This window comes from Marinifaba aquimaris, from assembly GCF_013328345.1.
Taxonomy (GTDB): Bacteria; Pseudomonadota; Gammaproteobacteria; order Enterobacterales; family Alteromonadaceae; genus Marinifaba; species Marinifaba aquimaris.
The window spans coordinates 1-115343 of the sequence record NZ_JABULX010000008.1 but is presented as its reverse complement, the minus strand read 5'-3'; the positions used below and the strand labels follow the sequence as shown (position 1 = coordinate 115343).

Annotated in this window: 89 protein-coding genes, 2 tRNA genes and 1 pseudogene (1 of these 92 running past the window's edge); 48 read left to right on the top strand and 44 right to left on the bottom strand. The window is 40.4% G+C overall.

The features are described from left to right. From HR060_RS07520 to murJ, 16 genes are all read right to left on the bottom strand, one after another. Window positions 1–1127: the 5' portion of an HDOD domain-containing protein gene (locus tag HR060_RS07520; RefSeq protein WP_174199681.1), read on the bottom strand. Its footprint begins 28 nt before the window's first position; only the first 1127 of its 1155 coding nucleotides appear in the window; the start codon lies at window positions 1125–1127; its stop codon lies beyond the left edge, outside the window. 105 nt (window positions 1128–1232) lie between these two features. Continuing rightward, on the bottom strand, window positions 1233–1805 hold the full coding sequence (locus tag HR060_RS07515) for an anthranilate synthase component II (RefSeq protein WP_174199680.1): 573 nt from the start codon (window positions 1803–1805) through the stop codon (window positions 1233–1235). 139 nt (window positions 1806–1944) lie between these two features. Continuing rightward, window positions 1945–2949, bottom strand: a complete 1005-nt coding sequence (trpS, locus tag HR060_RS07510; RefSeq protein WP_174199679.1) for a tryptophan--tRNA ligase — start codon at window positions 2947–2949, stop codon at window positions 1945–1947. Window positions 2950–3098: 149 nt separating this feature from the next. Then, window positions 3099–5687 carry a family 20 glycosylhydrolase gene (locus HR060_RS07505; RefSeq protein WP_174199678.1) on the bottom strand — a complete coding sequence of 863 codons (2589 nt, stop codon included), beginning with the start codon at window positions 5685–5687 and terminating at the stop codon, window positions 3099–3101. A 179-nt stretch (window positions 5688–5866) separates the two neighbouring features. Continuing rightward, window positions 5867–6166 carry a hypothetical protein gene (locus HR060_RS07500; RefSeq protein ID WP_174199677.1) on the bottom strand — a complete coding sequence of 100 codons (300 nt, stop codon included), beginning with the start codon at window positions 6164–6166 and terminating at the stop codon, window positions 5867–5869. Window positions 6167–6184: 18 nt separating this feature from the next. Next, window positions 6185–6613: a type IV pilin protein gene (locus tag HR060_RS07495; RefSeq protein WP_174199676.1), complete on the bottom strand. Its 429-nt coding sequence runs from the start codon at window positions 6611–6613 to the stop codon at window positions 6185–6187. Next, window positions 6614–10267: a pilus assembly protein gene (locus tag HR060_RS07490; RefSeq protein WP_174199675.1), complete on the bottom strand. Its 3654-nt coding sequence runs from the start codon at window positions 10265–10267 to the stop codon at window positions 6614–6616. Window positions 10268–10279: 12 nt separating this feature from the next. Continuing rightward, window positions 10280–10762, bottom strand: coding sequence for a pilus assembly PilX family protein (locus HR060_RS07485; RefSeq protein WP_174199674.1), 483 nt, complete (start codon window positions 10760–10762; stop codon window positions 10280–10282). Beyond that, entirely contained in the window at window positions 10750–11775 is a 1026-nt protein-coding gene (locus tag HR060_RS07480; protein ID WP_174199673.1) for a PilW family protein, read from the bottom strand. The genes HR060_RS07485 and HR060_RS07480 overlap by 13 nt, the downstream gene beginning before the upstream one ends. Before the next feature lie 5 nt (window positions 11776–11780). Continuing rightward, complete coding sequence (pilV, locus tag HR060_RS07475; RefSeq protein WP_174199672.1) at window positions 11781–12401, bottom strand: type IV pilus modification protein PilV; 621 nt, start codon at window positions 12399–12401, stop codon at window positions 11781–11783. Window positions 12402–12619: 218 nt separating this feature from the next. Then, entirely contained in the window at window positions 12620–13549 is a 930-nt protein-coding gene (gene ispH, locus HR060_RS07470) for a 4-hydroxy-3-methylbut-2-enyl diphosphate reductase (RefSeq protein WP_174199671.1), read from the bottom strand. A 26-nt stretch (window positions 13550–13575) separates the two neighbouring features. Further along, window positions 13576–14016: an FKBP-type peptidyl-prolyl cis-trans isomerase gene (gene fkpB / locus HR060_RS07465; RefSeq protein WP_174199670.1), complete on the bottom strand. Its 441-nt coding sequence runs from the start codon at window positions 14014–14016 to the stop codon at window positions 13576–13578. 2 nt (window positions 14017–14018) lie between these two features. After that, on the bottom strand, window positions 14019–14540 hold the full coding sequence (lspA, locus tag HR060_RS07460; protein WP_174199669.1) for a signal peptidase II: 522 nt from the start codon (window positions 14538–14540) through the stop codon (window positions 14019–14021). A gap of 73 nt (window positions 14541–14613) precedes the next feature. Further along, window positions 14614–17457, bottom strand: coding sequence for an isoleucine--tRNA ligase (gene ileS, locus HR060_RS07455; RefSeq protein ID WP_174199668.1), 2844 nt, complete (start codon window positions 17455–17457; stop codon window positions 14614–14616). Window positions 17458–17504: 47 nt separating this feature from the next. After that, entirely contained in the window at window positions 17505–18431 is a 927-nt protein-coding gene (gene ribF, locus HR060_RS07450; protein WP_174199667.1) for a bifunctional riboflavin kinase/FAD synthetase, read from the bottom strand. A gap of 146 nt (window positions 18432–18577) precedes the next feature. Then, window positions 18578–20140, bottom strand: a complete 1563-nt coding sequence (gene murJ / locus HR060_RS07445) for a murein biosynthesis integral membrane protein MurJ (RefSeq protein ID WP_174199666.1) — start codon at window positions 20138–20140, stop codon at window positions 18578–18580. A gap of 169 nt (window positions 20141–20309) precedes the next feature. Between murJ and rpsT the strand changes: the two genes are divergently transcribed. After that, window positions 20310–20570, top strand: a complete 261-nt coding sequence (gene rpsT, locus HR060_RS07440) for a 30S ribosomal protein S20 (protein WP_174199665.1) — start codon at window positions 20310–20312, stop codon at window positions 20568–20570. Window positions 20571–20631: 61 nt separating this feature from the next. Here rpsT and HR060_RS07435 read toward each other — a convergent pair whose 3' ends face one another. The 3 genes from HR060_RS07435 to HR060_RS07425 all read right to left on the bottom strand — a co-directional run bounded on the left by HR060_RS07435 (window position 20632) and on the right by HR060_RS07425 (window position 22167). Continuing rightward, the gene (locus HR060_RS07435) at window positions 20632–21366 is read right to left on the bottom strand and encodes a methyl-accepting chemotaxis protein (protein ID WP_174199664.1); all 735 of its coding nucleotides are present in this window, start codon (window positions 21364–21366) and stop codon (window positions 20632–20634) included. Between the two features lie 78 nt (window positions 21367–21444). Next, on the bottom strand, window positions 21445–21756 hold the full coding sequence (locus tag HR060_RS07430; protein ID WP_174199663.1) for a HAMP domain-containing protein: 312 nt from the start codon (window positions 21754–21756) through the stop codon (window positions 21445–21447). Between the two features lie 24 nt (window positions 21757–21780). Next, complete coding sequence (locus tag HR060_RS07425) at window positions 21781–22167, bottom strand: hypothetical protein (protein ID WP_174199662.1); 387 nt, start codon at window positions 22165–22167, stop codon at window positions 21781–21783. 401 nt (window positions 22168–22568) lie between these two features. On the opposite strand from HR060_RS07425, the gene HR060_RS07420 reads away from it, so the two are divergent. Continuing rightward, window positions 22569–23069 carry an RDD family protein gene (locus tag HR060_RS07420; RefSeq protein ID WP_174199661.1) on the top strand — a complete coding sequence of 167 codons (501 nt, stop codon included), beginning with the start codon at window positions 22569–22571 and terminating at the stop codon, window positions 23067–23069. A gap of 17 nt (window positions 23070–23086) precedes the next feature. Here the strand turns inward: HR060_RS07420 and pdsS are convergent, their stop codons facing one another. After that, window positions 23087–25252, bottom strand: a complete 2166-nt coding sequence (gene pdsS, locus HR060_RS07415; protein ID WP_174199660.1) for a proteobacterial dedicated sortase system histidine kinase — start codon at window positions 25250–25252, stop codon at window positions 23087–23089. 3 nt (window positions 25253–25255) lie between these two features. Further along, a complete protein-coding gene (gene pdsR, locus HR060_RS07410) occupies window positions 25256–25951 on the bottom strand; it encodes a proteobacterial dedicated sortase system response regulator (protein ID WP_174199659.1) in 696 nt (231 codons plus the stop codon). A gap of 224 nt (window positions 25952–26175) precedes the next feature. Between pdsR and HR060_RS07405 the strand changes: the two genes are divergently transcribed. The 4 genes from HR060_RS07405 to HR060_RS07390 all read left to right on the top strand — a co-directional run bounded on the left by HR060_RS07405 (window position 26176) and on the right by HR060_RS07390 (window position 32139). After that, window positions 26176–28245, top strand: coding sequence for an EAL domain-containing protein (locus HR060_RS07405; protein WP_174199658.1), 2070 nt, complete (start codon window positions 26176–26178; stop codon window positions 28243–28245). Window positions 28246–28488: 243 nt separating this feature from the next. Then, on the top strand, window positions 28489–29232 hold the full coding sequence (gene pdsO / locus HR060_RS07400; RefSeq protein WP_174199657.1) for a sortase-associated OmpA-like protein PdsO: 744 nt from the start codon (window positions 28489–28491) through the stop codon (window positions 29230–29232). A gap of 83 nt (window positions 29233–29315) precedes the next feature. Beyond that, window positions 29316–31586, top strand: a complete 2271-nt coding sequence (locus tag HR060_RS07395; RefSeq protein ID WP_174199656.1) for a VIT domain-containing protein — start codon at window positions 29316–29318, stop codon at window positions 31584–31586. Beyond that, the gene (locus tag HR060_RS07390; RefSeq protein ID WP_174199655.1) at window positions 31576–32139 is read left to right on the top strand and encodes a class GN sortase; all 564 of its coding nucleotides are present in this window, start codon (window positions 31576–31578) and stop codon (window positions 32137–32139) included. The genes HR060_RS07395 and HR060_RS07390 overlap by 11 nt, the downstream gene beginning before the upstream one ends. Window positions 32140–32210: 71 nt before the next feature. Here HR060_RS07390 and HR060_RS07385 read toward each other — a convergent pair whose 3' ends face one another. From HR060_RS07385 to HR060_RS07375, 3 genes are read right to left on the bottom strand one after another with little or no spacing between them, the layout of a single operon-like run. Beyond that, window positions 32211–33371: an autotransporter outer membrane beta-barrel domain-containing protein gene (locus tag HR060_RS07385; RefSeq protein WP_174199654.1), complete on the bottom strand. Its 1161-nt coding sequence runs from the start codon at window positions 33369–33371 to the stop codon at window positions 32211–32213. A 54-nt stretch (window positions 33372–33425) separates the two neighbouring features. Beyond that, window positions 33426–34958: a tetratricopeptide repeat protein gene (locus tag HR060_RS07380; RefSeq protein ID WP_174199653.1), complete on the bottom strand. Its 1533-nt coding sequence runs from the start codon at window positions 34956–34958 to the stop codon at window positions 33426–33428. 12 nt (window positions 34959–34970) lie between these two features. After that, window positions 34971–37445 (bottom strand): sugar-transfer associated ATP-grasp domain-containing protein, encoded by a 2475-nt coding sequence (locus tag HR060_RS07375; protein WP_174199652.1) that lies wholly within the window; start codon window positions 37443–37445, stop codon window positions 34971–34973. 197 nt (window positions 37446–37642) lie between these two features. Between HR060_RS07375 and HR060_RS07370 the strand changes: the two genes are divergently transcribed. From HR060_RS07370 to HR060_RS07315, 12 genes are all read left to right on the top strand, one after another. Next, complete coding sequence (locus HR060_RS07370; protein ID WP_174199651.1) at window positions 37643–39244, top strand: ATP-binding protein; 1602 nt, start codon at window positions 37643–37645, stop codon at window positions 39242–39244. Between the two features lie 5 nt (window positions 39245–39249). After that, on the top strand, window positions 39250–40551 hold the full coding sequence (locus HR060_RS07365) for a hypothetical protein (RefSeq protein ID WP_174199650.1): 1302 nt from the start codon (window positions 39250–39252) through the stop codon (window positions 40549–40551). Next, the gene (locus tag HR060_RS07360) at window positions 40548–41270 is read left to right on the top strand and encodes a response regulator (RefSeq protein WP_174199649.1); all 723 of its coding nucleotides are present in this window, start codon (window positions 40548–40550) and stop codon (window positions 41268–41270) included. The genes HR060_RS07365 and HR060_RS07360 overlap by 4 nt, the downstream gene beginning before the upstream one ends. A 121-nt stretch (window positions 41271–41391) precedes the next feature. Next, window positions 41392–45570: a response regulator gene (locus tag HR060_RS07355; RefSeq protein WP_174199648.1), complete on the top strand. Its 4179-nt coding sequence runs from the start codon at window positions 41392–41394 to the stop codon at window positions 45568–45570. Between the two features lie 407 nt (window positions 45571–45977). Then, window positions 45978–46766: a DUF3450 family protein gene (locus tag HR060_RS07350; RefSeq protein WP_174199647.1), complete on the top strand. Its 789-nt coding sequence runs from the start codon at window positions 45978–45980 to the stop codon at window positions 46764–46766. A gap of 1 nt (window position 46767) precedes the next feature. After that, window positions 46768–48081, top strand: coding sequence for a MotA/TolQ/ExbB proton channel family protein (locus tag HR060_RS07345; protein ID WP_174199646.1), 1314 nt, complete (start codon window positions 46768–46770; stop codon window positions 48079–48081). A 9-nt stretch (window positions 48082–48090) separates the two neighbouring features. After that, window positions 48091–48489 carry a MotA/TolQ/ExbB proton channel family protein gene (locus HR060_RS07340; RefSeq protein WP_174199645.1) on the top strand — a complete coding sequence of 133 codons (399 nt, stop codon included), beginning with the start codon at window positions 48091–48093 and terminating at the stop codon, window positions 48487–48489. Continuing rightward, complete coding sequence (locus HR060_RS07335; RefSeq protein ID WP_174199644.1) at window positions 48486–48893, top strand: ExbD/TolR family protein; 408 nt, start codon at window positions 48486–48488, stop codon at window positions 48891–48893. Before HR060_RS07340 ends, HR060_RS07335 begins: the two co-directional genes overlap by 4 nt. Before the next feature lie 12 nt (window positions 48894–48905). Next, a complete protein-coding gene (locus tag HR060_RS07330) occupies window positions 48906–49571 on the top strand; it encodes an energy transducer TonB (protein ID WP_174199643.1) in 666 nt (221 codons plus the stop codon). Then, window positions 49572–50966, top strand: coding sequence for a tetratricopeptide repeat protein (locus tag HR060_RS07325; protein ID WP_174199642.1), 1395 nt, complete (start codon window positions 49572–49574; stop codon window positions 50964–50966). It begins immediately after the preceding gene. A gap of 18 nt (window positions 50967–50984) precedes the next feature. After that, window positions 50985–51470, top strand: a complete 486-nt coding sequence (locus HR060_RS07320; protein WP_174199641.1) for a DUF2799 domain-containing protein — start codon at window positions 50985–50987, stop codon at window positions 51468–51470. Between the two features lie 243 nt (window positions 51471–51713). After that, complete coding sequence (locus HR060_RS07315) at window positions 51714–52568, top strand: spondin domain-containing protein (protein ID WP_174199640.1); 855 nt, start codon at window positions 51714–51716, stop codon at window positions 52566–52568. An 86-nt stretch (window positions 52569–52654) separates the two neighbouring features. Here HR060_RS07315 and HR060_RS07310 read toward each other — a convergent pair. Then, window positions 52655–52730, bottom strand: a tRNA-Arg gene (locus HR060_RS07310). A 358-nt stretch (window positions 52731–53088) separates the two neighbouring features. Here HR060_RS07310 and HR060_RS07305 point away from each other — a divergent pair. The 5 genes and pseudogenes from HR060_RS07305 (at window position 53089) to HR060_RS07285 (ending at window position 59720) form a co-directional block, all read left to right on the top strand. Beyond that, window positions 53089–56316: a WD40/YVTN/BNR-like repeat-containing protein gene (locus HR060_RS07305; protein ID WP_174199639.1), complete on the top strand. Its 3228-nt coding sequence runs from the start codon at window positions 53089–53091 to the stop codon at window positions 56314–56316. Window positions 56317–56616: 300 nt separating this feature from the next. Next, window positions 56617–57537 (top strand): annotated as a pseudogene (locus tag HR060_RS07300) (TonB-dependent receptor plug domain-containing protein); the annotation flags it as partial. Further along, a complete protein-coding gene (locus HR060_RS07295; protein ID WP_174199690.1) occupies window positions 57504–58310 on the top strand; it encodes a TonB-dependent receptor domain-containing protein in 807 nt (268 codons plus the stop codon). The pseudogene HR060_RS07300 and the gene HR060_RS07295, both read left to right, overlap by 34 nt. Window positions 58311–58401: 91 nt before the next feature. Further along, a complete protein-coding gene (locus HR060_RS07290) occupies window positions 58402–58923 on the top strand; it encodes a fasciclin domain-containing protein (RefSeq protein WP_174199637.1) in 522 nt (173 codons plus the stop codon). A gap of 299 nt (window positions 58924–59222) precedes the next feature. Further along, a complete protein-coding gene (locus HR060_RS07285) occupies window positions 59223–59720 on the top strand; it encodes a PepSY-associated TM helix domain-containing protein (protein WP_174199636.1) in 498 nt (165 codons plus the stop codon). On the opposite strand, the gene HR060_RS07280 is transcribed toward HR060_RS07285, so the two are convergent. The 3 genes from HR060_RS07280 to purU form a co-directional block, all read right to left on the bottom strand. Continuing rightward, window positions 59717–59950, bottom strand: coding sequence for a hypothetical protein (locus HR060_RS07280; protein ID WP_174199635.1), 234 nt, complete (start codon window positions 59948–59950; stop codon window positions 59717–59719). The two genes, HR060_RS07285 and HR060_RS07280, sit on opposite strands and share 4 nt — an antisense overlap. Window positions 59951–60101: 151 nt before the next feature. Then, the gene (locus tag HR060_RS07275) at window positions 60102–60605 is read right to left on the bottom strand and encodes a M48 family metallopeptidase (protein WP_174199634.1); all 504 of its coding nucleotides are present in this window, start codon (window positions 60603–60605) and stop codon (window positions 60102–60104) included. A 42-nt stretch (window positions 60606–60647) separates the two neighbouring features. Beyond that, window positions 60648–61502, bottom strand: coding sequence for a formyltetrahydrofolate deformylase (gene purU / locus HR060_RS07270; RefSeq protein ID WP_425487456.1), 855 nt, complete (start codon window positions 61500–61502; stop codon window positions 60648–60650). Window positions 61503–61654: 152 nt separating this feature from the next. Between purU and HR060_RS07265 the strand changes: the two genes are divergently transcribed. The 7 genes from HR060_RS07265 to HR060_RS07235 all read left to right on the top strand — a co-directional run bounded on the left by HR060_RS07265 (window position 61655) and on the right by HR060_RS07235 (window position 71355). Next, the gene (locus tag HR060_RS07265; RefSeq protein WP_174199632.1) at window positions 61655–62452 is read left to right on the top strand and encodes an HAD family acid phosphatase; all 798 of its coding nucleotides are present in this window, start codon (window positions 61655–61657) and stop codon (window positions 62450–62452) included. An 83-nt stretch (window positions 62453–62535) separates the two neighbouring features. After that, window positions 62536–63009 carry a copper chaperone PCu(A)C gene (locus tag HR060_RS07260; protein WP_174199631.1) on the top strand — a complete coding sequence of 158 codons (474 nt, stop codon included), beginning with the start codon at window positions 62536–62538 and terminating at the stop codon, window positions 63007–63009. A gap of 12 nt (window positions 63010–63021) precedes the next feature. After that, window positions 63022–64011 (top strand): DUF2333 family protein, encoded by a 990-nt coding sequence (locus HR060_RS07255; protein WP_174199630.1) that lies wholly within the window; start codon window positions 63022–63024, stop codon window positions 64009–64011. A 109-nt stretch (window positions 64012–64120) separates the two neighbouring features. After that, window positions 64121–66889 carry an ATP-binding protein gene (locus tag HR060_RS07250; protein WP_174199629.1) on the top strand — a complete coding sequence of 923 codons (2769 nt, stop codon included), beginning with the start codon at window positions 64121–64123 and terminating at the stop codon, window positions 66887–66889. A 209-nt stretch (window positions 66890–67098) separates the two neighbouring features. After that, window positions 67099–68904 (top strand): assimilatory sulfite reductase (NADPH) flavoprotein subunit, encoded by a 1806-nt coding sequence (locus HR060_RS07245; RefSeq protein ID WP_174199628.1) that lies wholly within the window; start codon window positions 67099–67101, stop codon window positions 68902–68904. Further along, window positions 68904–70616, top strand: coding sequence for an assimilatory sulfite reductase (NADPH) hemoprotein subunit (gene cysI / locus HR060_RS07240; RefSeq protein ID WP_174199627.1), 1713 nt, complete (start codon window positions 68904–68906; stop codon window positions 70614–70616). Before HR060_RS07245 ends, cysI begins: the two co-directional genes overlap by 1 nt. Then, entirely contained in the window at window positions 70603–71355 is a 753-nt protein-coding gene (locus HR060_RS07235) for a phosphoadenylyl-sulfate reductase (protein ID WP_174199689.1), read from the top strand. The genes cysI and HR060_RS07235 overlap by 14 nt, the downstream gene beginning before the upstream one ends. Window positions 71356–71410: 55 nt before the next feature. Here HR060_RS07235 and HR060_RS07230 read toward each other — a convergent pair whose 3' ends face one another. After that, entirely contained in the window at window positions 71411–72607 is a 1197-nt protein-coding gene (locus HR060_RS07230; RefSeq protein WP_174199626.1) for a cation:proton antiporter, read from the bottom strand. 259 nt (window positions 72608–72866) lie between these two features. Beyond that, window positions 72867–73829 (bottom strand): diguanylate cyclase, encoded by a 963-nt coding sequence (locus HR060_RS07225; protein ID WP_174199625.1) that lies wholly within the window; start codon window positions 73827–73829, stop codon window positions 72867–72869. 479 nt (window positions 73830–74308) lie between these two features. Between HR060_RS07225 and HR060_RS07220 the strand changes: the two genes are divergently transcribed. The 3 genes from HR060_RS07220 (at window position 74309) to HR060_RS07210 (ending at window position 77631) form a co-directional block, all read left to right on the top strand. Next, the gene (locus HR060_RS07220) at window positions 74309–75994 is read left to right on the top strand and encodes an NAD-dependent malic enzyme (protein ID WP_174199624.1); all 1686 of its coding nucleotides are present in this window, start codon (window positions 74309–74311) and stop codon (window positions 75992–75994) included. 131 nt (window positions 75995–76125) lie between these two features. After that, window positions 76126–77076 (top strand): sensor histidine kinase, encoded by a 951-nt coding sequence (locus tag HR060_RS07215; RefSeq protein WP_174199623.1) that lies wholly within the window; start codon window positions 76126–76128, stop codon window positions 77074–77076. Further along, window positions 77077–77631 carry a heme NO-binding domain-containing protein gene (locus HR060_RS07210; RefSeq protein WP_174199622.1) on the top strand — a complete coding sequence of 185 codons (555 nt, stop codon included), beginning with the start codon at window positions 77077–77079 and terminating at the stop codon, window positions 77629–77631. Window positions 77632–77714: 83 nt separating this feature from the next. On the opposite strand, the gene HR060_RS07205 is transcribed toward HR060_RS07210, so the two are convergent. The 3 genes from HR060_RS07205 to HR060_RS07195 all read right to left on the bottom strand — a co-directional run bounded on the left by HR060_RS07205 (window position 77715) and on the right by HR060_RS07195 (window position 82320). Next, the gene (locus tag HR060_RS07205) at window positions 77715–79565 is read right to left on the bottom strand and encodes a cellulose-binding domain-containing protein (RefSeq protein WP_174199621.1); all 1851 of its coding nucleotides are present in this window, start codon (window positions 79563–79565) and stop codon (window positions 77715–77717) included. A 174-nt stretch (window positions 79566–79739) separates the two neighbouring features. Next, on the bottom strand, window positions 79740–81587 hold the full coding sequence (locus HR060_RS07200) for a cellulose-binding domain-containing protein (protein WP_174199620.1): 1848 nt from the start codon (window positions 81585–81587) through the stop codon (window positions 79740–79742). 349 nt (window positions 81588–81936) lie between these two features. Then, window positions 81937–82320 (bottom strand): Rid family hydrolase, encoded by a 384-nt coding sequence (locus tag HR060_RS07195; protein WP_174199619.1) that lies wholly within the window; start codon window positions 82318–82320, stop codon window positions 81937–81939. A 343-nt stretch (window positions 82321–82663) separates the two neighbouring features. Between HR060_RS07195 and HR060_RS07190 the strand changes: the two genes are divergently transcribed. Further along, window positions 82664–84202, top strand: a complete 1539-nt coding sequence (locus HR060_RS07190; protein ID WP_217434887.1) for an HD domain-containing phosphohydrolase — start codon at window positions 82664–82666, stop codon at window positions 84200–84202. Window positions 84203–84247: 45 nt separating this feature from the next. On the opposite strand, the gene HR060_RS07185 is transcribed toward HR060_RS07190, so the two are convergent. Further along, window positions 84248–85393, bottom strand: a complete 1146-nt coding sequence (locus tag HR060_RS07185) for a chorismate mutase (protein ID WP_174199618.1) — start codon at window positions 85391–85393, stop codon at window positions 84248–84250. 207 nt (window positions 85394–85600) lie between these two features. Between HR060_RS07185 and HR060_RS07180 the strand changes: the two genes are divergently transcribed. The 3 genes from HR060_RS07180 (at window position 85601) to HR060_RS07170 (ending at window position 89542) form a co-directional block, all read left to right on the top strand. Further along, window positions 85601–87736: a TonB-dependent receptor plug domain-containing protein gene (locus HR060_RS07180; RefSeq protein ID WP_174199617.1), complete on the top strand. Its 2136-nt coding sequence runs from the start codon at window positions 85601–85603 to the stop codon at window positions 87734–87736. Window positions 87737–87855: 119 nt separating this feature from the next. Beyond that, complete coding sequence (locus tag HR060_RS07175) at window positions 87856–88743, top strand: citrate synthase family protein (protein ID WP_174199616.1); 888 nt, start codon at window positions 87856–87858, stop codon at window positions 88741–88743. Next, window positions 88733–89542 (top strand): citrate synthase family protein, encoded by an 810-nt coding sequence (locus HR060_RS07170; protein WP_174199615.1) that lies wholly within the window; start codon window positions 88733–88735, stop codon window positions 89540–89542. The genes HR060_RS07175 and HR060_RS07170 overlap by 11 nt, the downstream gene beginning before the upstream one ends. A 66-nt stretch (window positions 89543–89608) precedes the next feature. On the opposite strand, the gene HR060_RS07165 is transcribed toward HR060_RS07170, so the two are convergent. Continuing rightward, entirely contained in the window at window positions 89609–91420 is a 1812-nt protein-coding gene (locus HR060_RS07165) for a thiamine pyrophosphate-binding protein (protein WP_174199614.1), read from the bottom strand. A gap of 184 nt (window positions 91421–91604) precedes the next feature. Between HR060_RS07165 and HR060_RS07160 the strand changes: the two genes are divergently transcribed. Continuing rightward, window positions 91605–93548 carry a YfiR/HmsC family protein gene (locus HR060_RS07160; RefSeq protein ID WP_174199613.1) on the top strand — a complete coding sequence of 648 codons (1944 nt, stop codon included), beginning with the start codon at window positions 91605–91607 and terminating at the stop codon, window positions 93546–93548. A gap of 335 nt (window positions 93549–93883) precedes the next feature. Here HR060_RS07160 and HR060_RS07155 read toward each other — a convergent pair whose 3' ends face one another. Next, on the bottom strand, window positions 93884–94789 hold the full coding sequence (locus tag HR060_RS07155; protein ID WP_174199612.1) for a LysR substrate-binding domain-containing protein: 906 nt from the start codon (window positions 94787–94789) through the stop codon (window positions 93884–93886). Between the two features lie 111 nt (window positions 94790–94900). Here HR060_RS07155 and HR060_RS07150 point away from each other — a divergent pair, with 111 nt between their 5' ends. After that, a complete protein-coding gene (locus HR060_RS07150; RefSeq protein WP_174199611.1) occupies window positions 94901–95428 on the top strand; it encodes a methylated-DNA--[protein]-cysteine S-methyltransferase in 528 nt (175 codons plus the stop codon). 16 nt (window positions 95429–95444) lie between these two features. Then, window positions 95445–96206, top strand: a complete 762-nt coding sequence (locus HR060_RS07145) for an isocitrate lyase/PEP mutase family protein (protein WP_174199610.1) — start codon at window positions 95445–95447, stop codon at window positions 96204–96206. Between the two features lie 182 nt (window positions 96207–96388). On the opposite strand, the gene HR060_RS07140 is transcribed toward HR060_RS07145, so the two are convergent. Then, window positions 96389–96473 (bottom strand) — tRNA-Leu (locus HR060_RS07140). Window positions 96474–96676: 203 nt separating this feature from the next. On the opposite strand from HR060_RS07140, the gene HR060_RS07135 reads away from it, so the two are divergent. From HR060_RS07135 to HR060_RS07105, 7 genes are all read left to right on the top strand, one after another. After that, complete coding sequence (locus tag HR060_RS07135; protein WP_174199609.1) at window positions 96677–97435, top strand: TSUP family transporter; 759 nt, start codon at window positions 96677–96679, stop codon at window positions 97433–97435. Between the two features lie 574 nt (window positions 97436–98009). After that, complete coding sequence (locus tag HR060_RS07130) at window positions 98010–99638, top strand: methyl-accepting chemotaxis protein (protein ID WP_174199608.1); 1629 nt, start codon at window positions 98010–98012, stop codon at window positions 99636–99638. 156 nt (window positions 99639–99794) lie between these two features. After that, window positions 99795–100802 carry a protein-methionine-sulfoxide reductase catalytic subunit MsrP gene (gene msrP / locus HR060_RS07125; RefSeq protein ID WP_174199607.1) on the top strand — a complete coding sequence of 336 codons (1008 nt, stop codon included), beginning with the start codon at window positions 99795–99797 and terminating at the stop codon, window positions 100800–100802. A 5-nt stretch (window positions 100803–100807) separates the two neighbouring features. After that, window positions 100808–101446, top strand: a complete 639-nt coding sequence (locus HR060_RS07120; RefSeq protein WP_174199606.1) for a protein-methionine-sulfoxide reductase heme-binding subunit MsrQ — start codon at window positions 100808–100810, stop codon at window positions 101444–101446. Window positions 101447–101482: 36 nt separating this feature from the next. Further along, a complete protein-coding gene (locus HR060_RS07115) occupies window positions 101483–102145 on the top strand; it encodes a sulfotransferase (protein WP_174199605.1) in 663 nt (220 codons plus the stop codon). A 101-nt stretch (window positions 102146–102246) separates the two neighbouring features. Next, entirely contained in the window at window positions 102247–102819 is a 573-nt protein-coding gene (locus tag HR060_RS07110) for a MiaE family protein (RefSeq protein ID WP_174199604.1), read from the top strand. Between the two features lie 109 nt (window positions 102820–102928). Continuing rightward, the gene (locus tag HR060_RS07105) at window positions 102929–103798 is read left to right on the top strand and encodes a hypothetical protein (protein ID WP_174199603.1); all 870 of its coding nucleotides are present in this window, start codon (window positions 102929–102931) and stop codon (window positions 103796–103798) included. Between the two features lie 2 nt (window positions 103799–103800). On the opposite strand, the gene HR060_RS07100 is transcribed toward HR060_RS07105, so the two are convergent. The 3 genes from HR060_RS07100 to HR060_RS07090 form a co-directional block, all read right to left on the bottom strand. Next, entirely contained in the window at window positions 103801–104235 is a 435-nt protein-coding gene (locus HR060_RS07100; protein ID WP_174199602.1) for a helix-turn-helix domain-containing protein, read from the bottom strand. A 185-nt stretch (window positions 104236–104420) separates the two neighbouring features. Beyond that, entirely contained in the window at window positions 104421–105002 is a 582-nt protein-coding gene (locus HR060_RS07095) for a hypothetical protein (protein WP_174199601.1), read from the bottom strand. Between the two features lie 145 nt (window positions 105003–105147). Next, window positions 105148–108183 (bottom strand): hypothetical protein, encoded by a 3036-nt coding sequence (locus HR060_RS07090; RefSeq protein ID WP_174199600.1) that lies wholly within the window; start codon window positions 108181–108183, stop codon window positions 105148–105150. 252 nt (window positions 108184–108435) lie between these two features. Here HR060_RS07090 and HR060_RS07085 point away from each other — a divergent pair, with 252 nt between their 5' ends. Further along, window positions 108436–109317 carry a sugar phosphate isomerase/epimerase family protein gene (locus tag HR060_RS07085; RefSeq protein ID WP_174199599.1) on the top strand — a complete coding sequence of 294 codons (882 nt, stop codon included), beginning with the start codon at window positions 108436–108438 and terminating at the stop codon, window positions 109315–109317. Window positions 109318–109411: 94 nt separating this feature from the next. Here the strand turns inward: HR060_RS07085 and HR060_RS07080 are convergent, their stop codons facing one another. From HR060_RS07080 to HR060_RS07065, 4 genes are all read right to left on the bottom strand, one after another. Then, window positions 109412–112582 carry a YncE family protein gene (locus HR060_RS07080; protein WP_174199598.1) on the bottom strand — a complete coding sequence of 1057 codons (3171 nt, stop codon included), beginning with the start codon at window positions 112580–112582 and terminating at the stop codon, window positions 109412–109414. 268 nt (window positions 112583–112850) lie between these two features. Beyond that, a complete protein-coding gene (locus tag HR060_RS07075) occupies window positions 112851–113615 on the bottom strand; it encodes a hypothetical protein (RefSeq protein ID WP_174199597.1) in 765 nt (254 codons plus the stop codon). Window positions 113616–113693: 78 nt separating this feature from the next. Beyond that, window positions 113694–114218, bottom strand: a complete 525-nt coding sequence (locus tag HR060_RS07070) for a hypothetical protein (protein WP_174199596.1) — start codon at window positions 114216–114218, stop codon at window positions 113694–113696. 315 nt (window positions 114219–114533) lie between these two features. Beyond that, window positions 114534–115031 carry a hypothetical protein gene (locus tag HR060_RS07065; protein ID WP_174199595.1) on the bottom strand — a complete coding sequence of 166 codons (498 nt, stop codon included), beginning with the start codon at window positions 115029–115031 and terminating at the stop codon, window positions 114534–114536. Between the last annotated feature and the right edge of the window lie 312 nt (window positions 115032–115343).

The window sequence follows — 115343 nt, the reverse complement described above, 5'->3', positions numbered from 1 at the left end:
CGCTTCAAGCTGAGCTTTCTCAACTCTATCACGTCTTGAGTGCTAATATGATTAAGCTTAAAAAACTGCTTAGCCTCATCTTTAGTGATTAAGTTGTGCTTTTGTAATGTTTTATAGCGCGAAAACGCAATGCCTTTTCTCATCACCTGAGCCATAGGTGATAGTTGTCCAAATTCTAATTGCTCTGCATTTTCTTCAAACGCAGGTAAAACGATAAATCGTTTTAAATTAAAGCTCTCTATTATTTTTGCACTTAAAACACTCGAGTGTTGTTGTAACAAATCTCTCAACAATTCAGGATTGGGTGTCAACTCCACGAGTGCATCATGCTGCTCTTTTAAACGTTTATCTCGAGCATGTGTTAATTTTTCTTTCCATATTTGATCGAACGTTCTCAAATACAATCTAACAATGGCTGATTTACCTAAATCGTGAAACATACCACATACAAACGCTGCTTTATCATCGAGCTCCTGTAACTGAGCAAGCTTTTTGCAACACAAGGCCGCAGCTAAACCACTCTCCCAGAGCTTTCGTTTCATCAACCTAAACGGTTCAGTGCTATATGGAATCCATTTCTTTAACGCAAATGACGGGATGACATAAGGCAAGTTTTCGATGCCAATATAGCTTAAAGCAGTCTTGTGTTTATCAACTTTAACATTCTTTTTTTTGTTACTCGCAGAGCGGTACTGAGGAAGGTTAACAAACTGAATGAGCTCATCTGCTAACCAAGGAAGGTTAGCAACTAGCGGGTCAACCCGAGCAATAGATGCAGCTCTTACGGCTAAAATATCCAAAATAGCAGGAATGCTATCATTTGCCTGTGTTACATTTTCAATGACTAATTCGACGTCTTGAATCTTTTCAAGAAAACGTTCTTCCACTTCTTTATTGAGCGCAACTGTCATTTCCTGCACATTGACCGCTTTGTGGAATTGCTCTACTTCTCTGGTTTCTTTGGCTTCCCTTTCGACCTCAAGTAACTCACGTTTATTTAACTCGAAACCCAATTCATCATCAGTATTTCCACTTGCAACTAAAAGCTGACGACGAGCAAAATCATAACTGATTAATAAGTTATGAAAACGAGCATGTATATCTTTGTTAAGATCAACTGATGACATTGGAATTACTTAAACGACATTTAAATTAAGTTTTATCACAGTTGCAGATTAAACCAAACTGTTTAACTAAATAATTAGTAAATGGTTTTTACGAAGTGTGAGTTATTAGTGACAACTGAGAAAGTTAGCCATAAGCTGGTGCCCAAATTCTGACAAAATCGATTCTGGGTGAAATTGAACTCCCCAGATAGGTTTTGATACATGGGCAATAGCCATAATAAGGTTATCGTCAAGCGTTTGAGCAGTGATCACAAACTCACTTGGCAAGGTATTTTTCTCAACTAAAAGAGAGTGATACCGAGTCACGCTAAAGTCAGTATCCACACCTTGAAACATCATGTGTCCATTGTGCTGTAATTTAGAGACTTTCCCATGCATGACTTGCGGGGCTTTAATCACCTTGCCACCAAAAACCTGGGCAATACATTGATGACCTAAACAAACACCCAAAATAGGCACTTGCCCAGCAAAGGTTTTAATAACATCCAGCGATACACCAGATTCATTAGGCGTGCACGGGCCAGGAGAGATAATTATCCGAGATGGGTTCCAGTTTTTAATAGTTTCAATAGTGACTTTATCATTCCGAACGACCCTAACATTTTCATCACTGAGGCTTTGCACATAGTGGCTTAAGTTATAGGTAAAAGAATCATAATTATCTATGATTAATATCATCGAAAGTAAATCTCAGAGCAAAAATGGTGTAGAAAACCTAGCCTTAATTCTAGTAAAACTAGATCGCTAGCAACAACTTAGTAAGGGAAGTAAAAACTGAGCAACTCTTCAGGCTGCCCAGTTATATGTACAGCAGAATTTATACTCTAGGTAAGAAACCTAAGACATCATAAACCTTGCTTAACGTTTTTTGTGCATGAGCACTTGCTTTGTCAGCACCAGACTTCATTACTGCGTTAAGCGTAGCTTGGTCATTTCTCAATTCATTAAATCGAGCTTGTATTGGCTCAATCATAGAAACAACAGCATCGGCTACATCTGTTTTTAAATGGCCGTACATTTTATCTTCGTATTTAGGAACTAAAGACTCAATTGATTCACCTGTCGCACATGATAAAAGCGTCAATAAATTTGAAACACCAGGCTTTTCTTCAACATCAAAATATATGCGTGCTTGTTCATCAGAATCGGTAACAGCACTCTTAATTTTTTTCGAGATTTTCTTAGGCGTTTCTAATAAACCAACGAAGTTTTTAACGTTGTCATCTGACTTTGACATTTTTTTAGTTGGATCCTGTAAGCTCATAATTCGAGCTCCAGTTTCAGGGATAAATGGATCCGGAACTTTAAAAACATCACCATAAATGTTGTTAAAGCGCGTCGCAATATCACGACTGAGTTCCAGGTGCTGCTTTTGATCGTTACCAACAGGTACTTTATCAGCCTGATAAAGTAAAATATCAGCAGCCATTAAGACAGGGTATGTAAATAGACCTGCATTGATGTTGCTCACATTTTTGGCAGACTTATCTTTAAACTGCGTCATGCGGTTTAATTCACCCATTTGCGTGTAACAATTCAGGACCCACGCTAATTGGGTATGCTCAGGTACATGTGATTGCACAAAGATAGCGCTTTTTTCTGGGTCCATACCACAAGCAAGGTACAATGCTAAGGCATCTAAACAAGCGTTGCGTAGTTTTTCAGGCTCTTGACGAACAGTGATCGCATGAAGGTCAACAAGCATAAATAAACACTCGTTATCACTTTGCATTTTATCCCATTGGCGCAATGCGCCCATGTAATTACCAATAGTTAATTCACCACTTGGCTGACAACCACTTAATACGATTGGCTTAGACATAATAAACCTTCAAATTTCTTCTTAATTTTTGTCGCTATAATCCCTTTCAAGCGCTAAGAATTCAAGCTTTAACGAAAATAAATAATTACAGAAAACAAAAAAGGCTACCTAAGTAGCCTTTTTATTTTCTGCGTTAGCTAAATTGAGTGTTACTTAGCGACAGAAACTCGACTGAAGTCACCATTAACACCTACAGTTCGCAATTGAACTTCAGATACATTGACCTTTACTGGTTTTGTATATTCAGACCATGTACTGCCGTCTGTGCTGTATTCAATCTTAATACCTGGGAAAGCAGCGTTGGCCTTCAACTGTCCAGATTCAATTACACCACCAGGAACAGGTAAGTGATAATTGATACCTAAGCCCGTCAAACGTTCAAGCTCTTTGCCAGCTAAAGAAGCTGAAAAATCAGCCCAATCTTGAGCACGCGCTTTCTTATCAACTTTAACACCTTCCCACTCAGCTTTATGCCAAGCACGCTCTGCTACTGCTAGTGCGCGAGGAAATACCATTTCAAACATTTGCTCTGCTGTTCTGATTGTTTCAGTCCACACATGCCCTTGCATACCTAAGATATTTTCAGGTTTTTCAAGTTGAGGTAATGCGCGACCAACCGTATCTTCTAAGTCAGTGATTGCATCACCTGCACGAGTGAAGTCAGCGTTTGCGTAAAAATCATCTGGCATATAACCAAACGTTTTTTCAGTTGGTGTATAACGAGCAGCCCAATAGTAACCTCGCTCATCTGGGTGTGCTTCATAAGGGTGATCGAAGTACAAGTGAGTACCGTGAGAAAGCACAACTTTAAAGTCTTCATTTGCTAAGCGGTATGCACGGTCCGCTACACCCCACTCCCAAATGTTATCCCAAACGTTTGAGTAGAAGTTAGGGTTTGGAATCTGGTCACGGATGAATGGGTTTTGTGGGTCAAACATCAAACCGTCCTCCCATGCGGCAATGGCTAAACCACGTTTTGCAGTCATGTCTGCTAAGCCTTTAACAAAATATTGTTTTAAGTCAGCAACACCAGAAATTCCGTTAGTCGGGTCAGCAAATAAAGCTTCACACGCTGGAGATTTAGTCCAAGCACCATGACCTACTTCATCACCACCAACGTGTAATGTATTTAATTTTAAGCCAGCTTGACGATACATTTGCTGTAATTCATACGCGACTTTATCCATAAATTTAAGCGCAGAAGGCATACAAACGTTCATTGCGTTATCAGTGTATAACTGAACTGTTAAGTACTCTGATTTATCTTCAGGGTCAGATAATAAGAACTCTTTTGCAGCTTCTGGCTTACCCTCAGCCATTAATCGGTCATGCCTGACTTCCATCGCAATAATTTGTGAACGAGCGTGACCTGGCGATTCAATTTCAGGAATAATTTCTACATGACGCTCTTTAGCGTATTTTAAAAGCTCAACAAACTCTTCTGTTTTTAAGAAACCATTACCAGAACCTGAGTCAAAAGGACCAGAGCCTAATTGCGTTAACAAACATTTATTTTCTTCTAAATCAAAACAACGGTTACCAGCAATTTCTGTTAATTCAGGAAGCCCTGGAATTTCAAGACGCCAGCCTTCATCTTCGGTTAAGTGAAGGTGTAACTTGTTAAGTTTGTACATGGCAAGTGCGTCAACAAACTTAAATAACGCTTCTTTTCCATGGAAATTACGACCAATATCGTAGTGCATACCACGGAAGTGGAAACGAGGAGAATCCTCTACTTCACCACGGTAAAGTTTTACTTTACCGGCAGATTTGTCTTTAATTAAAGAAAGTGCAGATTGAATACCATAGAACACACCAGCTTCGTCTGAACCGACAATTTCAATGCGGTCATCTTCAATCTCTAATTCATAACTTTCAGCGTTACCACCAGCTAATTTCTCATTAACACGAAGAGAAATAACTTTGTCATTCTTCGTTGGCTTTTTAACCGCTGTTTTATCCAGCTCTGTAGCAAGTAGTTTTTCTAACTCTTTTACTAAATAGCCCGCTTCCGATTTAGTACGGCCTTGATATTCAATAGACCAAGACTTGTCTAAAGTAGTGGTACTTGAGCTAATTTTTGCTTCTACTGGAGTAGGTAAAATTTGACGTTTAATTTTATCTAACTCATCCGCTTTAGCATTCGCAGATTTATTATCTTGATAACGCGATGCAGCCGTTGGGGTTTCCCAACGATCCACTGGGTCGTTGTATCGTTTTAATTGCTCGGGCTTAGTAATGGGTAATACAAACTGGTTAAAATCTTCTGTATCAGTATTAGCAAAGATACTTGGCTCTAAACCTTTGTGATAAAAGAAAGCACGAGGCATGAAATCTGATTTAGAAACAGCCCACACTTGACCTTGGTACTTAATCTCAAGCTCTTGTCCTGCTTTTAAACCTTTAAACTCATCTGTTGGTACTAAACGGTGTAAGTCACCTTGGACATGTTCTACCGTTAACCCAACTTTAGTATATAAGTCTTCGACAAGGCGGATTGAGTGAAAATAGAAAGCCCAATCTCCTTTACCAGCTGGCAATTCGATATCTGAGGCGTTATTGATTTTGATAACACCAATATGGCTTTTTGCACCGTCAACAAAGTTGTCAACAACACCAACTTTCCAAGTTGTATCTTTAGTAAAAGCGGATAGATCTTGCTGTGTTAGTTTTGCGCTGGCACCAAAAGATGCCACAGCTGAAATACAGCTAGCTAGAAGTAGTTTCTTAAATCCCACTATATAACTCCGTTATTTTGATTGAGTTTTATTTATATAAGTTATTTATCGGTATGGTATAACACAGCGGGAATTTATTGAGAAGATAAACAAAGAGAGATTAAAAGAAAAAGTGTTACAAAAAGGCAGATAAAGTAAAAATATGATGCAAGCGCCTAATCTCACTAGCAAAATTTAAACTAATCGGGTTGATTTTCTTCATGTCGTTTTGCTGATAGTGAAATAAAATCTGCATCAACTGGCGCGCATTCATGTACCACTAAAACAGGTAGTAATGTTTTACCATTTGCGGCATAAACGCCCTGTTGAGCCACAATAACAGGCAGTTGATTTGCAGTTGAAATAGGGATATTTCGTTTCACCACCATAGACTTTTTAATACTATTTTCCTGATAGTCCAGATAGCACTTGTAAGCAACTTTTGTCTCAGCCAAGGCTGTAAACGTCAAAACATATAAACTCAAAACTAAGTATTTCATCTAAATTGCCTCTTAACCTTATTGATGCCAACAATCACTTGTTGCATCGTTGCCATCTTTATCTTCCGCGGTCTTGTTACCCAAATAGTCAATTGATATGACGGCACAACCAGGATCAATTTTAAGCTGAGCAGATGTTGCTGTTGCACTAACAATGAAATCGCTGGTAATACTGTTAATCGCTGTAGTATCAATATCGAAACGCTCCGTTTCTGATTTTAAAGGGTCTGTTCCATAACCTAGCTCTGTCATATCGAGTGTATAAGTTCGATTTTCAATAAGGTATTGCTCTTGTTTGTTAACAACAACAATCAATTCACGCATAGCCTCTGAACGATACCCTTGCCCTAAGTAACCTTGGTATGAGGGCACTGCAATGGCGATTAAAATACCTGCAATCGCAATTCCGACCATTAGTTCTATCAAAGAGAACCCTCTGTGTTTCATTTAAATACCTTCTTCATCCAAAATTAAATAGGAGCGCTTAGTTTTCTCTGTATCAAAATCAGCAGCTTCTGTTTGTTGGCAATTATTCAAATCTTCACAGGTAACTGGATCTACGGCAGCTTTTAGCTCCAAAGTACCACTGTTGTTATCACCGGTACCCACACCAATTAATAATAAGTTTCCTGAGCCATCGGTATCTTCACCGCCAAACAATACAGGGGTGTCCGGCACACGCTCACCAAGTGATTTTGATTCCCACCCATATATATTCATCCCGTAATGAAGACTAACTGCATATAACTTGCCCTCGCCAGCATTAAGCTCACAAGTATTCGTGGATGAATTGGAACTTGGGATAAAAGACGTAAAATAGACAACCCCTTCAATAACCTTTGCCCCTGACATGGCTTTTTCACCACTACCTTGAAAATCAATTTTCCAACCTAGTTTACTGCCTAAATCTATCAATTTAGTCTGCATCTGACTTGCCGTATTCTGAATAAATGGAGAGCCAGTAAAATCATATAGTTCAGTCTCGGTAATAACAGCAGGCGCCTCATCAGGATCATAAGATCGAGTCATCACATCTCTATCTTGAATAAGGAAGAAGGCATCATTATCGGCAGTGCTATTTGGGTGAGCGCGATCCCCTGAGCCAATCAATACTCCATCATACGGTACCTCTCGTTGACTAATGACTTTTTCAGTTGTTGTACCGCTATCAATCGTCACCTCTTTTACCTCAGTAAAATAAGTTCGAACAAGAGAAGGTTCAGAGAAAAACTTCCTATAACCAGATGATGACGACAAATCGGCTAACTGTTGCACAGTCCAAGGGGTTGTAGCACTTTTAGGATCGTTACCCGGCATATCAATTCGCCATACGTAACCGCCGATGTCAGCAGCATAAATACGGTCAATATAACCATCGCCATCACTATCAAGTGTGACTGGACGTGCCGGCATTGCATAGCGGAAGCTATTTTGAGTATTTGTTGAGGAACTACCGCTCGGTGTTGTCTTCCAAATAAGCTCACCAGTGGTGCCATCGACAATAAACAGGCCTCTGCCCGGTTGACTGGTACTTGCGGTGATATCACTGTCACCGTTGTAACCGGCACTAAAAATCACAACAGGTTTGGTATTATCATGAGATTTGTGGTTAATAAAACCAATGACAGGTTGAGACCAAGTTTGCGCCAATTCAGTAAAATCACCCTGCCCTCCTTGAATCTGCCACATTTTTGTTGGGGAGTCAGGGTTAGACAAGTTTAGTGCGTAATAGTCACGTCCACCGCGACGAAGCCCTGTGTACATGTACACCAAATCTCCATCACTTGATTTTAACGAGCCATCAAAGTTCTTATCAAACGTAAAAGCAATGGGCGAGCCATCCATACCGTAGAGTTTATTACCGACTTCAGGTAACCGTGCATAATTACCAACAAATGCTTTAGGGTAAAAGGCCCAACTTTCCTCTACCGTATTGCTCGACTCTTTATCTTGGAACATATGCAGTACGCCCGCATTCGTACCAACAAGAATGCGTATATCTTGACTACTTGAGCTGCCACCATAGTTAAGTACTAACGGTTTTGAATGTAGTGGATCAGCAAATAAATCTTCACGTGTTTCATCAGTGGTATTATCTTTGTCTAGATCATATTCATCATACCCCATAGCCCAACGTACCACTTGTTCTTCAGAGCCAGCAGCGATGCCCATCTCAGTAGCGAGGTCGGCAAAGTAACTATTGAGCTTGCTATAATTAAACGTATCTAAACCGCCACTAGCACCTATATCTGAATATAAAGTACGCGCTGATACTGAAGTTTCAGCTAGCATTTCTGCTACACCACCTTTATCCACCTCATTTCCATCAGCGCAGCTATTACTGCCACTACAATTAGAGGTCGCTCCCCAAAAGGTTTGCGCATCACTATCTATATTACCTAACGCATTAATTGCACCACCGCCACTTTGATCAACAATTTCACTACCACTGACTTTTAGCTTTTTCAAATTACCTCTCCAACCTGAAGTTTGACTAGGTAAAAACATTGAGAAATAAACAGAGTCTAAGCTTCTTGTTCGGTCGAAGTTGTTCGCCGCAATAGATGGGGAGGTGAAAGTAGCACTGGTCTGCAAAATTTGAATGATGGTATTTTGTAAAGCAGTGGTAAGCTGAGACGCACTCGTTGCTGGATAGTATTTACCACCGCCGTATTCAGCTGTTTTAGAGAGTATTTGACCAGCATCTGAAACTGCATCTTCACCAAAACCTATAGTAAAAGTCACAGCAGTTTGTTTACCCGGTAAACTAGTATTGATGTCATTATTAAACATCCAGTCAGCTAAAACGGGTAAATAGCTACCGTCAACAATTTTACTGGTATCACCACCTAAACTGGTCACAACACTATTTGCCCCACCATCTTTTGTTGGCTCACCATCGGTGATAATAATCGTGTAAATCTGGTCTCGACAGCCTTCGTTTAGAGGCGTTTTGTATGTACCGCCACCCGTTACCTCTGCTTGCAAATCTCTCGCTGGTACCTTATCAGGATCATTATCGCCATAGTGAACTCCCAAGCCAGCATAATAACGGTAAACTTCCGATAAGGTTTCGCAAAGCGGAGTCCAAGTGTCGGCATTAACATCTTCAATATTCTCTAATATTGCCTCAGCATTAATATTTGCAGCTACATTATCAGGAGCGATCGCATTAACAATACGTCCACCTGCTCTCTCATTGAAAAATGATAGGCCGTATTCAATATCAGCAGAAGATGCTTGAACCAGATTAGAAATGGTTTCTTTGGCTACTTCTAATCGAGACTTAGTCGTTGTCCCAACAGTAGTAGAGTGATACCAATTTAGGTAATTAACCGTGTATAACGTCGTTACTTCTACACTACCAAAATCAGCAGCTGCAACACTATATTGAGTATCAGATGGCGATAGGTGATATATCGCATCACCTTTATCTTTTAATCCATCGACTGGTAACCCAGGAAATCCAGCCAAATCAACAGCGTTTCCTCCACTGCCCACCACAGAAAAGTTATTTGTATTAGCTTCATCGACATCACGCTTACAATCCACAACATCGTTTGCATTAAGGCCATTGTCTTCTTTGATTTCTATCCAAGCATCTTTTTTGTATTGGACAATAGGATCAATAAAATAACCTTGCCCACCTTCTATCAATTCATAGTCAGCAAAGCTTTGCCCCAAACTCTCAATATCATCGCCTACGAGCTCTGCCCCCGATACTTTATGCTTCCACAAACCATAAAGAGGGATACGAGATTCATCACAAGCATTGTTACTTCTTTCAAAACGACGAGGCTTAGATTTTTTATCTTCTTCTTCTGGTACCGGAATATTAACCCCATCAATAATGGCTCCGGTGACAAAATAAGTAGCGCGGTTGGTGTAAAAACCCGATTGGTTATTTTCGTAATTAATCGTTGGATCATATCCGGCTTTAACTTCAGCATGATTTTTCATACTACCGCTATTATCAAAAATGATCATGATCTGAGGAGAACCGGCTCCTGATGTATTACTATTGACATAAAGTTCAATATCTTCAGCAACAGAGCTCGGTGCACATGCCAAACAAGCCAGAGCGGAGACTATCTTTTTCATCTCTTATCTCCTTTAATTTACAACCATAGCTTGATGCATCAAGCCTGCGCGAATAGTGGTTTTCCCTAAATTACTTTTCCCATATTTATTAACAACTTCGACGTGAAAGCTATTGCATTGAAAAGCCGTTGTAGATGAGGCTTGTTTTTCTGCTCGGCAGTTAGTGGAGTGTCCCGTCTCAGTGGCAACATCCAACTTAAAGCTCATTTCATCTTCTAGTGTTGTGGTGTCAATGCCTTGATTGATAGTCAGAAAGTTTTGCCCACCCACTTGTTTATTAACCGCTTTATAAACAACATGTGAAACTCCGCCTATCGTTTTATCCATCGAATGCATTTGCTCCGCATTCGCGGCAGAGATTTTTTGGTCCATCACACTACTTTGCAATAAGGTAACAGCAAGCCCAGTTAACAGAGCAGTAAAAACAATTCCCGCAAATAAAGCAGCGCCTTGCTGTCTACTCTTACTTATTTTTAGAAGCTTTATTCTGACCATGTCGAATCTCCGGCATTAGCCACCGTTACAGTGTTTGAGAACAACATGCGACGATAGTGATCGCCATTTGCAGTGAAACTCCAATCACCTAAGTGGTAGGTAAAGTTATTAGTCACGCTGGGGTCTGGCTTTAATGCTCTTACCAACACAAACACTTTCACTGCAACAATTGAATTTGGTGCAGTTTGATCCCAGTATTGACGGTCTTCATTCATTTTTTCAGCCGATAAAAATACATCAGCCACACCATCTGCATCCTTATCTAGCCCCATTAAAAAATTAATGTACTCAACACCTTCAGCCATGTCGTATGCGACCATTTTGCCGTTTGCCGCTGTTGCTGTATCAAGCTTCTCTAATTGGAGGCGTGTTAACACTGGTACCTTGTAATCTCCTTGTACTACATCGCGGATATAATAAATACGGTGTTGATATTCCATTGTTGTGCCGTTGTTCAAAATAGGGATATCGTTAACATCATTACCAGCGAATAAATAAGCCATCGTATTATCAACCCTAAGGTAATAACGCGTTTTACTCGGCACATTTACTTCCTCGCCTAAACCACGCTTTATTTGTAAAATAGCGCTATCGATTTTGGCATCTGGAATACAGCCTAACTCGTCTGCATCATCGGCTATCGTCAGCCAGAGGTTTCTAAAAGGTAAGGTTATTGTAGAGCTCGGAAAGCTAGCATTATTGCCACCATCACCAATGCAATCACTAGTCACAGCTGCCCCGTTATGAACCATGACGTTAATGTTGTTTGCATCTAAATTTTGCTCGGTCATTGCCCCCCAATAACCGGAAAACATTACATCTTGGGTAATTTGGTTAAGAATAAATGTACCGACTTCTTGTAATTCACCATTTTGTAAGGTGTCATCAGTTACTTCATCTGAGGCTATTAACAAATTGATGACGCCGCCAAATACCAGGATACTTAAGACACTGGCAATCAATAATTCCGTTAAGCTGAAACCTCTTTGTTTTTTATTTGAGAGTTGATTCATGACGATTAAAAAATGTAAGCACTGACGGCTATTTGGCGACGTTGGTTATCAACACTTTTACCACCGCAATCATTGCCGTTGGAGATATTAGCGTCCTTGGTTTCAAAGCGCCCTTGCCAGCTGATCACAACTTCAACACTCCCTGCATTGGTCAGTTGTGTAACAGAATCAGCAGCTAAACCTTGAGTAATGAAAATACAAGCTGTGGGGTCTATTAAACCGCCAACATTAATCGCTTCTGCGCCATTTGTGGTTTGTACAGTTTTGGTGATATCAGCGCCTTTTAATGCATCATTCCACTGAAATTTGTCGTAAGCAGCTAAATCTTCTGGTGAGCAATCGACGGCATTATTACTTCCTTGGGTCACATGACACAGCGTTACACCTGTGTGCTCTTGCTTACCGTAATCGGTCCCCGCATAGCTGAGTAATTGTTCTTTATTACCGCGGATACGCTCGATAATATCGTGGGCGAGAGAAGTAGCTTGTGCCCTTTGCATGGCATCGAAGCTATTTTTTTTTGCCGTTGCTTGAATGGCCACCGAACCGACGATGCCCGTCACAGCAACCACCATGGCAATTAATAATTCGACAAGAGAAAAACCTTGTTGCGTTTTGCTTAACATTTAGTACGACCTCAAATAGTCCGTTATTAACTAAGCAAAGCAGGAGAATAGGTAGGGAGTAGATAAAAGTTTACCGCCTGAGGCAGCCAACTTTGAGTACAACCTAATCTCGCTTTGTGCTGCCTTACATAACTTAGCAGTACAAAGCAAAATTGGTTAGCTCTTATTTGGTAATTATTGTAAGAATTAATTTGTTAAATTGCTGTTAAAGCCAGTAGCTATCGCAGTTCCACAGGAACGGCAAATACAACGTTTTCTTCTTTACCGTCGGTTTCTGTGACCGTCTCACCACCTAATTCTTTAAGGCGATCAACAACTTGCTGAACTAACACTTCTGGAGCAGAAGCACCGGCAGTCACGCCAACGCCTTTAGCACTGGCTAGCCAATCAGCTTGAATGTCATCGGCAGTATCAATTAAAAAGGCACTCGCACCAACTTTTTCAGCAAGTTCTCTTAATCGATTAGAATTAGAAGAGTTCTTCGCTCCTACTACCAACACCACATCATTGGTATGAGCTAGTTGGCGAACTGCATCTTGTCTGTTTTGTGTGGCGTAACAAATATCATCTTTGCGAGGGCCTTCAATCTCAGGAAATTTAGCACGCAACGCATCAATCACATCAGACGTGTCATCTACTGATAAGGTTGTTTGTGAACAGTAGTACAAATTACTCGGATCTTTTACTTCAAGGCTAGCAACATCTTCTGGTGATTCAACTAAGTAAATACCGCCGTCTTTGTTGTCATACTGCCCCATTGTGCCTTCTACTTCTGGGTGACCGTGGTGGCCAATTAACACACACTCAGTCCCCTTTCGGGAAGCACGTGTCACCTCCATATGAACCTTAGTCACTAGAGGACAAGTTGCATCAAAAATCTTTAATTCACGATCTTTAGCTTCTTTTCTTACCGCTTGAGAAACACCGTGAGCACTAAAAATAACAATACTGTCATCAGGCACTTCGCTAACTTCATCAACAAATACAGCGCCGCGGTTTCGCAAGCCATCAACTACGTATTTATTGTGAACCACTTCGTGTCTTACATAGATAGGTGGATTAAACAGCTCAATTGCTCGTTCAACAATGCTGATAGCGCGATCTACACCAGCGCAAAAACCTCTCGGGTTAGCTAAATTAATTTGCATGGTACTTTCCTCTTGCCCGATTAGTTTTATACAACGTCGATAATTTCTACAGCAAAGGTCACAACTTGACCTGCTAAAGGATGGTTGAAATCAACCGTAACCGATTGACCCGCAACTTCGCGCACAATACCCGGAATTTCATTGCCATCAGGTCCTGCAAAAGCGATGATAGCGCCAACCTCAGCAGGAGTATCAGCAGAAAATTTAGTGCGGTCTAAGTGATAAATATTATCTGGGTTTGGTTGACCGAAAGCATCTTCAGGTTGTAATTCGAAAGATTTTTCATCGCCAGCTTTTAAACCAATTAAGCACTTTTCAAAACTTGGTGTTAATGAGCCATCGCCCATCGTGAACTTAGCTGGTTTATTGTGAACTTTTGTACTTTCTGCAGCAGAGCCATCCGCTAACAAAATAGAGAAATGCATTACAACTTGGCTTTGCGCCTGGATATTAACTTGTTCGGTCATGACTACTCACTTGTGGCTTTAGTTTTAGGTTGCTCAGCTTGCTTTTCTTCGTCGTTGACAAAAGAGTCAATCACAACAAGAAAAGCACCAATGACGATACCGGCGTCTGCAATATTAAACGCAGGCCAGTGGTATTGGTTTACATACCAATCAATAAAATCGACCACATAGCCGTAACTGATTCGATCATATAAATTACCGAGTGCACCACCTAAAATAAGACTAAAACCAACACCTAATAACTTTTGGGATTTGGGTGTTTTATACAACCAAAAACTGATTAACACAGAAGCTAAAATTGCAATTCCAGTAAAAAACCAACGTTGCCAACCACCTGCATTAGCTAGAAAGCTAAAAGCTGCACCAAAATTTTGTACATAGGTTAAATTGAAAAAAGGCATCACCGGGATGCTTTCATACAGTTTAAAGTTAGCTAATATAGCAAGCTTAGTTGCTTGGTCTAATACCAATACAATCAAAGCTAACCAAAGCCAAGCTAAACCAGTTGTTTTAAATACTTGCATTTCACTTCTCTGACATTAAAAGAGCACAACAGAAGACTGTTATGCTCTTTTTATTTCTAAAATGATTTCGGGTTTAAGCGAATGAGCGAGACTCACCTTCACCATCAATATTAGTCACACAACGACCACAAATTGTTTCATGGCCAGCATGACTGCCTACATCTTCGCTGTAGTGCCAGCAACGTTCACACTTTTCACCAGCCGTTTTAGCGAGTACTACTTTGACTTCATCTAAATCAGTGGCAGTAGCATCAGCAGGCGCATCAGCTAGTAATGCTACCTGTGCTTTTGACGTTAATAGTACAAAACGCAGTTCATCACCTAATTGAGTAATAACTTGGTGTAAGTCTTCACTCAAATAAACAGTAACATCAGCCTCTAATGTTGCACCAATCACTTTATCGCGACGCGCTTGTTCAACAACACGGTTAACTTCAGCTTTAACCGTCATGACTTTCGACCAAAATGCATCGTTCATTTTTGCATTTTCATCTAGGCCAAATAAACCGTCATACCAAAACTGTGTGAAAACAAACTCTTCACCTGATTGGTCCATCGCTTTTAATTCCTGCCAAATTTCATCAGCAGTAAAGCTACAAATTGGCGCCATCCAACGGACTAACGCATGCATAATGTGATACATAGCTGTCTGACATGAACGACGTGCCAAACCATCGGCTTTTGCAGTGTACTGACGGTCTTTAATAACATCTAAGTAGAAGCTACCCATATCAACAGAACAGAATTGCATTAGCTTTTGAGCAACGACTAAGAACTGATAATCATCATAAGCTTCTAAGATTTCATTTTGAGTTTGTTGTGCTTTTGCAACAGCCCAACGATCCAACTCAACTAAGTCTTCAGCGGGTACTAAATCTGTTTTAGGATTAAAACCAGATAAGTTAGATAACAAGAAACGTGCAGTATTACGAATACGGCGATAAGCATCTGCTGAGCGCTTTAAAATCTCATCAGAAACAGTCATTTCAGCTGTGTAGTTAGCCGAAGCAACCCATAAGCGTAAAATATCAGCACCTAGTTTATTAACTTCTTGCTGTGGTGATACCGTATTACCTAAAGATTTAGACATCTTTTTACCATCAGCATCAACGGTAAAGCCGTGCGTCAATACTTGCTTGTATGGCGCTTCGCCTTTCATCGCGATACCTGTCATCATTGATGACATAAACCAACCGCGGTGTTGGTCAGAACCTTCTAAATAAAGATCCGCTTGTTGTTTAAACGTTTCTTTGCGCGCATCAACTACACAAGCGTGCGTTACGCCTGAGTCAAACCATACATCTAAAGTATCGCCTACTTTGCTGTACTCGCTGGCTTGTTCTGCACCAATTAAATCTTCAACGGTTAAATCAAACCAAGCTTGAATACCTTCTTGCTCAACTTTCTTAGCAACTGTTTCAATTAATGCTTTAGTGTCTGGATGTAAGTCACCCGTTTCGTTGTGAATTAACAAGGCAATTGGCACACCCCAAGTACGCTGACGGGAAATACACCAGTCAGGACGACCTTCAACCATGTTGGCAATACGAGCCTCACCCCACTCAGGAATCCAACGCGTATCTTCAATTGCTTTTAATGATTTTTCACGCAGACCCGCTTCATCCATAGCGATAAACCACTGAGGAGTTGCACGAAAAATAATAGGCGTTTTATGACGCCAGCAATGCGGGTAACTGTGAACGATATTTCTGTGGTGAACGAGTGCGCCTTTGTCTTTAAGCACATCAATAACGGAGTCGTTAGCTTTAAATACGTGTTGACCGGCGAATAACTCAGTGCTTTCTAAGTAAACACCGTTACCCCCTACAGGGTTAGCCACTTCTAAGCCATATTTTTGACCAACTACGAAATCGTCTTGACCGTGACCAGGTGCGGTGTGAACACAACCGGTACCTGAGTCAGTAGTTACGTGCTCACCTAAAATCACAGGCACCGTGAAGTCATAAAATGGGTGTTGTGCCTGGGCTAATTCTAACTCGCTACCTTTTACATAGCCTAATGCGTGGTAATGCTCAAAACCGTAACGATCCATAGCAGCTGTCACTAGATCTGATGCTAAAATTAAACGTTCGCTTTGCTCACCGTTTTCTACTTGAACAAGTGTGTATTCCACGTCTGGGTGAATAGCAACTGCGCGGTTAGCAGGCAGTGTCCAAGGTGTTGTAGTCCAGATCACTGTTGAGATAGGACCAGTACCGGCTTTATCAGCTGATGCTAATGAGAATTTTTGGGCAATTGACTCGTCAGTTAAAGTAAAGCGAACATCAATCGCAGGCGATGTTTTATCTTGGTACTCAACTTCAGCTTCGGCTAATGCAGAGCCACAATCTGTACACCAATGTACAGGTTTGAACCCTTTAACAAGGTGACCGTTTTCAACAATTTTGCCAAGTGAGCGAATAATGTTAGCTTCAAAGTTGAAATCCATTGTTAGGTAAGGGTTATCCCACTCACCCAAAATACCCAAACGCATAAAGTCTTTTTTCTGACCTTCAACTTGTGTTTTAGCATAGGCACGACACTTTTCTCTGAACTCTGCCGCTGTAACTTTATGGCCCGGTTTACCGACTTTCTTTTCAACTTTTAACTCGATTGGTAAACCGTGGCAATCCCAACCTGGGACATATGGCGCATCAAAACCAGAAAGCGTTTTCGCCTTGATAATAATATCTTTTAGAACTTTATTTACTGCGTGACCAATGTGAATATCACCGTTTGCATAAGGAGGGCCATCATGTAATACGAATTGCTCAGCACCGGCACGAGCAGTACGAATAGCCTCGTAGAGTTTCTTCTCATTCCAGGCCTTTAACATTTCAGGTTCACGTTTTGCTAAATTACCACGCATTGGAAAATCAGTTTCGGGTAAATTCAGTGATTGTTTATAATCGCTCATCGAGTCACTTTTCCTAAATCAGCTTGTTCGCTCTATATCGTTCTATTTTAGTCGCACATCAATGCAGTTTTTGCATGCGAGGCGTCTAACTTAATTTGTTGCTTTAATGCGTCAACTGAGTCAAATTTTTGCTCATCACGCAGTTTTTTCTTAAAAGTAATTGTCAGTCGCTGGCCGTACAGGTCACCAGCAAAATCAAATAAATGCACTTCTAATTGTTGCCTAATCCCTTTTACCGTGGGGCGGGTTCCAACATTTGCAACACCGTTAAGCACTTGGCCTTGGTGATTCACTTGAACCGCATATACTCCGCTAACAGGCGATACTTGGCGGCGCAGTAAAATATTTAACGTTGGAAACCCAATTGTCCTACCTATTTTATCGCCATGAACAACATGGCCACTAATACTAAACGGTCTAGCTAATAATGCTGTCGCTTTATCAAAATCACCTAAAGCTAAAGACTGCCTAACCGAAGTGCTACTCACCCTTACTCCCTGTTTGAGGTAAGATAGAGTATCTTCAACAGTAAATTGGTGCTTTTCGCCAGCTGCTTGCAGTGTGGTAAAATCGCCCATTCGCGCTTTACCAAAGCGAAAGTCATCCCCTATCACTAAATGCTTAACGCCCAGTTTTTCTAGTAGCAGTATTTCAATGAACTCATTAGCAGATAAAGCTGCAAACTTTTCATTGAAACGCACACATAACATGCGGTCGATTTGCTGCGCTTTTAATAATTCGTATTTATCACGCCAACGACAGATTCGAGCTGGCGCCTTATCTGGCGAAAAGAACTCAATTGGCTGTGGTTCAAAAACCATAACAACCGCTGGTAAATTTAACGCTTTCGCCTTGGCTTTAACCTGAGCAAGAACGGCTTGATGGCCTAAATGCACGCCATCAAAATTGCCAATTGTTAGAACACAACCGTGGTGCTTTGGCAAAATACCTTGTAAGTCTCGGATTAACTCCATCGTTTTACTGCAAACTCGTTCAATTAATCGCCTAGTTAGGACGCATTTTTATAGGGAAATTTGGCCACGGATTATATACTCAAATACCGCCTAGATGCGAGTTTGTTGAGATAATTAGCCGTTATCAGTTATAACGGCATACTATTTTAAGCTTTTTGCACTTTTAAGTGCCTAGGTCGAATCCCCAAAATAACCAAGCTAAGCAAATAAATAGCGGCAGCAGCACCAATTAAATAGCTCAACTGAACTATTCTTTGAATTTCAGAAAAACCTAGCCACGCATTTTGTTCAGGCATCAAATACCAAAGAGCAGAAGCCATTAAACCTGCTGCTATAAATATTTTTGCCAGACTAGTCCAAACATAGTTAGACAGGGTGTAAGTACCTTGCTTGTGTAAGGTCCAATATAAGAAAAAGGCATTCATGGCTGCACTTAATGCCGTCGCTAACGCCAAACCCACATGCGCGAGTGGAAAGATAAGGATGAGGTTAAACACCATATTGGCAACCATGGTTTTGATACCAATTTTGACGGGTGTTTTAGTATCTTGTCTTGAGAAAAAGCCTGTCGCTAATACTTTGATTAGCATAAAACTGAGTAACCCACATGAATAAGCCACTAAACTTTTAGCCGATTGTGCCGTTGCAAATGCATCAAACTCACCACGCATAAACAGCACCATTAACATAGGTTCAGCAAGGGCAATCAATCCCAACGCTGACGGTACACCTAACAGACAGACCATCACAATGCCCCAATCCATCGTACTCGCAAAACCACCTTGAGTTTGATTAACATGGTCGCGAGACAGCTGAGGTAAAATCACGGTAGAGATAGCAATACCAAACAAGCCGAGTGGAAACTCCAGTAAGCGATCGGAAAAATACAGCCAGCTAATTGAGCCCTTTTCTAAAAAGCTGGCAAGAAAGGTATCAAGTAATAGATTGATTTGACTGACAGAAACACCGAATAATGCAGGGATCATTAAAATGCGAATGCGTTTTACCCCTTCATCATTCCATCCCCATTGTGGCCTTTGCAGCGCACCGACTTTGTATAAGAAGGGTAATTGAAATAATAGCTGAACTAAGCCACCAAAAAAGACGCCCCAAGCAAGGGCATAAGCCGGTTCAGAAAACTGATCAGCAAAACCAACGGCTGCTGTAATAATCACAACGTTCAATAAAACAGGCGTAAATGCAGCAGCGCCAAATTTGCCATAGGTATTTAAAATTGCGCCAGATAAAGCTACCAGTGAAATAAAAAACAGGTAGGGAAAGGTAATTTTTAGCATACTCGATGCTAATTCATATTTAGCAGCATCCGGGCCATCATTGAGCCAGTCAATAAACCAACCAGTACCAAAACCGGCCACTAATACAGGCGAAGCGATAACAGCAAAAATGGTGGTTAATAGTAAAACCGTACCTAAAGTACCCGATACTCTAGCGATTAGTAGCCGAGTTTCGTCTTCTGGTTTCGTTTCTTTCCATTCGGTAAGTACAGGCACAAAAGCTTGAGCAAAGGCCCCCTCAGCAAATAATCGACGCAAGAAGTTAGGGATCTTATTAGCAAAGATAAATACATCAGATGAAGTACCAGCCCCCATCAAACTGGCCATAACCACATCTCGAACCAAGCCTAAAACCCTTGAGATAAGAGTCATAGCACTGAAAATTAAGCTGGATTTTAATAACTTACTCGACAAAATCTTTCCATCTATAATATGAGCCGTAAACGAGGGCGAGTATTTTAACCTGATTGTTTAAAAAGTATCTGTATTTTTTAGGTCGATTTATTTGACATTAGCGGATAAAACAGGCATATTTGCGCGCCTTTAAAGGGTAACCTAAGTCTATAGTTTTAGGAGTTTCGTTTTGGCTAACATCAAGTCTGCTAAAAAACGTGCGATTCAATCTGAAAAGCGTCGTAAGCATAACGCGAGCCGTCGCTCAATGATGCGTACTTACTTAAAGAAAGTAATTGCTGCAATCGAAGAAGGTAACAAAGAGAATGCTCAAAAAGCATTAACTGAAGTACAACCAATTTTAGATCGTTTCGCGACGCGTGGTTTAATCCACAAAAATAAAGCAGCTCGTCACATGAGCCGCTTAAGCGCGAAAATCAAAGCTTTATAATTTAAAGCTCTCGATTTATAAAAAAAGCCGCCTTAGCGGCTTTTTTTATGTCCGCTATTTATCATCCTGCTCTAAGCTTGAATTCTCCCACTAAGTTAGTCAGTTCACTAACATCTTGCTCTAATCCTTTATTAGCTGTCACGATATGATTAATGCATTCAGCAATTTGCTCGGTGGCGACTTTTAAGTTTTCAGTATTTTGACTGATCTCACCTGCAACCATGCTCTGCTCTTCTGTCGCTGTGGCAACTTGCGCATTTGGATCATTAATTTGCTCTATCGCTAGCTGAATATTATCAAGCATTTGACCTGCCTGCTTAATCATATCGACCAACTCTTTCGCACTTACTTGACTATTATCCATCGCCTGAACTGAAGGTTGTGAGCCTGATTGAAGTCTGGCGATCATTTGGTTAATTTCTTCGGTTGACTCTTGCGTTTTTTTAGCGAGTGTTCTTACTTCATCTGCAACCACAGCAAAACCTCTACCATGCTCACCAGCTCTAGCCACTACTATTGCTGCATTTAACGCCGATAGGTTAGTTTGATCTGCAATGCTTGTGATCACCTCAAGCACCGTTGAAATATTCAATACTTCCTGTTGTAAGTGATTTATAGTTTCTCCCGCTTGATTGATATCGCGGGCCAAGGTTTCTATTTTATCTATGGTATTAAAAACAAAGTCTCGTCCTTTATGTATGGCTTCATTTGCGGCAACGGTTGCTGAAGCGGCCGTTTCTGCATTCGATGCTACTTCAGATACCGTCGACGCCATTTCTTCTGTCGCCGTTGCCACCAATACCGTTTGCTCTTTATTGTTCGACTTGCATAAAAGACATGCTAACACTTTGATTAACAGACTCTGAATCAGACTCTAGTGTCTGTTTGCCTGACAAATACGCTGCATTTTTTGATTTAATTGCTCAACAGTTTGATTTAAATACTCGCCAATTTCACCCAAAGAGTCGCTGGAGTGTTGATTGAGTGTTTGGCTCAAGTCACCATCGACAACTGCATGGGTATAATCACTGACACGATTTGCATTTTCACGAATAGATACCGCAATACTTCTCAGTTTGTCTTGAGCGAGTTTGGCTTGCTCAATCAGCTTCGCTAACTCTGAGTTTGTTAACTGAATGTCATCAGGGTCTAAAACCTGTAACTTTATCGTCTGGGCAAAACTCACTAGTATTTTGTTTTGCGCCAGTAACTATTTTGCTTGGGCACTGCCTTGAGAAAGCAAAATAGTCTCATTCTGTTCTAACTCAGCTAGAATCCGCAGCACTTGTTTTTGCAGATCGGTAAGGCCTAAAAAAGTATCCGGCGTAAAACGACCTGCTGCTAATACCGCTTCACTTTGAACAAACAAAGTTTGCATCTGCTGTGCCAATAACGGATGTTGTAAATAACCCACTTCGACTAAAAAGTGAGTAATCGCATCCGCGTCTGATTTCAAACCAGATACAGCTAAAATTTCTCGATTCAAGCGATTGAGTAATTCAAAAGAGTAACTGGCTAAACCTTGTTCAAAGCTAGTCAACTGCTTAAGGCTTTGTTGGGTCGACGTGGGTAATGCCAATGATGATTGGGCAAGCATACTAGAAAGGCGCTGCCACTGACTGGTCGTAATTTTTTTGTGCTATATAAACTTGTCTCTAATTCTCTGAGGAGCCCTAGGGCACTTTGCTCTTTTTGTAATTTAGCGCTCGCTTTACTGGTTTTGACGTATATTTCACCGCCAGCAAATAGCAAAGTAAGCAATACGATAATTGCTATAATGGCAAACTTGACTCTAAAGGTCAGTCGATTTGCCAGCTTAACCCCTCCCCCAAATATCGACATTCTTTCTTCCTTAATCACAGTTTTAACTGATTGATTGCAATGCACTTAATTTTTATAGACCTTAAGCTTTAACAAATCCATTCAACAAACCCTGAATCAAACAGAAAAATTTGCTAGCATAGCCGCGCAAAAATGACAGACTAAAGAGAGATTAAAATGGCAGATGTAATGTCTAAAACAGGTTTTCCCCGCGCAGGGTTTAGGCGACGTTTTGCAGTAATGGTTTATGACTTGCTCGTCGCTGCTGCAATCATCTTATTTACGGTTTTTGTCGCTGTGGTATTTGTCGGCGTATTACAATTTTTTGGCTTTTTTGTCGACCAGGACAGTTCAGACGTATTAGCGCAGGCAGGGGTATTTTACCAAGCTTACGTATTCACCCCACTGACACTGTTCTACATTTGGTTTTGGAGTAATGGTGGTCAAACCGTTGGAATGAAAGCTTGGCGCTTGCGAATTCAAAATGAAAACGGCCATGACATCAGTAAAAAGCAAGCCGTTATTCGTTTAGCGACCTCATTTTTAGGCTTGGGAAATTTAGCCGTTTTATTCGACCGAAAAAATAAGCTAGCACTGCAAGATAGAGCCGCCAAGTGCGAAGTGGTTCAGCTAACAAAAGAAGCAAACCAGCATAAAAACTGGCAAAAGCTATATTAATTCCAATCGAAAAAACATTACTCTGAAGCTATCGGAAGTAACACGATAGCTTCAACCCCTGTTTGCTCTGCATTGTTTTGAATACAAATTTCGCCCTGATGATATTGGGTAATTAACCTAGCAATATAGAGACCTAGCCCCAAATGCGGCGTGCTTTGATCACTCGCTTTTCTGACTGAAACCATAGAATCAAATAATCGATTTTGCATTTGCTCAGGTAAACACGTGCCAAAATTCGATATTTTTAATTGCAGCTTATCTCCCATCGCGATAAGAGACACATCAATGGCAGATTCGGGCTGACTAAACTCAGTCGCATTAGCCATTAGCTTATCAAGTAACTGAGCAAACAATTCAGGGCCACCTAATACCGGACAATCTTTAACTTGGTTTTCAATATACGTGTTAAATTGATGTTCGGGATAGGTCATTTGATAGCCTTGCATACAGCCCGATAACACCGCGCTTAACGGGTACACTTCTTTTTCAGTATTTTCTAAACTTTGTTCAAGACGTGTGGCTTCACTCATTAACGTTAATATCTTTGATAAACGCTTAACCCCCTCTTTTGCCCTTTGCATATAGACAGAATCTTGGCTAGCTTGAATATCTAATTCCAACGATTCTAGTGAAGATTTCACCACAGCAACTGGCGTCCGTAATTCATGAGAAAGTCTGGCAGACATACCCTGTAAGTAATCAGTATATTGACCGAGACGATGGACCATATCAGAGAAGGTCCTTTCAAGATCGCCAATTTCATCACTGGCTTTACTCGGTAAAATAGGTGCAACTACTCGCCCTTGCTCATCGATACTGAGCTCTGTTTGGTTCCGCAAACGACGAATACGACTAGAAATACGAGAAGCAAAAAGAAACAAAGCCAGTGTCCCCAGTACCATCACAGCTAAAATAACATTAAATAGCTTTTCTAACGCTTGGTTACGCAATGAGCGAATGCCATTTGTAGTTTCCTCAGCGATGACCGCTCCCATAACTTTGCCATCCAAATAAATGGGATGTGCCGCAGATAAAATGACCGCTTTACTATCGGAAGTTAAACGCCAAGTGGTAGCCGCTTTACCTTGCAAAGCTTTTTCAATATGTGAACCTTGAATGTGAGCAGCATCGGGCAAGTTATCGGTAAAATCAGTCGGTGGTTTTGTTAAAACTTGATAATACACATTCGATAAAAACTGACTGACAGGTTTGAACCAAGATGGCTCGGTGTCTTTTTTTGCCACCTTAGACCATAAGCCATCTGATAGTTTGATATCGCCGGCTTGAGCTAACAAGCGTTTGTGTTGATCGACAACCCAAATACGCGATTCACTGTGGCCTAAACCTTTAATGATTTGTTCAATTTCAGGTGAAGGAACTAAAACGGTACCCAAGTTTTCCTTTTGATAAAAACCAGCGGTTCCGATAATCACCTTTTCATCTCGGCCTGTATCTTTATCAACGATGGCAAAACTCAACTGAGAACCAATTAGCTCAAGCGGAATACGCATCTCTATGGTATAGCCAGATTCATTTTCAGCCCACGCCCCTTGAATTCGCGACTCAACTTCTAATGGTTCATTGGCTTGAGTTTGTGTGCGCAGCTCGTAAGACGTTAACCAACCTGGGGCTTTAGTTGAAATCAAGTAACGCCTAAAGTCTCCTGCTGGGGTAACAAAAGCAATTTGCAATAAATCGTTATTATCGACTTTTAAACTATTCGATGGTCGATAAACCACGTCTTCATCTTTGACTTTAAAAAAAGCGTATAAGTGATCGCGGTACTTACCAATACGGTGCTGAAAAGACAAGGTACCTTCTGCCAGATCAATATTGTCTGATAGCAAATTACTTTCATCATACGTCAATGCCAGTTCACTATTTCGCCAATCATTTAAACGGCCATCTAAGCGGATTGGGTCCACTATGGTATAAGCGTATAGGTCACGCCCTTGTTCAACATTAGGTAAAAAACTTGCCTGCTTATCAAATAATAAAGGTCTTTCGTGTAATGCGGTTGCAACCGCTCTTACCGTACCCGTTAGCGTTTTTTCTTGACCAATGCGCAGGTAAGACTCCATTTCCCAAACGTATTGATAGCCCAATAGCGGGATAGTAAAAAGAAAAACGGACAGCAGTAATAACTTGAGCCTAAGACCAAAGCGCAACACAGGTTTAGTCATAGTTTAAGCTTTCCACCGATAACCCATGCCATAAACGGTATCAATGCGATCAAAGGCGCTATCTAAAGCAACAAACTTCTTTCTGATCCGCTTTATATGCGAGGTGATCGTACTATCATCGACGTAAACCTTGGCATCTTCCATCAGCTGTTGACGATTTTTAACATGCCCAGGTGATTTGGCCAGTGAATATACCATCCAAAATTCAGTCACTGTCAGATCGACTAATTGTTCCTGCCAAAAAGCGGTAAGGCGAGATAAAGATAAGGTTAAATCACCACTTTTCTGGGTATCTTCAGTACTTTTTTGACTGTCGCTATTGACGATTTCTGTGCGTCGAAATAACGCAGCAATACGCGCAAGCATGTGCGGCATACTAATGTCTTTAGTAAGGTAATCATCGGCTCCCATACGCAAACCAGAAACCGTATCAAAATCATTATCGCGTGCGGTTAAAAATATAATCGGTAAGGTCCCCGACATTTGCCTGAGCGCTTGGCACAATAAAAAACCGCCATCAATCTCATCTTCTAAACCGATATCAATAATGGCAAGATCTGGGAGTGTTTGCTCAAATGCAGCCATCGCTTGTCTGCGATTTGTATATGCATCAACTTGATAACCTTGCTTGGTTAGCAAGTCAGTGTAATTTTCGCGAATAGCCTGCTCATCTTCAACAATGGCAATGGTTTTAACCATACTTTCTTTAAGTCCTTTCAGTTTCTACGTTACCAATATACCGAATTAAGCACTAGAAAAAAGGGCTAAGCGTGAATTGCCATAATTGATCATTTTTCCTCAATAATTGCGTCCCAATTACATGAAATTTGCTCGAAAAAAGCATGCTATTTGCGTTCAATAACCAACCAAAAAATCAAAACTCTTCTAAAATTAAATTTAAAGCCCCTTAGACATTTTTCCTTATGGATAGCGACAACTTTTTTTACAAGGAATTGCTCAATCAAATTACTGAACACATCTGCGTGATTGATGAGCAGGGAAATATCCTCTACACCAACCATGCTTGGGATAGCTTTGGTCGCGCCAATAATGCAGGCACTAAAAGTTGGTTAAACCTCAACTACTTCGATGCGTGTGAAAAGTCTATTGCTCAAGGTGATGAAGGCAGCAAAATCGCTTTAATTGGAATTAAAGAAGTGATCAAAGGCGAGCGTGCAGTTTTCTATTACGAATACCCTTGCCATTCTGATAATGAAAAACGCTGGTTCTTAATGACAGTGAAGCGCTTGGAGAATTCACTGCTGCCTAGGTGTTTTATTTCACATCAACAATTTCAGGCAGAAAGCGAGTTAAGGCTTTATCAAGAGCGCTTAGCACTGGCCACAGATGCAGGTAAAATTGGCGTTTGGGATCTCAATTTAGAAAGTAATGAACTATTTTGGGATAGCATGATGTACCAGGTTTACGGCATGGAACCTGAACAATTTGGTGGTATTTACCTTGCTTGGAAACAATGCTTGCACCCAGAAGATAGAGAACGGGCTGAGCAAGAGTTTTTAAATGCGCTAAACCACGGTAAAGCCTATGACTCAACGTTTAGGATCATTACACCAAAACATCAAATTAAACATATCGCAGCCAACGCCAGCCTAATAAAAGATGAGCACGGTATTCCGTGTCGTATGGTTGGTATTAACTATGACATCACTGAAAGTATTGAGCAAAAACACAAAATAGAAGCCGTTGCATATACGGATACCTTAACGAACTTGCCCAATCGCAATCGATTAATTGCCGATTTCAAATATCTCAATGACCAAAATAGCTATATCGGTTTATTGCTGCTCGATATCAAAAACTTCCGCGCACTCAATGACACTTACGGTCATGATTTTGGCGATGATATTCTAATCAAGCTGGCCTCGACTATCGCGCTTGCAGCCCCTAGGCAAGCGAAACTCTACCGTTTAGGGGGGGATGAATTTATCGTTCAACTCTTCGCCGATAAAACGGCAACACTTCAAACCCTATTGCCTCAATTATTTGAACAAATCAAAAACCAAATTAAGCAGTGCTTCTTTTTGAGCCTTCACGCAGGCATCGCCATTTTAAAAAATGAATCCTTGAGCTTTTCTGAAGCAATGCAAAAGGTCGACTTTGCGCTGAATGAATGTAAGAGCACCAATAAAATTGGTTGCACCATGTATAACGAGGAAATTAACCAAAAGTACAGCCGGGCGATTGCTATTACACAAGCGCTTAACTCTCCAACGTGTTTGAATGAGCTCAGTATCGAGTATCAAATTCAACACCACGAGACTTATCAAGCTGTTGGCGCGGAATGTTTATTGCGTTGGCATCACCCTGAGTTAGGCCCAATCTCACCTGCGGAATTTATCCCCATTGCAGAAAAAACCGGAGATATTATACAAATAGGTCACTGGGTAATAGAGCAAGCCTTTACAACATTGGCTAGCTGGAAAAACATGATTGATTTTGCCGAATACAGCTTAAGCATCAATATCAGCCCCAGGCAAATATACTCAGCCGATTTTTTTGACGAAGTCGAATCTCTACTCAAGCACTATCAAATTAACCCTAAGCTAGTGAAGTTTGAAATAACTGAAGGCGTGCTGTTGAAAAATACTCAGATGGCAATAGATGTTATCCAGCGTTTTCGGGAATTGGGAATTGAGTTTGCATTAGATGATTTTGGTACCGGGTTTTCTTCATTGTCTTATTTGAAAAAATTTCCAATCGATATTGTTAAAATCGATAAAAGCTTTGTCGACAATGTAATATCAGATACCACAGATCAAGCCGTTATTCGCTCGGTTGTTTCATTATGCCGAGGCTTAAACGTTAGCTTAATTACAGAAGGCATTGAAAACGAGCTCCAACATCAAAAAATTCGCGAGCTAGGTTGCAGCTTTTACCAAGGTTATTGGTTTGGTAAACCAATGAAGCTTCTCGATTTTGAGCAATTTGTATTAGAGCAACAAAATAAACCTAAACAAGCAAATAAGTACTAACCCCCATCAACTCTAGCTTCGATATTCCCTTTTTCCTCTTTCGTTATTAACAGTTCCCTCTCCTCAATTGTTGACCATTTTTATCACTAAACAGGTGTCATGACACAATTGCCCGATTTGGTCATTTTTGCTCGCCACATTGCCATTTTTCATCCCCGCTATAGCCAGAAAGCTTTTGTTTAATACAACTCGAATGCAACGCAAGTCGCAATACAAATGAGTAAATTAAACAGGAAACACATCATGAAAAAATTAACTTTATTAGCTACATTAACCATCGCATTAACTTCAGCACCCGCGCTAGCAACACCTGAGGTTGACTACAAAACACGTGAAGCAACCGGATTTGGTGTCGGTTTATTAGCCGGCGCGGCTCTGGGCGGCCCATTAGGTGCGGTAATCGGTGCGGGCTTTGGTGCCATGATGGGCAACCAAAGTGCCAGTGAAAAAGAGATTAATCAACTTGATGATGCATTACTGTTAAGCCAAAACCGCATCTCACAACTCAATCACGAAAAACAATTATTAGCCAGCAACTTAAATCAGCTGCAAAACGACTACCAACATTTAGACCAACAGCTCAGTACAGCAGAGCAAAATCTAACTCAAAACCATGCATTAAAAGATTTAAAACTAAATTTGCAGTTTAAATCAGGTTCGGCAGAGGTCTCTGAGTTATACCAAGCCCAACTTCAAAAAGTTGCGGCACTGATCAAACAAAACCAAGAAGTAAATATTGCATTATCGGGTTTTGCTGACCGTCATGGCAGTGATTCAGCGAACCAAGCCTTATCGGCTCAACGGGCCGAAGCGGTAAAACAAGTATTGATTGCTAACGGCGTCAATGAAAACAAAATTCAAACACAAGGTTTTGGCAGTAGCCAAGCACATATTGATACACCTAATTACCAGAAAGACTTTTTTGACCGCAGAGTTGAAATCACTTTGCAGCCACAACCTTTACTCACAGCAGCGACCAATGATTAACAACAACTAAAAGGAGGTTTAAACAAGCTGAGTTGCCCTTCCCTCAACTCAGCTTCCCATTTATATCAGACAAGGTTCAAGTTATGCGTTTTTCTATCGCAGGTTATGCAAATAAATTAGAGCAATTACTCAATGGGCTCGCCAAAAGTACAGGCTACTTGGCCAGTTTACATTTCAGTTATATTTTAAGTATCAGCACAGTTTGGGCATCAGAATACGGGGCCTTGCCCACCGTTGAGTTAAACAATGTACAAAGTGCCCAGTTACTTTTTACTCCTTCCCACCGCCAATCAAATAGCCATTATTATCAAGCACCTAATTTAGCTCAAACCATCAATATTGATATCAAAGGCATTTTGGCGACCAGCTCAATTGAACAAACCTTTATCAACTCAACCGGATTAACCCAAGATGCGATTTACGCGTTTCCATTACCGCATAATGCAGCGATTAATGGGTTTAAAATCCAAATCGGTAACCGAGAAATTGAAGGTATTGTTAAAGAGAAACAGCAGGCTAAAGCTATATTTGAGCAAGCAAAAGCAGAAGGTAAAAAGGCAGGGTTGTTAACTCAAGTTAGACCCAATTTATTCACTACTCGAATCAGCAATATCGAAGCAGGACAGAGCGTAAAAGTTCGCGTTAGCTTATTGCAAAAAACGAGCTATCAATACAACAAAAAAGATGAGCAGGGCCAATTTAGTTTGCACTTCCCACTGGCGTTTACCAAACGCTACCAAAGTTTAAGCCCGCTTAAGCTCGCGCCAGAATCAAGCGCACCAAAGCTCGATGAATTTTTAATATCTGATTGGTTTTCAATAGCTCAGTTTACAGACAAGCAAGACGTTACGCCCTTCGATTCCTCTATTAATAAAACCAAGACGCGTTTAACCGTCAACTTAGACGCAGGCACCCCACTATTGAATGTGACATCGCCTAACCACCCAGTACAACTGACCGAACAGGCTTACGGTAAATATCAGGTAAAACTCAAGCCCAGTAATGCACAAGATGACTTTGAACTTACTTGGCAATACCCAGCTTATCAGGTTCCTAAAATGTTAAATTTTACCCAGAACTATCAGGGAGAGCACTATGGTTTACTTATGCTACTACCCGCAGTTGCCGCCAAAGAAACAGCTCAGCAACCGAGGAATTTGACGTTTGTCCTCGATACTTCAGGCTCTATGCACGGCCAAGCGTTGGCACAAGCTAAACTCAGTTTTAAACAAGCCTTATCGAGTTTATCAGCCCAAGATAGCTTTCAAATTATTATCTTTAATAGCATTTCTGCTCAACTATTTAACAGCCCAGTTCTGGCCAATGATGCCAATAAGAAATTGGCTATAGCTCACATCAACAACCTAACGGCCGAAGGTGGTACTGAAATGGCCCCAGCGTTGGCACTGGCGTTTATGCAAGCCAATCACCACCAACAAAGCCAAAACTTAATTGAGCACAATAAAGTATTAAACCAAGTGGTATTTTTAACCGATGGCGCCATTAGCCATGAAGCGGCATTATTTAATCAGATCAAACAGCAATTAGCAGATAACCGCCTTTTTACTCTTGGGCTCGGACAAGCGCCTAATCGTTACTTTATGCAAAAGGCGGCTGAATTAGGAAGGGGCGACGCCCTTTACATCGCCAATGCGAATCAATTAGCTGAAAAGACTAACCGCTTGTTTGAAAAAATGAGTCAACCGCAATTAATCAATTTGCAGTTTCAATTTGGTCAAACGGATTTAAATACAGTCAACTTTGAACATTACCCAAATCCAATACCAGATACCTATGCAGGCTCTCCTATATCCCTAACATATAAATCTTCATCACCCGCAATCGATGGGCATTTAACAGGACAGCTAGCAATGGATAATCAGGCCAGTTGGCAATCTGAGAGCATCGACTTGTCACAGAATTACTCTGCATTATTTAATGAGGCGGTGCTCGACCCAAAGTCCGTCACTTCAAATTCTGAACACAGCAAACAAACACAGCAATCAATTCCCCTACTCGCTCAAATTTGGGCTCGCGATAAAATTGCTCAGTTACAAACCGATTTAGCCATTAGCAATCACCCACAAAATAGCGCGTTGTTGAAAAAACAGGTCATCGATTTAGCACTCAAGTATAAGTTATCGAGCCAATTCACCAGTTTTGTTGCTGTTGAAAAAGCCGAGATGACAGATAGTGCCCCCTCGACGATACAAGAAGCCAAGTTAAACCAGCAAATGATGGCTAAAACCGCATTGAAATGGCAATGGCAGTTACTGCTAACAGGCCTCGCGCTATTCACCCTGTTATTACTTGCCTGCATTTGGCAAACCAAGGAGTTAAACCGTGAAAACTAGCCACTACCTCAAATTAGCGTGTTTAGTACCTGTATTTTATGGTTTGTCTGTTTTGTATATGCCCGCTAAGGCCATTGCTGCGCAGTTTTTACTCGAGTGGAGCTGGCGACAAAATATGATGAGTGAACAAAAAGACCAAGCACCTTGGTTTTGGGCTGATACCACCCCCATTGCCAAGTTGAGCTATCAAAAACAGCAGGTCAGTTGGATAGTATTGGCGGGCTTAAATGACAGAAACTTAGCCTTTGGACCAAGTTGGCAACAAGACAGCGCTAAACCCAATCGCTTTGGTAATACCATCATTGCGGCCCACAACGACAGTCATTTTGCTGTGCTTGAAGAGGCCAAAATTGGTGACACGTTGACACTGCAAAATAACTCGGGATTGAGCTTGGACTACCAAATTGCAGAGATTGAAATTGTCGATGAAAACTATAATGGCTGGAATCAAGTTACAGATGATACCAGACTCACTTTATTTACTTGTTATCCATTTGAGCTTGCTGCACAAGATAACCAGCAACGTTTGATGATCACTGCCGTATTAATTTAAATGAATGAGGGGTAAAAATAAAAAACCGAGTCATCGGCTCGGTTTTTTATGATTGAATTTTCACTGACGCATTAAAATTTGAAACTTAAACCCGACTCCAGCTTCACTCTATCGTACTCATAAGCATTGATTTCAGCGGTATAGTCATAGTAGTTAGCATCTGCATACCAAGATACCGGCACGTCTTTTACACTAAAAGCATGTTGCTGGTATTTGGCCTGAACACGCCAACCTTCTGTACTTGGCGTCTCATCTTCAGTTTCAACATCGGTAAATAACTGACGCTGATAATCTAAATCGGCATAGCGTAAACCCAAGGTTAAACGAGTGTTTTTATCAAACTTGTGTAATAAACGCGTTGAAAAAACTTTCTCTTCGGTATCGTAATAACCGGAAGCATTATCGTTTCTTTGAATGTATTTAAATGATGTAGAAAGACTCGTTGCCTTGTTAAAACGGTAAAAAGATTTTACCCCTGCTCCCTGATAGTCATAGCTAAGCACTTTGCCCGGTATATTTTTACCTAACGCATCTTTAGCTAAACGTTCATCGTGAGAGCGTTTAGTCAGCTCAATATTAGGGGTAATGGAGAAGTTTTTATTAAATCTATGACGCCATTCAAATTTAAGTTTTGCTTGCTCGTAATCTAAATTACTCAAACCTAAATCAGTGTAACCCTCGTAAGCTTGAAAGCGATAATCGAAACTGGCTTTAAAACGGTTATTTTTATCCAGTCGGTAAGTCAAATCGATTTCAGGCGTCCAACGCTGGTAATCATAACGATCAGATGCATTATTCCCTTTGTAAAAATATTCCTGACCAGAGAAACGACTAACAAACGTTTTATCGAAGTATTTATGAGCAAGTGACGTCGTCAGCGTTGCTTTGTTATCAAGCAATCGAGTTTTGTAACCGGCTTCAATATGTGTTGATAGCGTATCAGCATTGCTGTCATCAGCATAAACACTGCTATCTAGCCTCGCATCTGTATACCAGTTTTTATTGAAATCATGTTTGATCCTGACTTTATTGCGCCAGTATGTATCAGATTCAGGTTTAAAGGCTTCGTTAAGTCGGTAAGGGTTATCGTCATAACCTAAACCTGAACTGATGTGAACATCGGTTGCCATGGCGGGGGTTGCTACTGCCATCGCAAGGGCCGCTGCGCTTAAAGATGTTGATAAATGGCTTACTGACTTAGCGCGTTTCGCTAACTGCGTCTTTTTGCTCATTTTATTTCTCTCTTGATTAGTTAAAGTTAATTCTAAATTAAAAAAAATCGGGTACTAGCTCGCATCAATAATTTTTTGTAATTGCTTAATGCGACGTTTAATCAATGGGCTACTTTGCATATCGTTTTTCAGCGAACTAATAAATGCCAGTGCAGCATGGTGTTGCTCAAATGTGTTTAACGTATCGATTTTGAACAATACAAACTGACTGTTGCCAGGGTCTAACTGAATCGCTTGGTTAATGGCACCTATCGCCAGCTCGAATTCTTGTTCCTGAACAAATTGCTGAGCTTTGAGTAATTGGCTTTCCGCTTGATACACATTTTCTGTCGCTAGTTGTGACAATAACGACTTTTGCTCTGCTGTCTTAGTTAGGGACAATAATTGACGTTGGGCGCGATAAAACCAGTCACTGCTGAGCTTGATTTGATTAAATAATTGGCTCGCTTTTAATTGTTCTGCTTGCTCTTTGGCCAATAAAGCCGTGGCATATTTAGCTTCATCACCCTGAATTTTAAATGCTTTAAAGTTCACTTCTCTTTGGTTTAGCATGGCGTTGATATGCTGAGCCATTAAGCGCTCATTTTTACTATTAGCCTGACTGGCCAACCACTTCCATTGCTCACTGGCCAGGCTCTTATCGGCTTGCTCTAAATAGGCCCAAGCTAAAATACGATGAATATCTTCATCTTTACTGGCCAATGCTAATGCTTGCTTGGCATAGTTAATGGCAGCATTAAAATTAAGTTTCATCAGTTGATACTCGGCTTGGTGCTTTAGTGCTTTTACATAACCTGGCTTGAGCGCAATCGCCCGCTCAAAGGTTTTGCTAACCATGGCGTAATCGCGATCAAGTTTGACTTTCACCAGTGCCAGCTTTAACCAAGTCGCCGCATGGTTTGGTCGGTATTCCAATGAATGGGCAAAGGCTTTTGCGGCTTTTTCCAATTTATTCTGGCGCTGTAAACTAGTTGCTAATGCCGATAACGCTTTTGCTTTTTTACTACTTGGCGCAATCGCAACCGCTTTTTTCAGTGTTCGTTGTGCTTCTTTGTAGCGCTTTGCTTTGTTCAGTAATAAACCTAGATTAATCGCAGCTGCGGTATGACTATCGTTGTGAACTAATAAAGTGCGATAGGCTTCAATAGCTAGCTCTTGTTGCTTCGTTCGAGCAAGTGAAATGGCGTAACTAAACTGTTGTTGCCAAGCCAAACGCTGCGATTCTGTCAGCTGATTCAGTACCTTAATCACCACTTGATAAGACGACTGAGCCATTAACTGCGTAATTAACGCATCCACTAAAGCCTGCTTTTGCAGCTCAGTTGCCGTTTCAAAGACAGATTGCTGTAATAAATCAAACCCTTGCTGGTGACGCTCAAGTGCTCGGTCAATCATCGTTTGCTCAAGTGGGCTATCTGCCACTAAAGGTTTAATTTCGGATTGCTCCATTACCTCATCATTTAGCTGCTCTATTGCGATGTGTTTATCGCTATCGGTCGATAAGCTAAATAAACTATCTGCAGCAATGACAACCGACAGTAATGCGATAAAGCCAAAAGCAAAGGCCAGTGTTTTGATTACTTGCATGGTGACGCTCCTTTATGCCAATTTAGCTTGCGCTGTGCTGAACGCGGTATCGGCTGGTTCCGATGGTTGAAACTGGGCCATCAATCCTGATTTGTTGATGTTTTGAATTTCTAAACCCGGTCGACCATTTAGCTCCAATACCAAAGGACCAAGGTACTCATCTAAACAAATATCTACCCCCATATAACCTAGCCCTAATGCCTCAGAGCAAGCTTGACTCATCTCGACAATTTTCGACCAAAATGGCAGTACAACACCGGTTACTTGTGCATTTGAATCGGGGTGATGTGTAATCACTTGCCCTTGGCACAGACATCGCTCAATTTCCCCAGTTTTAAGGTTAATAGCGGCACCAAGTGCGCCTTGGTGTAAGTTCGCTTTACCTGAAGAGCCCAACGTTGGGATACGCAGCATGGCACTGACCACTTGCTTTTTAATCACCACCACCCGAATGTCGCACAAACCATAAGGCGCAATATTATTAAGTGACAAGTGTTGATGGATTAATGGCTCGATGTAAGCCGTATCGGATTTCTCAAGTTGAGAGTATTTACCGCCAATGGTGTCTTTGATTAGCTTAGTAATTTCAGCTTTTGAAACCGTCTTGCCATTGGCACTGACAAAACCATCCGCTGATTTATCTCGAATGACTAAAATGCCCTTACCTTGGCTACCGGCATTGGGTTTGATAACAAACTCTCTATGCGTATTAAGGTGCTGTTCAAGTTCAGTTAAGTCATTCGTGTTGTTAAATGCGGCAATCGTACTTGGCACAGGTATATTGTGTTTTTGTAGCAGTGCTTTTGTCGCCAATTTGTCAGCGGCAGTTAACAAGTCTTCGCGAGAATTTAAACTCGCTACAAAATCGCGATTGCGTTTATTAATACCAACAACTGCACCGTCATTTTGCTCTGTCGTATTTTGTAAAACCTGTTTAAAACGGACAAGCTCGGTCAATCTCAGCCCTGTCCAGCGCCCCATGTAAACCTGTGCGGCTAACACTAATAAGTAGGCTTCGGGGTACAAAACAAAAATGCCCTGTAGCGTTGCCGAACTAATGCACAGATAACAAAGTATTATACTCACCGCTGAGCCTGCCATCGTTTGTGATAGTTCCATCCAGCTTCTTTGTTCAACCAAGCTATATAATTTATCGGCGATAAAGGTGATGATGATCACCGGAAAAAGCGATAACAAACCTATCTCTATCGTGCTGAATTGGTCCAGTAATAGCAGCAGTGAAAAAGTGGCCGCATTTACCAATGTAATAATGGCGGCTAAACGAGGAATTTTAAGTAGGTTTAATCCGTGCAATGCAATCTGCCCAATAAAAGCAATCACCACTATCATCACAAACCCCATTAACCCGACTGTTAGGCCAACAAATGCACAGGCAGAGCCCACCAACATAGGCATAAAAATACCAAAGCTTTTTAAGCCAAATAAATTGCGAAACACGGTAATAAGCAGTGCACAAAAAGGCAGAACTAAAAAGACGGCAGCTGTTTGTGCAGGTAAATGTAGCTCTTGTAGTAAACGTGCAATATCAAAACGTGTATCATCGACTTGTGATGTTTGATACAAAGCTGGAGAAATTAAGTTTTTGTTGATGGTAAATTGATAATCAAAATCAATATTTGCAGTGTGAGTAAATAAGCTCTTATCTCCGCGATACAGTTCTAAATAGTGTGCTGGTAATTGCGCAAAATAATGGTTCGTTGGATCAAAAGGTATCCATTGATTTTCGATATTCACTTCAAGCCATTGATGCGATGTTTTTTTACTGCCTTCATTCAATACCAAGCCACCGACTAATCGGGCTGGAATACCGTTATGTCGGGCTAAAGCAACAAATAAACGGCTTTTACCATTACAACTTGCTGCCCCCAAGCGCAAAGCCGTTAAAGCGTCAGTCGTACCTTTAAACGGAATCGACTCGATATCAGCGGTATACTGGTAAATAGCCTCTAATACTTTCACCACATTGTTGTTGTCATCAGGTTGGATCTGTTGCCATAAAGCAGCAATTTCAGGGTGTCCGACTTGAATATGCTCAGAAGCTTGCAAATAATTTTGCCATTTTTGCTGGTCGATATCGGTCACTTCAAGGGAATCCGATAAGCTGAATTGATAACCAGAGGTTTGAATTTGAGCTTTGTAGTCAATCGAATCTGATGCCGCTGTACCAGACCACCTAGAAACAAGACCGTTATAAGATGGGAATAAGCTCTGCGCCAAGTAATTTGACTGGCTGGTATCGGTTAAAACCTGCTGCCTTTCATTGCTATGTGGCACAAAAGTGCTGATATTGACGTCTTTATCAGCACTATTAAATTGCATCCGTAAGGCCAGTTGATAACTTTGCACAGGTTTGAGTAACGTTGCGCTTTGCTCACGTGCTTGCTGAAAATAGCTAAAAATAGCAATGGCGGTAAATACTAATAAGAGTTCAAACCTGAACAGCCAACTGAACTTTTGCTTCCACATCTTTTTTATCTCTCCACTTGGGTATGGAGCAACTATAGAAAGCTAAGCGCTGAAAGTATGTTGGACTATTGTTGGAAAAGAGTAGGTTTCTCCACAACAAAACCTTGCTGAAAAGTGCAGGCATTCGCCTAGCTAATAAAAGCTGTGTACACTAAAAATGTAAATTCACTCATCATTCAAGGCTTTAGTTTCCCATCATGTTTGGCAAAATTTATTCTGGCATTTTTGTTTCAATCTTTCTTGCCGCCGCTTTGTGTATCAGCTTGTATTGGTTTGATAACCATCAAAGAAAACAAGCCTATCAATTTAATGCACTTTCGGGTGTGGCCTACTTGATCAGTGACACAATAACGAGACAAAAAAGCCAGAACCTATCAAACAATCAAAAACAAAGGTATCTGGATATCGTCTCTAAATTGATTGGTGCACAAATTAGTGTTTATCACGACCAATCACTGCTACCTTTAGAACACAAACGTCCCGTACTGTTGGCCGAAAAACAAGACAGACCGTTTACAATTTTACCGACAGCGCGCGGCAAGATAAGTGTTTGGTTACCGACATTTGAGCAAGGTTATATCAACTTCACTTTCAAACAAATCAACGAACAAATCTTCCGTGGCCACCTGTTGTTACTCAGTGCTGAATTACAAAGAAATGATAAAGAGGTCAGTTTGTCGGATATTCAGCACTACAGCTACCATCCCCTATCCATCTTACACAAAAACAAGCTCAACCTGGATACCCAACAAAAATCACGCCTTAGCCGTAAAAGTGTGGTAGTGGACTATCACAGTCAAGATGCCAGCCGCTTCAACCTTTTTGAAAACTTAGGCGATGATAAAGTCTTAAAAATGGGCCCGGTACAAGGCTATAAAACATTGCCAAGTGACTTGGTTATCAAGCTTATTGTACTAGCCGTAGTGGTGATAGTTTTAGTATCGAGCTTTTTGGTATATCGATTACAGCTCAAATTCAGTGCCATCAAAACCATGCTCGATGAATTTGGCAAGGGTGATTTAACTTCGCGTATTAACCTTGCAGGCCGTGACATGTTAGATAAGTTAGCCGCGAGTATTAACAATATGGCCGAGCAAATCCAATCGTTGCTACAAAGCCAAAGAGCCGTGATGCAAGCCGTCTCTCATGAGTTAAGAACCCCACTAGCCCGTATCCGTTTTCGCCTTGAGCTGCTTGATGAAGCAGAATCAGTTAATGATGTTAACCAAAGTACTGGGGCAATTCGCAACGATGTATCTCAATTAGAAAGCTTAATTGAAGAAGTCATTACCCATAATAAACTTAATCACGCACAAGCCTTTGAATTAACCACAACTGAAATAACGCCCATTATCGAGCAAGAAGTTGAAAACCTCGCCGTATTGTATCCGGGGTTGAGTTTCAATTTGGACAACCAGTCAACACAACCGATCCCCGTTAATTTAGATGCATTTAAACGTATGTTAGCTAACTTGATCAGCAATGCCTGTAAACATGCTAAAAGCCAAGTGCATATCACCTGTAAGCAAACACTCACATCGACTGAGTTGATATTCGAGGACGATGGCGCAGGTATTATGCCTGATGAATATAAAAAAATATTTGATGCGTTTTACCGAGTAGACTCGAGCCGCAATAAAAAAACAGGTGGTTATGGTTTGGGTTTAGCCATTGTAAAACGCATCGTTGATTTACATCAGGCAACAATCAAAGTAGCCAGAAGCCAATCATTAGGTGGGGCCAAATTTAGCGTTAAATTTACTCAAACTGAGCTAAAAACAGCGCAAAACGAGCAGTAATTGGTATGGCTACAAAACTCCAACAAAAGTCATACAAAACGAAACTTACCCCTATCAGTTTATTGTTAGCGGCGGTGTTTTTACCTGTGGCTCAAGTTCATGCCAATGCAGATATATCAATCTCTAGGTTGGAAGATGAGTCATCGTTGTTTAACGAGCTAGTCGTTATTTTAAATGCCCCATTAAGTACTGATGTTATTTTGCCAAAGCAGCCCGAAGACAAACAACCTGTTCAAGCAATCAAAGACCTTGATACCTTGCCACCAGAGTTAGAGCCTAGCTTGTTAAAAGAGCTACTTAATTTACAAAACAATCCTCAGTTACAACCTCTGGAAATAGAAAAACCATCAACAATACCAACTAATTTAACTGCACCAAGTGCAATAACCGACGTTATCGTTAAGCCCTTACAAGCTTCGCCTATCTTAGAACAATTGGAAAAGCTAAAAGAAGAAAACCTTCCCCTAGAGTACAGCGAATTGGAGTTAGAGCATAGCGAACAGGAATTAGAACAGAGCGAGCTAGAGTTAGAAGAGCAATTACTTATCGAAGATGAAGAAAGCTTCGAAGATGAGCAAATTGAACTAGAGCTTGAAGACGAAGGTGAGCCGGAAGAAGAAGAAGCGCTAGAAGACGAAGAAGAACTCGAAGACGAAGAAGAGCTTGAAGACGAAGAAGAACTCGAAGACGAAGAAGAGCTTGAAGACGAAGAAGAGCTTGAAGACGAAGAAGAGCTTGAAGACGAAGAAGAGCTTGAAGAAGAAGCAGAGCTCGAAGACGAAGAAGAGCTTGAAGAAGAAGCAGAGCTCGAAGACGAAGAAGAGCTTGAAGACGAAGAAGAGCTTGAAGAAGAAGCAGAGCTCGAAGACGAAGAAGAGCTCGAAGAGGAAGAAGAGCTTGAAGACGAAGAAGAGCTTGAAGAGGAAGAAGATGAGGCGGAAGAAGAGGAAGAAGAGCTTGAAGAGGAGGAAGAAGAGCTCGAAGAGGAAGAAGAGCTTGAAGACGAAGAAGAGCTTGAAGACGAAGAAGAGCTTGAAGAAGAAGCAGAGCTTGAAGAGGAAGAAGAGCTAGAAGAGCTAGAAGAGGAAGAAGAACTCGAAGAGGAAGAAGAACTCGAAGAGGAAGAAGATGAGGCGGAAGAAGAGCTAGAAGAGGAAGAAGAACTCGAAGAGGAAGAAGATGAAGAGGAGGAAGAACTCGAAGAGGAAGAAGAGCTTGAAGAGGAGCTTGAAGAGGAAGAAGGTGAGGCGAAAGAAGAGCTTGAAGAGGAAGAGCTAGAAGACGAAGAAGATGAGGATGAAGAATGAGTGAAAATAGCAGCCCAGAGAATGCACGTATTTTAATTATCGAAGATGATATTGAGCTCGCCGATTTAATCGCGACGTATTTATCTAACAAGCAATTTACCGTCGATGTTATCAATGAAGGGATCAGTGCCGTTGATAGAATTGTTAATGAACAGCCTGATTTAGTAATCTTAGATCTGATGTTACCCGGTAAAGATGGCATCAGTATTTGTCGAGAAGCTAGGTATTCCTATCTAGGTGCTATTTTAATTCTAACGGCATCTGAAGATGACATTGATCAAATTTTAGGGTTAGAAATCGGCGCCGATGATTTTGTCCAAAAACCGGTTGAACCTAGGGTTTTACTGGCTAGAGTAAGAGCATTATTAAGACGATTTGAACAAGTTAAGTCATTACAAAGCCAACAAAGTAGCAAAGCTGAAGTACTGAAATTTGGCCAACTGAGCATTAACTTATCAGCCAGAACCGTTAAATTAGCCAATGTAAATATCGAACTCACCTCACCAGAATTCGACGTACTGACCGAACTTGCCAAAGATGCGGGTACAACATTATCGCGTGATGAGCTCTTTAAACGGTTAAAAAACCTGAATTACGACGGACAAAACCGATTTATCGATATTACCATCTCGCAGATCAGAAAGAAGCTGGGTGAAGATGCAGAGCTATATTTGAAAACGGTTCGTGGTCAAGGCTATTTATTTGTCGTCAATGACTAGCTAGAGCCGACTTTTCTTTCACTATCACCTTAAACATGGTTTGGTAGAAAAAACTGGTTTTTATTATATTTCAGCTACACTTAATTCACTGAAATATAGGAACTTTTAATTTCTACCAAGCATGCTAAAAATAACTCACTGGCTCCGCTTCTTTTTCCTTTTCTTTTACTTTGCTTATTGCCAAGCCAGTGAAAACGAAGCGCAATTAAATGCATGGTATCAACAGCACCCAACCATCACGGTCAGCGTCACCAAAGATACACCTCCTTATGACTTTGTTGATGCACAAAATAACCCCACAGGACTTGGAAAAGACATCTACCAACTCATTGATGATGTACTGCCTAGCACCATCAATTTTGCTGCGGGAAAAAGCTGGAGTGAAAACGTTAATGACAGTAAGCATGGCAAAATAGACGTATTGAGTTACTGCGCAAGATTGCCCGGTAGAGATCAAGATTACGCAATTAGCCAACCTGTTTTAACCCTCAGTCAAGGGGTAGTAACCCGCAATGATAACCCAGAGTATCTGGCCAGCAGAACATGGAAAGAAGGCTTAAAGCTTGCCGCCCCTGAAGGTTTCTCCATTGTTTATGAATTAAAAGCCAGTTTTCCAGACGCTCAACTCATTGAAGTTAAAAATGATGAGGCGGGTTTACTGGCTGTCTTACAAGGTAAGGTCGATGCCTTTGTCAGTTACAGCAGCTCAATTATTTATTGGATCAATAAACATAAAATCAAAAGCTTAAACTTTCGCGAAACACATTTTAAATCAGCTACCACATTGAGATTTTGCGTCAACAAAGACAAACCCGAAATAGCGCAAATGCTTAACTATGCCTTAGACAAAATCGATCATCAAAAGATGAATCAGTTATTTGATAAATGGCAGCCCAGAATAAAACAAAGTACCCAGGCTCACCCAATTAAAGAATCAGATGTAATCAAGTACTTACTACCCGCCTTTGCCTGTATTTTTATCCTACTAATTGGCTTTGCATTTTATTTTTATCGCCAAAAACAAATTGCCAATTTATTTGGTTCACAACGTTTTAACTACAGTTTTGGCGCCACTATGTGCCTAATTTTTTCAATCTTTACCCTCGCCGCTTATTTGACCCTAAAAGAACACAAAACCAATTTATATGACAACTATGTCGAGAATATGCGACTAGCACTCGATACCAGTATGCAATTGATTAACGAGTGGCAAGGCGGTCAAATTGAAACCACTAAATCAATTGCAGATGAGCCTGAGATAAAACAATGGGTAACGGCATTACTTAATCAACATCCTCAAGCACTTGATAAATTGAGGAGTCTGATAGCACAGCGAATTAATCTAACGCAAAGCACTGGCTTTTTTGTCATCGATACACAGGGCGTGAGTATTGCTTCGGCGAGAGACTCCAATATTGGTACGCTCAACCTTGTTAAATTGACGCTACCACAGCTTTTTGCTCAAGTATTAGATGGTGAAACGTTAATTACCCCTCCTATTGTGTCTGATGTTTATTTTGATCAAACGGCCCAGACCAAGCCGCCTACTATGTTTAGTTTATCTCCAATTCGAAATGAACTCGGTCAAATCATTGCTGTATTAGCCCTGAGAATTGATCCATTAGAACGCTTTAGCGCCTTGTTTAAAACCGTCCACTTCAATCACACGGGCGAAGTATTTGCCGTCAAATTAGATGGCGATTTTGCTTCTGAGTCTAGGTTTCACGGCCAAATGTTAGAGTCGGGACAAATTAAAGCTGATCATTCAACACTCAATTTAAGTATTAAAGGCTCAGAGCTTGCCCCTTTACTCGCCACGATGAAATCAGGCAGTCAGCTCACTAGCTATCGTGATTATCGTGGCAAGCAAGTCATTGGCCTTTGGTCTTGGTTTGACACTTTAAGGCTTACTTTAGTGGCCCAAATTGAAGAGCAAGAAATTTTAAATGAATACAGCCAGCTAGAATTTATTTTAATCGCCACAATTGCTGCAGCCATTTCACTGGTCACCATTATTTCTGCGTTTTTAATGTTTGTTGGCAAAAATGCATTTCAGTTGATGGAAAGCTCTAAAGCCGAGTTAGAACAAAAAGTCGCTAGCCGAACTAATGAATTAGCGTCAAAGCAAGTGGAATTAGAGAGAAGTGAACTAGATAATAGATTAATGCTAGGCGCCGTTGCCGATGCCATTGTGGGCCTTAATGCCGATGCCAGCTGTAAATACATTAATCCAGTCGCGGCTCAGTTATTAAAACAAAGCCAAAACCAAGTATTAGGCTTGCCTCTAGCGTCATTATTTAGCATGACCAATGAAAATGAAGGCGCGGTGTTTGAGCAATTAAGTCAGCAAACCAAGCCCTTATCTGAACAAGAAACGAATATCACCTTAGCGGATGGCTCGACTATAGATGTTGAAATCAGTGCTCAACCGATACGGTTTAATCAACAAAACGTCGGTAGTGTGATCATTTTAAGGGATATTAGCCAAAGGCTCGCTGCAACCAATATGTTACTTGAAGCGAAGCAAATGGCCGATGAAGCTAATCAGGCCAAGTCTGACTTTTTAGCTAACATGAGTCATGAAATTCGCACACCGATGAATGCCATTATCGGCATGTCACAATTGGCCGAAGAAACGGCCAAAGACAAATCAACACTTAACTACATTCAGAAAGTACATCGCGCGGCAAAATCACTATTAGGTATTCTCAATGACATTCTCGATTTCTCTAAAATTGAAGCGGGTAAGTTAGAAATAGAAGCCACACAGCTTAATATCAGACAAGTATTATCAAATATTGATGAGATGTTTAAGCACAAGATAGAGCAAAAGCAACTCACCTTCTTAATCGAATTAGATCAACAAGTGCCAAATGATTTAGTAGGCGACCCGTTAAGGCTGTCACAAGTTTTAATTAATTTAACCAGTAATGCGATTAAATTTACCGAACAGGGGAAAATTACTTTAACGATTCAATCCATTGAACAAGATGAGCAACAAGCTTTACTGCATTTTTCGGTTAAAGACACCGGCATAGGACTATCTAAAGCGCAGCAAGCAAAATTATTTCAATCCTTCAGTCAGGCAGATAGTTCTACTACCCGCAAATACGGTGGTACAGGACTGGGACTGACCATTTGTAAGAACTTAATCAATTTAATGTCAGGTGAAATAGCAGTAGAAAGTGAGCCTGATAAGGGGAGCAACTTTCACTTTAAAATTCGCTTTAAGCGCGACCAGCAAGCGCTAATTCAACCAAACGCTATCACACAACAAAAATCAGGTGACTTAAATGGCGCTAGTGTTTTACTTGTTGAAGATAACGATCTTAATCAAGAATTAGCCAGTGCATTATTAACTCAAGAAGGCGCTCAAGTGGCACTCGCTGAAAATGGACAACAAGCAGTCGAACAGGTGCAAGCGCAAGATTTTGATTTAGTGTTAATGGACTTGCAAATGCCGGTTATGGACGGTTTCACAGCCACGAAAAAAATCAGACAAACACATCCTGACTTACCGATTATTGCCATGACAGCCAATGCAATGTCAGGTTCTAAAGATGACGTGCTTGATGCAGGCATGAACGACTATATAGCCAAGCCCATAGAGCCTCAAACTATGTTTAACACCATAGAGAAATGGCTAGAAAATGAGGAGCAAAGCACCTTACAACCAATAAAAGAGGACACAGTTAAGGGTAATCAGTTAGCGCTCAACGACTTCCCTTGGCAACATGTCATGGTTGATAAAGGTCTTGCAACCTGTAATCAAGATCAAACACTGTACTTACGGTTAATAAGCAAATTTGCCGAGCAGCAAATCTCGTTTGCCGAGCAATATACTCAAGCTAGCGGCGAATCTGAGCAAACCGCTAATCGTATTGCTCATACACTAAAAGGTAATGCAGGAAATATAGGTGCAGTGCATTTATTCGATAAAGCTAAAGCACTAGAGCACGCTAATAAAGATCAGCAACTGCAAGCACTTATCGATACCAAATTTGAGCTTGCAAATGTTATAGAAGAAATTAACCGATATTTAGCACAGAACACTCAACTATCAGCGCCAGCTGAAACACCAATAGAGCAGCAACAAGTGATTGAGAAACTACTGGAGCTTTCTCGCTTAATTGATGACTTTGATGCTGAGGCCATTCACTTAACAGAACAATTAATGGCTTATCAATTACCATTGTCATACCAGTCTCGCATTCAAGCGATAGCGGATGCCTTAGATAACTATGATTTTGATAAAGCCGCTGACATTAATAAAACGCTAATCAATGATTTAGATAACTAAACCGGAAAAAGTAGCTAATTAAGTTCGACGTTAACGCCAATATTGAAGGTAGAATACGATTCAGGTTCTCCTTTTATTGGCAAATTATTCAGGCCTTTTACACGATGAATTCCCTCTAAAATAAGTCAGACTTCCAAGCTAACAAGCCCTTTCAGCAGAGTGACCAATAGTCATATATATCATTTTATGTGAAAACATGTGAAAACACTCAGTGTGAAAAAACAACTAAAACACTGTTTTTTAACAATTTATTCACCTTCCACCTGAAAGCTTCTGATACTTATTCGCCGCCTCTTTGCGAGGTGAATGATTTCCAATAGATTATTTCTTGAGCACTTGCCTGGGTCTAACCCAAAACAGACCTAGGTATTCGTTTAAAACTACAGAATAACAATCAGGCTACAACAATGAAGAAAATAATTGCTTTGATATTGCTGTCCTTCTCTTCCTTTTCTATGGCAGAGAGTTATAACCAATTGAATGAATTGATGAACCAATGGTTGCAACTGGAAAGCCAAAAAGGTCGGTTACAACAAGAGTGGCAAGCAAGAAACGAATACTTAAAACAAAAACAGCAGCTTTTAACATTAGAAAAGAATGAACTTTCTAGCTTGTTAAAAAAAGCGGATGAAAACAAAAACCAAGTTGATGAAAAGCGTTTAGCGTTAACCAATAAGCAGCAAAACTTGGAAAACCAACAAGCCATTTTAGATGAGCAATTAGTTCAAGCAATTGAATTTATTGCGGTCGTACAACCTAGATTACCCCCTCCTTTACAAGATGAATGGCAGGACAAAGCCAGCTTATTACATTCAGAAACAGCAACAAGCAGTGAAAAGCTCGAGCGTTTGTTGGTTTTACTCAAATCAGCAGATGAGTTCAATCAACGTGTTGCCATCAACCAAAGCATGATGACGATTGAACACCAAGGCCAAGAAAAAACCATCTTAGTTGACCAAATTTATCTAGGTCTAACCCACGCTTGGTATATCAGTGAAGATAACAGTCATTTCGGATACGGCCGCAGCGAGCAACTCGGCTGGAAATGGTGGCACGGCGATAACACAAAAGCCGTTTTGAACTCGCCCTTGCAACCAGAAGATATCGCTAATGTGAGAAAAATTTTAGCCCAACCTACATTGGCTAAATATGTGCAGTTACCACTTGCTTTAACAACGACATCAGAGGAGCTTTAAAATGAAATCCGTTAAATTTATCGCAGCCTCATTGTTATTAATGGCAATGCAACCTGCTCAGGCAAACACCAATACTGACACGTTAAAACAGCGCATTATCGATACGAGAACTGAATTAACGGCTTTGGAAAAAAGTCTGAATAATAAGAGTTTAAAACAGAGCCAGCAGACGGAAAGCCTGTTAAAAGAAGTGGCTAGCTTAAGAAAAAAAGCCGCTTCACAACAACGTGTCGCTGATGAACAGATGTTGAGTTTAAATCAATTAAGCGATCGAGTAGAAGCATGGGCCGCTCAAGTTAACTACCAGCAGCAAGTGTTAGAAAGTTACTTCAACAATACGGGTATCAGCACTAAACGCAGTGATGAAGGCAACTTAATTGTCGATCAGTACACCTTAATCAAAGTTCAGGCCCATTTAAAAAGTGCGCTTGCCCCGAGCTGGCAAAAAACACCTGTGGTTATCAATAATGGGGTGATTAAAGAATTAGATGTTCTACCTTTGGGGCCAGTCAAAATTGCTTATGACAAAGCAAGTCAATCTGGTGGTTTATTAAGAGATACCATTAACAACGCTTACCCAAGTATTCAACAACAAGCCTATCAAGCGAATAACATGAATATGTTGCAAGACCTATTCAATACCGGGCAAGCACTACTGAGCTTTGACCCTACGCTAGGCAATGCCAGTAAAATACAAAAACAAGACAAAGGTATACTCCAGCACATTGAAAAAGGCGGTGTTTGGGCTTTACCTATTTTGTTCTTCGGTACTTTATCGCTGATCGTCTCTTTAATTAAAGCCGCTCAACTACTTCGCTTACCTAAAATAGACATCAATTTATCGCAACGCTTAAATCAAATCACATCAAGCTCAATGCCTGACAAAGAAGCCAAGCTTGCCGCAGTCACAGAAACGCTTAGTGGTCCGCAAAAACAACTGGTGAATATTGCGATTGAAACGCCTATTTCTCAGCACAGAGATGATTTACTCGTGGCATATCTGATGGAATATCGCCACAAAGTAGAACGCTTCTTAGGCGCCATTGCAACAAGTGCAGCCATTGCTCCGCTATTGGGTTTACTGGGCACAGTGTCTGGCATGATCAGCACATTTATGATGATGAATACCTTTGGTACAGGTGATGCTGCTACTGTATCTGGTGGTATTTCTGAAGCCCTCATTACCACAGAGCTTGGGTTAATTGTTGCTATCCCGTCATTGATTGTCAGTGCCTTGTTAAGCCGCAGAAGTAAGAGCTACAACGCTAAGCTTGAAACCAATGCTATTCGCTTAAGTAAAGTTGAATTCGCTTAAGGGGGATATATGGAAATCTTAGCCAAATATTTATTCCTTCTTAACAACTTAGTGATCTGGGCCATCTTAGCCGTCGCGTTTTTTTGCTACGCCAAACTGCTCGATTTATGCCTATTTTCAGGCCGTAATCAGCAATGGTCACAACGTTGTATTTACTGGCAATCAGCATTGAAAAGCATGCTCTCTTCACTGCCTTTACTTGGCCTACTTGGCACAATCAGCGGCCTATTATCGACCTTCTTCCAAATGTCGGTGAACAACGGTTTTGATATGCAAGAGGTAATCAGTGGCGGCATCGCTGAAGCCATGTTTACCACTCAACTGGGGTTAGTGTTAACCGTACCCGGCTTGCTATTGCTGACTTGGTTAACGTCTGCTCACAAAAGCTGGCAGGTGGTTGCACAATGAAATCATTTATCGAATCAAAAATAGAAGAGAGTAAATCTCAGGAATTGGACTTAGCACCTTTATTAGATGTGGTATTTATCCTGTTGATTTTCTTTATCGTCACAACTGTCTTTGTCAAAGAAACAGGTGTTGATATTGATAAGCCAACGGCTGTCTCAACCAAGCAACTTAAACGCTCGGTTTTGATGTTGGCGATCACTCAAAATGGCAACGTGGTCTATGCAGGCACCAACATAGGAATCAAAGGGGTCCGAGCTACTTTATCGCAAGCTACCCGCAATGCAGATAAACCACTGGTGATCCAAGCTGATAAAAAAGTGCCAACAGAGCTACTAGTTAAAGTTATCGATCAGGCCAAATTAGCTGGTATCGACAACATTAGCATTGCGACGTTAGCCAAATAGCGAGAAGCCATTATGAGTCATACACGCAATATCATGGTATCGACATTGCCTTGGCTGATCAGTTCAGGGCTAGTGGCAGGTTTAAGCCTCGGCATCATTCTTTTACAGAAAAAGCCTGAAGCCCCCGAAGAGAAAGTCACGATCAGAAAGGTCGATGTCGCGTTACCCGTACCACCACCGCCTCCTCCACCTCAAGTGGAAGAGCAGCAAGAGTCGAGTGATGCTTCTGAAGCAAGTATCGACTTGGTAGGTTTGGGTGGCGGGCCAACACTTAATTATTCAAAAACGCCAAAAATGGATACCCCTCAGGTTGAAGATATTAAGTTGCCCGAATTCAAAATGGATGCATTAGCAATCCAAGAATCAATGCAGCTCAATATGCCACTGTTTGAGGTAAAAACATTAGACCAAGTGCCTAAAGTGGTATCACAGCAGTACTTCCCTCCTCCGAGGAAAATAAAGAAAAAAGGGATCAGACGGGTCGAAACCTCTGTCGAGTTGATTATTGACTTACAAGGCAAGCCATACGTCAAACGCATTATTAATCCCGTTTACCCGGAGATGATAGAGGTGATCAGAAAGTGGGTTGCTTCAGCGCGCTTCACTATTCCTAAAAAAGATGGGCAGCCCGTTCAGGCTATTTATCTATATGGCATTAATTTTAACTTTGCAGGTTAAATGATGAAAACGATTAACACATTAAAATACTTAGTTGCAGGCTGTTTCAGTTTAGCCCTATGCAGTCAAACAACACATGCAGCTCAATTAGTTGAACAGGAACCGATGACTTTAGCGTTATCTAAACCAACCTTTGTTCTTCCTCAGTTCACAGGCCCCTATAGTGACCGAGAGGCCTCTATAGCGCCTGAAGAGTACGAACAAGCAGAGCGCTTAAAAGCCAAGTTAGAAGGCAATGATATTCAAGCCGTGGTCGAGGAACTTGAAGAGTACTGGGAAATTGAGCTCAGCCCAGCCATGTTGGCACTAAAAGCCCAGGTTTACTTCGCTATTGAGGATTTCGAGCGCGCCGAGGCAACTTACCTTGCAGTACTGGCAAGAAAGCCACAACTCGTTCGAGCACACGCTGATTTAGGGCAACTTTACTTGGTCAAAAAAGACTATAAAAAAGCGCGCGATTACTTCGCAAAAGCCGTTTCATTGGGGGCAAATGACGCCATGATTTACGGTCAACTCGCTTACTTAAACCTGACGCTGCATGGTCCATACAGTGCAATTTCAGCTTATCAGCAAGCATTGATGATCGAACCCAATCAAGCACAGTGGTTACAAGGCTTATTTGTAGCCTTAACACAGGCCAAAATGTATCAAGCGGCAAAAGCATTACTCGAAGAGCAGATTGCAACCAAACAAGACAACCCCGAATTATGGGTTAACTTGGCTGCGATTTACCTCGAGCAAAATGAAACTCGCGATGCATTATCTGCACTAGAGATGGCCATTTTAAATGGTGATAAAAACGAAAATACGTTAAAGACAGCAGCTCAGTTGCACTTACAAGCAGAGAGTTTTGATCGCGCAGTCGAACTCATCAAATACCATATTGAAGGTGGCAAACTCCCGATAAAAACGCTCAACGCCTATTTGACTTGGCTTGATCAAGCACAGATGTGGCAGCAAGCTAATGAAGTACTAAGCAGCTTCAGTTCACAGTTAAAACAGTTTACCGATCAGGAACAAAGTGTGTACTACACCCATAGCGCGCTTATCAAATCAAAACAAAAGCAAACCAAACAAGCCGAGTCACACTTCTCACTGGCTGTCAGTAAAGACCCCAATAATGGGCAAGCTTTATTGGAATACGCAGAATTTGCTCGTGCGAATAAAAACTACATCAAGGCGCAAAGCCTGTATATCCGAGCAGAAGCATTTAACCAATGGCATAAACAAGCCAGTTTAGGTAAGGCACAGCTTTATATCGATACCCAAGATTACCCCGCAGCACTGAGTATTTTGAATCAGGTAATGCTCAGGTATCCAGAGGTAAGCGGGTTAGATGAACAAATAGAACTCATTAAAAACATTATTAAAACGCAATATCAAAACCAAGCATAAACGAAAGAGGCACTCACTATGAAAATGAACATAACATTGGCATTAATCAGCTCTGCTGCCCTGTTAGCAGGGTGTCAAAGCAATGGCGTTTCAACTTCGGAGAAAACCGTTTTTAAATGTATGTCTGGCAACTACAATAACCTTGGTTACGAGGTAGGTACTTCAGGCTTAAGCGTCAGAGAGTTTAATCGTTATACTGCTGAATGTGGTGAACAATTACCTGCACACGCGAAAAAAGACTACATCGCCGGGTTTAGAAAAGGGATTGCCGAATATTGTAACTATGACAATGGCCTTAAACTTGGTCAAGAGGGTATCGCTGATAGCAGTGTTTGTCCTTTAGAATTAAGAGAAGGTTTTCAACTTGGTCTTAATCAGGGCTTAGCAGAAAAACGTGTTCAAGATCACTACAAAAAAGAGCTTGAGCGTGAAGAGCGCCGTAAGCTAACGATTGAGAGTCAAGCAGGTATGGGCGCAAGTGGTGGTGGCCCAGGTGGTGGTTAACCTCAATAACTAGGACTTAATAACCAGACTCAAAGATAAAAACAGGCAGCTTAACGCTGCCTTTTTTACTTTTAAATGATTAAAACCTAAGTAAAAACAATAAATATCAATTACTTAATAACAATAAAAAACCAAATTTAATTTGTTATTTTTTTGTTTTTTAATTGTGATAATTTCGTTATAAATTAACTTTAGATTTATTCCTAGCAGTACCAATACACAATGTTTAAAAGGAATAAAAATATGAAAAAGCAACTCGCATTATTGGCATTAACTGCCGCTATTACCTCTCAAGCACAAGCCGCTAAAGTTGAAGTAACAATCAACAACGCAACAGCTGGCACAGCGTTCACTCCGTATGCAGTATCTGCTCACAACAAAGGTGTAAAATTTTACACAATTGGCGAAATGGCATCAGCTGAACTTCAAGCTATTGCTGAAGGCGGTGATACAAGCATGCTAATTGAAAAAGTAAACATGTCAGGCTACGGCATGGCAAGTCAACAAAACCCAGAATCGGGTTTAACCTTCCCAGGTCAATCTCATACCTTCATGTTAGACACGATGGATTACAAATATCTTTCAATTGCCAGCATGTTACTTCCATCAAATGACGGTTTTGTTGGCTTAGACAGCTGGACGATTCCACAAGTATCAGGTACTTACTCAATTAAGTTAGATGGTTATGATGCAGGTACCGAACTTAATGATGAAATTGTCAACGGTGGTGGTATGCCAGGTGCAGCTGGTATTCCGGCTAATCCGATTGGAATGAGCAATACGGGCGGTATGGCTTACCCATATTTATCAGAGAATGAATATGTTCACGTTCACCCTGGTATTGTCGGTGATAATGACCCTATGGGCGGTTACTCAGATTTAGACAGCCGCGTTCACCGCTTCTTAAATCCAGTTGCAACAGTGACAATAAAAGTCATGGCTGACGAAGCAATGATGTGGAGTGGTGAACAAGTCGCTTATGAAGTGGGCGATATGGTTAGCTACATGGGTATGACTTACAAAGTTGTTCATGCTCATACATCAAACCCAACTTGGAAACCAGGTTCAGTATGGTTCTTTGAAGCCTATAGCAACTAATAGTTAGCTATTTTTTGCAGTCCAAAGCGTTTGCGAGGTGTTTGTTCCACACCTCGCTTTTTTGTTTTTTCATGCTGTGTACAACATGGCGGCCCCACCGGGACTCGAACCCAGATCGATCGCTTAGGAGGCGACTGTTCTATCCATTTGAACTATAAGGCCATTTTGGTTGTTCAGCCTAGCTTTAGCACCAACACTTTGCAACCGTTTTACCACTTTCTAGCATTTAAAACACACCTAAATATAAATGGCATATCGACGTGCCTTAATTATAAAAAATAGACGTTAAGTAATTGTCATATAAACAATTTAAGCTATATTTTTAAACTACGGATTTAAAAAATAGACAATAATAAAAGAGTATCCAACACCAGCCTCATTTATATAGTTACACAATACATTCGCCCTATTTTGCGCGTGCAACTGAGCCAAGCCCAATTATGTAGCGCTATGTCATTAGCAAGTGTTTACTCACATTGTCACCTAACAGGTTATTCGATAATAAGTACAGGGAAATGATATGAAAAAATCATTGATTACCATGTTTACGACGGCTGTTCTTGCCGGCTCAATAGCATCATGTAGCAGTACCAATGACGGTAGTAACGTCAGCAACCAATCCACTAACAAGCAAATCCCTCGCGTGGCGTTTCCTGAACAAAGGCCATATGACTTAAACGCCATGAAATGGCGTTTTATTGGGCCAATGACAGGTTTACGTGGTTCTGATGTCAAAGGCCATCCAACTAATAAAAACGTATTCTATCATGCCGCCAACTCAGGACTTTGGATAACGACTGATGCTGGCGATACCTGGGAGCCACTGGGTGACGGCCAATTTGGCGCGGGTTCTATGGGTTCATTGGCGATCAGCCAAAGTAACCCGGATATCATGTATGCAGGAACTGGCGAGCCGCAAATGCGCAACAATGTATCTTGGGGTGATGGTGTTTATAAAACCACAGATGCAGGCAAAACATGGACTCACCTTGGCTTAAAAAACACTAAACATATCTCACAAGTATTAATTCACCCAAATGATAATGACACCGTTTACGTTAGCGGCTTTGGTTCTGCTTTTGGCCCGAGTAAACATGGTGGCGTATTTAAGACAACTGACGGCGGTAAAACTTGGCAGCAAGTTTTATTTAAAAGCGAAACAACGGGTGTTATCGATTTAGTACTCAACCCGTCTAACCCTAATGAGCTATTTGCATCTGTTTGGGAATTTGAGCGTAAAGCATGGGGTCCTAAAACCGGTGGTCCAGGTAGTGCCTTAATGCATTCAACTGATGGCGGTAAAACGTGGGCAGATATTAGTCGCAATCCTGGTCTACCTGAAGGCGATTATGGTCGTATCGGTATTACTATGTCAGCAGCTGACCCGAATCGCGTTTATATCTTAGCGGATAACGCAACTAAAGGTGGCGTGTACCGTTCAGACGACAATGGTAAAACTTGGGAGTTTACTTCTGATTTCTTCCAAGTTATTGGTCGACCATTTTATTACAGCCACATTATTGCCAACCCAGGTAATGCCGATGAGTTATGGTCACCAAATAATCGTACATTCTCATCACAAGACGCTGGTAAAACTTGGCGTGTAGAGCCTGGTATTAAAGACGATTTCCACGATGTTTGGATTGATCCAGAAGATGCAAACCGCATGATCCGCACCAGTGATGGTGGCGTGGGTGTTACATTAAATGGCGGCATGACTTGGTCAACACAATACACGCAAAAAAATGCTCAGTTCTATCGTGTTAATACCGATAATGAATTCCCATACAATGTCTATGCAAGTTCACAAGATAGCCTAGTATTTAAAGTACCCAGTGCCGATCGCTTAGGTGGTATTTCACAAGATAAGAATTTAGTAATTGGCAATGGGGAAACATCATCAGCTATTCCAGATCCTGACGATAACAATGTAGTATTTTTAATCTCTTCAGGCCAGCCAACAGGTGGCGGAACACCTTTTACCAAAGCAAATTTAAAAACAGGTCAAGCAGAACAAAGAAGTGTTCTTCCCGACCCTATCTTTGGTCGTGGTGCTAAAGATATGCCAACACGCCATCAATGGGATACTTCATGGTTTATCTCAGAGCATAACCATGACGCTATATATGTCGGAGCCAATGTCGTTTTTAAATCTATGGATGAAGGTCAAACATGGACCCAAATCAGCGATGATTTAACCAATGATTATGAAGACAAACAAGTGATTACCGGTACGCCTTGGCTACCAGAATATTTTGGTCAAGAAGTCTATTCAACCATAGCCCGAATTGCTGAGTCACCATTGAAAAAAGGCATGCTTTGGACAGGCTCTGATGATGGTTTAATTCACCTAACTATGGATGATGGTAAAAATTGGAAGAATGTAACCATTCCTGGTTTGCCTAAATATTCACATACTCGTGAAATCGAACCGTCTCACTATGATGCAGGTACGGCTTATATCGCCTTATCTAACTACAACACAACCAATGACTATAAACCTTATCTATTTAAGACAACGGATTATGGTAAAACTTGGACAGATTTAAGCAGTAACTTCCCGCAAGACGAAACCATTCGCACTGTACGTGAAGATACCAAAGTAAAAGGTCTTTTATACGCAGGTACTGAAACGGGTATCTATGTTTCAATGGATGATGGTCAAAGTTGGAAAGATTTAGGCTTGACCTTACCTTCAACACCAGTGGTTGATATTGAAGTAAAAGATAATGACTTAGTTATTGCAACTAACGGTCGTGGTTTCTTTATCATGGATGACATTACGCCACTTCGTGCTGATGCGATGCGTGGCTCGAAACCAGCCATGTTGTTTAATGTACAAGACCACACTCGCTTTGGCTACACTTGGTGGCTAGATTATGCACCAGGCGGCGACCCTGCTGGAATGAAAAAGTACTTTGTACAAAACCAAAACGGTAATATGCAGTACTACGAGCTAGGTGTGATTAATGGTGAACAGCAACGTGAATGGGTAACGACAGGTGAAGCCAAACCGCGTGGTGTAAAAATCTACTTTGAGCTAACTAGAGAGCCAACAGATATTAGCTTAAGTATTGCTAATGACGAAGGTAAAGTCGTCCGCACTTACACTAAGGATGATATGGCATTAAAAGTACGTACAGCAGACGATACTTCATTTAACAATGGTTTAAATAAGTTTGTTTGGGATATGCGTTGGACACAAGCGCCGCTACTTAAAGTAGCGCCTATTGCTAAACCTGGTAAGTATACTGTTAAGTTAGAAGTTGATGGTGAAACACAAACCAGTGACTTTATGCTAAATATCAATCCAAATGAAACATACTCTCAGGCTGAGATTGATGCGAAATACGATTATTGGATGGATATGTATCAAGTATCTTTAGACTATTCAGCAAAACTGGCTAAAGCCATGGCTGCCGAAAAAGAAGTCATTGCAAAAGCAAAAGTAGATCCAACTCTTGAGTCAGCAGCAAAAGCGGTAACAGATGCGATGGCTGAATACAAATCGACCTTTATCCCATTTGGTCGTACATTGGCTGAAATTATCAACCAACCGGCTAAACTGTTTTCTAAAATTACTTGGCTACATAATATGGCGGAATCTTCAGAAGGCCCTCCTAATAACACTAGCCTGGAACAGTTTGAGACAATCAAAAAGTTAATGGTTGAAGCAGAGCAAGAACAAGGTAAACAATTTAACGACGCACTAAAGGCATTTAACGCAAAAGCCAATAGTAAGATTTAAACCGTTTATCGCACCACAGGCCTTTACAATAATGTAAGGGCCTTTACTTTTTAAGCTTTAGTTACCGGCTTTCAATATTCAGTTGTATGTTCCATCCATGAAATACCGCAGTACTTTTCTCACACCATTTTTAACGTTTTTTTTATTCATTTACTTTTTTATCAAGCTTTAGCTAAAGCAAATGAAATAGAAGTTATCAAGGTGATGGCACCTAAACAATTTAATTAAACAGGGTTCCAAGGCTTAACCGTTCAGACATGGAACCCTGAGTACCGTTTTGATCTCAATCGCACGCTTGCTGATAAATTGACAACCATTCCGGGGGGCACCTTAAATGGTCAGGGAGGACAATTTCAAAGTTATGCCATTCGCGGCTTTAGTCGTTCTCGAATCCGTACTGAAGTCGATGGTATCCCCATTATTACTGACAGGCGAGCAGGCAATTCAATTTCATTTATCAGTACAGGTCTACTCTATGCTGTTCAAGTCCAAAAAGGACCAAGTTCAGTCTTATATGGTTCACAAGCATTAGGCGGGGTGGTCAACCTATCAACAGCCATCATCGAACCCAGCTTAGAAGCAAGTGTTAGCTTTAACAATAACGCGGTGAATTTGACGGCTAAAAATGTTTTTGACATCAAAGATGATCAAGTGCGTGCGGGGTTATCGATTCAACAAGCAAAGCAGGATGAATCAGCCAATGGTGAAGCACTTAATACCGAGTTTGAACGCGTTTCCAGTAAGATCAGCTTTGACACTCAATTTTTAGATATCGATACTCGGCTGACTTGGCTTGGTAGTATCGGGCAAGACATAGGCAAAAGTAACAACCAGTATCCAGAGACAGAGGTCAGTAATTACCCCAGTGAAGAGCATTCACTCACTCAACTTCAGCTTAACCACGTTGAAGGTGGCACCTTTAAGTTATTTCACCATTACCAAAATTGGGATAACCAAACGGATAAAATAGATCGTTATTTGTCGTTAAATGACTACCAAAGCCACACGATGGGCGCTCAATGGCTAAACAGCTTAACAATTAATAATATCGACAGTTATGTTGGTATTGACTGGCTGGCCAGAAAAGGCGTCGATATCAACAACCAAAATCAGCTATATGATGACGAAATATCGTTTGGTATGCGATTTGAAGGTCAGAAAGCAACTACGCACTCTTTAGTAAACACATTTTTAGTTGGTATCAAAGTAAGCTCGAATTAGGTTTTAGATATGACAAATTAAGTCAGCAAAATAGTGCTAAACATAAAGTAGATGATGAACACATTAATGCATCAGTTAAACTTAGCCGTGCAGTTTCTCAAACAGCACAATTACAGTTAGATATAGCCAACGGCTTTCGTTACCCGAGTTTATCTGAACGTTATTACTCAGGTACCACCCCAAGAGGGCAAATACTAGCAAATGAAAATCTCAAAGCTGAAACCAGTTTAGGCGCTCAATTAGCTATCAACTGGGCATTGGCTGATACTTGGCAGTTTGATACCAGCATTTATCACTACACGTTAGATGATTACATTGAGCGCTATCGACTCAACGAACAAACGTTAAGCTATCGAAACCTTGCCAAAGCAAAGATTAAAGGTATTGAAGTCGCACTGCGCTGGCAACCATCTGCGCTAATAGAGCACCATTTTAGTTATCAACATCAAACCGGAGAAGATAGAGACAACAACACCTTGGCTGATTTACATCCAAACGCTTTGAAATGGCAAAGTTTGTTATCGATGAAGCAAATAAACATTAGCCACTCACTGTCTTATCGTTTCAAACAAGATGATGTGGCGAGTAGTGAACAGGCAAGAGACAGTGCTTTGATTTGGGATATGTCCTTGAGTTATCAGCTTAATCAACAGCAATCGATTAGCCTTATTGTTAATAACCTCACTAATGAGCACTATTATGCGAGTGCAGATGATAAGGCCAGTTTTGAACCCAAACGCAATGTGACACTCAAAACTGAGTATATATTTTAGTAGCTAGGTTTTACTTTTGATCGCCAAGGCTCACTCTGGCGTATTTTTACGAAAGCAACCTGTACATTTTTCATCCAAAAGGAATGCAACCATGAAGTCGTTACTTGCTAAATTTGCCCTGCCTACTCTATCTACTTTGTTGTTTTTCAGTACGACAGCATTGGCTGCAGGGCCTGCCAATAATGCCAAATTTGAATATGTGCCCACAGCAAAAGAGAGGCTTATAACTCAACAAGGGTTGAATACCTTGGTACAGGCTATACATGCAGCGGGTATGGTCGATGAATTAAGAACAGGTGGCCCATATACCCTTTTAGCACCTAACAATGACGCCTTCAAAAAGTTGCCAGCAGGGACACTGGATAACTTACTCAAACCAGAGAATAAAGCTCAACTTATTGATTTATTATCTAGGCACGTTATTGAAGGTGAATATAAAAAAGCAGACATAAGCCAAGTTGATAGCGCAGTGATGCTAAACGGAGATGAGGTTAAAGTGACAACGCAAGCACAAACGCTAAATATCAATGATGCCAAAGTGATTAATGCCGATATTATGGCCTCAAATGGAATTGTTCATGTGATAGACACGGTTTTAGTTAGCAATAATTAACCTTAAAAATTAGCTGTACTAATTAACTATACCGTCTTCCTACGCAAATCTGATAAAAGCAATGGGCATGAGCTAAAACAGCTCACGCCCATTTTAAATTGATATGCCCACAAACCTGTAAACCATCTCCATTGCATTTCTGTGTTCAAACATCAGATTTCTATCATTGATGACTTGGTTAATTTAAAGTCCAATCAGTACTTGTTTAATGGTCATTAATAATTAGATAATCAAAGTGTTGAGATTAATGACTGCGCTTATTAAGCGCTTTTACTGCAACTAAAATCGAAAAGAGTTTAATGAGTTTTTATCGCACCAATCGCTTTATTCACAAATGGATCAGTATCGCTATTGCCTTACCTTTATTGCTCGTTTTAGTGACGGGTATTTTACTTTTGGTTAAAAAACAATTTGATTTTATCCAACCTGCAACAGCAAAAGGTCAGTTCAAACAGCCAAGCCTGAGTTTTGAACAAATACTAACCACGGCTCAATCAATAGAAATAGCAGAAATAGACTCTTGGCAAGATGTAGACAGGTTAGATGTCAGGCCAAATAAAGGTGTGATTAAAATTCGCAGTAACAACAGTGTAGAGATTCAGATAGATGCTACCACTAACCAAGTATTGAATGTAGCACCGAGACGTTCAGACTTTATTGAAAGCTTGCATGACGCTACTTTTTTCCAGCGTAGCGCCAATTTGTGGCTAATGTTACCCGTTGCCTTCTTGTCTTTAGTACTACTGGTAACAGGTATCATTGTTTTTCTTCAGCCTTATCTGAAGAAAAAGCGTTAGCTTCTAAGCTCTTCAATTTGCTCTGATAAATCGTACTTTTTATCGGTAACAATTGTCTCAAGAGCTGCTACGCGTTGTTTGAGCTCTGCGAGCTCTTGCTTCATATTTTCAAGCTCAGAGCTGCTTTCTGATAAAGCATCATCCTGACTTTTACTTTTCAATTTCGCTTCATAAGCAGCATAACCTAAACTTGCAATTACGATAATGCAGACCATTTCAAATGGACCCATACCTTTCTCCTTGTCACTTATTAAATTTTTTCACTAAAAGTTTAATTAAAGCAAAACTTAGACCAAACAAATAAACACTTTAAAAACAGATAGTTAAAATAATTCAGAAATTTAAAATGGCTAAAAAAACCAACTTTTAGTAATTTTGAAATTAGTATAATGCACCAATTAGTTTATCGTGTAATAAATAGATACGCGTATCTAATTCTAACTGATGATAATCAGGCAACATATGCTGGCATAACTGATAAAACGCTTTGTTATGCTCTTTTTCCCTAACATGCGCGAGTTCATGGACAACAATCATATCCAAGAATTCAATCGGTACATGCTGAAACCAAGTTGCAATGCGTATTTCATTTTTGGCTTTGAGTTTACTTCCTTGCACTCTTACTGCATAAGTATGTGTACCCAAAGAATTACTGCCGTCTTTTATTTTTTTATCAAAAATAATCTTGCTAATAGGAGCAGACTTTTTCATATGCTGGTTTTTTATATCCATCACATAAGGATATAACAGAGCATCAGAATTAATGGCGTGTTTTTGTGGGTACTTTTGAAGTAAGTAATCAGATAGCTTTTGCTGTTCAAGTAAGTTTTGAATTTGTTGCTGCAGTGCTAAAGGATAGTGGCTGAGATAAGGGAGTTTTTCCATAATAGTAAACACTGAGGCCAATATCATCGACCTCATTTAAAATTAAGCAAATACCACTGTCTTATTGTGGTGAATGATCACGCGATCTTCTAAGTGGTAACGCAAGCCTCTGGCTAAAGCATTTTTCTCGCAGTCTTTACCTTTTCGCACCATATCCTCAACTGAGTCAGAGTGACTAATTCGCATTATTTCCTGCTCGATAATCGGGCCTGCATCTAAATCAGCCGTCACGTAATGACAAGTTGCACCAATTAATTTCACCCCGCGCTGATAAGCTTGGTGATAAGGTTTAGCACCTGCAAACGACGGTAAAAAACTATGGTGGATGTTAATCACCTGCCCAGCCATTTCTTGGCACAAGGCATCAGGGAAAATCTGCATAAAGCGAGCTAAAACAACGGTATCAGTCTCATATTGACGGATGATGTTTGCTACTTCATCAAATGCAGGTTGTTTATCTTCTTTCGGGAAAGGAACATAGTGATAAGGAATACCATGCCATTGTGCCATTTGACGCAAGTGTTCATGGTTAGCAATCACAGCAACAATATTGCACTCGAGCTCACCGCTGTGCCAACGGTGTAGGATGTCCGCTAAACAGTGAGAGTCTCGAGATGCCATCACTACTACATTTTTACGCTCTGATGAATCGTTAATCGTCCAGTTCATGTTGAACTTTTCAGCCAGTAATGCAAATTCAGCTTTAAACTCATCCAAACCTAATTTGAATGTTTCTGCCTCAATTTCATGACGCATAAAAAACCAACCGGTTTCCTTATCCGTGTGATGACTCGCTTCTGTGATTGAGGCTTGGTGTTCTGCTAAAAATCGACTTACTTCAGCAACTAAACCTATTTGGTCAGGGCAATCAATGATTAATCGGTAACGCTTCATGATTTATTGTTCTATATCTAATTATTTGTCAACTAGTCGTTAAATTGCCTGAAGCACTTGTGATCGTCAAGCATACTTTGCTGATATCACACTTATACTCAATACTTAGGTCATCTGACCGATAACAAGGTTAATAATTATAAAAGGTTAACTTTATGCGTATTTTATTACTCGGCTTATTACTGATATCCAGTAAATTATCGGCAACCATCACTGATAACACGACGGCCATTTCTTGGATGCAAAACTCGGCCGAATATGAAGCCATGCTGATTCAAAATTACAAATTAGCCGCTAAAAGCTTAGAGCCAGCATTATTAGATAAAAAATGGACAGCCGCAGTTGAGCAATTTGATACCGCCATTGATCACCTACCACCGGCCGTTATTATGTCGATTGATGATGTCATCGTTAGCACTATGCCTTATCGGGCACAGCTCAATTTAGATAAAGACCCGCATAAACGTAAGTACTATGACGAGTGGGTCGACTTTCAAAAAGCACCAATTTTACCTGGCGTTGTAGACTTCATAAAACAAGCCTCTAAATTTAAAGTCAAAATCCTTATTATTTCTAACCGCCTCTGTATTCCTGAAAGGCAAGACCAGTGTCCAACTAAAACCAAAACACTAGCCATGTTAAAACGTGTCGGCTTGGTATTCGATAAGGATGATTTATTGTTTCGCGGTGAATACCCAGACTGGCGCTATGATAAAAGTACACGCCGCGAATATTTAGCCAAACGTTACCGTATTTTGATGATCATTGGCGACGATATTGAAGATATGATCAAAAATGCAGCCGATACCCCATCACCATCTCGTCATCTTTACACACGTCAATATAAAGACCTGTGGGGAGAGCGCTGGTTCTTGCTGCCAAACCCTGTATATGGCAGTTGGCATGAAGTAGGTGGAAAAAACTTGAGAAGCACGTTAAAAGGTTGGGATTAAGGCAGTTTATGATTGAGTAAAGCAAAGGATCGCTTTACTCTATTGACACAACTAGCTAATAGTTATTTATCAAACGGATTGCAATGAACACATCAATAAAATGGTCTTTAGCCCTACTCTTTTCTGTCGCCAGTTTTATCTGCCAAGCTAACCTTAAAGTCGACGACCCACAGGTTAGATTATTACCTCCAGGGGTACCTAATACTGCAGCTTATATGCAACTTACCAATACAGGTAATAAAGTCATTCGCCTGATTAAAGCCAGTTCAAGTGCTTCAGCAAAGGTTGAGTTTCACCAATCCTACCACCTTGATGGCATGGCAAAAATGAAACAAGTCGATGAACTTGTCATAAAACAAGGGCAAACACTTAGCCTTGAGAGTGGCGGTACACATATTATGTTAATAAACTTAGCTCAGCCGCTAAAACAAGGTGAAAAAGTCGCGCTGACGTTAGTGGATGATAACAACCAAATTTATAAAGTTATGGCGACAGTGAAAAAAGGTCACGGTGGGCACCACCATGGACATCACGGTCATCATCAACACCATCACTAGGAATCAAAAAGCATGTCACCAAACTTGAAAAAAAGCATTATCGGAGGCGTCAGTTTACTGGCCGTTCTAATTTGGCTTATCGCATTGTGGTGGGGTTGGATGCCATCAGCCTATGATGTTAAAAGCCGTACCGCTAATGTGGCAGAATCGAATAAAGAGCGCATGGTTACAGGTTATGCAACAACAACGGCATTGATTGATGTGTCTAATTGGTTACTGACCAAACCGGGTGGGTTTATTTCTAACGATATTCTACCACCGGGTGTGATAATGGATAACATGCCAGCATTTGAATACGGAGTCTTAGAGCAAATTCGAGATTTATCACTGGCCATGCGAATTGACTTTAGCCGCTCTCAATCACAATCAACCGGCGATCCTGATTTAGAAATTGCTCAACCTAAATTCAATATCTCACATACTAACTGGGCTTTACCCAGTGCAGAAGATGAATACGCACAAGCGGTTGTTGCCTTAAAGCGTTATAGAAAACGCTTAGCCGATCAAAACACATCAAGTGCACAATTTTATACCCGTGCCGATAACTTAGGTGATTGGTTAAGAGAAGTTGAAAAGCGCTTAGGGTCTATTTCTCAACGCTTGAGTGCCAGTGTCGGGCAAGACAGGTTTAATATCGACTTAGCCGGCGACCCAACCGCTAGACAATCAACACCTACAGCTCATGAACTGCAAGTTAAAACCAGTTGGTGGCAAATAGATGATGTTTTCTATGAAGGTCGCGGTGCTTGTTGGGCCTTGCTGCATTTCCTAAAAGCCGTTGAAATTGATTTTGAAGATGTACTGGTTAAGAAAAATGCCCAAGTAAGCTTAAAACAAATTATTCGCGAGCTTGAGTCGACACAACAAACGGTTTATAGCCCAATGATTTTAAATGGCTCTGGCTTTGGTGTTGTCACTAACCACTCGTTAGTGATGGCCAATTACGTTTCTAGGGCAAATGCGGCATTAATCGATTTACGCACGTTATTAGAACAAGGCTAAATGCCAATCTTAAAAAGAAATTAACATAAGGGGCTGTATAGCCCCTTTGTTATTTTGTATGCTATCTTAGGTTACGGACTAATCTACGGACGTCAGCAGGGAATTAGCTATGTTTAACCGCAGTATTAAAGCGAATGCTGTTATATATGCAGTCATACCCACTTTGGTAACCGCCATTGCTTTAACTTCTTTTCTTATGAATCGCATCACTCATGAACGCGAGACACTTACTGCAGAACAAGCACATAGCTTAATCGAGGCGATTGCCTTTGCTAGCGAAGATAACCTAGTCACCAATAATCGTCGTAACCTGCAAACTAAGCTCAGAGAAATCCATTCTTCTTCTACCCTTTCGATAGATAAAATAGCTATTTATGATGACAAGGGGCATTTATTTGTCGCCTCTAACTACCAAGAAGCCAGCCCTGTTTATAACCCGATAAAGCTCAAAGGCCGGACCTACTTTATCGAACAAAAAAATGAAAAAATCATCGCGTCACGTGGTATTTACCCATTTGAAGATAATCGTCTTGACGACAGTGTTTGGGCCAAGCGCAATGTAGCCGATTCGTTTTCGCCGCCTCTTGGTTACGTATACATAGAAGCGGATATCTCTCGCTCGTTATACTTCGTATATCGCACTAATATGATCATCTTTGCCGTGATTTTAATTGGTACGGCTTTCACAGCAGTCATGATGTTGCTTTTGATTAGGCGCATTGCCAACCCTATTATTTCTATTGTCGATACAGTACAAGCGATAGGGGCAGGTAAATTATCCGCTCGAATTGATATTCCAGTTCAACACGAGCTCAATGACTTAAAAGTCGGTATCAATATGATGGCTGCCGAATTACAAGAAAACCAAGAAAAACTTGAAGCCGAAATCATTCATGCCACCCAAGATTTACAGCAAAACCTGCAACTAGTTGAAGAGAAAAACGCCGAGTTAGATATCGCGCGAAAAGAGGCGCAAGAAGGCAACCAAATTAAATCACAATTTTTGGCGACCATGAGCCATGAAATTCGCACGCCGCTTAATGCAATCTTGGGTTTTACTCGGGAGTTATCGAGAGCAGAATTACAAGAGCCCTATCAAGATTACGTCGATACTATCAACTCTTCAGCCGATCACCTTGTCACAATAGTGAACGACATACTCGATTTTTCCAAATTAGAAGCAGGTAAAATGGAGTTAGATGCCAGCGCTTATAACTTGGCAACAGCAATGGAAGATGTCATTAATTTGCTATCAAAAGATGCTTATACCAAAGGGCTAGAAATCTATTACGATGCAACTAGACAGCCCGAAGCCGTAATCGGCGATCAGCACAGGTTCAAACAAATCCTCAGTAACCTATTATCAAATGCCATTAAATTTACCCATAAAGGTTCAGTTAAAATCTCAACTCAACTGGAATGTGAATCAAATACTCAATGTACCTTCACATTAATTGTTGCCGATACGGGTATAGGTATTAGCCAAGACAAACAAAAGAAACTTTTCTCTGCCTTTAATCAAGCAGAAGCGTCAACAGCTAGACGCTTTGGTGGTACAGGTTTAGGCCTAGCAATCACTCAAGGCCTGGTTAAACAGATGAATGGTAAAATTGAGCTAGATAGCACGCCAGGTCAAGGCACTCGCTTTATTGTGACATTGCCTATCACAACAGCGCAAAAGCCAGAAATGCTGCAAAAACAAGCAGGGCTAGAACAAGTGCTCGTGCTTGATCACAACTTACACATCTCGGGCTTGTATGAACATCTATTCGAACAAGTCGGTGCACAAGTTATTGTGCATACTGATATATCCGCTTGGGAAAATGAGCTAAGAGAGCATCATTTTGATCTAATAATTCTGGCTTCTGATTTAGATGAAGAAACCTTAGAGTTAATGCCATTACAAGCTTCTTTTGCCAACAAACTCGCCCCAAATAGCCAAGTCATTTGTTTAATGCCACCGCTAGGTTTAATCAACCAAGAGCACAAACACAACTTGGCAAAATGGCGCAAAATTGAGAAACCGTTCAGCTTAAATAAACTCACAAATGCTTGGCATCAAGCACATATTGAACCTGAACCTCAAGAAGAAATTGAGAAGACAACAGAGCCTAATGATCGTGTTATTCATATGCTGGCTGTCGATGATAATGAAATTAACCTGAAGTTATTAGCCACAATTTTAGCGGATGAGTCGATTGAATTAACAACGTGTACTAGCGGTGAAGACGCCATTATTGAAGCTCAAAAAATGAAGTTTGATCTCATTTTGATGGATGTACAAATGCCAGTTATGGACGGTGTTGAAACCACACAGCACATCCGAGAAATTGAACTCAATACCAGTACCCCGATTATTGCTTTTACAGCGCATGCCTTTAAAGACGAGCGGGATATGTTACTGCGACAAGGCATGGATGATTACTTACCTAAACCCATTGATATGGCGAAATTTGATGCCTTAGTTAAGAAATGGGTAGACAGTGAACATATTAGCCAACCTAAAGTAGCCTTTGCCTCAGAGACCGTCACCACTGGCATTGATTGGAGTCTGTCCTTGCAAATGGCAAATAACCGCCATGACGTAGCCCTTGAAATGTTGACGTTACTGGTCGATACCTTCAACTCAGTTAAACAAGAAGTCACTCAAGCCCGTGACACCCGTGATAAAGATGAGTTATTAAAAGTCGTTCACAAGTTTCACGGTTCAACCTGTTATACTGGTGTTCCTAAATTAAAAGCGCTAGCTTTCTCAATTGAGTCACAACTGAAAAAAGGTGTGATAATAGACATTGACGAGCAAATTGCTCAGCTATTCAGTGAGATGGATTCAATACGCAGTTCCTTAGAACAAATTAGTGCAAAAGAAACAGCCTAATATGACTATTTATTATAAAGAAGTTTGATTTCTTCTTTCCTAAACTTCCCACTATCACTATGCTATGCGCAGTGAAATTCTATGCTTAAAAGTAGGGTTTTTGGTAAAAAGATCTGAGCATTTTTCTTGACGGCCGATCTCCTAAAGGAACGTGTTTTTTACCGAGCTAATTACTTTTAAGTGCATCTTCAACTGGGAACAGCTTTACCATGACGCTTAAGCAAAACAACAATTTGATTAGCCCACTAGGTGCTGATCAGGCTGCTCAATTACAGCAAGTCGTTAGCCAGCTTTCTCCAAACCAATTGGCTTGGGTAAGTGGTTATCTTTACGGTTTATCAGCACAAGACGGTGCTGTTGCAGGTTCCGCCGCTCAGCCACAAGCTGCCGCTCCTGCTGGTCAATTAACAATTCTTTATGGCTCACAAACAGGCAATACTAAAGGTGTAGCTCAGCAAGCTTTCGACGCAGCTAAAGCAAAAGGCTTAAATACAAAATTAGTGTCGATGGCAGATTACAAGCCAAAAGACTTGAAAAAAGAAACGCATGTTTTAATTGCTGTTTGTACTCAAGGTGAAGGCGATGCGCCAGATGATGCTATTGAGTTACATGAGTTTTTAGCAAGTAAAAAAGCGCCAAAATTAGCCGATGTTAAATACTCTGTTATTGCTTTAGGTGATTCTTCATATGAGTTCTTCTGCCAAACAGGTAAAGATTTCGATGAGCGTTTTGCAAAACTAGGCGCAACTTCAATTGCACCTCGCGTTGATTGTGACGTTGACTACGAAGCAGAGGCTGCAGCTTGGATTGAAGATGTTATCGCTAAAATGAGCGATGAATTATCAGCAGGCGTTGCACCAGTAGCACAGGCAGTTGTAGGTTCAGTTGCTCCGGCCCAAGCTAGCCAATACAACAAAAAGAACCCTTTTAAAGCGACATTAGAAACAAATCAAAAGATCACAGGCCGTGACTCTTCAAAAGACATCCGCCACTTTGAGATTTCTTTAGAAGATTCTGGTTTAACTTACCAGCCAGGCGACTCTTTAGGCGTTTGGTTCCGCAACGATGAAAAGATCGTTAGCGAGTTAATCGAAAAAGTGGGCTTATCGGCAGATGAAAAAGTAAAAGTTGCTGATAACGAAGTAACGGTTGTTGAAGCGTTAGCACGTCACTATGAGTTAACCTTATCTCATCCTGGTTTTGTTGCAAAATATGCAGAATTAACAGCCAACGCTGACTTAGCTAAATTAGCTGAAGACAGAGCCGCTTTACGTGAATATATCGACGGTCGTCAAATCATCGATATCGTACGCGAACACGCAGCAAAATTAACAGCTGAGCAATTCTTATCTTGTTTACGTCCGATTACACCTCGTTTGTATTCAATTGCATCTAGCCAAGCTGAAGTGGAAGAAGAAGTTCACTTAACGGTTGGTTTAGTCAAATATGATGCATTTGGTGAAGAGCACTTTGGCGGTTGTTCTGGTTATTTATCAGAGCGTCTTGAAGAAGGCGGTGAAGTTGAAGTGTTTGTTGAACATTCTCACTTCCGTTTACCAGAAGACACTAACGCCCCTGTAATCATGGTAGGTCCAGGTACAGGTGTAGCACCATTCCGCGCTTTCGTACAAGAAATCGACGCTAACGAATTAGAAACGCCAACTTGGTTATTCTTCGGTAACCCGAACTTTACAGAAGATTTCTTATACCAAGTTGAGTGGCAAGACTACTTAAAACGCGGTGTATTAAATAACATCGACTTAGCTTTCTCTCGCGACCAAGCAGAAAAAGTATACGTACAAGATCGCATGTTAGAAAAAGCTGAAGAATTATGGCAATGGCTTGAAAAAGGCGCTTACTTCTACGTTTGTGGTGATGCATCTCGCATGGCTAAAGATGTACATGATGCCTTAGTAAAAATTGTTGCCGAGCAAGGTGGCAAGAGCCAAGAAGACGCTGAAGCTTATGTGACTGAGCTTCGTAAGAACAAACGTTACCAGAGAGATGTTTACTAATGAGTGATAAAAAACTACCTGAAGGTTTAGCGGTTAACGAATACTTAAAGGACAATAGTAACTATCTTCGCGGAACGATTGAAGAAAGCTTAGCCGACCAAACAACTGGCGCTGTTGCCGATGACGACACACAGTTAACAAAATTCCACGGTTTCTACATGCAAGACGACCGTGACATTCGTGACGAACGTCGTAAGCAAAAATTAGAGCCAAAGCACACATTCATGTTACGTGCGCGTGTTCCAGGTGGTGTTGCCACTATGGAACAATGGTTAGCCATTGAAAAAATTGCAGAAGATTTAACAGATTACGGTTCATTGCGTTTAACGACACGTCAAACGTTCCAGTACCACGGCATCTTAAAGCGCAACTTAAAGCCGCTTATCCAAGGTATCTGTGCAGCAGGTTTAGATTCAATCGCTGCCTGTGGTGACGTTAACCGTAACGTTATGTGTAACACAAACCCAGTAGATTCTCGCTTACACGCTGAGACATACGACTGGTCAGTAAAAATCTCTGAGCACTTGTTACCAAAAACACGTGCTTACTACGAGATTTGGTTAGACGAAGAAAAAATTCACGCATCTGAGGAAGATCAAGAGCCGGTATACGGCAAGCACTACTTACCGCGTAAATTCAAAATCGCAGTGGCTGTACCTCCACACAATGATGTAGATATCAGCGCAAACGATTTATCTTTCATTGCTATTGCCAATGAAGAAGGCGGTTTAGAAGGCTTCAACGTGGCTGTTGGTGGTGGTATGGGTTCAACGCATGGCGATACTGAAACATACCCACAATTAGCGCGTATCTTAGGTTTCATCAAGCCAGAAGACACGTTAGCGTTTGCAGAAGCTGTTATGTTAGTTCAACGTGACTTTGGTAACCGTGTTGATCGTAAGAACGCCCGTACCAAGTACACAGTTGATACATTAGGTGTAGACAAATTCCGTGAAGAAACGGAAAAGCGTACTGGCATTAAGTTCGAAGCTGAGCGTGAGTTTGAATTCACTCAGCAAGGCGACCGCATGGGTTGGATCAAAGGTATCGACAATAAATGGCACCTGACTTTATTCATTGAAGCAGGTCGTATCGTTGATAAAGAAGGTCAACCAATTAAGACAGGTTTACGCGAGATTGCAAAGGTTCACAAGGGTGAATACCGCATGACGGCAAACCAAAACTTAATCATTGCTAACGTTGCTGAAGAAGACAAAGCAGAAATCGAAGGCATGTGCCGCAAATACGGTTTACTGGGTAAAGTACTATCGCCATTAATGGAAAACAGCATTGCTTGTGTTGCTTTACCAACATGTGCATTAGCCATGGCTGAAGCTGAGCGTTACTTACCTCGCTTAATCGAGAAGTTTGACGTTTTAGCCGAAAAACACGGCGTTGCAGACCAAGAAACAGTTATCCGCATGACGGGTTGTCCAAATGGCTGTGGTCGTCCTTTCTTAGCTGAATTAGGTTTCGTAGGTAAAGGCCCTGGTAAGTACAACATGTACTTAGGTGCAGATGGTCGCGGTACGCGTTTGAACCAAATGTATAAAGAAAACATCGGTGAAGAGGAGATCTTAGCCGAAGTGGATAGCTTATTTGAACAATACAGCAAAGAACGTGAAGAGAACGAACGCTTTGGTGATTTCGTTGTTCGCAAAGGCTTTGTAAATGCAGTTTATGACGGTCGAGAGTTTCATGCCGCAAACTAAAACGGATTTTCAGGCTTTATTATCAGCTAGCCGAGAAGAGCAAGTTCAAGCATTAAGCGAAGCTAATGCTCGACTTGCAGACATGACGCCGCAAGAGCGTGTGTCTTGGGCTGTTGAGAACTTGCCTGATACACAAATATTATCGTCTAGCTTTGGTATTCAAGCCGCGGTAATGTTGCGTATGTGTACCCTATTCAAGACTGATATCCCTGTTGTCTTAACCGATACAGGATACTTGTTTAGTGAAACCTATGATTTTATCGATGAGTTAACAGAACGTTTAAACCTTAACTTAATGGTTTATCGCTCTGAGCTAAGCCCTGCTTGGCAAGAAAACCGCTTCGGTAAATTATGGGAGCAAGGTATCGAAGGTATCGAGAAGTACAACCAAATGAACAAAGTTGAGCCAATGGCTCGTGCACTTGAAGATTTGGATGCTAAAGTTTGGTTTACGGGTTTGCGCCGTGATCAAGCGAGCTCTCGTGCTGAATTACCTGTGCTACAAATCTCAGCAGGTCGTTACAAGGTGAATCCGATCGTCGATTGGACTAACCGCGATGTGCACTTTTTCTTAAAAGAGCACGAATTACCTTATCACCCGTTATGGGACAAAGGTTATGTTTCTGTTGGTGATTGGCATACATCTCGCCCACTAGAGTTAGGTATGAGTGAAGAAGAGACACGCTTTTTCGGCCTAAAACGCGAATGTGGTCTGCACGAAGGTGGCTCAGGTATCTAGTCACTAAAAGCCTATTCAGATTTAAAAAATCCCAGTTTAGCTGGGATTTTTATGCCTATTTTTTGTTGCCGTTAAACAAATTATTTATTAGCGGATTAGCTGTTAAACCGTGTAACAGCACACTTATCAAAACGGTATAGCCAACAATAACTGCAAACATCTGTGCTCCAGGTACTTGTTTATTGATAACGATTATCGCAAAAACGATACTGGCAAGCCCTCTTGGGCCAAACCAAGCCAAAAATAATTTATCTTGTAAGCGCTCACCGGTTCCAATTAAAGACAGTACAACAGGGAACATGCGAATGAGCGTTAAGCTCAGTAATGCATAGACAAATACTGACCAAGAAAAAGCTTTTAATACAGCAACAACCACGACAGAGCCGAATAAAACCCAAGTGAGCATACTAAACGTTTCGCCTATACCCTCTGTATTCAGTACCCAATCATGTGTTTTTGCTCGTGCAAGATAACCAAAAACTAAGCCACCAGAAAAAGCAGCAATATAGCCACTTGCACCTAAAGAGTCTGCTGCAGCAAAACATACCAAGGCCATCATGGTCACTGGGAGTTGCCCCCACAATTCATTTAGCCAACCCTTTTGTAACGCCTTTATCGCGACTTTAGTACCGACAAAAGCAAAGCCAACGCCAACGAATACCCCAAACCCTACGTCTTTTAACACTAAATGCAGTACCATCAAACTTGGCCCTTCATTACCCGAGCTTGCTGTCGCTAGAGCGATAAAAACAAATAATATTGGAACACACAGACCATCATTTAAACCGCTTTCCACATTAATCGTTGTACTAATTCGACTGGGAACACTGGGATGAGTGATAACCGCTTTACCCAATGCAGCATCCGTTGCCGCTAACATAGTAGCTAAAATTGCACACTGCCAAATACTGAACTCGTCGAAAATCAACCAGCCTACTCCCGTTCCTAATGCAATTGCTCCCAATAAACCAACTGTCAGCATTCGTACCGGTAAATGCAAACCTGATTTAAGCGCCACCTTGTTTACATTAGCGGCATCAGAGAACAACAACATAGCTAAAGCCAAGTCAGCCATAATTTTCAGCTCAGTAGCTGTCGTTTCCAGTTCAAGCCAGCCTAAACCATAAGGCCCCATCAAAAGCCCAAAACTGATAAAAATAATAGGGCCTGAAATAGGTGTTTTTTCAATACGACCAGCCGTAATGCTGAATAAAAAAGCAAATAAGGCAAGAATTGCCAGAGGTAAGTACATCAAATATCCATTTAGTATGATTGAGTTTAGCGATTAGATTGAGGTGAAATATCATTCTAATCTCGCTATTTATTGTTCCAGTATAGCAAGCTGAGATTAATGACAAACGAGCATCGCTCAATGACACAGCATAATGATCAAAAGCTCGATATGATGTGTACAGCTTAACGCGAGTTAGGTTAGAACTTGACACATACCCAAAGTTGTTTGTTCCAAGCAGTCTCCCCTGACTGCTTTTTTTTTGCCTGACATTTATCTATCAATGAGAAACAATTACTTGGTTTCTTCCCTGCTTTTTAGCTAAGTAAACAGCGTTATCTGCTCGTTCTATCGAAGCGTTAATATCAACATCTGCTTTTTCAACTTCCGCTATACCAATACTCGCAGTTAATTTAATTCGGTAATCTTGGTAAGTGATTTTGTGCTTGGCCGTTTGCGAACGCAACCTTTGAGCGACTCTAAAAGCAGAATCACAGTTGGTTTCAGGTAATAAAATAACAAACTCTTCTCCGCCAAAGCGGGCGACAATATCGTAATCTCGAAAAAGCCCTTGAGTCAGTTCAGCAAACGCTTTAAGGACTAAATCACCTGCAGCATGGCCATAGGTATCGTTAATGCTCTTGAAGTTATCTAAATCGATCATTAGCACGGTAAAAGAGGCAGATAAACGTTTAAACCGCAAAAACTCTTTTTCTGCACCTTCAAAAAAGCAGCGTCTGTTTTTAAGCCCTGTCAGTGGGTCAGACGAAGCAAGTTCAGCGAGTTCCTCTTTGATAGCCAATAACTCTCGTTCTCTGACTTCTTGCTGATGGATATGCTCTTTTAAAGCCAAAGTATTGCGGTATAAATCAATATGAGTTTTGACTCTGCTTTTAACCACAACGGGCTCTATTGGCTTAGTAATGTAGTCAACGGCGCCTACTTCAAACCCTTTCTTTTCATCTTTTGTTTCTTTTTTGGACGTGACAAAAATAATCGGCACATCTGCTGTTTTGTCCATGCTTTTTAGCTGACAACAAACTTGATAACCATCACAATCAGGCATCACAATATCGAGCAATATCAGATCTGGTGCGATATCTTTGTCGAGTAAGGTCATCAATTGCGCTTGCGAGGTGGCACCTAATACTGTGTATTCTGGTGTTAAGGCAGCGATTAAAATGCTGATATTTTCCGGCAAATCATCGACAACTATGATGGTTTTCTTTTGCTCAGCTGACATGGGAACTACAACCTGTACTGCTAACGGGGGTGAACTGATGCTATTTTGAGCGCCAGATTAATAAAATATAGATAATAAAAGCTATTCTGAGAAGCTTCTAAGGCAGACTAATAGGTATTTATTACAAGTATTTTAGTTTGAGATGGATCTTTGCAGGGCTTGAACAGGCCCGCTCTTTTGTGTTGTAAATTCAATTATACAAAAAGAATAAAATATACTGCTTTGTCTTCAATAAGTTACAAATCGTTAATTTTACAAAACATTAATTAACGCTTAATCCAAACATCAAAAAAAAATAGCAAGCTATACTTAGCCTCAATGCTATGCCTTCAATAAAAGCTACTTGATTGGCTACTAATAACAAAACGAATTGCGAGTATCTCGCTCGGCTCAAGCAGTGCTAATTGTTCACCCTAAGCGGTTGAACAAATCGATCTATTTTAATTGTCCTTACACAAGACACTCAATTAGGCACAAAAATGACAACTAAAAGACAGCTGTATATTCCCTATTCCGGCCCTTCTTTAATAGAGACTCCCCTGCTAAATAAAGGCAGTGCATTCAGCGAACAAGAACGTAAAACGTTTAATCTGCTTGGCTTGATCCCTCCTCGCTATGAAACCATTGAAGAGCAAGTCGATCGCGCATACATGCAGTATTCAAGTTTTGATACCAGTATCCACAAGCACATTTATCTCAGAGCGATTCAAGATAACAACGAGACTTTATTCTATCGCCTAGTACAAGATCACCTAGAAGAAATGATCCCTATCATTTACACCCCTACGGTGGGAGATGCTTGTGAGCAGTTTTCTGATATCTACCGCAACTCGCGTGGTTTGTTTATCTCATATTCAGAGCGCGATTCAATAGACGATATTTTACGAAACGCGACCAAGCGCAAAGTTAAAATCATTGTCGTAACAGACGGTGAGCGTATTTTAGGACTTGGCGATCAAGGTATAGGTGGAATGGGGATTTCGATAGGTAAACTGTCCCTGTATACCGCCTGTGCGGGTATCAGCCCTGCATACTGTCTACCTGTGATGTTAGATGTAGGCACGAATAACGAACAACTCCTAACAGACCCAATGTACATGGGGGCTAAGCACAAACGTATTTCTGGTGACGAATATAACGAGTTTGTCGATATGTTTATGCGCGCCGCAAAAGACCGTTGGCCAGATGTCATGATCCAATTTGAAGATTTTGCTCAAGCCAATGCCATGCCATTATTAAAGCGATATCAAGGTAAATACTGCTGTTTTAACGATGATATTCAAGGTACGGCTGCCGTTACCGTCGGCACATTAATGGCGGCATGCCGTTGTCAGGGCCGGGAGTTAAAACAGCAGAAAGTCGTCATTGTAGGAGCAGGCTCAGCCGGTTGTGGTATTGCCGAACAGATTATTAGTCAGATGGTTTCAGAGGGTTTGACAGAAGCACAAGCTAGGCAACAAATCTTTATGGTTGATCAACACGGTTTATTAACCGAAGGCATGCAAGGACTAAGAGACTTCCAGCAAAAGCTGACCCAAAAGCCAGAAGACATTCAAGATTGGAATTTCAGTGGCGATTATGCTGCATTACTCGATGTGATCAACTGTGCCCAGCCACAGATAATCATAGGTGTATCCGGTCAAAAAGGGTTATTCACCGAACAAGTCATTCGCACCATGTATAAATACTGCGACAAACCTATTGTCTTTCCTTTGAGTAACCCTACAAAACAAATTGAAGCTCATCCAGAAAAAGTGATTGAATGGACTGATGGAAACGCCATTATTGCAACGGGCAGCCCATTTGAGCCAATAGAGTATCAAGGCAAAACCTTCCAAATACCTCAGTGTAATAACAGTTATATTTTCCCTGGAGTTGGTTTAGGGGTATTAGCAGTTAAAGCGAAAAAAATCAGCGAAGAAATGCTCATGGCTGCGAGTAAAACACTCGCAGACGAATCACCTATGGCCAATGATGGCTCACCACATTTACTACCTGAGCTTAATCAAATTAGTACCTTGAGTAAAAAAATTGCATTTAAGATTGGTAAAGTTGCACAAGCGCAATCACTAGCACTCGAAATCAGTGACGACGATCTCAATAAATGGATCAACAAAAACTTTTGGTCGCCTGAATATCGTCAGTACAAATTTGTTAGCTACTAAAATAGCTAAAACGCTCTTACAAAAAAGCACTACTTTTCGTAGTGCTTTTTTATTTATAAATCGCTAACAGCTTGAATAAAGCTCCCCTGGCAACCATACTTTTTCCAGACACCGATTGAATGACTCCTCGCATGGATGAATCTGATTTAATTAAACAAATTAACTTACTAAAAAGAAAACTGGCTCGCGAACAAGGCGGGCGAGAACATGCAGAGCAATTACTTGAATCTAAGGCTCGAGAGCTTTATCAACTGAATCAAAAGCTAACTGACGCGTTAGCTTCATTAAAAAACCATGAAGTGCAATTAATTCAACAGGAAAAGCTAGCCTCGATAGGTCTACTCGCCGCAGGGGTCGCTCATGAAATCAATACACCCGCAGGCTACGTAGTCAGTAATTTAAATACTTTAAACAACTATATTGAAAGTATTGAGCAATGCCATCAAACACTGGATAATCAGGAACAATTTAAACGTTCGCAATACCACAACCTAATAGAAGAGCACGATCTCAATTTCATCTTAGAAGATATGCCAGCGTTAATAAGTACAACACTTAAAGGTATGCAAAAAATTACCAGTATTGTTGGTGATTTAAAGGCATATTCACGAGAAGGCAGTGAAGAGTTTGATTATGTTTGTGTTGATGAGCTGTTAATTGAAACACTCAACTTGACTGCAAACCAACTCAAGTACCATGTTGTAGTTGAAACAGACTTTAATTGTCCTAACGATTTTTACGCCGATGCCACCAAACTCAGCCAAGTTTTTCTGAACCTTATCATCAATGCAGGTCAAGCTATTAAAGAAAAAGGGCGACTTATTATTCGCTCAAAAGAGTTTGCCCAACATATAGAAATTAGCTTTGAAGATGATGGCTCAGGAATGGATAAAGCCACGGCTTTAAAATTATTTGATCCTTTTTTTACGACCAAACCCGTTGGAGTAGGCACAGGTATCGGGCTTTACATTTGCAACGATATCGTTAAAAAGCACCAGGGCGAAATAAAAGTACATAGTGAGATAGGTAGAGGTTCAACCTTTATTGTCGTTTTACCAAAATGCGAACCACAGGAGAGTTAAATGAAGGGACACATTTTTAACCTGCTCGAAGATTTCATCAGCCAAGTCAGTGACGAAGACACCTTGTATGAAATCCTCGACCAATGTTCTTTTGATACCAGCAGTAGTTTTGTTAGAACCGAAAATTATCCAGATGAGCACCTACTAGAAATCGTCAATCACACCATTGCCAAACTGGGGATTACAATGGAAACCGCACAGTTTGAGTTTGGAAAATGGTTATACCCGAAATTAATAAAATTACTGCCCAGTGAATTTACCGATTTCCCCCACCCTGCTCATGTATTAAAAAATTTAGATGAGTTACACAAAGTCGAGCTGACTAAACTCTACCCAGATGCCAAGCCGCCAACGTTCCAATATGAAGTCGTTAATGAAACCCAAGCCTGTTTATATTATTGCTCGCCAAGAAGAATGTTTGACTTAGTGAATGGGGTTTTACAAGGTATGGCAGAACATTACGACGTGGGAATCCAAACCAAGGTTATTGCTAATTGGCAAGGCGATGAAAATAGAGCTCGCTTTGAACTCACATACAATCAGGCCCCCCATTAACAGAAAAAGGGGAAGTATCAGTAACTTTCCCCTTTTGTATTATCTAACTATTTTCTTTATCTGTTCGATAAGAACTCAATCCCTTAATTGCAATCTTCGACCTTGACCCAAGCCCCCCAATGTTGATCACTTGGTGCGACATCAACCGTCCATTTGGCCTGCCATATCTGAGCTTGGTAGCTAACCTTATCGCCATAATTGTAAGTTTGACCACTCTGGTAAGCAGGCTCATTACAAGTATTTACAGGCTCTACTGGCAAATTGGTTAACACGACAATAATCGGGTCATCAATTGCAGTGGTGATAGATAGCGTTTTACCGACTTGCTCAAATGAGCTGCCAAGACTGCCCGATACGTGTTTTACTTTTTTATCAATATCCATTTTTAAGGTGACAGGTAAACTACCAGCGTGACAGTTGTTTATTCCGGTATTAAATTCAATCAAATAACCATAGGGAATAGCCTTTACTTCTGCCTGACATTCATCTCTTAAATTGCGGTACTTAATAATGTTTTCCGGGGTATCGAGCCAAACTTCACCGTTATCGACTTTTGTTTTTAAGTAATCTAAAAACGTTTGATAATCTGCAAGCGGTACACTGTGATATGAACCATCATTAACACCGTGGAAGTACTGCAAACCGAAGCCGCCAGAAGCAATAGTGTCATCTAAGTAGCTAGTAATTTTTGCAGCGCCGTCATGCGCTTGGTTATAAGGGCTCCAATCATCGTCGTACAAGTTACCTAGAATGCGATAATTATCAGCAAAGTCAGCCGCATTAATTCCATGACTTTGACTAAATTGGCCATCGACAAAGCTAGGTGCCCGCAAACTACTTATTCCTAGGTACTTTTGCATGTAATGATCACTTTCAGAACGCCAGATACCATATGGAATACCAAACATACTAGGCACATAACCCGTGTTATCAGCAATCGCCATATTGCTCTGATGGATTTGCTCTTGGTCATTCCAATTCGTTGTTAAATTCTGATCCCAAGGCGGTGCATCATTAAAAGCATGGGTCATCGAGTGATTGAAAATACTAAAGCCAGCATCAACAAAATCTTTTGCCTGTTGCCATTCTTGCTCGGTACAACTTCCAGCAACTACACCAATCGATGTAGTTAAGCCGCGCTCACTCACTTCAGGGTAAACGTGCTCTAAAATCCCCGGAGCAATACCACCACACCAGTCATCGTGCTGCATTGCATAGGCAGCAGGTGCATCATTTCGCCAAGTCGCAATACTAACTTGGGGTATTTCAGTTTCAAACATTACATCATTGAGTTCTGCTACTTCGGGTAAGGGTACAAAATCATAATCGTATTTAACCCAATCAAGGCAAGTGGCGACTAAACCTACAAAGCCATCTTCATCGACATAACTCATAGAAGCGCTAAAACTATCGAAGTAGCAATCACTTACGCTATAAGTTAGCATAAGACTGACATCATCTTCAGGTTGCCACTCCATGGTATCTGCAATATCAGCACATTCAGGCGCATTGAAATTAGAATAATAGTCTTTGACCGTGCAAATAGGGAAAAACCTATCTTTCATTAGTGCAGGAGAGAAAGAATAAATACCGTTGACGTCACTGCTGGTGTACTTATATCCAATCCACTCTTTACCATCATCAAGAACGGTCGAATTGGGGTCGATTGGTTTATCAATGCAGCTCATCAAGCCGACATTACTCCAGCTGTTATCTTCAGCGGATGGCTCAGAATTAGTCCACCAATTTGCTTGCCATATAATGCCATTGTGAACTAATTGGTCACCTTTATCTGCATGACTTGGTTGGCCATCCCAGGTTAACTGTGGAAAGTCTGGGTAGTAATTAAAATCAGAACACTGGGCTGCAAATGCAGATGATGTTGCACAAGTAGCAAGCGCAACTGCAGCTGCTATTTTAGAAATATGGGTCATAGTCGTTATCTCTTTTATTTTGTATGACACGTGTTGAACGAACCTGTCGACAGCTTTTATTTTTGTATGAGTAAAGCTTGGGGGTACTTGCAAAAATAGAATAAAGGGGCAAAAAATTACCCCTTTTTATCTCTATTTAAATAGCAAGAAATTAACCTTAGTAAGTTAATGAGGTTATTGGCACTCAGTGACCTTACTCCATGCTCCCCAATGTGAGTCACTAGGAGAGATGTCGATAGTCCAGTTTGCTTGCCAATTTTGACCGAGGTAGTTAACACGATCGCCCCAGTTATAGGTTTTTCCGGGCTCATAAGCTGGGTTCAAACAACCGTCTAGAGAATCAGCCGGTGTGTTGTGTAATATAACGACAATCGGCCTATTGACGGGCGTTGTCATAGTGACCACATCATCTGTTTGCTCAAAACTGATGTTTTCATTCAACGAGGTGATTTTGGCAACTTTTTTATGTACTTTCATATTTAATGTTAGCGGTAAGTCCCCCGTATGGCAGCCGCGATTAATATTAGTATCAAAGTCTATTACATAGCCAAAAGGTATCGCAGTAATCTCTGCTTGGCAGTTATCCTTCACCGTCAGGTATTTAATAATATTTTCAGGCGTATCTAACCAAACTTCGTTGTTATCCACTTTTACTTTTAAGTAATCGAGGAACGTTTGATAATCCGCTAATGGTACACTGTGGTATGAATTGTCATTAACACCATGGAAATACTGTAAACCAAAGCCACCTTGAGCAATGGTTTCGTCTAAGTAGCTAGTGATCTTAGCCGCACCTTCATTATTGAGGTTATACGGGCTCCACTGATCATCATATAAATTACCTAAAACACGGTAATTATCGAAGTTATCTGCAGCGTTAATCCCATTACTTACATTGAACTCACCATCAACAAAAGTTGGTGCACGCAAACCTGTGATACCTATATATTGCTTAACATAGTCATCGCTCTTGCTACTCCAAATACCATATGGAATTCCAAATACACTCGGCACAAAACCAGTATTCTGCTTTATCAGCATATTGGTTTGATGAATTTCTTCGGTGTCATCCCAAGTGATAGCCGCATCAGGATCCCAAGATGGTGCATCGTTAAAGCCATGTGTCATCGAATGGTTAAAAATACTAAACCCAGCATCAACAAAGTCTTTAGCCTGTTGCCACTCTTCAACAGAACAATTACCGGCCACTACACCAACTGAAGTCGTAAGGCCACGCTGGCTCACTTCAGGGTATACGTGCTCTAAAATACCAGGCGCAATACCGCCACACCAATCGTCGTGCTGCATGGCATAGGCCGCTGGTGCATTATTTTGCCATGTCGCAATGCTTATCTCTGGTAATGTAGTTTCAAATACAGTCTGCGTAAGATCTTCAATATCGGATAAACCTGTCACTGCAAATTCTTCAACCCTCCAATCTGAGCATAATTCGGTAATATGAATAAAACCGCCCTCTAGAACGTGGTTATAAGTCAGCGTAGGGTCATTAAAAAGCTCACATATATCAGTGTAATTCTTTAATGAAAGGTCAATTTGAGCGCCATCGGGCCAGACAATCTCATCTGTACATTGTGGAATTTCTGGATTAACAAAATCGTTTACTGCGCAAATAGCATGGTCACCGTCTTGCACGATAGCTGGTTTAAACCTATAAAAACGCTTCAAATCTCGTGGTGTGAATTTCTGTATAATCCAGTGACTGCCGTCAAATAAAGCAGTGCCGTTAGGCTTTACTGGGTCTTTTGCACAGTCCAAAGGACCTAAGTTTTGCCAGCTACTGTTATTATCACTAGGTTCAGAGTTAGTCCACCAATTGGCTTGCCAAATGATATCGTTGTGAATGATTTGATCACCCGTATTCGCATGACTTGGCGAGCCATCCCAAGCGAGTTGAGGGAAATCTGGGTAGGTATTAATATCCGGGCAATTAGCCCCCCAAACGGCTTGAGTTGAACACAAAGCTAAAGCGATAGCTGATGCGATTTTAGATGTGCGAGTCATAGTGCTCTCTTTTTATTTTGTTATACGTTTTTTATGACCGAGCCAAAAACCTGTTGGCTCATTCCATTCGCTTGAACCACCTAATGCGTTATCCCTAACTGAGGCTACAACAAAAATCCGCGCTCTTTAAAACACACTAAACAAACAAATCGATAACAATAAAAGCACCTGATTAACAAAAGATCAACAAATATAATTAAAATTTATTAATAATAAAAATGATTAAATTAACAACAAATTAATTTTTGGCTACAGCGCTAAAAATATCTAAATTCAATAACTTAGTTACCAGAGCCTGCAGCTAACTCAAATTCTATTTCGAGTATATGTTGCTCAGCAAACAACCTTTCTACTTGCACCCAGGTAGCAGCTGGGTACAAACTTTTTTTGTAAAAACCAACCTAACATCTTTTGTTTGTTTAAAAGCTTCGATATCGGTTGTAAACACTCTTTCCATGACCACATTTTCTGGTGTTAAGTTATATTCTGTTAGTATTTCAGATAATGTTCCATAGATATGTGTAAGGTGCTGCGACATGTTAGTACCCTCACCGGTTAAGCCAGATAATAAAAGTCGATCACCTATTTTAACCACTTGAGTATAACCCCAACCTTGCTCCCAGTTTCCAAAGTGCTTTCGTTCGATAAACGCTGTCTCAGTCGCGGTCGGTACCACGCTAGAACAAGCGGATAGTCCTAATGCCAACACTGCAATAACAAGCTGTTTTTTCATCTTTAAACCTTAATTTTTATTAATATAAAAAAATTTAGCGCTTAGCTTAAAGGTGCGAGGGAATGCTGCGATAAACCAACCATAACTAGAGATAAGTAATCAGCTCTCTCAATCTCGGTAAGTAGGTTAATTTTAGTAAAAAAGGTCGAAAATTTAATGAATTAGCTATAATTTTACTTGACAGTTAAAGGGTATGAAGCGGAATATTTAGCTTGTATACATTTTTAAAATCCCCTTTTATATATAGTTTATTAATTGTGTTAAGTTGTTGATAGCGGATAACATTAAGTTGTGAAAACAATGCATTTTTTAGCAGCTAAGTGAGGCTTTTTTGGATAGTAATATGGACATACTTGATGACGACTTCAGTGATTTTTATGATGAAGAACCCAAAACACTTAGTCCGCAAAAAGCACCTTGGCATGTCCTCGTTGTAGATGATGATGAAGACATACACCATTCAACGCAAATAGCATTAAAGACGTTTGAATTTGAAGAGCGAAAAATCCAGATAACCAGTGCTTTTTCAGCCCAACAAGCACTTGAGATATTAACCGAGAATAATCACTTTGCTCTGGTATTTATCGACGTAGTCATGGAATCTGATGATGCTGGTTTGGAACTGGTTAAAACAATCCGAGATGTGTTAAACAACAAAACATCACGTTTAATATTAAGAACGGGGCAACCTGGATTTGCGCCAGAAGATGAAGTCATCCGCAATTACGATATCAACGATTATCGAAATAAAACTGAGCTCACGGCCAGTAAACTAAAAAACAGCTGTTACACCGCATTGCGATCTTACAGAGACTTATGCGATTTAGAACGTAATAAAAACGGTTTAGCTCAAGTCATTGCCGCAACCAATAAATTTCAAGAAGCCTCTTCACATCACGAGTTTTCATCAAACCTATTCGCGCATGTCAGAGGCGTTGCCCAAGTCGATGATAGTGATATCTACTGCTGTATTGTTCATAACACAGGTTTGGGCAATGACACTCAGTTCAAAATTTTAGCCGTCACAAATACTGATAAACTACAAGAGCTTGATTACCAGCAACTACCCGAAAATGTTAAAGATGCATACCAACAAGCAATGGATAGTCAACAATCTATCCGCAATGATGAAAGTTTTGTTGGGTATTTCAAAACCAAAAGCGGTACTCAAAACCTGATGTATGTCAGTTCGCCAAAACCACTGAGTATCGTCGAGCACAATCTTTTGGAACACTTTTCTAATAGTGTCGCGGTTTCATATGAAAATATGAGTTTGCGTTTAACCGTACAAGAGTCGCAAAAAGAGATCTCCTACATCTTAGGCGAAGCGGTAGAAAAACGTTCTCAAGAAACAGGAAGCCATGTTAGACGAGTAGCACATTACTGCTATATTTTGTCGCAAAAACTAGGATTGCCCGCCCTTTTTTCTAACCATCTAAAAGCGGCAGCGCCACTTCACGATATAGGAAAAATAGCCATACCAGATTTGATCTTAAACAAACCAGGTAAACTGACTCCGGAAGAATGGGAAGTGATGAAAACCCACGCTACTCATGGCGCAGAAATATTAAATAAATCAAATAACCAAGTACTTAAAGTTGGCGCTATCGTAGCTGGGCAACACCATGAAAAGTGGGATGGAACGGGCTATCCAAACGGCTTAAAAGGCGAAGAAATTCATATCGCGGGCAGAATCACCGCTCTTGCGGATGTCTTTGATGCTTTAAGTCATGAGCGTTGTTATAAACAGGCATGGCCAGAGCAAAAGGTGCTCGCATTTATAACAGAACAAAAAGGCAAACACTTTGACCCACACTTGGTTGAGTTATTATTTGAAAATATTGAGCTATTCAGAGAAGTAAAAGCGCGCTTCCCCGATTAAGCGCGCTACTTCCTTTATCGCGACTAAAAACGCCAGCCAATAATATTAACCTAGCATATCCTGGGTATCGTTAAGCGGTTGTAATCGACTTAGCCTGTTACTCTCATCGTCAAATTTATCGGCATACTCACCAAACCAAGCTTGGATATCTGTGATCAACTTCTCGAGCTGTTCTCGCTCGCCATTCTCAAGCAGGCTAACGAGCCTTGCCATCTCTTGCTCGCAAGATTTGAAAAACGCTATCGCATCTGGGGTCATTAAGGTATCAAGCTTAAGTTGTTTAGATTTTGAAAAATACTGCCCCATTAATACCAGTTGTAGCCGGTAATGTGGACCTGTGGTATTTAAGAGCTGTTCTAAATCAACACCTTGTGTCATAAGCTTCATGGCGTGAAACAACACAGTAAATTGATTCAGTACGCTTTTACTCAGCATCAACTGATCGTGCTCAGTTGTTGGTGCGTGAATGGTGGTTAGTCCCCACATTTTCAATTGTTCTACTAGCCAAACATATCGAGTCGGCATATTGCCGTGGCAAATGAAGACCACTTCTTTTGTAATAGCTTTACTCGAAGCGGAGAACATAGGGTTTAACCCTACACTCGGCCCTAGGTATCGCTCGGTTAAATAACTCATCGAATCCGTATCAACCTGATCAACATTGACAATTAATGTATCGGTTCGCAGTTTGTAGTCAGTTACCAAGGTATCTAACGTCGATTTAAGTGAGTCGGTAATAAAGATGGCTGAGCACTGCTCAAGTTCGCTTGGTAACAATTGTGTTATAGCGTTAATCGTTAAACACTGGTAACCACTACGTGAGAGTAGATCGCTAAACAAGGTACCCATAGGCTGACTATCGCCAATAAAGAGGAGCTGCTTTATAGCTTCACCTTTTTGTACTTTTTGATGAGAAGTACAGCTTAAATGATAAGCATCAAATAAAACCAAACGAAAGACATCAACAATTAAATCTTTACATAGCTTGTGTTCATCAGCCATCTCTCCACGCCAAGTCAATATGGCCTCTTCAATTGCAGGGGTAAACACTTTAGCCTGCTGCTGCGATTTAAATTTAACGATATCATCGGTTATCTTTTTCCGCTTACTTAATAGTTGAATGATATCTCTATCTATATCTTCCAACTGCCCGCGTAAACCTTTTAAATCTTCTTGAAAAATATCAACCACAAAAGCATCCCAAATTTAGCTTCGCTCATATATTTATAAACTAATTATTAAAAAAAACTAATTATTTACCCAAGTTAGTCTATGTTTAGTTATGCTTGATATTAGAATGTTCATTAAAAACATAGATTATTGAATATAATAAAAAAATAATTAAATAATGACCCTTAAAAGCCCCTTAAAAATAATAAAAAGGAAGTTAATCCTAGTATGAAAACTCGAACGTTAGCACTCGTATTTCTAGGCACATTTTCGAGTTGGGTATGGGCAGATACCACACCTAAATACAAACAACTTTTGTCCATGGACTTGGCGGATATGCTACAGGTAAAAGTGGCAACCGGTACGGCAAAACAGTTATCTGAAGCCCCTGCTGTAGTGTCGGTAATCACGGCTGCGGATATTAAAGCGACAGGTGCATTAACCCTAGCTGAAGCGGTCGAAAGAGTGCCAGGTTTACACGTGATGAAATCTGAATTTAGATTGGGCAACATGTTTGCTATTAGAGGTATTCAAAGCACCTCCACATCTCAAACATTAATGCTAATTGATGGCACCCCTATTAATGACATTTCACAGTGGAGTAACCCAGTTGCCTTTAAGTACCCCACTCACTTCATTGAACGTATTGAAATCATCCGAGGTCCAGGTTCAGCTGTTTACGGTGCCAATGCCTACAGCGGGGTGATCAATATCATCACCAAGCAGGCTTCAGCAGGTACAGCACTAAAACTCGGGGGTGAAGTGGGTTCATTTGATCACAAAGCCTTTTGGCTCATCGGCAATACGCAAATTGATAATTTAACTTTAGCTTTTTCTTACACCCGACAAGAAGAAGGAAAAGATGATGAACAAATCACTCAGTATGGTGTGCTTAATAGAAAAAGTGAGCTTAATAACATTCATCTGAATGCAGCTTATCAGGACTTCAGCCTGAAAACTTGGTATTGGGGTATAGAGCAGTACATGGGTGTTGGCGCCAGTATTTGGGGCAGTGATGTCGATATTGATAAAACTGACGCGTTCAAAAGCCAATTAGAATGGAATACCAACCTATCAGATAAATTAGAAATGAGTGCAAAACTCTCATACTTCACCACGCACAGCGATGCTTATTTTAAGCTTCTACCTGAAGATAGAGCCATTGACCCTGCTTTACCAGATGGTACTTGGATTGTGGGTGACGATGGTAATTTGTTTACTGGTGGTACCTTAATTAACTTCCCAGATGGTGCAATTGGTAACCCAAGTGGTAGAACAAAAAGCACCAGAGCCAGTGTATCTGGTGTTTACAGTATTCATAAACACCGTTTTAGAATGGAACTCGGTGGCGAAAAAACAGAGTTAACCGATATTGGAGAGATAAAGAACTTTGGACCTGGCGTACTAGATGTAGCGAGTTTACCACCAGATTTCATCCCTGTGCTTTATCAAGCGGATACCTTAGTTGATGTCACGGGTACCCCATACATCTACAGCCCCAGTTACGAGCGCGATCTTTGGTATATATCGATTCAAGATGAGTGGAAGTTCACAGACAATTGGGAGTTAACGGCGGGGATTAGGTATGACCAATATTCAGATTTTGGCTCAACGACTAATCCGAGATTAGCCCTAGTTTGGAATACCTCAGATAAATTAACCAGTAAGTTATTATATGGTTCGGCGTTTAGAGCACCTAACGTATCTGAGCTTGCTTATATCAATAACCCAGCAACCCTGGGTAACCCAGACCTAAACCCTGAGACCTTAGAAACAATAGAGCTTGCCTTTGATTATCGCCCTCACCCAAGCTTAACGGCTTTATTAAACATCTTTAATTATCAAGCAGAAGATTTAATAGTCATTGATACCCGGGGCACCAATAACAATAGGGGCACCAATAACAATATAGGTGAGCAAGATGGCCAAGGGCTAGAAGTTGAAGTAAGCTGGCAAATAAACGAGCAAGTTCAACTTACAGCGAATATGTCTTATTTAGATGCCGAGCTGCCATTAATCAACGAGGATAAAGCGCAAGTTCCCGGCTTAATGAGTTACTTGGATTTACGTTACCAGCTCACAAGCAATTGGCATTTGGCCACACAAGCTTATTTCGTTGGTGACCGCAAGCGTCAAGCAGGAGACCTGCGCAGCGAAGTGGATGATTACACTGAGATAGACTTAACCTTATCTTGGTTATCAGACACCCGTTGGCAAGCAAGATTGGGGGTGAAAAACTTATTTGATGAAACTATTAAAGAACCATCACCAAACTCAGCGCTTTTTGCTTTAGATTTAGGTTTTGCCGATGACTACCCAATGAATAGCCGAAAACTCTTCGCTGAGCTTTCCTTTGCCTTTTAATTAAAATCTAACTTGATCTAATCAATTTAACTGGCGAGCATAACGCTCGCCTTGATTCTGTATACCCTTTTTCTATTTTTAGTATCAACGTGCAATAACCAGATAAAGTAATACTGACTATGACCACAACTTCACCGCCAGCTAAATTTGCTAAAGAAGTAATTCGCCAAGAACAATACACCGAAGCAATTCCAACAAAAATCACCTTAGAAGAAGCCAGTGAACACAACCCGTTTCACACCGAAACAATGCACTTACACGGATATGAGCATTTAGACTTAGTGAATAACTGCTCATTTAGTGAAGTGATATTTTTACTGTTTAGAGGGGAATTACCCAGTAAAGCAGAACAGCAATTATTCGATAAACTGTTGACCTGTTTAATCAATTTAGGCCCAAGACACCCTGCCACACGCGCAGCCATGAATGTAGGTATCGCCAAGACAGCACTGCAACACATTTTGCCTGTCAGCTTATCGGTGGCATCGGGTAAATATAATGGCTGTGAAGATGTTTTTAACGCCATGAATTTTTTGCGAAAAAACCGTAATAAAAAACCCGCGGATGTTATTGAAAATGCCATCAGTCAGGGAAATTTTGATGCCATTGAGAACCCGAGTATTATCCCTGGTTTCGGCTCCTTATACGGTAGTGCAGATAGTTACGCAGCTAAATTAGCCAACTACCTTAAACCTTACAATACACAAGGCACTTATATGCAATTTTCCCTTGCATTAGTTGAGCAAATGAAAGCCTATGATGCAGGCTGGTTACTATCAGGTTTAACCGCTGCGGTTTTATGTGACCTTGGCTTTCATCCTCGTCAAGGGCACAGTATTTATCAAATAGCGATAGCACCAGGTTTGGCTGCGCATGGAATTGAAAAGGCGAATAGGCCAACCACAGAAATGCCTTATGTCGATGAAGAAAATTACCACATCGAACCTCAAGCGATTTGCCAATCAAGTATTAATGGCGTTGCAAACGGAGGGGCAAATGACTACTAAAACAACACATTGGCAGTACTGGCAAGCAAGGCGCAACAAAGTATTTTCAAGTCACGGGGGCTGGCAAGTCGGTGTGGGTGTACACAATTGTGGCTTTGATCAAATGAAAGACCTAGCTATCAACAAAAACTACTTTCAAGTTTTAGTTCTAAATTGTGTCGGTAAACTCCCCTCAGCTAGATTAGGAGAATGGTTAGACTCTCTCTTCACTTGCATTAGTTGGCCAGACCCACGTATTTGGTGTAACACCATGGGCTCATTAGCGGGTACGTTAAAATGCAGCATTTCTTCAGGGGTTGCATCAGGTATTTTGTCAGCCGATTCAAAAATGTTTGGCAGTGGTGATTGTGTCGAAAACTACACAGGCTTTATTCAAAGCGCGCTAAGTGCATCTCAGTCTGGTTTATCAGCACAAACGATTATCAAAAAGCACAGGGGGGATATTCCAGGCTTTGCCAGACCTTTAGCCTCAGGTGATGAACGAGTTTCGACCATGACTCAACGCGCACGCACTCTGGGCTTTGCGATAGGTGAACATGAACAGCTGATGCTAGATATCAATGCAGCATTGATGGCGAGTAAAAATGAATCGGTCAATATTGGAGGCTATTTTGCAGCATTTATGTCTGATCAAGGTTATACCCCGCTAGAATGTAGACGCATTTTAACCACTGTGGTTCACAGTGGTGTGCACGCTTGCCATGTTGAAGAACAAGACAGACCACCTTTATCTTTTATGCCCATTCGATGTGACGATATCAACTATCAAGGGGTAGAGAAGCGAAAAGTAGACAAGTAAAGAAGTAGCTAGGTTTAATTATTTCATAAAAATGGGAGCCTATGCTCCCATCCTCTGTTCATTCGCTTATTTGTAGCCCGTCGTTTTAACTTCGATTTCACCTTCACTTTCACCAGCAAGTGTTTTTACCCTTGATGCCATGGGTGGTACTTCATCCGGATCAATGCGCACATCAATCAATGTTGGCCCACATTTTGTCAAAATAGTATCAAAATCTAATTCATCTAATTGTTTAGGGTCGGTAATTTCAATGCCATCTACGCCCATACTTCTGGCTAAAGCAGCATAATTAACATTGTTTAGCTGCCAGCCAATAGATTCAGCACCAGCAAGTTGCTGACCGTGGCGAATCATTCCAAAGGCGGCATCATTTAAAATGATAAAAACGACGGGAAGGTTGTGCTCTGCGGCTACGGATATCTCTTGCGCACTCATTAAATAAGAGCCGTCACCGGTAATGCACACATGTGGCACAACCTTTAAATTGAGTTTGCCATCTAACTGTTGCTTTTGAGCAAAAGCGCCACCAATAGCCGAACCAATTGCCCAAGCCATGGTGCCGTAGCCCATAGCAATTCGATATTGCCCACGTTTACTCTTAGTCACCATGTAATGTGTACACCAGGCCCAAGCATTGCCTGTGTCGACGTAAATACGAGTATATTCTGGTAACTTATCATTTAAACAAGCCATTAAACGCTGTGGCTTAACGGGAATATCATCAGAATAACAAGCCTGCTCATTAACTAAAGAAAAATAGCTGCCAAGCGAGTTTTTCTCTTGCTGATTAAAAATCAAACCTTCATTCCAGCCACGTCCCCAATACTTTGCATCCTTAACGCTCTCAATCAGACTATTAAAGATGGCATCTAAGTGGCCGAATACATGTAATTTAGCCATAGGGGAACGCGCAAAACTTTCGATACTTTCATCAATATGGATTAGTTTTTCATTTAATATTTGCGACTCCCACATGCCAATACTCATTTCACCTAATGAAGTACCGACCGCCAAAATTAAATCAAAATCGTTATCTTGAAATAATTGTCTAGCAGATTCATGACCGGCATAGCCATAAACACCAGCGTATAGATCATCGGATTCATCGACCCAGCGTTTACCAGTTGGTGCAGCTACATAAGGCGCATTGATCATATGGGCAAATTCCGCTATCTCTTGGTAAGCTCGGCCACAGTTGTGACCTAGGAAAATAGCGACATTCTTAGCCGCGGCCAGCTCTTTACATAAAGCTTCGACTGAAGGTGCATCTTCTAATGAAATATTTTTCATCATATTAGTAATATGCACATTCGGGTCTGAGTGCCCGTAATCCGTTTGGAAAATATCGGACGGTACACTGATATGTGCTGGCCCACTTTGCTGGAAAGAAGACATGATGGCCGAGATTAACTTGCCTTCAAATTGCTCTGCATGCGATACAAATGAATTAAACCGAGTGACATGGCGAAAAATACCAACTGTATCGATAGCGGTTTCGCTGGAGTCTTGTAAAGCGCGTTTACCAAACTTAGGTAAGGCCGTTTGTGCAGTAATTACCAACATAGGAATCTTATCGACATAAGCATTGGCGACCCCAGTAATTAAGTTGGTTGCGCCTGGCCCTGTCGTCGAACAGACAACACCTAGTTTACCCGTTTCTCTGTAATAACCATCTGCCATAAATGCAGCACCACATTCATGTCGGGCCGTTATCGCCTTAATTCCCCCTCGCCTTTCAGAACGCGCTAAAGCATTATATAAAGGCTCTATCGCCCCTCCTGGTACACCAAATACGTACTCCACACCAAGTTGATGTAAATACTCCAGAATAAGGTCCGCTAAATCGTTAATATTGTGCTCGTATTCAGCTTTAGTCATCAGTTAATTGCTTAGTTTTGTATTGTAAGTTACTAATATAAATCAAAAAGAATAAATATGTTGTTATGCGATAATTATTTTCAAAAATATTTTGTTTTAATCTACACTGTATAAAATCAGGAAATGTCAAACAACAATTAAAATTAAAAACAAACAGTTCTGAGCGTTTGCATAGGGAGATTAAATGGCGCGTTTTGTAAAAGGCTGGAAGCCAGTTTTTCTAACCTTGTGTTTACTAATTTCATGCTTAACACATGCACAAAATTATACGCATGCTGACTTTAAAATTGCTTTGGTTGGTCAGTTTATAAAAAATATCGATTGGCCAAATAGCGAAGAAAACACCCCATTTCTTATTGTCGTGCCCAAAGATAGAGCCATGATGAAGGTCTTATCGGTATTAGATGGTGAAGTCATCAAAGGCAGAAAGATATCCGTCAGTTATGCAGAAAACCTGAATAACTTACCAAACTCCCAGCTTATTTATTTCTCGAAAAGTATTAATGGCGATATCGATAATGCTATCGCTTTATCTCGTGGTAAAGGCACGTTAATTGTCACAGAAAATAGCCCATCGCTGCATAACGTGATGATCAATATCATTGATAATGCAGCCATCAACGAAGAAACCTATCAACTAAAATTCCAGATCAATCGGCCAAATATGGTTTTTGAACAATTGTCGATTAAACCAGAATTAATTTTACACGGTGGAAGCGAACTAGATATTGTCGGCTTATACCGCGAAACTGAGCTAGCGATGCAGAGCTTACGTGCTCAAAACGCCCAATCTCAACAACAACTGGTGGAAAAGCAGCAAGCACTTACAACGCAGATCAACAAGCTAGATGCCATGCAAAGCGATATGACCGCTTTAAACAAAAAGTTTAAACAAACAAAAGATGCATTGTACAAACAAAATAAAATGCTAACTGATGCCACACGTAAATTAGAGCAAGTTAATTTAGATAAAAAGTCCTCGCAGATAAGCTTAGAAAAAGCCGAGCAACGACTCGCGCTGGCGACAAAAAATGTCGAAAGTAATCAGCTCAAAGTAGAAGAGCAATTGGCTTTATTAAGTAAATTAGAAATACAAGTAAAAACACAAACCAAGCGTTTAGAGTTGCAACAAAAGCAAATTCTCGACACCTCAGAACAACTCGAAGAAAAATCAATTACCGTGCAAAGCCAAGCAGAAGTGATTGATAAACAAACATGGATTATCTTAATTAGTATTATCTGTTTAGCTGTGTTTATCAGTTTAACGGCCATCATCTCTAAGCTATTTGTTAACAATAAAAAAATATCGACCGAACTTAAAAAAACACTTACTGAACTTAAAAATACGCAAAACCAATTAATAGAATCAGAGAAGCTGGCTTCTTTAGGGCAGCTGGTTGCAGGGGTAGCCCATGAAATCAATACCCCAATAGGTGTGGTAGTCACATCATCGAGTTCAATTGGCGATGATGCCAAATTGTATTTACGGTTATTAGAAGAGAAGAAGCTCAAGCGCAGTGATATGCATGAGTTTTTAAATACCCTAATCTACACCGATAAGCTGATTCAAAATAACTTAGATAGGTGTTCAAAGTTAATCCAGAACTTTAAACAAATCTCTGCTGATCAGGTCATTGCAGAGAACCGAATGATCAAACTCAAAGATTATATTGAAGATGTGATGGGGGCGTTATCAATCTTAATGAAGCGCAACAATGTTGAGTGGGAAATTATAGGTGATAACCCTGAGCACAATGTCGATCCGGGTTTGTTAAGCCAGATACTCAACAACTTAGTTAGCAATGCCATCACACATGGCTTCTTAGACCTGAATAAGGGCAAGATTACCATCCAAATCAAACACACCCTAGCGTTTGATGAAATCGATTTTATCGATAACGGCGTGGGTATGGATGAAGCAACACGATTAAAAATATTCGATCCTTTCTTTACCACTAAACGCGGTTCAGGCGGTACAGGTTTGGGCATGAATATAGTCTACAACTTAGCAACACAAAAATTAGGTGGAAAAATTGGCGTAGAGAGTAAACCAAGCCAAGGCACAACAATTAAAATCACCTTGCCCAACTCAGTTAATAAAGTACAGATGGAAAAGAAAGTCGCTTAATTGGAATTAAAGTGATTTGAAGAAAATACGACTCCCAAGTTGGAAAAAAAAAGAGTTCGTTCTAGTTTTCCATAATTGCAATTAAACCTAATCAAACACCGCTAAGTTAGCGCTTAGAAAATATAAAAATAGGGAAATTAGCCACACTGTTTATAGCTTAACAGTTTAAACTTGAGCAAAACCTTTGCCTCCACAACTTATAGCTTACGATATGAAGTGGCATTATTTTCCATATGCGGCTAAATCTTAATTAGGCTTGTGCATGTTACTAGTTCTACTGCGCACCAAATCAAAATATTTCAACAAATCACTCGGCACAATAAGGTTACTTGACACTAGTTTGAGCTCATTTCTGCTTTTAACCAATCGGTAAAAGTTTTGAGCCTTGCTATATTTCTCGCTGCTTTGTGGTAAACGAAATAGCGCTTCACCTTGTTGGGGTGAGGTATTTTCAGTGGGATAACTAACTGCTTATTATCTATGAGATGCTGGCATAAATAGGTCACACATAACGTCACACCATGATCATTTAGTACCGCATTTAATGCGACATCAGTACTGTTTACCTGGGTCCATTTTTTATGCTTTTTATCGGCGTCAATTCCTAAATTGTCGAACCACGCGCGCCATGTATAAGGACCTGAGTGCTCTAAACATACAAGCCAAGAATTCAACAGTTCCTTTGGATTCTGAGCAGCGAGGCTACTGGCAGTCTTAGGGGAGCAAACGGGGTATACTTCGTCTTCACCGAAATACTCGCATGCATACTGCTTATCCAATGATTGGGTGACGTTTTGCCCAAAGCGAATCGCCAAATCGATACCCTGCTCCTCTAAATTTTCAAACTCAGCAGAGGCTTTGATATTAATTTTGATATCTGGGTGTAACTTTGTAAAAAGATGCAGCTTTGACATCAACCATACAGACGCAAAAGCTTGCGTTGTAGTAACCGTCAACTCTCCAGCAATTTCACACTGCTGTTGTTTTTTGATTTGTTGGTTCAGCATGGAAAATGCTTCATGAGTCACCAAATACAACGCTTGCCCCTGTTCAGTAAGCAACATGGATTTGTCTTTTCGATAAAACAGTTTGTAGCCAAGTTGTGTTTCTAAATGCCGCATTTGCTGGCTCACCGCTGCTTGAGACAAGCAAAGTTCGTTAGCAGCTGCACTATAACTTTTGTGTCTTCCCGCTGATGCAAAAGTATACAAATGCTTTAGGTTCGGTAAATGCCTGAACATACACTAGTACTATAAGGTTTTCTTATAGTACTAGTGTATTAATATCGTTGGCTAATCTCCAGCGTTATCAGCAAAATTAGCCACATCACTTAGCGCAACCATCAAATCAAGATGTATAACGATTATCTGGAAAGTCCATTGGGACTTATCGAGTTTAAAGCCTCTGATAAAGGCATTACACAGTTGATATTTTGTGGCGAACAAACTTCAGATGTGAAAGCAAATGAGTTAACCAGAGAATGTCAGGCTCAGTTAAAAGATTACTTTGCAGGAGAGCTAACGCAATTTTTCTTACCACTGGACATCAGGGGAACTGAGTTTCAGAAAAAAGTTTGGCAATTACTTAAGCAGGTTGCGTATGGGAAAACCATTTCGTACATGGATATTGCCAATCGTTTGAATAATCCAAAAGCAGTTCGTGCTGTTGGGGGCGCAAATGGCAGAAACCCTATAACACTTATCCTGCCTTGCCATCGTGTCATTGGCGCTAATGGAAAGCTTACTGGCTATGCTGGAGGCACTGCGCGAAAGAAGTGGTTACTACAGCACGAAGGCGTCAATTTAAAACAAGAAAAAACCTCACAATCTTTAACTGATGTTATCCATCAACGTCAGGACAAAACCCAATTTTTACAATGAAGAAAGGAAATAAAATATGGACTTCAAACAACTACATCATCAAAACAAACCTCTATTAATTTGTAATGTCTGGAACACTCATTCAGCCCAACAAGCTCAAGAGTTAGGATTCCAAGCTATTGGAACGTCAAGTGCAGCGATTGCAAACTCACTGGGCTACCAAGATGGTGAGGACATGACATTTGCGGAGCTGTGCTTCATTGTCGAAAGACTAGCTAAATCCGTATCTATCCCTATATCAGTCGATATCGAATCTGGATATAGCAGAAACGCACAAGACATTCTCAGTAATATTAACAAGCTCATAGAGCTGGGCGTTTCTGGGATCAATATCGAAGATAGTATTGTACAGAATGGAAAAAGGACTTTACTTCCTGCTGATGAGTTCACCGATATTTTGAGGGACGTGAAAAAGGGATTAAAAAATTCGGACAATTCGCTATTTATTAATGTACGAACTGACCCATTTTTGTTGGGCGCTTCTAGGCCGCTGGAAACGACTATCGAGCGTATTCACAAGTACGAAAAAGCCTGTATTGACGGTATTTTTGTTCCTTGTGCGGTTATTTTAAACGATATTAAGCAGTTAGTTAGCAGTACTTCATTACCCATCAATCTATTGGCAATGCCTGACATGGCTAATTTCGAAATGCTCGGTAATATTGGCATCAAACGCCTGAGTATGGGGAATTGGCTCTATGATAAGTTGAACCGTAGTTATGTTGACTCATTAAAGTGTATTCAAAAAGAAGGCACTTTCAGTGAGTTATTTACCTGATTTATTATATCTAGCTGACAAGTAGTGAAGATAATAGGCTGTATTTGGCTACGAAATTGGTATATCCACTGGAAAATTTTTTGTATCGAATAGGTTTTTTATTCTAAGCAACTAATTCAGCGGGCAATCGCTTTTGTAGCTCATATGCTCAAAAACGTTCTACTATAGGATATATACAAGATTGGTACCGGTGGGCGGACTTGAACCGCCACGCCCGAAGGCAACGGATTTTGAATCCGTCATGTCTACCAATTCCATCACACCGGCATTGTATATAGCTTTGATTTTACGAGGTTAAAACCAAATCAAGTGGCAAGCATTATACAAAGCGATTGCTAGCTGACAAGCCCTTTTTTCCAGAGATTAATTGTTTTGTTTAATTTTCATGCCATTTATATGAATTTAATTCACTAGATAAAGTCTGATACAGTGTTTGATGTGACTAACCTCTTTTTAAACACCCATTTTTTATGATCGAATTAAGTTTATCCTTGCTATTGATGTTGTTTGCAGTTGCGATTGTTGCCTCTTATATTGATACGCTAGCTGGTGGTGGTGGCCTTATCACTATACCAGCCCTGATGTTAGCAGGTGTACCGCCACTGATGGCTCTGGGCACCAACAAGTTACAATCTAGTTTTGGCGTTTTAACGGCAAGTACTTTGCTTTACAAAAGAGGGCTCTTTAAGTTTCGTGAAGTCAGGCCACTTATTGTCATGGCTTTTTTAGGTTCGGTACTGGGCACCATAGCCGTACAATTTATTGATGCAAAAGCACTGAGCATTGTTATTCCCATTGTGCTTGTTGCCATTACTATCTACTTTTTACTGCCTATCAAGCTAGATGAAATAAAACCCGCAAAAGTATCGGCTAAAACATATAAAAATGCCGTTATTCCAACAGTTGGTGTTTATGATGGGATGTTTGGTCCTGCTACGGGGTCTTTTTTCACCTTAGCAGGTGTATCTCTCAAGGGCCAAGATTTGGTAGGTGCCACCATACATGCAAAAACGTTTAACTTAGCAACTAATTTAGCTTCTTTAGGCGTCTTTATTATCGCAGGACAAGTGTTCTGGCTTGCAGGTATTGTCATGATTCTAGGACAAATTATCGGAGCTTTTTTTGCATCTAAAACACTGACGAACATAAAAGCTATTTATCTAAAACGACTGATCATCACTGTGTGTATTTTAATGTTAAGTAAATATGCCTATGACCACTTTTTATAAATCCACTTAAAAGTCCACTTATAAAAAAGCAATAATAATAAGGCTTTAATAGTTAAAAATAATTAAGTGCGTCATAAGTTGCATCTAATTAGGGGTTAAAAAGGCTTGGGAATATTTGTAAGTTTTAAACGGGTATAAAAAACACCCAGTTTGGCTTTTTACCCAATATTACACTTTTGTGAAAACCAATCACCTTCCAAGCAACCAAGAATTACATATTGTTACACATTCCTATTAAAAAATGCGAAGAATGACAATTATATTTATCTATAACTTTCAGTTACTTACCTCTAAACACCAAATACAGCGCTAGCCCCCGCCGTTACTGTATCTAGCGATGATAAAAGCAACAATCAATAGCTTTAAGAATAAGGTGAACTATCAACAAATTTTTCTCAGCACTAATAAATATTGCAATCTGGCTCAATAGCTCGCTGCCAAGGTATTGATAAAACAGCAAAAACTAGAGAATAATGGTCCAAATATATATTTTTCTAATTTAATCATGATGTCAATTCGCTCAACACCAAGCAGTAATTATAAAGTTGACGAAGTTACAACAGAGGTAGTTTAAATGACGTTACGGAAAAAAGTTGCTGTACTTATCGCCCTCATTTTAGCAGGGTTTATTGCCCTGACATTTGTCGGGCTAACTACACTAAGAGCCGCCAGTGATTCAGACAACCAAGCTAGGGTTAAACAGCTGTTCACATCAACTTACAGCTCAGTTATCCAATTCGAAAAATATGCCGAGCAAGGTTTATTAACCGAAGAAAAAGCGAAAGAACTTGCTACAGATTTACTGAGAAACAATATCTATAAAGACAATGAATACGTCTACGTTGCAGATGAAAACATGACGTTTTTAGCAACACCATTAAACCCTGAGTTACACGGTTCAAGCTTTCACGACTACAAAGATGCTAATGGTAAAAGTGTTGGCCAAATCTTGATTAATGCCGTTAAGCGCCAACCAAAAGGTATTGCTACTTATGAATGGAGCCAACGCCTAGACGATGGCACTATTGATGACAAATTATCAATTGCACAACGTTCACCTACTTGGGGTTGGTATGTAGGGACCGGGATTGGCTTCCAAGAAGTGGATGCCCGTTATTGGTCTTCTGCGCGTTGGCAACTAGCTATTTCATTATTATTAACAGTCATCTTAGCTGGCTTTATTGCCTTTACGACTAAACGCTTATTGACCTTATTGGGTGGCGAGCCAAAAGATGTATTGGCTTTAGTACAAACGGTTGCTTCCGGTAACTTATCTGAATCGACGTATATTGATACTAGCGCACCAGAAAATTCAGTTTATGGCTCTACGGTGAGAATGCGTGAATCATTGCTCGGAGTAATGAAGCATGTATCGGCTTCGGTCGATCACTTACGTGAAGAGATTGAAGCAGCGGACCGTCGTTCATCGGATATAGACGATAGTTTCAGTAAACAAAGACAAGAAATTGATATGGTTGCTACCGCTATCACACAAATGTCTTCTTCATCACAAATCGTTTCAGAAAGTGCGGCTAATGCAGCTGGTGCGACTCAGAGCGCAGATGATGAAGGTAAACGTGCCCACGGTATCGTTGATAACGCCGTCTACTCAATTGAAACCTTGGCACAACAAATTGATGAAGCAAGTGATGTGATCACCGCTTTAGGAGATGATGTAGAGAACATAGTATCGGTATTAGATGTTATTCGCGGTATTGCCGATCAAACCAACTTACTGGCATTAAATGCTGCGATAGAAGCGGCTCGTGCTGGCGAACAAGGTCGAGGTTTTGCCGTAGTAGCGGATGAAGTAAGAAGCCTCGCGCAGCGCACCCAAGACTCAACAGAAGAAATTCAACATATGATTGAACGCTTACAAAATGGTTCAAAACAGGGTGTTGATGCTATGGATAAGAGTAAAGGTTCAAGTGCAGGCACTGTGAATCAAACCCAACAAGCAGCCAGTGCACTTAATCAAATTGCTGATTCATTAACAACGATCACAAATATGAATAATCAAATTGCCTCAGCTATTAACGAGCAAAGCCAAGTCGGTGAAGATATTTCAAGACGGATTAATATGATTGCAGATAGCGCAAACGATGCTGCCGATGTGGCCAAAGCAGGTAAAAATTCAGCGCAAGGTTTAGTTGAACTGACAAACAATTTAGATCGCAGCTTATCGCACTTTAAAATTGCCTAATAAACTTAGATGAGATTAAAGCCAGTTTCTCTTAAAGACACTGGCTTTTTTTATGTCTGAATTTCAATAAAGGTCAATTTTAGCTGAAAGACAATTAGCCGATCCTCGTTCTTATTTCGTAATACCACCAAATAGTAATTTGATTAAGGCCTGATTATGCTGATAAAAAAGACATCCACTTCTGATATTAGCGAAAATGAAGTAACGCCAGAAAATATCTATAAAGACAGACGAAAAATAATCAAAAGTCTGGGCTTTTTAGGTGCGGGCGCGTTACTGTCAGGCCAGAGCCAGCAAGCCCATGCAATCAGCTGGTTTAAAGATAAAGATGAAGAAAAATCTGCCTTAAAAGCATTAAAGTACCAAGCAGACGAACCTTTTACAGAAGCTTTGACACCCGAAGCAAAAATTACCAGTCACAACAACTTCTATGAATTTGGTACGCGTAAGACGGATCCCAAACAATATGAAGGCATGTTGACGGTTAACCCGTGGCAACTCAATGTTGATGGTTTGTGCGCAAACCCCTTTAAACTCAATTACGAAGACTTATTTAGCAAGTATCCATTGCAAGAGCGTATTTATCGTATGCGCTGCGTTGAAGCTTGGTCTATGGTCATTCCTTGGGTAGGTATTCCCCTTGCCGATGTCATCAAGCAAGCACAGCCTAACGGCCAAGCTAAATTTGTAGCCTTTGAAACCTTATATCGCCCAGAAGAAATGCCAGGACAAAAAAGTCGTTTTGCCGGTGGTGGTATTCAATATCCATATGTAGAAGGGCTGAGAATAGATGAGGCAATGAACCCTTTGACTTTATTAGCTGTGGGTTTATACGGTAAAGAATTACCGACGCAAAATGGTGCCCCGATTCGATTAGTTGTGCCTTGGAAATACGGCTTTAAAAGTATTAAGTCGATCACCCGCATTAAATTGGTGAATCAAAAGCCTCCTACGACTTGGAATCTTAGTGCGCCACAAGAATACGGTTTTTATGCCAACGTTAACCCCAAAGTTGATCACCCAAGATGGTCTCAAGCACAAGAAAGACGTTTGGGATCTGGAGGCTTATTTTCTCAAAACTACATTCCTACCCTACCTTTTAATGGTTACGGTGAACAGGTCGCACACATGTATAAAGATATGGATTTAGCTAAGTTTTATTAGTTTTTATGAAAAAGCCTCAATACAAAATACGCGTTACAAAATGCGTCGCGCATTTATTTTTGCTTAGCCTCACCGTCATCACTTATTACCAAGCAATTATAGGTACAGATTTAACGGGTCAATACATTAACGACCCGGTTAAATTTGTTATTCACTTTTCTGGTATGACGGGGCTACAAGTTCTATTACTGACACTTTTAATATCCCCTTTGGCACAAAAATTTAAACAGGCTTGGTTGATGCAAACTCGTCGTATGTTTGGTTTATACGTTGCCTTTTTTGCGTGTTTACACGTTTTTAGTTTTTGGCTTTTTGAACTGAATTTTCAAGTCGACTTGTTTATCGAAGAACTCGTTAAAAGACCTTATATCTGGCTTGGCATGTTAGCGCTTACTTTGCTGTTAGCACTTAGCGTCACGTCCATCAACAAGATAAGGGCAAAAATGGGGCCGAACTGGCAAAAATTGCACAATTGGGTTTACCTCGTACTGGTATTAGTTTGGGTCCATTTTTACTGGTCGGTTAAAGCAACGCCCACCGAAACACTAATATATTTAGCGATAGTCATAAGTTTATTGGCTATACGCCATAAAAAACTGCTTAAAGGATTAAAAGCGTTAAAGCGAAATGAGAAAATCAGTTAACATGCTTATATCAATCATCGCAGAACACACGGTATTATGCGCTCAAAGACCTTTATCATTGGACTTCCTCGTACTGCAACCACATCAATTTGTTGTGCGAGTTTAAATTTAGGTTTTAAAACGGCGCATACCGCTTACACTCAAGACAGTTTCGATCAGGCTCAAGTTATTGCTGATACGCCCGTTTTCAGCGATTTTGCCAAGCTCGATCGATTTTACCCAAACAGCAAGTTTATCTATCTGTCCCGAGATTTAGCACAATGGCTTCCCTCAATCAGCCAATTATTAACGCGCATGCTAACTAATTTGCAGCGCACAGATGGGGGTTTTAACCCATATTTAAGACGCTGTTTTTCTCAAGTTTTTCCAGATTTAGATCAACAAAAAGTAGCTGATTATGACTATTTATCACAGTGCTATTTTGAGCATCAAAAGCAAGTGCTTACTTACTTTGCAACAGACGAAATAAAAAAGCAGCAATTACTGACACTAGAAATCGCTAAAGGCGATAGCTTTGAACAATTCTGCCAGTTTATGCAAGTAGATACATCAACACTTTCCACTCAAATACTCGGCTTTGAAAAGATAAATATGGCCGGAAAAGTCACGGCTTGGAATCAGATAAAGCACCCGCTAAAAGTGGCGGCCACTCGAAATGGCAAAATCGATAAACACTTATCTTACTTAACAGTAGAATAATTGAGCCTAAGGTGAAAAGTCGGTAAAATCGCCCGCCATATTGACCGCCTCATCAACTAAACATTGATGATGGGCTTAGCCAAATAAACGATATTAGTGCCATGTTTGAATTAAAGTACCACACCCCATTTGAATGGACGGAAGCTGTATTAGCAGACTTCGATAGCTTTTTACAAGACCACGCAGCAGCAGAGAAAAAAGCCTCAGGCATGGCGATGTCTATGTTATCTCATTACCCAGATCGCAAAAAACTGGTTCGAGCAATGACGGATTTAGCCTTAGAAGAATTAATTCACTTCAAGCAAGTTTTAAAATTACTCGACGCACGAAATGTGATCTTAGGTGATGACAAAAAAGATGACTACATCAAGCAAATCCGCGGTTTATTTCGCCATGGCAAAGATGTATTTTTGATGGACCGCTTGCTCGTTGCGGGTGTTATCGAAGCCAGAGGCCACGAAAGGTTTTCACTGGTTGCTCGAGCACTCCCTGCCGGAAAAGACAAAGACTTTTACGTCGCCATCGCTAAATCAGAAGAAAAACACAAAAATTTATTTGTCGAATTGGCTTACGAATATTTTGATAAACAAGAGGTAGATGAACGCCTAAACGCTATTTTAATAGCTGAAGCCAAAATCTGTGAAGGCTTACCTTTTAGAGCGGCTCTGCACTAATTTAGCACTTTTGCTATATGTTCGAACAAATGGTTAGAAAGCAGTCGTTGACTGCTTTTTTTCTTTCGATAGACTATTTTATGTTCAATAGTTACATTCGAGCCATTACTTGCAAGCTGTATTTTTATTATTTTCCCTTTTCGCTTTTTCCGCTTCTGGAACGAGTAAAACGCTATCTTCTGAGACCATTTACCTAGCGGTTAATCAGCCTGTACACGATCGCTTTTTGGCTTATTTAGATGGTCGCGACCCGCTAAGCATTGATACTTTTTCAAGCCCAAAGCTCGAGCGCATCTTTATTGACATTATTTTGCAAAAACAAGCCATTGCTCAAGCAGGCTGTAATTTTGATATCCAGCTTGAAGTAGTCAGCTTGTATAGTGCAAGAATGCAAACGTTAGTCAAAGGCCGTATTGGGCTCAATTACGACTCCTATTGGTTAAACGAAATAGAAAATTACCAAGATGATTTATATATTTCGCAAGCGGTTATACGCCAAGGTGAATACAAAGCTGGTATTTACACGTCAGAAAAAAATCAACAAGCACTTGCCGTAAAGAACTTATCTGATTTTCAAAACTTGTCTGCCATTACCAGTAAAGAATGGGTGGTAGATGTCAAAACACTAGAAAAATTACAACCCAGAACATTGAGTTTTGACCCGAGTTGGGGCTCTATTACTAAGTTAGTCGCCAATGGTTGGGTTGATGTAATGTTAGCACCCTTTAGACTGACGCCAAGTATGGCATATGAGCTAGAGCCTAAACTCGTGCCTATTCCAAAATTCTACGTGATGTTAGAGGGAAGTAGACACTTTGCTGTATCTAAAGCTTATCCAGATAGCGCAGAGTTATTTCATTGTTTGGAACAAGGCCTGAGCCACTTTAGAGAGTCGGGTAAACTTTATCAGGTTTACCATAAAAATATCTTTGAGTTAGAACAAATCCATAACTGGCAAAATATTCTAGAGGCGAACTAAAGCTAAACATCGGTTTTAAACGCCTGACCTACAGAAACAAAACCGTACTTAGCCAGCATCACAATACCGTGAATGCTAATTCCCATCCCCCAACCGATAAGCCCCCACCAACTCCAGATATATTGTGGTGAAACTAAAAAGTTAACGGCAAAAATAGCAGGCATCATGCTCAGGAATAAAAAGAAGTGAATGTAAAAAGCTTTCATTTCCTGTTGCTGCTTTAGCTTTGAATTAGTTGAACCTGAGTCACTTGTATTAAAGGTTTCACTTTTTAATTGATCAATACTGATTTCAAAGACCGCGGCTAGTGCTTTTAATGACTCTAAGCTGGGTTTATTACCTGACTCAATGCGCTGAATTGTCCTTGCTGTAAGCCCTGCCATCTCAGCTAATTGCTCTTGCGACCACCCTTTTGTTAAACGTCTTTGTTTTATCATTCAATCCACTTCCTATCGTTTACATACCTTTAAAGTATGCTCATTATTTATCAAAAAGGCGTAAATCAACACTAAAAGTAACCGACAGCAAGACGACAGATAAGTGACAAATAGGTAACTGCCACACAGTAAGTAATAAAAAAGGAGCCATTTGGCTCCTTTTAAATTCTGTTAAAAACGTAAAATTAGTTTTTTCTGCGGGCAGCAAATAAAGCCATAACAGATAGTGCAAATAAACCTAATGAAGCAGGTGCATTAACATTAACCGTTTGTAGTGAAGGATTGCCCATTGAGATATAAGAGTTTTGTGCATAGTTACAGCTGTAGAAGTCATTCGGATCACATACATCTAATGTCCAACCAAAAAAGTCTGTAAACTCGACCGATTTTGCTGCAGAAGGGTAACTAGCGAAAATTTTAACTTTACCGTCAATACTACCATCATGGATAGCGCTAAAATCCATTGATCTAGGATGATTTCTTACTGATTGGTCATACAAAGTTACACCAAGACCACTAGTTACAGAAGACAATAAAGTATTCCCGTTATATATCTCTACGCGTTCAACAAAAGACCAATCTGAAAATGTTGCTTGAGAGTAATCCCACAAAAAGGTCAGGCTGTTTACATCGTTATCAAATACACCGTTATTACCTTTAACTTCAAAATCAAATTCAATGTAGTTTGACGCATTAACTTCTATAAAGGCAGCTTGTGAGCTAAAAGCTGTAAAAAGCACAAAAAGAGATACGATTAGTTTTTTCATTATGACTATTCCATGTTTGTTAAAGTACTAACACCATAGTAACAAAATGTAACAACTATATTAAGTTTAGAAACATTTTTATTGCTGATTTAACACGTAAAAAAAGGAGCCATTTGACTCCTTTTGATGTGCTTTAATGATTAAGCTATCTGCCAATTACGACAGGTCTGCCATTTGTTGCTTGTAATTGAGACAGCGAACCGAGCTCAGTAGCAAAGATTTCACCATTTTTACCAAAGGCAAAATCAAGATAATGAATCTCGCTTGTCCAGCCTTCCACTCGTGCACTCGAATCTAAAACATGGCAGTTGGTTGGCTCTTCAATATCGTAATAAACCAAGCCACTATCGGTCGTTACCGCGAGTTGTTTGGTATCGGCACGATAAACAATATTTTGAATAGCTGAATCACTATTAGCTAATAAATCATAGTTTGCGTTATTGATACAGCTATTAGCAAATGTCTCAATAGTGCCTTCATTTAAATCAAACTGATAAATTGTCTTTGTTGATTGTACAACGCCATACACTTTTCCTGCCTCACCTGTATAAGCTAACCCCGTCACAGAAAAGGTATCGGTATATTCAGCTAATTGATCTAATTTAAATACATTAACTAAAGCTTTTGTCTGATAGTTAATCGTTAAAATAGACCATACGCTATCCACTTTTGCAGCAAGGTAAGCCAGTTTATTATCGGTATCTAAGCTAATACGGCCCGCATCACGAATACCTTGATTGAGTGATGTTAAGTTGAGTCTCTCTACTTGTTTGGTAGATAAATCAATAAATGCGATTTCAGTCTCAAATGGCACAACCAGTTGGTTAGCAGTTTTATCTAGAGCGATATCTTTTGTAGGCTCAAGATAAGAAAGGGTTGATGTATCAACCAGCTGACTTCTAACACCTGTCGCTAAATCCACTTCAATAATGGCATTAAATGCGTTTAAGCCATCATCAGCAATATAGACTTTGTTGGTATCCACATCCAAAACGAGATCTCTAGGTGCCGCTAAATGCGTCCCCGTTCCAACATTATTCTGATAACTTGCCGTTCGTTTACCTGTTGCTAAATCCACTTCAACATAATAATCATCTTCTTTGATCAGCAATGCAGTTTCATCTTTATTCAGTGTTGCACCGCGCACTTGTTGTAATGTGACATCCATTCGTCCAATTTCAGCTGAAATACTTGAAAGTTGCGCCTGAGCTAAATCATATTGGTAAATACCATCTAAACCGATGAGATAAAGCTCCCCGCCAGAAGAAGATACGACTTGGCGAACACGTACATTGATTTGCTCCGATAGCAGAGCCGTTTCACCTGTAACAGGGTCAATAGACACTAACCACTTTTGGCCTAAATCCACTTCGTATTTACCTATTAGCTTGTCTTGGTAAATACCTAATGTTTCTTTAGAAATTGGAATGGTTTGGTTTTCAGAATCATCAACCAATGTAGTTAATTGATTATCGTCCAAATCCATTTTCATGATGCTGTATTTAGTTTTACCAGGCGAGTGAAATGCAAAAGTGTAATAGAGCGCATTTTCTGCGGCTAAATAAACGGAATTCCAAACATAGATATAAGTTAAATCATCCGGTACTGCTATGGTATTAGAAGATATAGTATTGATGGTTCCATCTTGGGCATTAACCGCCGTTAGCTGTAATTGGTTGTTATTAACAATATTACTAATATAAAAAACATCGCCAATCACATTAGCCGCTGCAGGGTACGGTAAGCTTGTGCCGCGCTGTAAAATTTGCGTTTTTTCGCCGGTATTAAAATCTACTGCACTTAATTCATCGCGAAAGTTATTCAGCGTTAAATAACGCTCGTTGGCTATATCGGCGATAAAGACAGGATCTGCTGATTCTTTATTACTGATAACAGGAGCTGATGATAAATTACTGTTATTACCGACTGAATCTTCACTTTCTACCGCTAAAGTTAACGATTCATTTTCTGGCACATGTACTATTGCTAACCAATTAACAACAGTATCGCCTTTATCATCAACAGATGTTTCAAGAAAGCGTGCACTTTTCCCGGCCACTTTAATCGAGCTAATCGGGTTTTGATCATAAGCAAGACCGGTTACGGCAATCACGCCCATGCTATCTTCAAGCAAGCCGTCAAAACTTGGCTGAGTGATAACAACTTCTGGGCCAGTATTATCAGTACCGACTCGCTCAGTAACATTGTTGACGCTCAGCGTTGTAGTTAATTCACCAATGGTAAGATTTGCTTGGGCTGTGGCTTCCCATTCGCTGGCGCTATTTAAGCTCACAACAATCGATGCACCAGCATCAATCATGCCCGGCTCTTGAGTTGCTTGGCCTCCATCAACACTGTACCAACCGCCCTCAATACTAATATCAACGCTGCGGTTAATACCTGTTACCACCACACTATTACTGGTGACATGGGTATTGATTTTAGTGTCTGAGAAGGCATCAAAAACAAGGGCATCAGGCATTAAATCAGGCGCAGCGATGGTCATCACATTAAAGAGCCCCGTCACTTCACCTATAGTGATAGTCGCGACTGTTTCAGTACTGAAATTAGCAGAGGCTTGCGTTCTAACCGTTAATGTTTGGCCATTTTCAATTTTACTGGGTGCATCGGTAAAAGCACCGCCATCAATAGAATAAGTACCATTAGCAATACCAATTTCAGTCGGCACTTCAATGCCCGTAATCGTTACCGTTTCAGACTTAACAATGCTTAAGGTTTCCACATCATCAATCAGATTAAAGTAAAAAGCATCGGGTTCTTTATCTGGGCCGATACGGGTTTGAACAGTAAACGTACGTGTAGTGGAGCCAACAGTAATACTCGCTTGCGTTTGTGTTGCAAATTCATCACCTGTATCTACACGAACCACTAAGGTTTGACCATTGCTGATTGTGCCAGCGTCAGACGTGAACGCCCCGCCATCAATAGAATAAACCGCGTTGTTAACGCGAATAGGAACAGGCTCACTTAAGCCCGAAATAGTGATGGTTTCAGACAGTACTTCGCTGTTGATGTCAGTGTCCGTTTGCTCGGCAAATGTAAAGTTAGTAGGCGTGGTATCTTTAGTGTTTGCGGTAGAGCCTCCGCCGCCACCTCCTCCACCACAAGCTTGTAGTGCACCAATTAGGGCGATCATCGAGAGTGTCTTTACATATTGCATGTAACATCCTTGTTTTTATTAAATCATTATCATTCGTGATAATAGGCGACTTATTTCCCACATGAAACATTTTTTTACACCTGGTCAGACCATTTGCGACGAACTGCAATAAATGGCTGTATTTTAAGCATTTAATCTTCCTTGTCGCTCAACCTACACTCGATAAAGTTTATTCAACAATTCAATTGTAATGCCTGTGTTATTATCAAAAGCTGTTTAAAAACCCAATCAATTAACGCAAAAGGACCGCTAATGAAAAACCTCGTTATTGCCCTGTCACTGGGTATGAGCTTTTTATCTGCCGCACATGCAAATCAGGCCAAACAGCCAACACTCACTAACCAAAGCACAGAGCTAATATTGCCCAAAGTGGGTTTACAACTTTGGTCAATTCGCGATTTACTCAGTAAAGATTTTGACGGCACATTACAACAAGTTGCTAAACTTGGATTCCAAGGGGTTGAATTTGCGCGTGATTACGGCCCATTTGATAAAACACAGGGCAAAGCGTTAAAACAATATTTGGCTAATTTAGGTTTAGGTGTTGCCGGTGCACATGTTGAGTTTAATGAATTTGATGATGCAAACTTTCAGAAGAGTGTGCAGTTTTATCAAGACTTAGGCGCGCCCTACCTGATTGTATCTTGGGATAAACGCGCGTGGGATCCATTGAAAATAGATGAATTTATCCAGCAGCTTAATACCGTATCAAATAAAGTGGCCGAACATGGCTTGAAGTTGGGCTTTCACAATCATGATTTAGAGTTTAGCCGTTATAAACAAGCCACCTATTGGGATTATATCCACCAACATACGCCCGATAGTATGCCATTACAGTTAGACATAGGCATGGTTGCAATGTCAGGCCAAAACCCAGCTGAATATATCAATAAATACCCGACCAATACCCGAACAGTACACTACCGTCCTTACCAAGATTTAACTAAAAATAAAACGCTGGTTTTTGGTCAAGATGATGTCAATTGGCCTGCCGTAATTGCCGCCAATGTATCAGCTCAGACAGACTGGCTAGTGCTAGAGCAAACCGATTATTTACCCGGTATGACTTCACTTGAAACCATCGCCGAGAGTAAAAAAGGCCTAGATGTGTTATTAAAATACCACCTAAAATAAGCGAATAAAAAAAGGAGGTATAAGCCTCCTTTTTTAAACCTTTATACAGCAGTCATATCTCAATGAGATATGGAGTGTGCTAGTCACAAATACTTTAGCGTCTTCTATAAAGCGCCAATGGTAATAGCAATAAGATATATAAGCTTGAGCTACCGCCGCCACCGCCGCTGCCACTGTTACTTGACGTATTTTGTGACGCTTTATTCTCTGCCGCAGTGCCTAAAGTATAATTCGTTAATAATGAACTCGAACCATAGTTCTCATCAATACGGACAATACCTACGTCTTCTGCAAAATAAATCGATGCACTGTACTGCATACTAATTTGGTTGCCATCAACATTAGCAGTAGCCCATAAATCGAATACACTGACAATCGTTTCAAACTGGCCACTAGGCGTATCGATTATTTGCGCATAGCTATTCACATATGCATCCCATGTGATGTTTCTCTCACCATAAGTAGGGCTGATATCAACACGTCCCGCACCTGCGCTACTGCCCGATTGGTTTAAGAAAAAACCACCATTAAAACTCAGATCAACGTTGTAATTAGTACCATTGACGTTTAATCCAGGTATGTATAAACCAAGCAAACTAATGTGAGAATTTTGCGCCAAAATTGCAAACTCACTGCCCGAACTAAAACGCAGTGGTCTAATACTTTGCCCTGCAATAGTTTCTCGCTCACCGACTCTAATTGTTAAACCCGTATCGAAGTTCCAACTACTACCACTGTTATTAGGGAAGAAATCAGTCGCAATGATTGTGCTCGGGTTTAAGCTAGATTGCTCACCACCCGAGTTATCTGAATTATCTGAATTATCTGAATTATCTGAATTATCTGAATTATCTGAATTATCTGAATTATCCGAGTTATCAGTAGTGTTCGCTTTAATTAATGGAAATTCATCTTCATCATCATTAATTAAATCGCCATCATCATCCTCGTCAGCATTGTTACCTATGCCATCTGAGTCCGTGTCAAGTTGCTCTGATGGGTCCAGAGGAAAAGCATCTTCAAAATCCAGTACAAGATCATTATCGTCATCGGTATCAGCATTATTGCCTAAACCATCGTTATCTGTATCCACAGATTCGGACGCATCTAACGGAAACGCATCTTCACTGTCATTGACATTATCACCGTCGTCATCCAAATCGGTATTATTGCCAATATTATCGCCATCCGTATCTAGCCATTCACTAGCATCGAGCGGAAACGCATCACTTTGATCTAAATAACTGTCATTATCGTCATCGGTATCAGCATTGTTACCTACTTTATCCTGATCAGTATCCAGCCATTCTGTGGCATCAAATGGGAAGGCGTCAGCTTGGTCTAAATAACTGTCGTTATCATCGTCCGTATCGGCATTATTACCTAGGCCATCTTCATCAAAGTCAGCCCACTCTGTGGCATCGGCTGGGAATAAATCAACGTCATCAAAATATCCATCGGCATCAAAGTCATTTACATCAAAACTGTGCACTGAAAAGCTCGGAATACCGGCATCACTAACAACCGTTAGCATTTGTTCAGAATCAACCAATGGAATTAAGGCAACCGGGCTGCCTGATAACTCAATCGAATCTCCTGTGTTTTTACTAAAATCTGGGTTGTAGCGACTAAATAAGGTTTTATTATTAGCGTCGATGCTGCGTAAGGTAAAAATATTGCCTAATAACCATTCAACAGCTTGATGCCTTAAAGACTCACCTTCTAAGTAGTTAAGCTCTGTCATGCTACTACCCGAAACAACACGTCCTGAGCCTAATGCAACCTGATGGCCTAACGGTGAAGGACTAATAGGCCCAAACCAACCAGTTGAACTATGATACGGGCTATCATTATCAGCACCAATTGTACCTGTTGATTGATCTAAGCGATGCCAATGTAAGTCGGATGGTGAGTAACCCGAAATATAGTAAAGGCGCTCTTTACTACTTTGATAAGCAAACTGGGTGGTTGGATAAGCCCACTCATTCTCATGTGTTTTCTCACCCGCTTGGTTAAATACATGAAAGCTGCCCCAAGCGCCTGAGTTGTCTCTAACCACCAGATAATCATCAGCTACTTCGATTGTGCTGATAGTCGATGCCATATTGGTAAAAGGCATTTCTAAACCTGAACTTAGATCAATGTAGCTAACTAAATTAGAGTAAGCTAAATAGATGCGATTTTGTGCAGCTGAATAACTAACATGACTTGGCGCTTGCGCTAAACCAATAGAACTCAGGTACTGATTATCTGCGATAGACCATCTAAAAATGTTTAAGTGTTGTTGGCTAAATAGATAAACCGTGTCTTTGTCTTTATCTAAAAAGACCGAATCAGGCGTGTAAGCCAAGCCGGTTGGATCAAGTGGCGCAGCGGGATCAGCAGGAGATAACTCAGTGACATCCACAATCTCAACAGTATCGTCGTTGCCATTAAAAACAAAGATATCATCTTGATAGACTGCTATTTTTTCAGCATTTGAGCTGGCTAATTCATACAAACCGGTTTCTAAATTAGCCTTGTTGTAAGCGTGTAAAACATCACCTTTAAGGCTAATCGGTAAACCTTGCCAAAAACTTAAATGGTCAAAAGAGCGGCCTAAGCTACCGGCATAATTTAAATTTGAAGTGTGGTAAATCGTACCTGAAGTATCCGTTACAAAACTGCCTGATGGAAAAACAAACACCTCAAAACCGATAGAATAACTGCCATGGTAAGGGCTTTCTTCATTTCCCTGATACTTGCCTGAATCATCAAAACTAATTTTATAAATATCAGCAGGGCTAATACCAGAAGATGTGGTAAAAACAGCATTGCTGTTTGGTTGAGCAGCGTATCGACTCGCGCTATACCACAAGCTCTGTTCATCGATAAACGCGCCTGTTGCCGCAGTAACCGATTGAACATAACTGTTATCTGATAACAACACTGTATCACCTATCGCAGTGATGCCTTTTATGCTCTTACTTGTTGTTCTAAAAAGCGATTTATTTGTACCGTCTAAATCATAGCGATAAGTCGAAAGCCCTTCACTGACAAAAAGACCATTGCTATCGACGTGTATCGCAGTAATGGGAGCTTGATGGTCGATAACAGGCAAAAAGCTTTGCGTAGTTAAAGAGTAGCGACGCAATTCGTTACTATCGGTTGCAGATAAATAAACGATGTTCTCGTGGGTCTTTATTTCATCAATAGCGGCTATCGCAATTGAATTAAACAAAACCAATATTAGCCCAATGACATGTTGAAATAGGCGAAATTGCATAGTGATAATCCTTTAATCCTAATGGTTATTATTCACATTATTATTTTAAAATTAGGTAGAAACAAATAGTAACATTTATAACCAAAAAATAACCAGTGCAGAATTCAAATATGCCAATGAAATGACTGAAACAAAAAAGAGAGGGGTTGGAAATGGGATTAAAGCAGTTATGCCACTTAGCGTTTAATAATGACTTAGTTTTAAGAAGTGTTTATCGCGCTTAGCACCTACTGCCCCTAAATAGAAAACAACACCGACTTACCGCGATTTACTCGGTTAAATCATTAAAAAATTCAGCGATAAATGCATCGATAGCTTGTTGTTTGTAACTGCCGGCGTTGTACCAAGTTTCGCTTTGTGTGGCGGTTTTGGTGTGCTGATAACGTTTAACCAATTTATCGCCTTGGTATAATTGCATAGACATGCTATGACTGACGGTGTAATCCATAGGTAAAGAGAACAAGGTTAATAAGTGTAGCCAAACTTTTTTGTGTCTTTCGCGGGTATCGTTTTGCTTGCGATAACTCACCACTAACCTTAATGAGGCAGGTGTTAGCACCTTGGGCAACGCACCAGCTACTGGTGCAGATAAAGGCTTAGCAGTAATAGGCCCGCCTTCACTGTAGTTAGAAACATCTCTGTTTTGTTGGCTCAGTTCAGGGCTCAGTTCAGGGTTTGGTTCAATTTGGCGGTTAATATCAGTATCGACCATTAACCCTGTTTGAATATTTGTAAAACCTGCGATGCGTTTTAAGCTATCGACCACCATCGCTCGGCTATCATCGGTAGCGGTCACACATTGTGATACATAAACATTAGGGTTATTGGGGTAGGCAGGGTAACACACTTGCTGCTGAACAAAATCACTGACCACAGTTAGGTACAATGGCAGACTTTTATCTATCTTGCTTAAGGTGTCGATACCCGTGGTATTGGCCAAACTATTAGGTTGGTTATCGGCTTGGTAGGTATTCGGTGTGGCGCAGCTTATTAATGTAGCGAATACAAACACCTTTAGTATTAATCGAATCAAGGTTATGACCTCGCTAACCGTTTTCTTTATAAAATGGCGGCTAAATATCATTAACCGCCATTTTTTATTGTTGCTTATTTATGTCTGCTTAGCTCTTGCAATCACCTTATCGGTAAAGGTGGGTAAAATGCCGGAGGTTGGTTCTTTGTAGCCCTTCAATTCTTCACCCGGGAAAAATACATCCCAAACTCGCTTTTTTAGTAGAAGCTTAAACATTTCAGGGTGATACAATTCATCTTCATGGTAAACGTCGTATTCTGGAAACGTATCATCCCAACATGCCAGTGCAAAAAACTGGATCCCTATTTCATAATCAGCTTGCAGATAAATATCTTTTTCATAATTTTCTGCATTTAGCGCCCACCAATAATCTTCACCTTGCTTATATGCAAATTTAATAGCAAGTTTTAAGTCATCCAATGAATATGGAGATCCTTTTTCACAAAATAAAGAATATAGGTTTTTATGACAATTTATCAGCATAGCTTCAAGTTCATTCTCTACTGAAAATAACTCTGGATCATATTCTGCGTTAAGCATAGTAAAAGATTGAGTTGCGGTGTAAAGTTGCGTAAATCTTTTATCGTTATGCCATTTAAACATACCTAACTTCCTATTTTATTAGATGGGTACATAGTATCAATAAACCACTCGTTTGTTTTTTCATTAAGTCGAAACCCTAGGAAGCCCTAGGGTCAGGTCTTTCATTTTGCACATTATTCAACTTGCCGTTGAAAAATGTACACCAAGATTTAGCTTTAAATAATTTAACCTGTTAGCGCTGAAAATTTATCAGTAGCAATAAAAAAGGAGACATAAGCCTCCTTATTAAAACGCTAAATATATTAAGTTACCTGTCATGCAAAACGAAAGACCTGACCCTGATGGTTTTTGAAAGCAATAAAAATCGATTAAAAACTAAATTGGAGAATTATCATTTGGTATGAAGATAGTTATCCTAACAGCATTACCAAACTCTTTCTCAAAAGTAACAGATAATTGCAGGTTTAAATGAGCAGTTATAAACCATGACGCCTGCCTTAATTTATCTGTTTTTAAATAGAAATTAGTTGCAACAGGTTCCCCAAATTTAGACTTTAATGATTCAAAACTATCAGACCAATTTAATTTAAAGGGTAAAATAGCTTTTGAATCGGAATTAGGCAAAAATCTAACTCCACTAAAAATAAGCTTTGAAGTATCAAGCGTCTCTGCACCTTTTAATCTTAAGTATTTGGGCAAATAAAAAATTAAACCAAGACTATTATCAGGCGTATCCTTATTAACATAAGGTAAATCAGGGTCTAAAATCGTATATTCATTACATTTTGGAAAACCAAATTCTTTCAAGAATTCAATAAGATTGGGCTCATCCTGTACAGTGCCAATTAATTTTATTAACTTTTCTATATTCATTAATTTCAATTTCTCTCTAAAATTTCTATTAAAAAGTTGTCATACTCAACATTACTTTTAATGATATCCATACTTGAAGTTTCTACTTTAGGGTAATTGTACGGTGATAAGTGCAGAGTGTTATTAATAGCTGCGTCAATATCTCTTTTTGCGGCACTATTTAGCTCATTAGAATCAAGCACATATAAACTGGGTTTATTTTTCCCACCATAAGTAGGACCTGCTTTAAACCCTAGGGTCACCCATTAAGAAGCCGTTGTAAAGAAGACGAACGGATTTTTTGATTGTTTCAGGATGAAAAAATCAATAAAT

Bases quoted from the DNA above. Each gene is read 5' to 3' on its own strand.
- HR060_RS07515 (WP_174199680.1), bottom strand. From the start codon at position 1,805: ATGATATTAATCATAGATAATTATGATTCTTTTACCTATAACTTAAGC.
- trpS (WP_174199679.1), bottom strand. From the start codon at position 2,949: ATGTCTAAGCCAATCGTATTAAGTGGTTGTCAGCCAAGTGGTGAATTA.
- HR060_RS07500 (WP_174199677.1), bottom strand. From the start codon at position 6,166: ATGAAATACTTAGTTTTGAGTTTATATGTTTTGACGTTTACAGCCTTG.
- HR060_RS07495 (WP_174199676.1), bottom strand. From the start codon at position 6,613: ATGAAACACAGAGGGTTCTCTTTGATAGAACTAATGGTCGGAATTGCG.
- HR060_RS07490 (WP_174199675.1), bottom strand. From the start codon at position 10,267: ATGAAAAAGATAGTCTCCGCTCTGGCTTGTTTGGCATGTGCACCGAGC.
- HR060_RS07485 (WP_174199674.1), bottom strand. From the start codon at position 10,762: ATGGTCAGAATAAAGCTTCTAAAAATAAGTAAGAGTAGACAGCAAGGC.
- HR060_RS07480 (WP_174199673.1), bottom strand. From the start codon at position 11,775: ATGAATCAACTCTCAAATAAAAAACAAAGAGGTTTCAGCTTAACGGAA.
- pilV (WP_174199672.1), bottom strand. From the start codon at position 12,401: ATGTTAAGCAAAACGCAACAAGGTTTTTCTCTTGTCGAATTATTAATT.
- ispH (WP_174199671.1), bottom strand. From the start codon at position 13,549: ATGCAAATTAATTTAGCTAACCCGAGAGGTTTTTGCGCTGGTGTAGAT.
- fkpB (WP_174199670.1), bottom strand. From the start codon at position 14,016: ATGACCGAACAAGTTAATATCCAGGCGCAAAGCCAAGTTGTAATGCAT.
- lspA (WP_174199669.1), bottom strand. From the start codon at position 14,540: ATGCAAGTATTTAAAACAACTGGTTTAGCTTGGCTTTGGTTAGCTTTG.
- ileS (WP_174199668.1), bottom strand. From the start codon at position 17,457: ATGAGCGATTATAAACAATCACTGAATTTACCCGAAACTGATTTTCCA.
- ribF (WP_174199667.1), bottom strand. From the start codon at position 18,431: ATGGAGTTAATCCGAGACTTACAAGGTATTTTGCCAAAGCACCACGGT.
- HR060_RS07425 (WP_174199662.1), bottom strand. From the start codon at position 22,167: ATGCTTGCCCAATCATCATTGGCATTACCCACGTCGACCCAACAAAGC.
- HR060_RS07420 (WP_174199661.1), top strand. From the start codon at position 22,569: ATGGCAGATGTAATGTCTAAAACAGGTTTTCCCCGCGCAGGGTTTAGG.
- pdsS (WP_174199660.1), bottom strand. From the start codon at position 25,252: ATGACTAAACCTGTGTTGCGCTTTGGTCTTAGGCTCAAGTTATTACTG.
- pdsR (WP_174199659.1), bottom strand. From the start codon at position 25,951: ATGGTTAAAACCATTGCCATTGTTGAAGATGAGCAGGCTATTCGCGAA.
- HR060_RS07405 (WP_174199658.1), top strand. From the start codon at position 26,176: ATGGATAGCGACAACTTTTTTTACAAGGAATTGCTCAATCAAATTACT.
- pdsO (WP_174199657.1), top strand. From the start codon at position 28,489: ATGAAAAAATTAACTTTATTAGCTACATTAACCATCGCATTAACTTCA.
- HR060_RS07395 (WP_174199656.1), top strand. From the start codon at position 29,316: ATGCGTTTTTCTATCGCAGGTTATGCAAATAAATTAGAGCAATTACTC.
- HR060_RS07385 (WP_174199654.1), bottom strand. From the start codon at position 33,371: ATGAGCAAAAAGACGCAGTTAGCGAAACGCGCTAAGTCAGTAAGCCAT.
- HR060_RS07380 (WP_174199653.1), bottom strand. From the start codon at position 34,958: ATGCAAGTAATCAAAACACTGGCCTTTGCTTTTGGCTTTATCGCATTA.
- HR060_RS07375 (WP_174199652.1), bottom strand. From the start codon at position 37,445: ATGTGGAAGCAAAAGTTCAGTTGGCTGTTCAGGTTTGAACTCTTATTA.
- HR060_RS07370 (WP_174199651.1), top strand. From the start codon at position 37,643: ATGTTTGGCAAAATTTATTCTGGCATTTTTGTTTCAATCTTTCTTGCC.
- HR060_RS07365 (WP_174199650.1), top strand. From the start codon at position 39,250: ATGGCTACAAAACTCCAACAAAAGTCATACAAAACGAAACTTACCCCT.
- HR060_RS07360 (WP_174199649.1), top strand. From the start codon at position 40,548: ATGAGTGAAAATAGCAGCCCAGAGAATGCACGTATTTTAATTATCGAA.
- HR060_RS07355 (WP_174199648.1), top strand. From the start codon at position 41,392: ATGCTAAAAATAACTCACTGGCTCCGCTTCTTTTTCCTTTTCTTTTAC.
- HR060_RS07350 (WP_174199647.1), top strand. From the start codon at position 45,978: ATGAAGAAAATAATTGCTTTGATATTGCTGTCCTTCTCTTCCTTTTCT.
- HR060_RS07345 (WP_174199646.1), top strand. From the start codon at position 46,768: ATGAAATCCGTTAAATTTATCGCAGCCTCATTGTTATTAATGGCAATG.
- HR060_RS07340 (WP_174199645.1), top strand. From the start codon at position 48,091: ATGGAAATCTTAGCCAAATATTTATTCCTTCTTAACAACTTAGTGATC.
- HR060_RS07335 (WP_174199644.1), top strand. From the start codon at position 48,486: ATGAAATCATTTATCGAATCAAAAATAGAAGAGAGTAAATCTCAGGAA.
- HR060_RS07330 (WP_174199643.1), top strand. From the start codon at position 48,906: ATGAGTCATACACGCAATATCATGGTATCGACATTGCCTTGGCTGATC.
- HR060_RS07325 (WP_174199642.1), top strand. From the start codon at position 49,572: ATGATGAAAACGATTAACACATTAAAATACTTAGTTGCAGGCTGTTTC.
- HR060_RS07320 (WP_174199641.1), top strand. From the start codon at position 50,985: ATGAAAATGAACATAACATTGGCATTAATCAGCTCTGCTGCCCTGTTA.
- HR060_RS07315 (WP_174199640.1), top strand. From the start codon at position 51,714: ATGAAAAAGCAACTCGCATTATTGGCATTAACTGCCGCTATTACCTCT.
- HR060_RS07305 (WP_174199639.1), top strand. From the start codon at position 53,089: ATGAAAAAATCATTGATTACCATGTTTACGACGGCTGTTCTTGCCGGC.
- HR060_RS07290 (WP_174199637.1), top strand. From the start codon at position 58,402: ATGAAGTCGTTACTTGCTAAATTTGCCCTGCCTACTCTATCTACTTTG.
- HR060_RS07285 (WP_174199636.1), top strand. From the start codon at position 59,223: ATGAGTTTTTATCGCACCAATCGCTTTATTCACAAATGGATCAGTATC.
- HR060_RS07280 (WP_174199635.1), bottom strand. From the start codon at position 59,950: ATGGGTCCATTTGAAATGGTCTGCATTATCGTAATTGCAAGTTTAGGT.
- HR060_RS07275 (WP_174199634.1), bottom strand. From the start codon at position 60,605: ATGGAAAAACTCCCTTATCTCAGCCACTATCCTTTAGCACTGCAGCAA.
- HR060_RS07265 (WP_174199632.1), top strand. From the start codon at position 61,655: ATGCGTATTTTATTACTCGGCTTATTACTGATATCCAGTAAATTATCG.
- HR060_RS07260 (WP_174199631.1), top strand. From the start codon at position 62,536: ATGAACACATCAATAAAATGGTCTTTAGCCCTACTCTTTTCTGTCGCC.
- HR060_RS07255 (WP_174199630.1), top strand. From the start codon at position 63,022: ATGTCACCAAACTTGAAAAAAAGCATTATCGGAGGCGTCAGTTTACTG.
- HR060_RS07250 (WP_174199629.1), top strand. From the start codon at position 64,121: ATGTTTAACCGCAGTATTAAAGCGAATGCTGTTATATATGCAGTCATA.
- HR060_RS07245 (WP_174199628.1), top strand. From the start codon at position 67,099: ATGACGCTTAAGCAAAACAACAATTTGATTAGCCCACTAGGTGCTGAT.
- cysI (WP_174199627.1), top strand. From the start codon at position 68,904: ATGAGTGATAAAAAACTACCTGAAGGTTTAGCGGTTAACGAATACTTA.
- HR060_RS07235 (WP_174199689.1), top strand. From the start codon at position 70,603: ATGCCGCAAACTAAAACGGATTTTCAGGCTTTATTATCAGCTAGCCGA.
- HR060_RS07230 (WP_174199626.1), bottom strand. From the start codon at position 72,607: ATGTACTTACCTCTGGCAATTCTTGCCTTATTTGCTTTTTTATTCAGC.
- HR060_RS07225 (WP_174199625.1), bottom strand. From the start codon at position 73,829: ATGTCAGCTGAGCAAAAGAAAACCATCATAGTTGTCGATGATTTGCCG.
- HR060_RS07220 (WP_174199624.1), top strand. From the start codon at position 74,309: ATGACAACTAAAAGACAGCTGTATATTCCCTATTCCGGCCCTTCTTTA.
- HR060_RS07215 (WP_174199623.1), top strand. From the start codon at position 76,126: ATGGATGAATCTGATTTAATTAAACAAATTAACTTACTAAAAAGAAAA.
- HR060_RS07210 (WP_174199622.1), top strand. From the start codon at position 77,077: ATGAAGGGACACATTTTTAACCTGCTCGAAGATTTCATCAGCCAAGTC.
- HR060_RS07205 (WP_174199621.1), bottom strand. From the start codon at position 79,565: ATGACCCATATTTCTAAAATAGCAGCTGCAGTTGCGCTTGCTACTTGT.
- HR060_RS07200 (WP_174199620.1), bottom strand. From the start codon at position 81,587: ATGACTCGCACATCTAAAATCGCATCAGCTATCGCTTTAGCTTTGTGT.
- HR060_RS07195 (WP_174199619.1), bottom strand. From the start codon at position 82,320: ATGAAAAAACAGCTTGTTATTGCAGTGTTGGCATTAGGACTATCCGCT.
- HR060_RS07190 (WP_217434887.1), top strand. From the start codon at position 82,664: ATGGACATACTTGATGACGACTTCAGTGATTTTTATGATGAAGAACCC.
- HR060_RS07180 (WP_174199617.1), top strand. From the start codon at position 85,601: ATGAAAACTCGAACGTTAGCACTCGTATTTCTAGGCACATTTTCGAGT.
- HR060_RS07175 (WP_174199616.1), top strand. From the start codon at position 87,856: ATGACCACAACTTCACCGCCAGCTAAATTTGCTAAAGAAGTAATTCGC.
- HR060_RS07170 (WP_174199615.1), top strand. From the start codon at position 88,733: ATGACTACTAAAACAACACATTGGCAGTACTGGCAAGCAAGGCGCAAC.
- HR060_RS07165 (WP_174199614.1), bottom strand. From the start codon at position 91,420: ATGACTAAAGCTGAATACGAGCACAATATTAACGATTTAGCGGACCTT.
- HR060_RS07160 (WP_174199613.1), top strand. From the start codon at position 91,605: ATGGCGCGTTTTGTAAAAGGCTGGAAGCCAGTTTTTCTAACCTTGTGT.
- HR060_RS07155 (WP_174199612.1), bottom strand. From the start codon at position 94,789: ATGTTCAGGCATTTACCGAACCTAAAGCATTTGTATACTTTTGCATCA.
- HR060_RS07150 (WP_174199611.1), top strand. From the start codon at position 94,901: ATGTATAACGATTATCTGGAAAGTCCATTGGGACTTATCGAGTTTAAA.
- HR060_RS07145 (WP_174199610.1), top strand. From the start codon at position 95,445: ATGGACTTCAAACAACTACATCATCAAAACAAACCTCTATTAATTTGT.
- HR060_RS07135 (WP_174199609.1), top strand. From the start codon at position 96,677: ATGATCGAATTAAGTTTATCCTTGCTATTGATGTTGTTTGCAGTTGCG.
- HR060_RS07130 (WP_174199608.1), top strand. From the start codon at position 98,010: ATGACGTTACGGAAAAAAGTTGCTGTACTTATCGCCCTCATTTTAGCA.
- msrP (WP_174199607.1), top strand. From the start codon at position 99,795: ATGCTGATAAAAAAGACATCCACTTCTGATATTAGCGAAAATGAAGTA.
- HR060_RS07120 (WP_174199606.1), top strand. From the start codon at position 100,808: ATGAAAAAGCCTCAATACAAAATACGCGTTACAAAATGCGTCGCGCAT.
- HR060_RS07115 (WP_174199605.1), top strand. From the start codon at position 101,483: ATGCGCTCAAAGACCTTTATCATTGGACTTCCTCGTACTGCAACCACA.
- HR060_RS07110 (WP_174199604.1), top strand. From the start codon at position 102,247: ATGTTTGAATTAAAGTACCACACCCCATTTGAATGGACGGAAGCTGTA.
- HR060_RS07100 (WP_174199602.1), bottom strand. From the start codon at position 104,235: ATGATAAAACAAAGACGTTTAACAAAAGGGTGGTCGCAAGAGCAATTA.
- HR060_RS07095 (WP_174199601.1), bottom strand. From the start codon at position 105,002: ATGAAAAAACTAATCGTATCTCTTTTTGTGCTTTTTACAGCTTTTAGC.
- HR060_RS07090 (WP_174199600.1), bottom strand. From the start codon at position 108,183: ATGCAATATGTAAAGACACTCTCGATGATCGCCCTAATTGGTGCACTA.
- HR060_RS07085 (WP_174199599.1), top strand. From the start codon at position 108,436: ATGAAAAACCTCGTTATTGCCCTGTCACTGGGTATGAGCTTTTTATCT.
- HR060_RS07080 (WP_174199598.1), bottom strand. From the start codon at position 112,582: ATGCAATTTCGCCTATTTCAACATGTCATTGGGCTAATATTGGTTTTG.
- HR060_RS07070 (WP_174199596.1), bottom strand. From the start codon at position 114,218: ATGTTTAAATGGCATAACGATAAAAGATTTACGCAACTTTACACCGCA.
- HR060_RS07065 (WP_174199595.1), bottom strand. From the start codon at position 115,031: ATGAATATAGAAAAGTTAATAAAATTAATTGGCACTGTACAGGATGAG.